This window comes from Roseateles agri (genome assembly GCF_034043675.1).
Taxonomy (GTDB): domain Bacteria; phylum Pseudomonadota; class Gammaproteobacteria; order Burkholderiales; family Burkholderiaceae_C; genus KK5.
The window spans coordinates 502,712-618,054 of record NZ_JAXCLA010000001.1; the positions used below are offsets into that span (position 1 = coordinate 502,712).

Sequence of the window (115,343 nt, forward strand, 5' to 3'; positions counted from 1 at the left end):
GGGCGGCAGCGTCGTGCCGGCGTTGCCATTCGGATCGAAGGGACCGGACGGCGCCGGCGCGGGGCCTGGAGCCGGCGACGGCCCCGGTGAAGGGCTCGGGCCGGGCGATGGGCTCGGACCCGGTGTCGGGCTCGGCGAGGGATTCGGTGCCGGCGGGCTGCCGGCCGGCAGCGGTGGCGGCGGCGGCAGGTTCTGGCTGGCGTTGTCGTTGCCGCCGGTGCCGGGGTTGGTCGCCGTGCCGTCGAGCGCGTGGCTGCGTCCATCGTCGCCCTGCGGGCTGGCGGCGGGCGGCGCGGTGAAGCTCAGCACCGGCGCGCCGCTGGTGTAAACGGCCGCCTGCTCGTCCAGCAGACGCACGTCCTGCGCCGCGGCCAGCGCGATCGAGCCGACCGTCGTGCGGACGACCACGGTGCTGGCGCCGTCGGCACTGCCGATCAGCAGGTTGCCGCCGGTGGGGGCGATGCTCTTGACGACGGCACGCGGGTCGGCCGCGCTGAGGTCCGCACCGGCGGCGAGGCGGATCGAGCCGGCCTTGCCGTCGATCGCGACCCACTCCGAGGTGTCCTGTGAGCTGCTGCGCGAATCGCTGCCATCGGTCGGCTGGAAGCCGAGGCTGATGTTGTGCTGGACCGTCAGGTCGCCGGCCGCGCGCAGGCTCAGCGACATGCCGCCGAGGTTCGGTGCCGCGGCACGATCGAGATGGTTCAGTGGCTGCTCGGCGATGTCGGTGCCCACCGTCAGCGCGCCCGTGGAACGCACCTCCACGCCGGCATGGATCGTCAGCTTGTCGATGAGGCCCGGCTGGCTGGCCACGAGGCGCTGTGCCATCGCCTGCGCGTTGCTGCCCTGCTCGCCGGTGAAGGCGTAGTTGTCGGCGAAGACGGTCTCGACACCCAGGGTCGAGGACTTGTCGACGGCGACCAGCGTCGCGCCGGACAGCAGCGAGGGTGCGGTGCTTGTCGCAGCCGCCGTCGACGACGAGGCGCGACCACCAGCCACGCCGAGGCCGCTGGCGCGCGGTGCCGGCACCGGTGGCGCGGGCGGCTTGGTCGTGCTCGCGTTGCCGTTCGGGTCGAAGGGCGGGGGTGGCGGCGGCGGAGGTGGCGGGGGCGGCGGCGGAGGCAGCGGTGGGGGTGGCAAGGGCGGCGGCGGCGGCTGCGTCGTGCTGGCGTTGCCGTTCGGATCGAACGGACCGGACGGCGCCGGCGCGGGCGTCGGGGCGGGGGCCGGCGTGGGTGCAGGCGCGGGGGTCGGAGCTGGCGCGGGCGTTGGTGCCGGACTCGGAGACGGCGCTGGCGCCGGCTCGGGTGCCGGCGACGGCGATGGAGCGGGGGCCGGTTCCGGCGCGGGCGCAGGCGATGGCGATGGCGCCGGGGATGGGGTCGGTGCTGGCGATGGGGCCGGCGAAGGTGAAGCCGACGGTGACGGAGAAGGTGACGGAGAAGGTGCGGGAGCCGGTCCCGGCGCAGGCGCCGGTGCCGACGAGAAGCCCGCCTCGATGTCCGAACTCTCGTAGACCTTGACGCCCTCCACGTCCAGCCGGCGCAGGCCCTTGATGGCGGCGTCGATGCGGTCGATATTGACGTCCTGCGAGCCGCCCGCGTACTGCACGCGCGGCGCGCGCAGCAGCAGGTCGCCGCCGTGCGTGGCGCTCGCGCCGGTGCTGTAGTCCAGCGGAGCCGCGCCGGCACTCAGGTCCAACACGGCACCGGACTGCAGGGCCAGCAGGCCGTGGTCGGTCATCAGTTCGATCGTGCCGCCATTGCCGCCGGCGCTCGTTGCGTTGGCGAGCAGTTGCGCGCCCGACTGGATCAGCAGGTTGCTGCCGGCGGACAGCGCGATGCTGCCGCCCTGGGCGCCGGAGGCGTCGAGCACGCCGGCGACGCTCAGTTGCCCGTCGTCGGCTTCGAGGCTGATGCTCGATGCACGGATGCGCGTGCCCGCATCGACGTCGAGGTCGCCGCTGCGCTGGCGCAGCGTGATCGCGCCGCTGAAGTTATTGGCACCGGCGTTGGCCAGTTGCTGGATCAGCGCGCCCACCGGGATCGCGCTGCCGCTGTCGATGCTCAGTTGCGCCTGCTGGCCGGTCGTGTTGCCCAGGCCCAGCAAGCGGCCGTCGACGAAGACGCCGCCCTGCGGCGCGGACAGCGAGATAGCGCCCGCATCGCCGCCGGCCGAAGCCGAGACGTCGATCGTCGCGCTGGACGCGACGAGCAGATCGCCCGCCTGCGCCACGGCCGTGAGGCTGCCAGCGGGCGTGTCGATGTTGTGCTGGTCGATGACCGTGCGCTGGCCTTGCAGCAGGGTCTGCGAGCCGGCGTCGAACACGAGGTCGCCGCCGGCGTCGAGCTTCAGCTGGCCGCTGGGCAGCACGATCGCGCCGGCCTGGCGGATGTTCTGCGCGCTGATCGTCAGCGAGGCGCCGGCGCCCGCTCCGGTCGTCGAGGTCGACAGCGTTCCGCCGCTGCCGGTGAGCGTGAAGGTGCCCTGCGCGCCGAGGGTGGCCTCGGCGCCCGCGGCGGCGATCAGCCGCTGTCCGCTGAGGCCCAGGTCGCCGGCGGCCCGCAGCTTGGCGCCGTCGGCCACGATCAGGTCCTGGCCGGCATTGAGCGTGCTGCTGACCGCGCCGAGCCACAGGGCCTCGGTGCCGCCGGCGACGGTGATGCTCTTGGTCGCATTCAGCGCCAGAGTGCCGACTGCCGCGCCCATGTCCGACGCGGCCTTGCCGCTGCTGTTACCCAGCAGCAGCGAGTCGGCATACACGGCGGACGCTGCATCGCCCAGCAGCAGGATTTCCGGTGCGTCGAGCTGCACCAGCTGCAGCGGCTTGTCGCCGCTGCCCAGCGTGGCGCCCGCAGCGAAGTCGATGCTCGAATAGGCACGCAGCTTCAGCGCCGCGCTGCCGCCGAGTTGCTGCAGCAGCGCCGTGGACAGCAGCAAGCTGCCCGTGTGCGCGGCCTCGGTGCCGCCGATCTGCACCTCGCCAGCGCCCAGGCCGATCGATGCCGCGCCGAACTTGGCGGACGGATCGACGGTGAGCTGGCGCGTGGCGTCGAGGCTGATGCTGCCGGCACCGGCCTGAAGCTCGGCGCCGGACTGGATCGCCAGGTCGCCGGCCGCGCGCTGCGCGCCGTCGCGGGTGAAGCCGGCGTTGGCGTCATTGCTGACGCGCAGTGCCGCGCCGTCGCCGCTGAGCTTGAACTGCACGCCGGGCGCGGCCCCGCTCGCGTCCGACGCGGCGGTGATCTTCGCGCCGCTGCCGACGCTCACGTCCTGCTGCGCAGCCAGCATCAGGTCGGCGACCTTCAGCTCGCCGGCACCGATGCGGATCGACTCGGCGCCGACCTTCAACGCGCCGTCGCCGCCGGCGGCGTCCGGCGTGGCGCCGATCACCAGCGTCTGCGCGCCGAGCTGGTTGAGCATGTCGGCGGAGAGCACCAGGGCGCCGTCGGCACCCGCACCGCCGATGACGATGTCGCGAGAGACGATGAAGGCCTCGCCGCCACGGCCCTGCAGTGCCGGCGTCGAGCTGCCGGCCGCCGCGTCGACGCGGCCCGGCGCGAAGGCGATCGAGGCATCGAACTGCATCGCCGCAGCGTTGAGCACCAGTTGGCCGGCATCGACCGGCAGCGAGGGTCGGGTCTTGCCCTGGTTGGCCGCTGCCGCGGCGAAGAAGGTGTTGGCGTCGGTCAGATCCAGCTCGGCGCGCTTGTGCGCCTGGGCGGAGCTCATCACGCGCCAGGTGCTGGACTGCGCCGCGCCGAAGCCGGTGCCGGCATCGACCAGACGCGCCCCGATCAGGCTGGTGCCGTCGACGTTCTTCAGCGAGGTGCCTGCCGCCAGCGTCGCGCCGCCCGAGGCTGCCTGCACGAGGAAAGCGCCGTCCAGCGCCGCGTAGCGTGCGGGCAGCAGCGTATAGGTGCCGGCCGGGATCGGGCCGCCGTCGCCGGTGATCTGCAGTTGCTTGCCAGCGCCCGGCAAGGTCGAGGCCAGCGTGGCGTCGAAGGGCGCCAGGCCCTTGACCGTCGGCACCAGCGCGAAGGCGCCGGTGCTGCCGCTGAAGATGTCGGTGGAGCCGCCCGGGCCGGGCACGAACTGCCAGGCGAGCAGCTGGCCGCCGCCGCTGAGGTCCAGCTGCGCCTTGCCGTCGGCGGCGATGCTGCCCTCGGGCGCGGACAGTGTGATGTTCTTCGTCGGCGGTAGCGCCGCGGTGCTGCCGTCCGGCGCCAGCCAGTTGCTGCCGGAGATCGTGCCCCACAGCAGTTGCTGGCCGGCGGCGCTGACCGAGGTGAGGCTGCCAGCGCCGAGCGTCAGGCTGTCGCTGGCGTTCAGCGCGATGCCGCCCATCGGCGCGCGCAGCACGCCGTTCTGGGCGATGTCGGCGGCGTTGATCGTCAAGCTGCCGCCGGCGCTCAGCGGCGCGGTGCTCTTCGGGTCGCCGCCACTGATCGTGACCTTGTGGTCGGGTGCCGAGATCGTGAAGGCCGTGCCGGTGGCCGGGTAGATCTGCTGCGCGGAGAGGTTCAGATCGGCCAGCGTCTGCAGGCTGCCGGTGATCGGCTTGCCGCTCTCGATCACATGTTTCTGCAGACGCAAGTCTCCAGCACTCACGATCGCGAGACGGCCGATGCCTTGCGTCACCAGGTCACCGTCGAGCACGGCGCTACCCGCAGACAGGCTCAGCGCGCCATCGCCGCCAATGGCCTGCGCTGCGGCACGCGGCGTTCCCGCGGGACTTTGCACCGGCTGAAGATCATTGCCGACGATGAGCTGCGCGGCAGACAGCGAGGCGCTGCCGGCCCCGTTCATCGCCAGCACTGGAGCATCCAGGCTCAGTTGGCGCGCCAGGTTCAGCCGCACGCCGGCGTCGATGCCGATGCGGTCGGCGGCCTGTACGCTCAGGTCCACGAAACCGTCCTGCAGCAGCGTGGCGGACAACTGCGCCGAATCTCCGCTGAGCCTGGCGGCCGAGGCGTTCGCCAGCGAAGCAGACGTGAGGCCATCCGTCGTGTGCAGCGCGTCGGCAACCAAGTCGAGGCTACGCAGCGGCGGCGGCGTGTTGTCGCTCAATTGCTTGCTGCCGGCATTCAACGTCACACTGAGACTGCCACCCGCCATCCCACTGCCACCGGCACGAGCCTGCGCCCGGCCTTCCAGCGTCATCGCAAAGTTGCCGGTAATGGCGAGGCTGCCGCCGGCACTCGCCACCGTCTGGCGCAGCGTCTGCTGACCTGCGGAACCCAGCGTTGTCACGTCCAGCGACGCGGATGCGCCGTTCAGCAGCAGTTGACTGCCCTCCTGCCAGACCAGGCTCGTCGCTGCGGCCGCCGTATTCGGCGTGTAGTTGCTGCCGCCAGCCGTCAGGCTGATGCTGCCGCCCGCCAGGACGCTGCCACGGACCCGACCGTCGGTCGACGGGGTGATCAGTGCTTCGCCAGAGACATCGATCACGCTTGTGCTGCCGAGCCAGAGATACAGCGCGTGGTCGAAATCGACAGTCTGCGATGCGGCGTCGAGACTGACCTTGCCGCCCGGTGCCACGATGCGGCCGTCCATCTCCAGCGTGCGCGCAGCGCTCATCGAAACGCTCGACTGTGCCGGTAGTGCCAGCGAGGCGTTCGCCGGCATCAGCAGATTGCCGGCTGGCAATGAGCTGATGCCCAGGCCGCTGGACTTGAAGCCGAGCTTCAGTGCCTGCGGCAGCGTGCCAGCGACGGCGCGGCCCGTCATCAGCGAAGCTACGTCGCTGCCGGTTGCAGCGAGCGCTGCGCCAACGCCCGGTATCCATATCTGCACGACAGGCGCGAGCGCGGTACCTGGCGTAAAGCTCAGCGACTGACGGCCATCGAGAGAAAACGAGGCGAAACCGCCGCGACTGAAGAAGTCCGTACCCAGGTCCAACGTGCCGGCGGCATCGCCGGCCTGCGCGGCACCGACCCGAACGAACTGCGTCGTCAGGCTGAGGCTGCCGCCGGCGGCCATTGACCAGCCCTCCAGCGTGGCGCCAAGACTTAGTGCACGCGTGGCCGCATCCGGCGTGGCCTGGGACTGACCCGCGCTCAGCGCGATGCTGCCGGCATTGCCGCCGGTGATGCTGCCGCTGCCGTTGACCAAGGCACCGCCGGACACGTTCAGCAGGCTGCCTGCAGCCAGGGTCACCGCATCGACGGATGCGATCGAGATCGAACCGCCAGCGCTGCCGAAAGCGTCCAGCGGCTGGCCCTGCGACAAACTGAGCTGGCTATTGAGCCATTGACCCGAGACGTCGATCTCCGCGCCGCCAGCCACCTCGACCTTGCCGGCTACGCTGCTCTGTATCTGTACGGTCCCCGCAGGCGCGGTGACGCTACCGGCCAAGCTCACGCCGCCGCCGTTGCTTTCCAACTTCAGCGTGCCACCGGTAGGCAGCTTCAGTTCGGTGCCCGCCGCTGTGCTGATGCGGCCGTCGGCCGCGATGGTGATCTGGCCGAAGCCGGATCCGCTCAGCTGCGCAGCATTGAGTCGCGAGTTCGCGGGCAGCAGGGCGACCACGCTGCCCTGCGCAGCCTGCGCGAACAGACTGGCATCCAAGGGCTGGACGTCCGCGGTGAGGCTGAAGCTGCCGAGGACGGCGCCGGCGAAGTTGGCGCTGCCGAAGTCGGCAAGGTTGTGGTCGGTGCCTAGCGTCAGCCGGCCAAGCGCGGCACGCGCGTCCAGCCCGGCCGTCTGCCGGTAGCCGGCCGTCGTTGTGCCCGAGAGACGGCCGTCGATGAACACACGCGGCGACAGCAGCTGCAGGCGACCCGCATCGCTGCCTTGCACATAGCCCTGCGCATACGTAGCGCCGGCGGTACTGCCGTAGCTGGTGATCTGGCCCCAGCGGTCGAAAACGACCTTGCTTTTGAACGCATTGCTGATGCCGGTGTAGACGAGGTCGGCCGGCGCGTTGTTGAGCGAGTAGACCTGGCCGTTCTGCGCCGTCAGCATCGTCGGCGCAACCTGCGCGCCGGTGTAGTTCACCGCGCCGCCGGACACGTCGATGCTGGCACCGCTCTGCATCAGCACGGCACCGCCAGCGAAGATACGCGCGCTGCCGCCTCCAGACATGCGCTCGCTAGCGGTGCGCAGGATCGCGTTGCGGTAGCTCGCCAGCGAGCCGAGGATTGGCGAACTGTCGCGAATGTCGACCGTGACCTTGTTCTGGTAGAGCAGGCCGTCCTTCTGCAGCGGTGCATCGGCAAGGTCGTTGCTACCGAGGAAGTCGGTGGTGACAAAGTTCCGCGCGACGCTGACCTCGGTGTCGGTTGTGCCAGACAGATCGATACGGGCGCCGGAGGCGATCACAACGTTGGCATCGGGCGCCATCTTGTCGGCGCTCGGAACGAGGGTGCGATCGTCCACCAACGGATAGTCGGGCACGGCGAGTGCACGCATGCTCAGGTCCGCGCCGGGTGCAACGACTTGAGCGCCAGCCTGCAGCGAGACCGTTCGACCGACCATGTCGATCCGCGAGGCGACGAAGGTGGCGTTATCGCTGGACAGCAGCGGCTTGCCGTCGGCACCGTTGTTGTCAGGGGCGATCGTCGTCTCGCTGTTCGGGCCCAGGATCAGCGTGCCGGTCGTGGTCGAGCGCCCCAGCGATGTCACCGTGGTGGTGCCGGGCAGCGTGGTGGTCTGCGTCGTCGCACCACCCTGCGCCAGCAGCAGGATCGAGCCGTTCTGCGAGACGCTGGTCGTCGCCGAGACCTTGCCCATCTGGTTGACGGCCATGCCGACCAGCGTGCTGTTGCCACGCGGCGTGGTGATCAGGCCGCCGACGTCGTTGAGCGCGCTGCCGTTCTTGTCCGCCGCACCGGCCGGGCCGGCGCCCACCTCGACGAGCAGGCCGCGCAGCGAGGGCACGGCTGGGTTCTCTTCGGAGGCGTAGATGATCTCGGTGGTCGGCAGCTTCAGGTAGGCCGAACCGCCGGCGCCCAGCACGACCTGGCCGCCCGGCGAGCTGAGCGTGCCGGCGTTCTCCACGCGCTTGGCGAACAGCATGATGCGGCCGCCTTCGGTGGTGGTGATCTCGGCGCCCTTGTCCACGCGGACGAAGTTCTTCGTGTCCACGAAATTGTCAGCGCTGCCCTGGTACTGGAAGGCCGCCGTGCCGGCGGCGATCGAGGCCGTCATGCCGCCCATGAATTCGCTGTCGCTGATGTTCAGCGCGCTGGCGAACAGGCCGCCGACGTTGACACGCGCGCCCTGGCCGAACAGGATGCCGTTCGCGTTGATCAGGAAGATCTCGCCGCCGTTGGTAGCGCTGAGCTTGCCGAAGATCTGGGTCGGATTCTGGTCGGCGATGCGGTTCAGCGCGGCGCCGCCGCCGGTGGGCATGCTGAAGGTGACCGCGGCCTGCGAGCCGATGTTGAAGCTCTGCCAGTTGTAGATCTCGCGCGGGACCGTCTGCTGGATGTTCAGCTGGCCCGGGGTCGTCGGCGCCGGGAACGCGGCACCGGCCGGGTTCGAGCGCCAGCCGCTGGTCGCCGGCACCGGCAGCGCGAGCGGCGCCACCGGCGGCAGCGCCGGCACCTTGCTCTGCGCCAGCAGCGGCAGCGGCCAGGCGGCAGCGACCGAGACGACCAACGGCGACAGCGCCCAGGGCGTGATCGCGCGCAGGCGCACGAGTTGCGACGGAGCGGGCGCGGGCGACGGAGACGGCGAGTACTTCATGGTCATCTTCAATCAGAGCTTCTGGCCCAGCCGGACGTGCAGATAGGAGCCGGGCACCGCCTGCCCGGGCAGGTCCTTGAAGGCGCGTGCGAGATCGAGCGAGAGGCTCAGGCCGGTGGCGCTCTGGAAGCGCAGGCCGAGGCCCACGCTGCCCAGCGTCTCGTGGCCCGGCGTGCCGGGCAGCGCGTGCTGCGTGTAGACGCGGCCGCCGTCGAAGAAGGCCAGCAGCGTCATCTCGCGCAGGTTGGCGCTGGCGGCTTCGCCGGCCGCGCGGCGCAGCATCGGTGCGAAGTCGCGCCGCCATTCGAGCGAGCCGAACAGGCCGCCGTCACCGAGCGCGGAGGAGTCGTAGTAGCCGCGCACCGTGTCGACGCCGCCGAGCACGAACTGCTCGGAGTTCTGCAGCGGCTCGTTGGCGAGCTGGCCGACGGCGTGCAGGCTCACTTGGCCCCAGTCGGCCGTCTGCAAGGTCTGCCGCAGGTCCAGCTTGGCGGTGGTGAAGCTGCCGTCGGAGCCGGCGCGCTTGCAGGCAAACTGGTCGACCGGCGCGATACCGCCGTTGGCGCTCGGGCAGTTCGGCACCTCGCGGCGCAGCAGTGGCGCGAAGCCGTAGTTCAGGGTCAGGTTCCACTGCGAGAGCCAGCGCTCGCTGCCATAGCCTCCGCTGTAGGCGGCCTGCACCGGCACGTAGCGCAGCGGCGTCGAGATGCTGCCGCCGCCGAACACCGTCTGCTCCTGCAGGTCCTTGTAGTCGGCGCCGACGGTCAGCGCATGCCAGCCGTTCCACGGTGCGGTGAGCGACTTCAGGTAGCGCAGGCCCAGCGTCGTGCCCTTGCCCAGCGCCTGTGTGCCACCCAGCGTGGCGACGTTGCTGTTCGACCAGATCAGCGAGGCGCTGAGGCTGTCGCCGTCATCGAACGGAACCGCGTAGCCGGCGACTGCGACCTTCGATTGCTCGGGCGCCGTCGGCGTGCCCATCAAAGTCAGCGAGGCACTGTGCTCACGCTGGAACAAGTTGTCATAGTGCAGGTTCGCGACGACGTGCGGCGCGACGACGCCGGCCGCATGGCTGTTGTTCATCTCGATCGAGGCACCGGCCGGCAGCTGGTCGCTGACCTTCAGCTCCACGTCCACCGTGCCGGGCAGCGCGCCGGGCTTGAGCACCGGCTGCACGCGCCGCGTCTCGCTGCGGCTCAGCGCCGCCACCTGCTGCTGCACGACGTTGAAGTTCGGCACCTGCCCCTCGGCGACCTCGGCCGCGCCGGCGCGGATGCGGCCCTGCGCGTAGTAGCGCGAGCCGGTGACGCTGAGCCGGTCGACCTTGCCCTCGGTCACCTGCAGCCGCACGACGCCGTCGTCCACGCGCTGGTCGGGGATGTCGACGAACACGGTCAGGTACCCGGCGCCCTGGTAGAGCTTCTCCAGTGCCATGCGCGCGGCCTCGACCTGGTCGAGGCTCAGCTGCGGACCCATGAAGGGCATCACCGCCTGCTCGATCTGCGAGTCGGGCAGCACGGTGTTGCCGACCACCTGGAACTCCATGATGTCGAAGCGCGGCGCCTCGGCCGGCTGCGCGCCGGCCGGGGTCGTCAGCAACAGGGTCGTCAGCGCAAGCAGCAGGATCCGAGAGAAAACAGCCATCACTCGCTCAGCCGCGGCGATGCCGGCGCGTCGCGGCCACGAGGCCGCCGAGACCCAAGGCCATCAGCAGCGCGCTGGTCGGCTCCGGCACCGCCGACACCGTACCGCCGCCCAGCAGCTCGCTCGACGGCACCCAACCGGCGAACTCGCCGCCGGGCGTGCTGATCGGCTTGGCGATGCCGTAGCCGGCGGTGTAGTCGGTCTGGTTGCGGCGCACGGCACCGGCGGCAGTCGTCGTGCTGGTGACAGAGGCTTGCATCGTGAAGCTCAGCACCAGTTCTTGCTGGCCGCCGGTGTTGGTGGTTCGGGCGAGGCCCCAGTAGGCGTCGTAGGCGCTGTTGGCGAAAGCGGAAACCGTGCTTATCGAGTTCGTCTTCAAGTCTGACGGTGTCATGTAGTAGAACCACGATGAGCTACCGCCAGCACCAAGCGCGTTACCGGTGTCGAATCCATCGGCTCCACCGAACATCGCTTCGCCACCTGAAAGACCGGTCTCGATGTCACCAAGGAGTTGCCCCAGGTTGCCGACATAGGCATTTGAACTCGCCGTATCGAAACTGGAGGCAAAGCCCGATGGCGCACTTGCGTAGCTTGATCCCGTACTGTTGCCTCCCTCGAGGGCTGTATAGAGATTTGTCTCGAAATTGCTCGCCTGCGAGCGCACCTGGAGATTCGTCTTCTTGGTCAGAAAATCCCACTGCGGGTTGAGAACACCGTTCGCGGTCGTGTTCTTCATTGTCGTGAACACCACCTGCTTGCCTGGACCGTTACCGGAACCTGCTTTGCCACCGCCGATGACCATCCACAGGTCGTTGTCCAACTTGTCAGTGGCATCAACGAATTTCTTGAAATTCGTATCGACAGCAGGGTCAAGAGTCCAGAACTGCTGGCTGCCGGCATCAGACAGCTGGTCGTACAGGGTCGAACCGAGCAAGCCCGTATCGCGACTGTAGGAAACCTTGTTCACCGGATCCCAGATCAACAGGATCAGAGAGGGGTCGTTGTCCTTGGACAGCGTGGTCTGTGCCTGTGCCGTCGCGGCTAAGAGGAGTGAGAGGCCGAGGGCCCATGCGGAAATGCGGATGCCGGTCATAGCAAGCTCCCTGCAGAGATCAGTCAAGCAATCGATATGGGCCGGCGAACGCGGCCATCAGAAAATTCAAAGGAGTCCGCGTAGACCGCGGACTCCTGCTTCTTAAGAGGCCTCCACGCACCGGTCTAAGCCGGTGCGGAGGCGTCGTCACTGGCTTCTTACTGGACCAAGACTTGCGGCTTGCAGCTGCTGCCCTGACGGCTGGCGCGGGCAACGTAGTTCGTCACGCCCGAGTAAGCGGGATCAGTGATGTCAGCGATCGACAGGATGCCCTTGCGCGTACCGGCGTCCGGCGTGGCGGCCAGCGCGAGCGGCGTGACTGCGTCCGTCTGCAACCACTTGGCGAACTGGCTGTACTTGGAGGCCAGACCCGACGACGGCCAGTACATGTAGTTCTCGTAGGTCATCGGATAAGCACCGCTCTGGCCGTTGGCCTGGCTCGGATAAGTACCGCTGACCTTGACGAAGCGCCAAGCGTTGTCGAGAGTGCCGCTAGCCGCGGGATCATTCTCAGAGCCCACGATGCCGATGGCCCACTTCTTGAATTGGCCACCCGTCGTCTTCGAGTTGTCGGCGGCCGCGCCACCCAGACAGGCGATCACGTTGCCGGTGCTGGTCTGGACGTTCAGCACGGCGTCGTTGTTGCCAATCTCAGTGACCGAAGCGTTCGGCGAAGCGGTACCGGCCGGAGTCAGGCCCTGGTTGGAGCAGGGGGTGCTCAACAGGAAAGCGTTGTGCATCGCCTTCGTGCCGGAACCATTGGCACGGGTGCAATAGGTCACGGCTTCAGCAGCGCTATCGCTAGCGCTGTTGCTGCCGTCGCTGGGAATCAGTGCATTGAAACCAGTGCCGACCAGCGGCGAGGCATTGCCGGTTTCGACGGCAGCCAGGAAAGCCACTGGAAGGCTCGGAGCATTGGCTTCGGCATCGTCGAGGGTCAGGCTCTGAGCGGCCTGCAGGGCGCGATACAGCGGCAGGTTGACGGCCACGCCGGCCATTGCGACCGAGTGGACGCCGCCCGTCAGGGTATTCGTGGCAACAGCGGTCGTGCCGGTGGCGAGGTTCAGCTTGTTCTGGATAGTCGCGGCTTCGACGTCGGAAACACCCATTTGCGGAACGACATTGCTGTTCTGCGGGCAGGAGTAGTCGACGATGGTCAGATCGAAGGTACCGCTGCGAGCGTTGCCCGTCGCCGTGCAGCCGGCGGCGCTGTAGGTCATGTACGGCAGCGCGGTGTTCTTGACGAGCGGCTGAATGCCGTTGATCGAGCCGCCAGCGTCGTACTTGTTGAACACCACATTCGTGCCGGCCAGGAAGGCAGTGGCGCCACCGCTCTTCGGCTTGATGTCCTTCGCCAGCGTACATGCGTAACCACGCACGTTGTTGCCCGAGGCAGCGCTACCGTTCGTGTTGCCGAAGACAGTGATGGTGCCGGCTTGGCACATCGAGACGAAGCCGGAAGCCAGCGAGAAGCGGAGTGCCGAGGAGCCCGAGACGTAGATGGCGTTGCCGGCGGCAGTAGCATCGGCCGCCTGAGTCGGAGTCAGCGGCGCAGCTTGAGTGGCAGAGCCCAGGCCAAGGATGGCCAAAGCGATCAGGGAATGTTGAGTCTTCATGATGATTCTGCTTTCGAGGTTTCGATCGACAAGGGTTACCCCTGCCGCCCCGACATATGTCAGAGCAGCGAGGAAGTCTTTGCTAACGGAAAGTCCGAGCGGCTTTGCTTAAGCGCGGCGGCGGCGAGCGGCGACGAAGCCGACGGCAGCCAGGCCGGCCAGCATCAGCGCGTAGGTTTCGGGCTCCGGCACGGCGGCAGCGACGGCGATCGTCAGTTGGCCGGTCTTCGGGTCGAGCGTAGCGACCTCGGCCATCTGCGTGTAGTTCACGTTCTTATTCGGCGTCAGGCTCGAGGCGGCTTCGAAGTAGATGCCGACCGTGCCCGTGCCATCCGCATTGTTGAAGCCTTGACCATTGAGATTGCCGCCATAGCCGTAGTTGAACTGCGGGTCGGACGCGAACGCATCGGAGCCCTTGGCGGCGATGTTGCCCGAGGCCAGCTGCGTGTTGACGCTGTCAGCAAAGAGAGCCAGCGCCGAAGCGTCGGTCTTCACATTGATATTCTTCAACTGCGAGTTCAGCGAGCCGTCGTTCAGCGCGTCCAGCGAGCCGGTCACCATCAACGTGTTGTTGGCGGTCGCAGTCGAAGGAGTGCCAGAAATCAGCGCCCAACGCACACCGGTGCCGTCGTAGAGGCCGTCGAACGGCGTGGTGGCGGCGAAGTTGAACTGCGACCAGTTCGGCAGAACGGCGGAGTAGTTGACATTGCCGCCGATGACGTCGGCCATCGACACGCCCGTGTCGAACAGGTAGGTGTGATTTTGATCGCCGACCATCAGGAGCAGCGTCGAAGTGGCCTGCGAACCAGTGATAGTGGCCATAGCCTGGCCCATAGAGACAACGGCCAGGGCCGCGAGAGCGATTTGCTTGAGTTTCATGTCTGAAATCTCCGGTTAGGTTTTGACAGCAGCATTGCGGGGGATGTGTCGCCAGCCCTATGGGCTCCCTGGTCGACAAACCGCGCCTGTACTGACAACCCCTGTTCAACCGTGTCGGATGAATGGCGGCACCGTCGGGCACGTCCCTGGTTCAAAGAACGAATCCATGTCCGAAGACATGTGAACAATGTCGCAGGCGGCGGTGACAGCGCGTTGTTCGTCGTGGCGCGGTACACAGACCGAAAGGACTAGGCGGATTCCCTAGTCGCTGGTGCCCGCATCCACCGGCGAGCGATCCAGCAGATTCATCGTCATCGCCCGCGCCACCGCCTGTGCGCGGTTGGCGGCGTTGAGCTTGCGCAGGATCTTCTGCACGTGGTTCTTGACCGTCAGCGCGCTGATGCCAAGCACTTCGCCGATCTGCTGGTTGCTCATGCCTTCGCGCAGCCAGCCGAGGATCTGGCGTTCGCGGCCGGTGACGATGGCGCCCGAGCCGGCGCGCTGTTGTGCCGAGGCGGCGGCGGACAGCGGCGAGCCCGTGTCCGGCAGGTTGCGCAGCTCGCGCTCCTGCACCTGCACGCGGTGCCAAGTCGAATGGATGTGAGGCATCAGCAGTTCGAGGTGGTGGCATTGCTGCTGGGCACCACTGCCCGCCACCGCCTGCTGGCCGAACACGAAGAAGCTCTCCATCTCGCTGGGCCGCTGCGGGCGCGAAAGCCCGTGCGCCACCAGGCTGCTGAAGCCGGCCGCTTCCAGCGCGGCGCGATGCTCGGCCACGGCCACGCCGTCGAGCTCGCTCACTGCCAGGCGCACCGGGCGGCAGCGAGCGTCGAGCCAGCGGCCCTGCAGTTGCTGCATCAATGCGCCGCGCGGATTGGTGAAGCCGAGCAGCAGCGCCTCGGGCACGCTGACGCTGTTGAATGCGTCGAACACCAGCTCTCGCGCCTGGCGCTGGTAGGCGCCGCAGATGGTCAGTTGGTGCGGCAGCAGCGCCTGCAGATTGCTTTGCGTCCAGACGAAGAACTGGTAGCGGCGGCGCACCTCCAGCGCCGACTCGGCGGCGCGCACGATGGCCTCCACCTGCGCTTGACTCCCCAGTGGCATATCGTTGGTGTTTTCCATGTTGAGTTGTGGCGCAAGCGTTGCCGAGGTGATCGTTCGAAGGCCTCTGTGTAAACGCTTGTGAAGAACCGTCGCCGCGGACTGTAGGCGCGCCAAATGACCGGCTGTTGAAGCACGCCACTTTCGATGAGCCGTTCGGATCACGGCGTGGACCAAACGTCCCATGCCGACCGATCTCATTGGCTGCTCGGCTGGCGACGACAGCGTGACCACACCGCCGACGCGCATGGGCTGAACGGCTCACCGAGCAAGGCAGTCACGTGACGACGAGGCGCGGCATAGGCTGCTGTCACGCGCGGTTCACGATGCCGCCCTAGCGTCCGCGCATGATCCAAAAGCCCCCCTGCCCTCCCGCACCGCGGCCGTTGCGCCGTTCTCTGGTCGTGCTGTCGCTGATGGCGGCGGGCCTTGCCACGCTGCCGGCCATGGCTGCCAATCTCGCGGCCGACGCCGCTGCGGGCTCGGTCCGCGGCGTGCTCGTCCGCTTCAAGACGACGCCGGCCGACCTGCCGGCCGCGACCGCCGCGCTGCTGGCCGACCGCCAGCTCGGCGCCCGGCTGCACTACACACGCCGCCTGAGCGCGAACTGGGCGCTGGTGGAGGCTGACCGGCCACTGCCGGCCGCGCAGGCCGAGGCGCTGGTGCGCACGCTGCGCGGCGATGCACGGCTCGCCCACGTGATGGCCGACGCGCACGAGCACCGTGCCGCCGTGCCCAACGACACGTTGTTCCGCGACGCGACGACGCCGCAATGGTGGCTCGACGACTACAGCGCCACGACGAGCCCGGCCGTCGCCAACTTCACGCACGCCTGGGACATCGGCACCGGGGCCGGCTCGCCGGTCGTGGCGGTGCTGGACACCGGCATCACGAGCCACCCGGACCTCGATGCCAACATGCTGCTGCCGGGCTACAACTTCATCAGCGACCCGGTCTTCGCCGGCAACGGCATCGGCCGCACGGCCACCGCGCTGGACCTGGGCGACGGCATCACCGCCGCGCAATGGCAGGCCAATCCGAGCAAGTACGACGGCTGCAACCCCGACGCCACCGCCACGACCGGCGCCGCCAGCAGCTGGCACGGCACCTTGATCGCCGGCCAGCTCGGCGCGGTGACCGGCAATGGTCAGGGCGTGGCCGGCATCAACTGGCATGCGAGGGTGCTGCCGGTGCGCGTCGCCGGCCAGTGCGGCGCGCTGGTCTCGGACATGGTGGACGGCATGAAGTGGGCGGCCGGCGTGCACGTGGACGGCGTGCCGGACAACGCCAATCCGGCCAAGGTGCTGGTGATCGGCTTCGCGGGCCTGGCCTCCTGCAGCACTAGCGACCCTGACGCGACGATCGCCGCCGCCGCCTCGCTCTACCGCGACACGATCAGCAGCCTGCGCCAGATGGGCGTGCTGATCGTCGCAGCGGCCGGCAACCGTCAGGCCGGCGTCGGCCGGCCGGCCAACTGCTCGGGCGTGTTCGCCGTCACCTCGGTGAACCGGCTGGGCTACAAGGCGCTGTACTCGAACTTCGGCCCCGAGGTGCAGCTGGCCGCGCCCGGCGGCGATCAGGCCAACCCGCTGCGACAACTGCGCTGCGACGCGATCGCCGGCGTGGCCGACGGCGGCGTCGTCTCGACCTTCAACAAGGGCACGCAGCAGCCGGACACCTCCTCCACCGGCTACGGCTACGCCGCCGTCAGCGGCACCAGCTTCGCCGCGCCGCAGGTGGCCGGCACGGCTGCGCTGATGTGGGCGGCCAATCCTTCGCTGACCTTGGCGCAGGTCGAAGCCGGCCTGAAGACCAGCGCCCGCCCCCACGTGCTGGCGCCGGACCTTGGCTTGTGTACCGACGCGAACAACAGCTACCGCTGCACCTGCACGACGACGACCTGCGGCGCCGGCCTGCTCGACGCCGCCGAGGCGATGAAGTACGCGCAGTCCCCGACCGGCTACACGGCGCCGACGGCAACGGCGGTGACCGTCACCTCCGACGCGCTGGCCTCCTGCGGCGCGGCCCAGGGCAGCACGCCGATCCCGCCGCCGGCACCGAGTCCGGCACCAGCGCCTTCGCCCGCTCCTGCGCCGAGCCCGGCCCCGGCTCCTTCACCAGCGCCCGCGCCGGCTGACGCGGGTGGAGGCGGTGGTGGTGGCGGCGCGACCTCAGGCCTGTGGCTGCTGGGCTTGGTCGCCGGTGCCGCGGCGCTCAGGCCGCGACGAAACGAAGCTCGGTGATCTCGGAGGGCGCGCCGATGCGCATCGGCGGGCCCCAGTAGCCGGTACCGCGGCTCACGTACACCCACAGCTGCTTCAGCCGATGCAGGCCGGCCGTGAACGGTTGCTGCAGCGGCACGAGGTGATTGAGCGGCCAGACTTGGCCGCCGTGGGTGTGGCCGCTCAGTTGCACATCGAATCCGGCCGCGGCCGCGCCCTCGGCGCTGCGCGGCTGGTGCGCCAGCAGCACGCGCAGGCCGGCGTCATCCGGCGCTCCGCCGATCGCGCGGTCCGGGTCGCTGCGGTGGCTCTCGTCGAACTGATGGGCGCCGTAGTCCGACACACCCGCCATCACGAGGCTGGAGCCGCCGTGGTCGAGCACGACGTGCTCGTTGTGCAGCACCTTCAGGCCCAGCTTGCGCAAGGCCTGCATCCACTCGACGGCGCCGCTGTAGTACTCGTGGTTGCCGGTGACGAAGAAGGTGCCGTGGCGCGAGCGCAGCTCGCCCAGCGGCTTGACGTCGTCGTGCAGGTCCTTGACGCGGCCGTCCACCAGGTCGCCGGTGATCGCCACCGCATCGGCCTGCAGCGCGTTGACCGAGTCGACGATCGCCTGCAGGTAGGGCTTCTTGACGGTGGGGCCGACGTGGATGTCGGAGATCTGCGCAATCGTGAAGCCCTCCAGCGCCGCCGGCAGGCCTTCGATCGGCACCTCCACCCGCTTCACCTGGGCCGTGCGGCGCGCGCTGAAGATGCCGTAGAACACGGCCACCAGCGCCAGCAGCGGCACGGCCGCCGCGGAGCCCATGGCGAACTCCGGCGCGACCAGCAACAGCAACTCGCGCAGCAGGGTCAGGGTCAAGGTGACGCCGAACGCACCAAAAGCCAGCATGCCGGCCCAGGACCAGCGATCGGCAGCAGCGCGGTCATGCTGGCGCCGCCGTCGCCCGGCCAGTGCCAACACCTGCACGGCCAGCGAGACCGCCAGCAGTGCGCCGAACAGGCCCGGGGCGAGCATCCCCGGCAGTGCCGGAAGGATGCGCCAGCCGATGTAGGCGTGAAGAAGTGTGAGGAGGGCGAGCGGGAGGATCATCGGCCCTAGATGGCGCCGAGCCTGCCCGCTTCAAGTGCGGCGCTTAGTTCCGGTACTCGTGCCAGGAACTCACCGGCGGCACCTGAGCGGCGCGCAGCAGCAGTTCTTCGATGCTGCGCACACCCACCTTGTCGCGGATCGACTGGATCTGCGAGCGGATCGTGGACATCGCCACGCCGTGGGCATCGGCGATGTCGCGGGCGCTCTGGCTGGCGATCAGCGCACGCAGCACGCGGCGCTCCGTCAGCGTGAGGCCGTGGCGCAGCGCCAGCATTTCCAGACCCAGCGGCGAGCACACGTTGCGTCGTCCGATCATCAGCAGCGCCGCCGGCACGCCCAGGCTGTCGACCTGGATCGGCATGGCCACCGCCGTCAGGCGCTCGGCACCGCCGCCGTTCAGCAGCAGCAGGCGGCTGCGCTGGCGCATCGCGGCGTCGTTCAGCGCGGCGTTCAGCTCGGACTGCATCTCGGCCTCGCAGCGCAGCGAGTCGCCGGCCAGCCAGAGCGAGTTGCCGAGGCCCAGCTCGCGGCGGGCGGCCCGGTTGGCATGGATCAGCGAGCCATCGGCGCGGCAGGTGATCAGGCCGCATTCGACCTGGTCCATCAGCGCGGAGGCCAGTTTGTCCAGCGTGGAACGCGCGATCGGGTCGTGATCGGGGGTTATTTGTTGGGGGCGCGGCACCACGTGCGGGGCGGGGCGCTGCTGCGGCTCTTGGGCATACATCAACATCAAGGTTCTCCTCTGAAAGCAGCCCTGATTGATGAGTGGCTGCGTTCTCCCTAGACGTGACTGTGCGTAAGTACCGGCCCAACATTGCTAAACGTTCCTAAACGGGCGATCAGCAGGTAAAAAACACAACCGCAATTGGACGGATGCGCCGCCGTCGACTAAGGGGTGTTGCCACGCGGCGACAGGCGGGCAAGGCCCGGCCCGGGGCGGCTTCGCTAGGGCGTCGCGTCCAGACGGATCGCCCCTTCGGCGAGGAGGCGGCGGTAGTCGGCGATCGGGATCGCGGCGGAACCGTGGGCATCGCCGTCGGTCCAGCCGATCGTCGCGTCGAGTTCGTCCTCGACGATCTCGCAGGGGCCGACCGGAATCGCGATGGTGGCGCCGTCGCCCTCGCGGTATTCGACGGAGCCGGTGATGTGGGCGCGGTGGGTGGGCATGGCAGGGCTCCGGTGGGTCAGACGCCAGAAGGGAACAGGTCCGGCATGCCGCCCTGCCTGGCCGGCTGGGGCGCCAGCGGTGTGAGGGCATGGGTCTGGTCGAACCAGACGAAACCGTCGAACTGCCGCGGCAGGACCGAGGTGCCGTAGTGGCTCCAGCGCTCGGTTTCAGGGCGGTAGATCACGCCGATGTAGCGCTCCAGCCGCGGCGCCAGCAACTCGCGGCGCAGGGCCGGATCCAGCGCGCCGGCGCGCAGGTCGAGCAGGAAGCGCGGAATGGCGGCGGCGTGGCAGATGCGCTCGTAGCTGTCGGTCAGCGCGGGCCGCAACGGCATCACCTCCATCTCGCCGTCCCAGTCGCGGGCGGCGGCGACCTCGCCACCGTGGGTGCCGAAGCCGATCAGCGCGACCTGCTGCTCGCCGAAGCGCTGACGTGCCAGTTGGCCCAGGTTGTGCTCGCCGCGCGCGGCGCCCATGTCGGTGTGGCGCGCATCGCCGATGTGCGAGTTGTGCGCCCAGACGACCGCCTTGGCCCCCGGCCCCTTGAACTCGAGCAGGCGCGCCAGGGTCTCGGCCATGTGCGAATCGCGCAGGTTCCAGCTCTGGGCACCGCCGTAGTACATCACCCGGTAGTAGCGTTCGGCCGCGGCAATGAGCCGGGCGTTCTGAGAGGCATCGAAGAACTGCTCGTCCTCGGTGCATGCAAGCCGGCGAGCCAGCAGTTCGCGGCACTGGGCGACCACCTCGGCCTCGCAGTTCTCGAAGGACGGGTGGCGCGCCGCCGCGCGGCCGTACAGCGCCGGGTTCTGCTGCCAGGGCGTCAGGCAGCCGTAGCGCTCGCGGGCCACCTGGGCGGCGTCGGGGTCCACGCGATCGAGGTAATCGAGCACGGCACCGATCGAGTCGTGCATGTTGTAGATGTCCAGGCCGTAGAAGCCCACGCGCCTGACCGGCGCCGCGACGGCGTCGTTGTGTGCACGCAGCCAGCTCGTGAACTGCCTGAACTCGGCATTGCGCCACACCCAGCTCGGGAAGCGCTGGAACGGCGCCGGCTGCGGGCGCGGCGGCGGTTCGACGCGCCGCACGTGACGGTCGATCGCGGCGGCATCGGGCCAGTCCGCCTCGACCGCGACGATCTCGAAGCCGTGCGCCTCGACCAGCCGCCGCGTGATCGCCGCGCGGGCGCGGTAGAACTCGGCGCTGCCGTGGCTGGCCTCGCCGAGCATCACGATGCGCCGGTCGGCATAGCGGTCGATCAGCGCGCCGAAGTCCGGAGCGTCCGGATCGGGCAGCGGCTCGGCGGCCTCCGCCACGCGGGCATGCAGCGGAGGCTGCGGCCTGTTGCTCGCCCTTGCGGCAAGTTCTGCGGTGGAGTCCAGCATCGGGCGGCCTCGGGAGGGAATGCGGGCGGCGGAGTCCGCGGGCGGCAATCGGCATGCCGTGGGCCGATCGGCTTATGCCTTGCCCTCCTGACGCCCTAGCGCCTGTCTCGCCCGTCCGCCAGCGCCCGCTCCAGTGCGTCAATGTCCACCGGCTTGACCAGGTGGTGCGCGAAGCCCAGCCGGCTCGAGCGATCGGTGTCGGTGGGCTGGCCGAAGCCGGTCAGGGCAATCAGCCGCAGCGCCTCGCCACGAGGCTGGCGGCGGATGCACTGGGCCAGCTCGTAGCCGTCCATCACCGGCAGGCCGATGTCGAGGATGGCCGCGTCGAAGGGCTCGCGCGCCAGCAGTTCCAGCGCCCGCGGGCCGTCGGGTGCGGTCTTCACACGGTGGCCCAGCATCTCCAGCAGCTCGGCCAGCGTGGTGGCGGCGTCGTCGTTGTCGTCGACCAGCAGCAGGCTCAGGCCGCCCGCCGCGGGCGCCGGCGCAGCAAGCACCGCGCCAGCGCCAGCTGCCGCCGGCTCCTGCAGGTCCAGCGGCAGGCGCAGCTCGAAGGTGCTGCCCCGGCCCCAGCCCTCGCTGCGCGCCGACAGGCTACCGCCGTGCAGCAGCGCGAGGCTGCGGGCGATCGTCAGGCCCAGGCCCAGCCCGCCGTCGGGGCGATGGATGGCCTGGCGCCCCTGCACGAAGGGCTCGAACACGGTGGCCAGCTCCTTGTCGCTCATGCCGACGCCGTGGTCGCGCACGCCCATCACCAGCTCGCCGGCCCCGGCCAGCGCGCGGATCTCGATCGCCTGGCCTGGCTCGCTGAACTTGGCGGCGTTGGTCAGCAGGTTGGCAAGCACCTGGGTGAGGCGCGTCGGGTCGCCGCGCACCGGCAGGCCGGACGCGGGCACCTCGACCAGCACCTGCTGGCGCTTGCGCTCCAGCAGCGGGCCGACCGTCTCGAGCGCGCGCGTGACGATTTCCGAGGCCTCGATCGCGACCTTCTTCAGCTCGACATTGCCGCGCGAGACGCGGGCGACGTCGAGCAGGTCGTCGACCAGGCGCACCATGTGCTGGACCTGGCGCTCGATGATGCCGCGCTCGCGTGCGGCCACCTCGCCGTGCTGCATGCGCATCAGCTGCAGGGCGGTGGTGATCGGCGCCAGCGGATTGCGCAGCTCGTGGCCCAGCATCGCGATGAAGTCCTCCTTCGCGCGGTTGGCCTGCTCGGCGGCCTGGCGTGCGCGGACCATGTCGGTCACCTCGAAGCAGATGACGACGATGCCGGGCGGCTCGTCCTCCGTTTCGGCACGCAAGGGCTGGTAGACGAAATCGAAGAAGTGCTCGCGCAGCTCGCCGTCTTCACCATCGCGCAGCAAGGTGGCGAAGGCGCGGCCGATGTAGGGCTCGCCACTGGCGTAGACGCCCGCCAGCACGCGCTCGATCTCCTGGCCGGCCAGCTCGGGCAAGGCCTCCAGCAAAGTCTTGCCGACGACATCGCGGCTCTGCACCATGCGGCGGTAGGCTGCATTCGCGAACTCGAAGCGGAACTGCGGCCCGCGCAGCAGCGCCAGACCCACCGGCGCGTAGCGGAACACGTCGGCCAAGCGGCGGTCCAGCGCATCGCGCTCCTCGCGCATCCGCACACGCACCAGCAGCACTTCGACGCGGGCGACCAGCTCGCGGGCCGAGAAAGGCTTGACGAGGTAGTCGTCGGCGCCGAGGTTCAGGCCCTCGATGCGCGCCTCGTCGCCGGCGCGGGCCGACAGCATCAGCACCGGCAGCATCCGCGTGGCTTCGTCGGCGCGAATGCGGCGCAGCAGCTGCTCGCCGTCCATGCGCGGCATCATCACGTCGGTGAGCAGCAGCTGCGGTCGCGGCTCGCGCTGCAGCATCTCCCAGGCCTCCTGGCCGTCGCGCGCGACGCGCACGGACCAGCGTGGCGACAGCAGGCCCTGCAGGTAGGAGCGCATGTCGGCGTTGTCGTCGGCGATCAGCACCTGCGGCCGCTTGTCCTGCGCCAGTGCGACGGCAGGCAGCACGGCTTCGCCGACACCGCCGCGCAACCCGTCGTCGACGAAGGACGCCCAGTTGGCACGCGAGGCGCTTGCATCGATCTGCGGCGCCGCATCGGCAACGGTCGCATCCGCCGGCAGGTGCGCGCGGCCGAGCGGCAGCGCGACGATGAAGCGGCTGCCCTGCCCCGGCGTGCTCTCCACGCGGATCGTTCCGCCGTGCATCTGCACCAGCTCGCGCACCAGCGCCAGGCCGATGCCCGTGCCCTCCTGCGAACGCGCGGGCGTGTTGGCGACGCGGTGGAAGCGGTCGAACAGCAGCGGCAGCTGCTCGGCCGCGATGCCGGGGCCGGTGTCGCTGACGACCAGCTCGGCCGCATCGCCGCGGCGCTGCAGCCGCACGCCGATGCCGCCGGCGAAGGTGAACTTGAACGCGTTGGACAGCAGGTTCAGGACGATCTTTTCCCACATCTCCGGGTCGACGAAGACCGGCTGGTCCAGCGGTGCGCATTCGACGTCCAGCACCAGGCCCGCCTGCTCGACCGCCGAGCGGAAGGCTGAGGCCAGTTCCGCCGTCAGCGCGCCCAGTTCCACCGGCTGGTAGCGCGCCTGCACGCGGCCCGCCTCCAGCCGCGCGAAGTCCAGCAGCGTGTTGACCAGCTTGCGCAGACGCAGGCCGTTGCGGTGGATCAGCGCCAGCGTGCGCCCGGCCTCGGGCGGCAACGGCCGGGCGGGGTCGTCCAGCAGTTCCTCCAGCGGGCCCAGCATCAGGGTCAGCGGCGTGCGGAACTCGTGGCTAACGTTGCTGAAGAACAGGTTCTTCGCGCGGTCCAGCTCGGCCAGCGTCTCCGCGCGGTGGCGCTCCTCGAGCTGCGCCTGCGCGTCGGCCAGCCGCGAGGCGACCTGGCCCGCCACCAGGCGCAGGAAGTCGCGGTAGCGCTCGTCCAGCTGCCGCCGCGTGCTGACGCCCAGCAGCAGCACGCCGAAGGCCTGCGCTTGCGCGGAGCCGCCCAGCGGCACGGCCAGCGCCTGCTGCACGGGCTCGGGCCAAGCGCCGGGCAAGGGGCCGTACTGCCGCTCCAGCTCGCTGACGAGGCACTCGTCCAGCGCCATCTCGGCAGGCATCCGCTCGCGCACCTCCACTGAGGTGCAGGCCGCGAGGCGCGCCCGCGTCGCACCAGGCTCGGCGAGGTACAGCGCGGCGAAGGCAACGTCGCGGCGATCCCGGTCCAGCACCTGCAGCAGTGCCTCGCCGGCACGCACCAGCGAGGGCGCATCGCGCGACTGCACGGCGGCGATCTCGCTGAGCAGACGCAGGCGCCGCTCGCCGATCAGCCGGTCGGTGTTCTCGACGACGACGCACAGCATGCCGGCGACGTGGCTCGCGTCATCGTGGACCGGGCTGTACGAGAAGGTGTGGAAGGTCTCTTCCGGATAGCCGCTGCGCTGCAGGAACAGCTGCAAGCCCTCATCCCACGTCGCCTCGCCGGTGCTCAGCACATGCGCGATGCGCGGCCCGATGTCATGCCAGATCTCCGCCCAGACCTTGTCCGCCCGCGCGCCGAGCACCCAGTCGCGCTTCAAGCCCACCGTCGGCAGGTAGGCGTCGTTGCAGAAGAACGTGCCCTCCGGTCCCCAGGCCATCCACATCGCAAAGCGCGAGTCCAGCATCATCCGGACGATCGTCTTGAGGCTCTGCGGCCATCCGGCAGGCGAGCCCAGCGGCGTGCGGGTCCAGTCGAACTCCCGCATCCGCCGACCCATCTCGCCGCCACGCTGGAGGAACTCGGGGCTGGATGCGTGTTCGTTGTTGTTGTTCTCGCTCATCGCATGCGCCCTCTTCCCCTCGTCGCTGGATTTTTCTAGCCGGGACGGGAGCAATCGAGATGCCCGCCGGACGGTGATGATCTCATCGCGAGCGGAAGGAGTCGAAGCGATGGCATGCAAAAACAAGAAAGCCCATCGCGATGGATGGGCTGCTGAGAGAAGTTGGGACGACTAGCGACGGGCTGCCGAGCGGCGACGGCCGATGAAGCCGATCACGCCGACACCTGCGGCCATCAGCGCGGTGGTGGCCGGTTCAGGGACGGCCGCGGCGACCTGGTCGACCTGGAAGGCCCATGCCTGCACCGCACCACCGCCCACGGTGAATTGCAAGGAGTAGGAATCCACCGCCCCCAGCCCGGTCAGGTCCCAGGTCCACGTGCGATAGGCTTCGCCGTCGGCGCCCACCACCACGCCGGTCACGCTGTTCGCCAACAACGATTGGGTGCCGCCATTGATGTCGAGGACGGCCGTGGCGTAGGAGGCCGGCTGGAGAAGGCCGACGTAGCTCTGGAGAACCAGCGTCGTGATGCCCGACGCCACCGTGCTGTCGGAGATCGAGAGAACCTGGGGGTTGTTGTTGCCTGCGTTGTAGAGAGCGCTGCCCGCCGGATAGAGCGTTCCAGAAGCCCGCGCCAGCACCGCGTCGCCCGAGCCGATGATATTGGCCTGAATGCCATCGACCAGGGCTTGGGTCGCTCCCGCGGTGTCGGTGGAGGCGAAGCCCAGGCCGGTGCGACTCAGTTCGTTCCAGCCGTCGTACGAAACGGAGCCGGCGATGCTGGTGAACAATGGATAAGCACTGCCGATCGTGGGATCGACATAGACGGCTTGGGCCGACGACGCGTAGGCCAAGGTCAGGGTGAACGAGGCAGCGGCCAGGGAGTGCCGAACAAGAGCGGACATCGGAGAACCTTCAGAGGTGAGCTTGGTGTCAATGGTCCCCTCTACTGAGGAGGACCCCTAAGACGTGCGCCACCCCACGCGGCCGGACGATCCGTATTCAAATGATAATCATTATTATTTAAGTTGACAAGTGTTGATGCGGGCGAGTCCTGCTGTCGACACGTCCTGAGGCGACTTGCGGCAGCAAGCCTCAGAAACGCAAAAGCCCATCGCGATGGATGGGCTTCTGAGATGTTTGGTGGCTGGGGCGGGATCCAATGATTTTTCCCGGGTGGCTCTGCCCCTTTTTTCGTCCAGTTCGTTCGTCGCAGCGGGTACACCACTGGGTACACCTGACTGACAACGCGACATCAGGGATCGAACCGCCGACATCGCGAGGCCATTATGCCAGCGCTGGCGCCCCTTCGATGGGTCATTGAAATCCGTTACCGAAGGTAGACGCTCCAGCCCTTGCAGGCCAAGCGGACCGCGGTCACAGAGCGCCAGGAGCCGCCGATGTCTGGCGCCATTGGTCGGCGATAGCGGGTGCCGTAGCTGCGCCCGAAGCCGTCGTACAGGGTCTCGCTGATGTAGTCCCAGTCCAGGCTGGTCGTCACGCTGCTCGGCCGCGACAGCGCGTCGTAGCCCAGATGCCGCGACCAAGGCGCTCCTGGTGTCGCTTATTGGGGTCCGCTAATTCCAGCGCAACTGGAGCGGCAAGATACCGAAGGCTGCGCCCAGCCAAATTGTCTACAAAGAAGTTCGGCGGAAAGGCGCTGATCGTCGCCTCGCCTTGCGGCGAAGTTATTGCCGATTTCCACCATTGGTTAACTCATGGCCGACGTAACCTTCTTGGAATAGAAATTCTTGCCGACTCTCTCCCATCGACAGCAATTTGTAAACATCAAATATATTTGTCACTTCAGGGATATCGACAGCGTACAACATCATTTTCCCCATACTTATCTCTATGGACGTCCTCTCGTACTCGCATCCCAACGCTGAAAACGGCGGCCAAGAAAATTCTTCGAACCGACGCGAAGATTCAATTGGCACCAAGATCATATAAGTTGATCTACCAGAATGTTCAAGCACATCTTGAAATATATATGAATCAAATTTATCGGACCAAACTGCACGAACCACATCGTGATTAGACAATCCTCTAAAAAAGAATGGAGAGTTCACAATTCGAAAGCAGTCGACCCCATCATTAACCACCTTCTCGGCCCACAATCTTTCAGTGGAATGTGCATGCCAATCTGAAGAATCTAGCTCGAGAAGAATTCGAAAATTGCCGACATCCATATCTTTCCTTCAAGATGCCTGCCGGCATCAGCCCACCCATTATCCATATACCACTGCCGAGGAGTTCTATTGCTCTTATCCAAATTGCAATCACGGCAAGATGGTATTTTATTTTCCGGAGAATTATTTCCCTTCGGAGCCCCCGCAGCACCTTCAGGTGGAACCGGCGAAGCACGTGGGCCGGCCCTCGGTACGACGTGATCGAGGTTCAACGTATTGTCTTGACCCGGAGTTTTTGTTGTTGGTGTCCCGCAGTATCCACAGGGCTCGCCTTCGGGGGTGTTTTTCCGTAGCGACTTCGGGAAATACTTCCCTTCACCCGGTCCCCCAGCCGAGCCTTCTGGCAATTCTTCGAGCGGCGTCATTCGCCCAGGTTTCAGCAGCTCTGGTGGTACAGGTGCGATCGGAGGCCTAGCAAAGAAGAGGGAGGGTGGCAACTGGGCAACGGTTTCGGAGGCACTTTCGCCCTGTGCGGCCTTATTGGCTTTGCCAACAATGCTCGAGTCCTCGCCCGACTTGCCATTGGGGTAGATCACCGCGCAGGTACCCGCCATCCCCTTGCACCGGGCCTCCTCTGCGACCGACTCCTTCTTCTCCTTCTTCTGCGCTTCATCCTTGTCTCTCTCGCGATCCTGATTCTCACTCACCTGGTTCGGCTGCAGCCCCAGCGGATTGGTCAGCGAAGCAAACACCAGCAGCTCCGGCGCCAGCCCCGTGGGGTCGGTGTAGATCAGCGCGTTGTTGAGCACATAGCTGTAGCGGTTGAAGGCCTGCTGGTCGGCCGGGTTGGGCACCGTCGGATCCGCACTCGTGTGCCGCCCCGTGATCGGGTCGTACATGCGTGCGTTCATGTCCACCAGCCCGAGCTGGTCGAGTTGCTCGTGGCCCGTAAAGCCGGAGTTGTCCTGGTTGTTGGCCAGCGTGCCCAGGCTGTCCCAGCCGTCGTCGCTGCCGTCCGGGTTGCGCCGCCGGCCCCAGGCGTCGTAGCTCATGCGTTGCAGCACCGTGCCGGCCTCGTCCATCACGCCGATGACCGAGTCGAGGTGGTCTTTCAGGAAGAGCCGGGCGTTGCGCGTGGCGGTGGCGTCTGCGGCCACGGCGGTCCCGCTGAGCCGCTCTTCCACATAGCCCAGGTCGCCCAGGCTGATGCGGATGATGGTGACGTTGGCCGTCGCGTCGATCTCTTTCTGGAAGGCCCCGGCATAGAAGATGGTGGAGGTGCTCGCCTGCGGGCTGCCGCCGCTCATCGTGCTGACCTGCTGCTTGACGCGCTGGTGATCGGGTCCGTACACGAACTCGGTGCGCTGCACGGCCACGCCGGCGCTGAGCTTGTCGATGCTTCGGGGCTGGTCGGCGGCTGTCCACGCATAGCTGCGGTTGAGTCCGCTCACGAGGTTGCCGTTGGCGTCGTAGCTGAAGCCGGGGTTCACAAGCCCGGCCACGGTGCCGGTGATGGCGCTGAGCGCATGCGGGCGCACGGCGCCCGCGCCGGACGCCGGATAAGCGTAGGTGCCGACGTGAGCCTTGCTCTTGAGGTTGCCCAGCGTGTCGTAGCTGAAGCTGTTGCTGACGCCCCCCAGTTGGCTGGTCTCGAGGCGGTTGAGTTCGTCGTACTCGAAGCTCTCCTGGATGAGTGTGGCGCTGTTGGTGAGCTGTGCCCGGTAGATCAGGTTGCCCAGCACGTCGTACTGGTAGGTGTCGTCTTGCTGGCTGGCGTTGACGTCGCCGCCGGCCGGTGCACCGCCGCGCACGGCTTCCAGGCGGCCCGTGTAGCGGTTGTACTGGCGCAGCAGCAGCGAGCTGGCGCCCAGCTGTTGGCGGGTGCTGTGGCCTTCTCCATCAATGGCCAGTTGCTGCCACACCAGGGTGCTGGTGCTGCCGTCTTGCCGGTAGGTCTTGTCGGCATAGCCCTGGGCGTTGAAGCTGGTGTAGACGAGGGTGCTCACGCCGCCGCTGCCGCCTCGGGTGCGTCGCGTGTAGCGGGTGCCGTAGCTGCGCCCGAAGCCGTCGTACAGGGTCTCGCTGATGTAGTCCCAGTCCAGGCTGGTCGTCACGCTGCTCGGCCGCGACAGCGCGTCGTAGCCGTAGACGCTGCGGTAGTCCTTGGTACCGGTGCCGATGACGGTGTAGGCCTCGGCCAGTTTGCCCACGCCATGAGCGGCACCGTCGTAGTCCCAGCGGGAGTCCTGGTCCGGCTCGAGCCGCTGGACCAGCCGGCCCAGCTCGTCGTAGCTGAACGTGGTGACTTGGGCCTTGGCGTCTTGCTGCTTCCAGGTCTGGCCCAGCGGGTCGACCCAGTACTGCACGCTGCCCAGGTCGGGATCGCTCAGCGAGACCTTGCGGCCCAGCTTGTCGTAGCCGATGTCAATCTGGTTGCCCTTGGCATCCAGGGTGCGCACCAAGTTGCCGAAGCCGTCGTAGATGTAGCGGGTCGTCCAGCCCAGTGCGTCGGTAACTGCCTTGAGTTTGCCCAGGCCGTTGCGCTCTTCCACGCGCACCTGGCTGCGCGCGTCGGTCATCGTCAGCAATCGGCCGTCGTACACATACTGGGTGGTGTCGGTTGCGCTGCCGTCCTGCGATGGCGCCCGGATCTGGGTGACGCGCCCGATGTCGTCGCGGTCGTAGTAGGTCCACACGGGCGTGTCCGCCTGGAACCGCGGGCGGGACACGGCCGCCGTGTAGCCGAGGCTCGAGTAGCTGGTCTCGGTCACCATGGGCTCGGCGTTCAGGCCCCAGCTGCGCACCAGCACCACGCGCCCCGAGGCGTCGCTGAACTCTTCCTTGGGCACGGTGGTCTGGCTCGTGCCGGACCATTGCTGCGTGATCGTCACCGCTACGGCCCATCCGCAGCTGTCCGTGCATTGGCGATAGGCCCAGCTCGTGGCCGTGCCGTCCGGGCGGGTTTCTCGCGTCTTGCGGCCCCAGCCGTCGTACTGCCATTGCATTTGCTGCAGGTTGGGGTCGGTCGCGTTGAGGACGGCGCCGGTGCCGTCGTCGTAGTTGCTGCTGACCGTCTGCTGCTTGGCGTTGGTCTGGCTGAGCGCGAAGCGGCCCCGTGCGTCGTAGCCGGTGGTCTGCACGTCGCGGGACAGGGTCGCGCCGCTTGCCGGGTCTTGCCAGGTCAGTGTCTTCTTGGAGATCAGTCCGTAGTCCGCGCCGGCCACCGGTTCCCGCGCATATTGCGTGACCACCTGCAGCGCGGCGTTGCCGGGCTCCGTCGTCTCCTTCTGCAGCTGGCCGTAGGCGTCGTACTCGTACGCGATCGTGCGCGTCACTGTCGTCGTGGTTTGCGCCAGCGCGCCGCCGCACGCCAGCAGGCTCAACGTCAGGCCCAATCTCAGGCCCAACATCAGGCTCGGCGCCAAGCCCCGTGGGGGCCGCTTTGTGTTCTTCTCCATCGCGGATGCTCCGGCGCTCAGTTGCATGACGTCGAGCGCTGCGAGTTCGCCGCCAGCGTCGCCGACACCTGCGTCGCTCCGCTCCCCGACACGTTCAGCAATCCGTTGCGCGACCCGTGCGTCGTGCACTGGCTGGTGAAGGTCACCGCGATCGTGCAGTTGCCACCGATATCCAGGGTCTGGCCCGACACGCATGTCGTCTGCGCTCCCGCCGTCGAGTAGCCTCCCATGCCGATGCTGCCACTCGTGTAGGTCACGCCCCAAGACAGGGTCGTCGGCGCCAGGCCCGTGTTCTGTACCGTCACCGATTTTTGTGAGCCGCCACCGGTCACCGTCCCCCAGTCCAGGATGCCTGGCGACACAGAAATCGTGGTGCCGTTGGACCATACCCTCAGCGAGTAACCCGCGCTTGCACCATTGCCGCCGGCCGTGCCTAGCGCGCTCAAGGTTCCCGTGTAAGGCCCCGGGGTACTAGATGTGGTGACCGTCACGGTGCCACAGTTGCCTGTATTTCCGGCGCAGCTACCCGGCCCACTGATTGAGACTCCGGCTCCAACACCGTAGTTCACCGCGGTGCTGGCCTGGCCACCGTTGCTCAGGACGCAGCTCATTGTTGCCACGGCAGTAGACGGCGATGAACTCGAACAGCTGCTGAACCCCAATGCCGGTGGCGTTAGGACCACCAATGTGTAGCCCGCCGATGCGACCGAACCGCTCGGTACGGGCGTGGCCGTCAGCGTGCCCGAGTAGCTGCCGGCTGTCGTACCGGAAGTCACTTTCACCGTACCGCAGCTGGGATTGCCTGCGGTACAGTTGGCGGGGCCGGTGATAGTTGCTCCGCCCCCTGCTCCATAGCTGACGCCGCTTGCTGATGTCTGACCACCATTCCCCAGCGTGCAGGTCATCGTAGCTGCCGCCGTGCCGGGCGATGAGGTAGCACAGTTCGTCAGCGTCAGCGCCGGCGGCGTGTTCACGACGATGGCATAGCCGGCCGAGGCTGCGCTCCCGGCCGGCGTCGGCGTCGCCGTCAAGGTGCCGCTGTAGCTTCCGGCGGCAGCGCTGGACGTCACGGTCACCGTCCCGCAGTTGGCGTTGCCCGCGGCGCACCCGCTCGGCCCAGCCACCGAGGTACCGCCCCCCGACCCAAAGCCAATGCTGCTCGCCGATGTCTGGCCGCTGTTGCCGAGCGTGCAACTCATCGCGCCCGAGGCCGTGCTCGGCGCGGATGTGCTGCAATTTGTCAAGGTCAAGGCAGGCGGCGTGTTCACCACGATCGTGTAGGCCTTGGTCGCAACCGTGCCAGCGGGCGTAGGCGTCACGCTCAATATTCCGGAATAGGTTGCGGCGGTAGCGGTGGAGCTGACGATGACAGTGCCGCAGTTCGTGCTGCCTGCTGCGCAACTTGAAGGCCCGGCGACGGTGGTCCCGGTACCGGCCCCATAGCCGATGCCACTGGCCGCAGTCTGGCCGCTATTGCCCACCGTACAGCTCATCGAGCCAGCTCCTGTGCTCGGGGAAGACGTGTTGCAATTGCTTAGGGTCAGCACCGGCGGGGTATTGACGACGATCGTGTAGCCCGCAGACACAGCACCAACCGCAGGTGTGGGCGTGGCAGTCAAAGTACCGGTGTACGTACCGGCAGCCGCATTGGACGTGACCGTGACGTTGCCGCAATTCGCATTGCCAGCTGCACAACTCGCTGGCCCTGTCGCGCTGGTTCCGCTGCCCGACCCGTAGCTGATGCCGCTGGCAGCGGTCTGCCCACTATTGCCTAGTCGGCAGCTCATGGTGCCTGCGGCGGTACTCGCAGAAGACGTCGAGCAGTTCGTCAGCGTCAGTGCCGTGGGCGTATTGACAACAATGGCGTAGCTCGCAGACGCACTCGAGCCCGTGGGCGTAGGCGTGACTGCCAAGCTACCGGAGTAATTTCCCGCAACAGCACTGGACGTTACGGTTGCAGTGCCGCAATTGGCGTTCCCAGCCGCGCAACTGGCAGGACCAGTAGCAGTGGTGCCGCTTCCCGAGCTGTACCCAATACTGCTTGCCGTCGTTTGCCCGCTGTTCCCCAACGTGCAGCTCAAGACGCCAGCAGTCGTGCTCGGTGAGGACGTGCTGCAACTCGTCAGCGTCAGCGCCGGAGGTGTATTCACGACGATGGCGTAGGACTGCGTCGCGTTGATACCGGACGGTGTGGGCGTTGCTGTCAAGGTGCCACCGTAATTCCCTGCAGCGGCATTGGAAGTCACGACCACGGTACCGCAGTTGGCATTGCCCGCCGCGCAGCTGCTGGGTCCGGATGCTGAGACGCCGCTGCCATAGCCATAGGCAATGCCAGTTGCTGCGGTCTGCCCGCCATTCCCGATAGTGCATGTCATCTTGCCGGCTGTCGTGCTAGGCGGCGAAGTGCTGCAGCTCGTCAGTGTCAGCATCGGGGGCGACTTGACGACGATGGCGTATACCCTCGAAACGGCGCCGCCGGCCGGAGAAGGCGTCGCAGTGAGTGTGCCGGTGTAGCTTCCAGCTGTGCCGCCGGACGTCACCTTCACAATACCGCAGTCGTCACTTCCCGATTCACAACTCACCGGTCCCGTGGTCGTCGTACCAGAGCCGGATGTGTAGCCGATGCTGCTTGCGGCCGTTTGCCCCAAGTTGCCCAAGGTGCATGACATGGATCCCGCAGCGGTGCTGGGGACCGTAGTGCTGCACAGTTTCAAGACAAGGCTTGCTGGCGTCGGGTTGGCGTAAGGTTGGAATGCCGTCTTGCTGACCGTGCTCGTGCTCGGCAGGCCGATCAACCAGGTGTCCGTCCGGTTGACGTAGTCGCTGACGGTCGTAGTCGAGAACGATGCTCCATCAGATGTGCTGATCGTGTCCGTCGCGTTTGTGATGTTGCAGTACGCGTCGATGCCGCCCGTGTTTACCGAAGCGGTTACCGTGGAAATGGGCGTGCCGTTCAGGTCCTTCAACTGCTTGCTGCTGTTCTTGGCATATGGACAGAGCGCACCAGCCACTGTGGCAACGCTGTCATACGTCGAGCTCTCCAGGCTGAGGACGATGCCGTTGGCCTGGGTCGCCCGTATTTCAGTTGGCATTCCGATCGTTGGATAGTCCTGGCTGACAGTCGTCTGAGTGGTGATGTTCTTTGCGCGGTCAATGGCTCGTCTTTTCTGAAAGCCAAGCACACCGCGACCCGACAGATCGGTTCTATTTGCCTCGTACTGAAAGTCGGTGGTCAACCAGCCACCAACACCGTTCCCGGTCTGCATCGAAGCGACGACCGGCCCGCTCCCACGCAGCGGCGCTTTCGGGTAGGGCAGATCAGCGCCGATGGTATAGATCGACGGATCATTAAGGCGCTTATAGACGAACCGGGTCTGCTGTCCTACGCCGTTAGTCACGGTATCCAACAGGTTCTGAAAGCCTCCATGACCGCTTAGGCCGATCGTCCAATAGCCGGTGCTGCTCGACGTCTCGACGTATGTGGCCAAGTCCATCCGACCGTCGCCATTGAAATCGCCCCATACACTCTGACGCCCGTTTGCAGGATAAGTCGGGAATGTCCAGGGTGCGCAGTTGAAGCTGTACTGATCCACATTCGAATCGCCGTATGCGGAAACTGCGAGCTGACAAAGACGACCATCGCTCATCAAGACATCGGGGCGGCCATCGCCATCGAAGTCGGCGACTTGCGATACCAGCGGACTGATCCAACCCGAGGCCGGTAGATTGGCGCAAGTCATGAGCGTCGTGCCATTGCTCCGGCAGAGTTCCACCCGGTCAATGCCGCCCTGTCCATCCGATATGTAGCCGTTGACGACATCGCTCAACGGCGCGAACGAATCCGCCGTGACGTCAGTGAATTTTGAGGTTCCTGGGCTGGGCACACCGTCCTCCAGCAACTGGCCCGTTGAGCGAACGCCAAACGGCTGGAAGCCGGTGTCGGTTGCCCGGAGGCCCGCCCAGGACCCTGCTGGGTAGACTGTCGGCTGTCGCCGAAATCCCTGCAGGTGAATGATGTCGGTACGGCCATCGCCATCGATATCGCCCGCCATCTGGCTGGTCGCGAAAGCCTGGATGAAGTCATCCGACGCGAGCTTCGCGTAGTAGATGAACGCATAGGAACCCGGGTAGCTCCCACAGCCGCCCTCAAATCCGGATCCGGTCGACTTGCAGATCAACTCCGATCCGGAGTTGACACCCGCCAGGGCGATGTCATCGCGGCCATCGCCGTTGAAGTCGCCAACAAGGGCGCCGGTAACTTCGCCGTTGCTATAGCGGTAGGTGGCGCCGTATCCAGCCCAGGTGCTGCAACTGAAGCCGCTGCCCGTCGAGAGACACATGGTCCAGTTCCCGGGGCCGTCGACCTTCGGGTACACGGCCAGATCGGTCTTGCCATCGCCGTTGAAATCTCCAGTGAGCGCGTCCCGCGTCAAGACTGCCGGCCCCGACCAGTTCTGGCAGCTGAAGCCGCTTCCCTGAGACAGGCAGACTTGCCAGTTCCCGCTTCCGTCCCCCCGCATGAGATCGGTACGCCCGTCGCCGTTGAAGTCCCCGGCGATAACCTGATTGCGGACCTGTTGACTCTTTTCGCCATCGACCTGGTTGGTCGTAAACGTTACCTGAGGGCCGCCCCAGTTGCCGCTACCTGCTGCGTTGAGAGTATTTGCGCTGGTGTCTCGGACAGACCAAGCGAAACTGGTCGGCGATAGGCAGTTGCCAAGCCCGTCGCAGTCGCTGATGGAAGTGACCAGGCTTCGCCCATTGGCGGGATCGATGGTGTAAGCGATCCTGTAGTCGCTCACCAGGTTGCCGCCGGCGCCATCAGCGTCTGTCAGGGTGCGGGTACGGACCGCAGTGAGTCTTTTGGAGCCGGTGATGCGACTCCCAGCGACGAAGCCGAGTTGCAAGTCCGGCCGGTCCTCATAGACGAACTGGACGGCGTTATACGGCGACCGATTGCCCGCGGCATTGCCCGACTGATCGATGTGACCCGTATAGAGAATCCGATCGAGATAGAACTCACCCTGCCGGTTGGTGTTGATCTTCGTGTAGCGTACGTCGTAGTAGTTGCCGCGCCGGTCCATGACACGCGACAGCGCCCAGGTCAACACGGGGCGGCCAACACCTTGAGCCTCGATCGTCGCGTCGGCCGTTTTGCCGTACGTGAAAATCAAGCCCGCTTTGGTCCGGATTTCCCAGTAGTCAGGACCTTTGGCCGGATCGCTGCCGAACGCCCGCACCTTGCTCTGCGCATCAATCTGCAGTCGATACTCCGCAGTTGCTCCGTGAATGCCGCTGGACGGAAGCATCAGCAGCCGCTGATTGTCCAGACAGAACTGATCCTCCGCAGTCAATGCAATGCCTCGTCGCACGCCATCCTGGGCGATGGTCTTCGGGCACCGTGATATCTGCGACATGCCGTCGATTCGCCATCCCTGCCCCATCGAACTCATGCCGAACTGGCTCGAATAATCGAGGGAGATCGTGGGAACGACACCCGCCGTGCCGGGCGGCACTGTGATCGGCACGCTGTAGGTCGACGCGCCACTCGCTGATACTCCGGCTTTGCCGGCCAAGGAACCGGAGACGGGGCCAGCCAGATTGGGCGCCTGCAGGGTCACTGCCGTTTGACCATGAACTGCGTTGCAAAAGATGACTGGCACGAGCAGTGCGATCAATCTGCAACTGGCGTTCAGCAGACTTTGCTTTACTTCCTTGACTGGACTCATCATCCGATCCATCTGCGTCCTCTTCCCAGAGTTCGCACCATGCAGATTCCCGCGGAGATGAGGAACGCATGCGCACACACAGCAGTCTTCTGCCGTGCTACACCCACCATTCCTCCCTGGCCGCACCTACTACTGGTGGGAACTTTTCTTTTGAATTCGTGGGCAATTTATGCTGTTGCCCGAGGCCAGGATGCTATCGGTAGAGGTGAGAGTCACGCCTGGAAAAAACCCTGAGAACACCACAGACATGCATCTCAGTCGCCACAAAGCTTGCCCCTATTTGCCTAGGCCCGATTCCTGGATTCGATAGGGGGAAAAATGTCGCTCCATTTGTCTGTTAAATCTCTGGCAGCGATGCAAAGTATTCATCGAGACTCGGGTGCGAACGCTTGGACTTTGGAAGCGATGAAGGACCGTCCACTGCCTTAACTGACCGCATACGAGTCTTGTCTGCGGCCGCATTCTATAGATCGCATTGAAGAGAAGAAAGGCAATACTGGTCACTTCGAGCAGATGTCGCGAGAATTGAACGTCATGTATTCGACCGAACAGTTTCAGTACGAGCAAGATCCCATACATCCGGGTTCTATTGCTCTAACTGCTCTTCAAACCACCGCCCCTTTCACAAACAAGCAAGGCCTCTGCTTCTGTAAGACGTACCAAATGCCCCAGAAACCATATCAGTCGTTTGGAGAAAAGTTGCTGAGTGAAGGGAACTAGTCTGGGTAGACTTGATAGAGGCCGTTTGTTGATTCACCGCGCTGGCCAAGCGTCTCGACCTGGTAATCCAAGATTTACTCGGGAAGGGTTGAGGTTGAGGTGTGGAGTTCCGAGGCAAACGCATTCACGTCAACAAGAATTTCTCGACAGCTGATCCAGCTCGGGACCCCACATGGATTCCTTGGCGCCGTTGGTCCCTAGTCGAGCTTCGACCTTTTGCAAAAATTTCGATATCAAATAACGTGGAATACGGCCATTTGAGTATGCATCCGCACCACAGAGCGCAATGCTTTTCTCGATCATTTCCGCGAACTCAAGAAGCAATGTTAGAAAATCAAGAACACTCAAAGCAACAAGAAGCTCTCCAGTCACATCGTTTACAAATACCCTGCCAGTATGCGTGTCATACCTAATTTCGCGGTCATTCGAGTCTTCCCCTAAATTTAAGTATCGATCTAGCAGCTTCTTTGGAGGGTGGAGCCAAATATTCGGGGCCGCCCAGGATGGCAAACCTAGCCGCCCCAGAGTTTGCGCATCTAAGTCATTGAAGCCTAATTGGACTGAATCAGCATACAGTACAAAAAATAAAGACTTTTCTTCCCAAACTGCAAGCATCCTGGATCGATATTCAGCCAAAAATTCAGGACTCATTCTGATCTCCTAGTCCAACCATGACTCTCCAGCCATTGCTGAATTTTATTCGTGATATTTGGAACTCCATTATGGGCATCATGGGGAGTGCCGTCATAATTAATTGACGTGCCGTCCTTGAAATGGACATGATCTTTTGCCCCTGGCTGTGGATGTGCCTTATCCACTCGATCCACTGCCTTAGGTGCCTGGCCTCGCTCGACTGCCTTTTGCATTTGGCTCGCGGACGTTCGTTCTACGGCTAGCGCTTCTTGCGCTGCGGTTCTCTCCATTCCCGAAGCGAGCCGTGCAGCTTCCATCTCTGCCTCTGTCGCTTTTCCAAACTTGACGAGCGGTCCCACCGCCGCACTTTCGGGCAAGGCAGGTAGCACCTTATCGATGAGGGTGTCTTTCAGTGAATCTGTCGACGATATCGACTGATCCCAGCCCCTTTTCACTACGGACCAGAAGTCCACAGCCCCGTCGACCACCGTCTCGACTGCGCCCTTCGCGGCTGGACCCCCGATAGTCGCACAAGACGTCCCGCAGATAGCCGCCTGACTGCTGGCCTGAGCGCTCCTCTTGGGCCAGGCACTGGGCCGCTTGGTAACAAGAATGACAGCGGACTCAATATCCGACAGCGAACGCAAGATATCTGGCGAAATATTCATGTAGATCAGCGCGGTGAGGCCGCTGATGTCGTAGGTCCGCGTGCCCGTCACCGTGACCTCATCCAAATGATCTACACCTGCATAACCACTGGGATCCGTGCAATTGAGCGGATTGTTCAGACAGTAGGCGTAGCGGTTGTAGTTCTGCAGGTTGCCCGGACTCTGGACCATCGGGTCGACCTGCAGGAACAGGCCGAGGGCGGGATCGAAGATGCGCCCGTTCATGTGCACTAGGCCAACATCGTCTAGCTGCTCGTGCCCGGTGAAGCCCCGGCCCGCGCCCCAGTTGGCCGTGTAGCTCCAGTCCGCCTGGACCTGGCCGTCGGCGTCGTAGTTGCCGTTGACGTAGCGCCGCTTGCCAAACGGATCGTAGGCATAGCGCTCAGTGACTGCGCCTGCGTGATCGGTCGTACTGATCAGCGAGCCCAGGTTGTCGGTGTGCCAGTACTCCAGCTTGACCAGGACGATGCTATCCAGCGGCTCCGGTGCCGCTTGGGCGACATCGAGCACGGGCAGCGCACCCGTCGAGACCAGCACGCCGATCGTCTGGCCGGACACGCTGAGGAAGTGCCGGTTGCTCGTCGTGGCGTTGACCTCCACTTCGCTCTCAAACCCCAGCGCCCCCTGGTTGTCGGGGTGCTGGTAGTAGATGATGCGCGTGCCACCGGCATTGGCCCGGATCTCGCGGATGCGTTGGTGGTTCTCGTCGTATTGCCAGGTGTAGCTGGGCAGGCTACCGGCCCGCCCCGTGATCCCGGTCTGCGCGTCGGGGAGGTTGAAGCTTGTGTAGGCCAGCCCTGCGTACTTGCCGCCGCTGGCGGTGACCATGTTGCCGTTGGCGTCATACGTGTAGGTGCTCGTAACCGCGCCCGCCACGCCGGCGAGCGCGTGCGGATGGGCCCCACCCTGTGCGCTGTAGCTGTAGTTGCCGACGTCACTCTTGTAGAGTAGCAAGCCCAAGGCGTTGTACTGCAGCAGAACCGATCGGCTCAGCCCCGCGATCTGGCTGGCCGCGACCTGGTAGCCGGAGAGGCGGTTCAATGCGTCGTAGCTGAAGGCTTCGGTGACCGCCCCGCTGGAGACACCGCCCGAGGACGTGTCTCCGTTGCCATCGCTGCGTGAGCTGAGATTGCCCAGGCTGTCCCAGACGTAGCTCTGGTTGGCCACGGCCGCATTGGCACCGTTCAGGCCTGCGGTGAGGGTGATCTGCCGATTCTGCGTGGCCTCGAAGGTCTTGTTCGTGATGACGTTGTTGCCGTATAGCTGTTGCTCGATCCCGCCCCAGGCGTTCGCAGACTGGGCCTGCCAAAGCAGGCTGCCTGCGGCCAGTGCGATGCCTTGCGCCTGCCCGGTGCTCGCTCCCGAATTGCTCCCCGTGGCGGGAAGAGGATTCACGGTGGCGGCCGTGAGCAGGTCCATCTCCTGCACGAACCCCAGCCCGGTGTAGCTGTAGCCTACTTGCAGGCCGCTCGGATAGGTGCGGGTGGCTAATCTCCCCGTTTGCCGGTCGTAGCCGACTGCATTTGCGAAGCTGGGCCCATTGCCGAGATCGGTTCGGCTGGACTGGGATCGTCCCAGGCTGTCATAGGAGAACTTCTTGCCGACACCCGTGCTGGTCGTGCTCTGGCAGAGCCTGCCGGCGCCTCGCATCGGCGCGGTGCCGGACATGCAGTAGCTGCCGTCCTTGTTCTTGTCGTAGTACCAGTTGCTTGCATACTCCGCCTCGATGCGATGGACCAGGCGTCCGACGGGGTCGTAGGCCATCGTGGTCCAGTTCGCCACCGCATTGGCGAGCGTCGAGCCGTTGTTCGGATTGGTTGGGCAGGCCGGGGAGCTGGCCCCTCTCATCTTGGCGTTTTGCTGCGCCACGAGCTGGCCCAGGGCGTCGTAGCAGTAGGCCGACGTGCCGGCATCGGGGTCAGCCAACGCGACTTTGTGGCCGCGAATGTCGTAGCTCACCGCGATCACGTTGTTCAGCGCATCGCGCGTGAACAGCAGGTTGCCGAAGGCATCATGCTGGTAGGCGATCTGGGCACCGAGCGGGTCGGTGGCGCGGATCAACTCACCGATCGCATTGTGCTCTTCGACCCTGATCTGTTCGTGATCGTTGGTCGTTGTCGTCGTCGTGCCGGCATAGGCGATGGTGACGACCGCCGCTTGCCTGCCGGTGCCGCCGTACGGTCCAAAGTCAACGGCGTTCTGCGAGCCGGCCTGCACGCTTCCGTGGCTGTCCGTCCGGTAGATCGCCGTCTGGCGCCCGAGCGCGTCGTAGGTCGTCGCCGTGACGCCCACGTCGCCATTGCCGCTCGTCGTGCTGGATCGGGTGGCGATGAAGTAGGGCTGGGTTTGAAGGCTCACCGCGCCGTAGCGGTTGTAGACCGTGTCGGTGGCGATCAGGGCGCCTCGATAGCTACTGGGCTGAGCACTCCCATCGAAGGATTCCGTGACGCTGCGGATCTCGCGGCCCAGCCGGTCCCTGTAAACACGCACGAATGCGCCCATCTTGCGGCCAAGGACATCGCGGGGTTCGCTGTGCACGAATGAGGCGGCGTCGGCGGGCACGTCCGCGGTTCCCGGGCTGGCGACCGAGGGGCAGCTCAAAGGGTCGCCGTTCTGGATGCTGCTGTTCGAGCTGAGGTCCAGGCCAGCACCTATGACACAGTAGGCCGTCAGGGTGCTCGTGTGATCGACGCGCAGTTCCTTGGTCCGCCGGCCGAAAGCGTCAAGTGTCCACGTGACCGTCAATCCATCGGGCGTGGTGGACGAGGTCTTCGCGCCAAAGCGTGCGTCAAAACTGGCGGTTTCTGTTTGGGACAGTGGATTGGTGGCGCTGGTCGGGAACTGTCCCTGACTGTCGTACGCGACCGTGCTGCCGCGCGACGCGAAATTGGCCGCGGGCGACACGCCGGCGCAACTGGTCGTGGTGGCGGAGGTCCGGTTGCCGAAACTGTCGTAGCCGTAGGTCGTCGTCGAGCACAGGTCCGCCTTGCCCGCTCCCGGCTCCGTCGTCTCGCTGGCCAGCAGTCCTGCCTTTGCGCTTCCTGCGGGCAGGTAGCTGAGCGCCGTCGTTCGGCTGTAGCTGTACACATTGGCCGGAGCTTGCGCCTGTGCGGGCTGCAGTGTGAGCACCGTGGGTATCAACACCACGGCTGCAGCGACTTGCCTTGCAAATCGCATCAGCGGCAAAGCAAAGCCTCCCCGAGCGTTCATCGGTGCTCCTGCCATGGATATACCCTCGCCGCTCTCAGCGGTGTGCTGTACCCGGATCAATTGCACACTCCACTGCTGTTATACACAGCCAGGTTCGCGATCGCTGGCGTTCCACCGGCCGCGCCTGCCACACTGAGTTGAGCTGTCTTCGTCGCCGCTGGCCCGCATCCCGCATCAAACTCGACCTTAACGGTGCACCAGGCTCCAGCGTCAAGGGACCCACCCGCGACGCAAGTTCCTCCGGTTGCAATCAGGAACTTGCCTTTCCCAGTTCCGCCATAGTTGATGATCCCAATAGCCAAGGACGTGGCCGAAACCGAGCTCTGGTTGGAAATTGTGAACGTCCCTATGGTTGAGCCGTTGGAACCCAAAGTGACATTCTGGTTAGTTGGTTGCGCGGCTAGATTCGCACTTGCCGGGACGACGGTAAGCGGTACGGTTTGCGATATCGACGTTCCCGCCGCGTTGAAAATGGTGGCCGTACAAGACGCGCTCGAGCTTGCCGAGATTCCAATCACCTTGACATTGCCGTTGTTGACGGTGGAGTTGTCTGCGCTGACGCTCGCCCCATTGCTGCAGGTCGCAGCCCAAGACGTAGCGTTCCAGTCCCCCCAGTTGAAGTTGACGGTTCCACCCACGGTAACGGAGTTGGTCGGACTGAAGCGTGGATTGCCATCCCAATATGGCGCTAGTACGACGTTCGTCGACGCTGAAGCCTGCACAGTGCTACCGGCAGCATTCGTTGCGATCACCGTGCATGTTCCCGTGCCCGCGTTTTGGCCAGCAGCGATGCTGATGCTGCCGCTGTTAGCGGAACCTGAGCCACCTCCTGTTACAGCACCGGAGCAAGTCGCGACAGTACTTACTGCATTGGCGGCCGACCAGTTGAAGACGATGCTGTTGCCTGCTGTCACGTAGACGCCACTCATCGAAGCGGATGTAATCGACGGCGCCGCCACTACATTAAATGACACTGACGATGTCGCAGTACTGTTGGCGGCATTAGTCGCTGTGACTGTGCAGGTTCCCACGCCAGTCCCTGTCGTGCCGACGGTCATCGGGCTGCTTGACCCCGAGCCGGTCGCGGCGCCGGAGCAGACCACAGAGCCGCTGGTGGCTCCGCCACCGACCGACCACGTCAATGTGTTGGTGTTGCCCGTCGTGACATTGGCCGCGGCAAACGACGCGGCTGCCACCGTCGGCGCCGCGACGACCGAGAAGGTGCGCGTCGTGCTCGCCTGTGCGCCGTCCGCATTGGTTGCCGTGATCGTGCATGTCCCCGTTCCCGTCCCCGTCGTGCCGATGGTCAGTGGGCTGCTTGATCCCGAGCCGGTCGCGGCGCCGGAGCAAACCACCGAGCCGCTGGTGGCTCCGCCACCGACCGACCACGTCATTGTGTTGGTGTTGCCCGTCGTGACATTGGCCGCAGCGAACGACGCGGCTGCCACCGTCGGCGCCGCGACAACCGAGAAGGTGCGGCTCGTGCTCGCCTGTGCACCATCCGCATTGGTCGCCGTGACCGTGCACGTTCCCGTTCCCGTTCCCGTTGTGCCGACGGTCATCGGGCTGCTCGTTCCCGAGCCGGTCGCAGCACCGGAGCAGACCACCGAGCCACTGGTCGCTCCACCGCCGACCGACCACATCAACGTGTTGGTGTTCCCCGTCGTGACATTGGCCGCGGCAAACGACGCGGCTGCCACCGTCGGCGCTCCGACGACCGAGAAGGTGCGACTCGTGCTCACCTGGGTACCGGCTGCATTGGTCGCTGTAACTGTGCACGCTCCCGACCCCATTCCCATCGTGCCAACGGTCATCGGGCTGCTCGTTCCCGAACCCGTTGCGGCACCGGAGCAAACCACGGAACCGCTGGTGGCACCGCCACCGACCGACCAAGTCAATGTGTTCGTGCCACCGGTCGTCACAATGGCTGCTGCGAATGAGGCTGTAGCGATCGTCGGGGCCGCGACTACGGTCGCGGTCACTGGCGAAGAGGTGATGGATTGACTTATCGAGTTGGTAACGGTCACCGTGCAGGCTCCCGTCCCGAGAGCGGAAGCGCTGACCGTGACCGGACTCGTAGAACCCGACCCTGCTAACGCACCCGTGCAAGTAGCAGCGGCGGTACCGCCACTCGCGTTCCATGTCAGGGCGGCGCCCTGACCCAGCGTGATCGTGGCCGGGTTCAGCGCAAGAACACCAATCGTTGGCGTTTGGACATTGCCGGAAGTGGCTGTGGCATTGGGTGCGGAACCTGGGCTCGTGCCGATACTGGCCAAGCTGTTGGGTACCGTGCTGGTGGCGGTAGTCTGGGTAACCCGTCCCAAGATCCAATTGCAAGTCCGATAATCGCTGCAAGAGGTGTCATCGACTTGGTAGACGTTGTTCGTGCTCTTTTGGAACGTCTGGTTGATGCCCGCCGCAGTTCCGGTCGTGGACACTGTTACGGACTTCACATTCCCCGCAACGTCATAGACATTCTGAGTCTGCACGGCTGGCATTGGATTGCCGAGCAGGTCCTTGCTGGACACGCTCGTGCTCACAAGGAAGGGCCGGAAGACCTTGGCGCCTACGGGGCACGGCGAGGCACTGGTCGCCGCGGCGGCCGCTGCGCTGGTGGAACTGTCTGCACCCGTCAGCTTGGTCAGGTCGCAGTACACATTGCTGACTTGACTGATCGGGGTCTTGGTACCGATTGTGTTGAGCGCGCCAACATAGGTCGCGGCGGATGCTTGCATCCCCGTATACGGATAGACCTGCAGCAACAGCGAGTCTGTCGTCAGCGCGCTACCGTCGGCGGCAAGCCCTTGGCGAAGAACTTCCCGGAAGCCCAGCAGGCCACGCCCTAACGCATCAGTCTTGAGACCTTTGTATGCGTATTCAGTGGCGACCTTCTGAGATCCGACTCCGCTGTCAACGACGACGGTCGCCACGACGTAGGCGGCTGTGGCCATATCAACGAGGGGGTAGACGGCCTTGAAATTAGCGTCCGATCGATCGCTGGTGTAACGAGGACCCAGAGCTTGGCTAGCCCCCGCCGCCGGCACGCTATTGGTCAGCGGGACGTAGTAGATAGCCGTACTGGCGCCCGAGCCTGAGACGACACCGGTCAAGAGATCAGGTGGACTTGCGTCTACCTTGGTGTAGAGGCGATTGCTGATCGCCCCGTTTCCACTAACACCGTCTGTCCGCATACGCAGCACCTCTGCTGCGCCGTGCCCCGTAAAGTCACCGACGGCGAACGCGGTCGTGTGATCGGCACTCTGCAACTGAACCGGGTTGGCGCCATCCAGCTTGAAGCTGTTGGACTGCGTGAACGTGCCGTCACCGTTGCTCAGCCACAGCGCATTGTTTGCGGCCGTGTCGGACCACACCAGAATGTCGTCTCGACCGTCACCGTTTGCGTCCAGGATTCGAACGCCACGGTTCTGCTTTCCATATGCATCTCGACCAACCAATGCTTGGCTTGCGAGCGTGAAATTACCAGTGGGTCCGCCGCCCCCTCCAGTTAAAAGGTATGACGAGGCGGTACCGAGAGACAAACAGTCTGTCCGTCCATCACCATTAAAATCAACAGGGGTTCCACATCCACCACCACCCCCACTTGAGACGAAGGTGAAGTTTCCGTCTCCGTTCGAGAGCCAGACCCCGCTACTCAGCGCGTAGAGGTCCGTAAGACCATCGCCGTTCCAATCGCCAGTGTTCGCAGGATCAGAAAATCCATTTAATGCTGATGCGGGCGGACTGTAGAGAGTCTGATGTGCCAGGTTCGTGCCGACGAACTCCTGAAATGTCCCATCACCTTGCCCCAAGAACACTCGAGTACAAATCCGTGATGCACATGGATCAGGCGGCAAGGGCCGGTGGTTTATCGGAGAGCTTGGCAAGATCGTCGTGACGATGTCCAGTAAGCCGTCACCGTTGACATCCAAAAGATAGAAATTCCGCCCCTCGGACCGGTAGTAACCATCCGGTGATAGAGGATCATTCGTCTGTGTGCTTACAGCTTGCGTCAAGTCTATGTTTGCCTGGATAACGATCGATTTAAACGACCCGTCGCCATTGCTCAGATACAGGGTTGTATTTCCGCCGACGCAGCTATCAGAAGACGGAGCAACGTTCAGGATGTCCGTCAGCCCATCACCGTTGAAGTCCTCCGTGATTGACGCGAAGCAGCCATTCGACTTACTCAGATTGACTGCACTGAGGTTGAACTGATTTCCAGCAGAGCCCGCCGGCCACTTGACAAAGGTATCGACACCCGCGTTTGTGCGGCTCAGCCAGAGCTGATTTGCGTCGCTTGCAGGGTTGTCGGACCACCGCAAGATATCCGCGCGACCATCGCCGTCGAAGTCACCGATAAGTACGCCATAAGTGCCGACAGCGTTTGTCAAAGGGACTGTGGCAAGCCCACTTGCTGCGAATCCAGCACTGGGCTGATAGACATCGCCGCCCCCCGCCGAATAGGTAAACGTGGTCGCCGGCAAGCATCTCGTGCTTTGGGAACTCCCGGCGCACTCCTGAAGACGGGAGAGAAGGCTGCGACCCGACACCGAGCCCACGGTGTAACTCAGATTGATTGTGCTGACCGGTGTGGCACCGGCATAGGTCGTCACGGACCGGAGCAACTGCGTGCTCACATTCTTGAAGCCGAGTTGATAGGCTTCGCTGCCATCCAGAGGTCCCGCGCCATTCACGCGCGCGCCGTAGCTGAACGCAACTTTATTGGAACCGTAGCTCACTTCCGACAGAAGCCATTCATGTCCTGGTGCGGCTGCAGCCGGACTGGCAGGACCACTGCCCCACGCCACCTCACTCTGTTGATACTTGAAATCGATGCTGTTGCCCAGGGTGTCACTGATTCTTGCAATCGCCCAGGCGACAGCCGGCGCATTCGCGCTGCCTTGAGACGTCTGAAGAATCAAAGCCGAAGTACCGCTCGCACTCGGATCGGCACCATAGGAATTGATTTGCCCAGACTTGGTCCAAACGCGAAAGTAGGCCGGCCCAGTACTTGCGCTACCGTTCGCAACGCCATACGAACGGATCCGCGCATAGGCGTCCTTCTCCGTTCGATACTCGATAAAGCTGCCGCTACTCTGCCCTCCGGCATCGCCTCGCTGGAAGGGAGTCGTCGAACCCGACGCTGGAAAGCTGCCATTGATGACGTCGCCCGAGGTAGGACTGACCTGAATCAACCGTTGCCCGTCAAGACAAAGCTTGTCGTCCGCACCGAACGTGACCGCTCCAACAATGCGGTCCGTTGCCAAATTGGCTGGGCAGCGGGTAATGATGGAAACACCCTGCATGCTCCAGCCGTAGCCCACCGGGCCATTCACGTTACCACCGGAATACGCAAGGCCCAGCTTGGGAGCCATTCCATTGACACCCGGCGGCACCCCAATTTCCTTGAGAAAGGAAGGCTTTCCGTTCGCGTCGACAGTGACCTGCGCCCCTGCAGTGGTCACCGTGGACAAAGCAAAAGTCGCGACTACCAGAACAACGAGAGGAGTAGCAAATCGCCGTATGCGCATCCCGTCTTGCGGTCGAACCGCCACAGGGTCCATGGATCGAGAGGCACCCCGCACGCCATCAATGATCGCCACGTGGCGCCCTCTCATTCCATCGCTTGTACCTACGCGATGAATCGGCGATTGATCACCATGTGACTTGCCGTACGGAATTGTTGGCAGCCGATTGTCGGATGTGCAGTGCATCTGAGTCCCTAGAGTGCCCGAAGGGACTGGCCCGTACTCACCTCTCCGCTAGCATCTCAGACTGGATACAGCGGACGATCTCGCTCACGACAGGAGAAAGCGTCGGTGAATATAGAGTCCTCCCTGCGAGCACTCATTCATTGTTTTGACTTGCCACCATGTGGTTGGTCTGTGGCAGCAATTCTTAGAATCCATGCTAACGACCGACGAACTCTTGTTGCAATGTTGTTAACCCTGAGCGATGGCAAGGTCTGTCACCAACTTGACGAAATTTGCATCAACTGCATGGTTTGTCGCTCATACCCAGTCTTGGAATCCAAGGGCGATACGCGAAACCTCTGTGGACCTACCAAGCAGCGACTATCGTCGCTTGCCCCGCCCCTGATGCTGCCGTCGCCTGCCTTAGCTTCCAGCGAGCATTCGGCTCGCCGTCATTGAGCGACTCAAGATAGTCGAGTAAGGTCTTGTAGTCGGAAAACTCCAAGGCCAGTTCCACTGAGCCCTGATCCGCATGAATGTCGATGCTGTTCAACCGGATGCCATCGACTCGCGTGACTTCGAGCGCATGCAAGGCCTGCTGAACAGGAAAACTCGCCGTCTTGGCAATGACCCGTGCGTCCGGCAGATACGGTGCAACGGGTGCGACAACCTGCCCGCGCTTGTCAGCCTCCGCAGTCAGTTCGTTGATCCGCTGTGCCAGCACCAGGTTCTGATGGTCAATGTCGTTCGCCGTTCTCCAGTCTTGCCAAGCCCGGTGAGCAACGAACGCACTACCGCCTATGCAAACACACACCCAAAGCGCGAGCGGCACTGTGAGCGTACGCTCTGGCATGAAGTCGACTCGCGACGCTCTCATGCGGCCTCCTGGGCAAACACCGCTTGCTCCTCACGATCTCGGCTAACCGGCAGTGCCCGATCCGGAGATGCACCGACCGCTCGTAGGCGTACCAGAGGAATGTCGTCACCTTCTGGCCAGTCGAGTCCCATTCGAAGTCGATTGATAACGGCAAGTGCGTCCTGATCTCCGATCACCGTGCTTTGCGCATGCATCCAGTTCTGCGGGGCTTTGTGGTCGCATCGCAGAATCGTCACGGCATCGCAATCAAGCACAACAAGAGTCGTCAGATTGCGGTCCTTCTTCATCGCTGTCCGCTGAACCTCATTCCACCAGGGCCCTAACGCCCGCAATCGGCCTCCAAAGGATTTGAGGATCTGCTGCTTCACTGATTGCTCAAGAGCGACTGCCAACCTTTGACCACCTGCAACCTTTTCAAGCCATACATCGCAAGGCTCGCTCAGCCCCGTCGCCTCCGCAGCCAGTGTCTGCGCGACGAGCTCCCACTCCTGCGACGACTCGACTCCGTCCACACAAGCGACCAGAAATGGTCGGCACAGACCGCCGCTAAGCCAAAGTCGGATCCGCTCCCGGGGATAGCTCTCCAATGCGTCGAGAAGTTGCTCCAAACCCGTCTCCCAGTTCGGCACGCCTTCACAGAGCACGATTTCGCCCCGCCGCCGCAGGCACACCTGCCGGGTCCCCAGGTACGCGTCCGAGATGCGCACAACGCTACTGCCAGCCGACCACACGCTTGATCTCCTCGGTGCTGGTGATCTTCGAGCGAATCAGGTCCGCCCCCTGCTGTCCAAGCGTCCGTACGTTTCTGCTGTAGACATGCTCACGCAGTGCCGAGACCGGGCTCTGCGATGTGACCAGGTCGCGAAACGCGTCATCGACGGAGTGAACTTCGGCAATCACCCGGCGCCCCTTGTAGCCCGTGCCGTCGCAGGCCGCGCAGCCTCTGACTTGCGGCACCTCGGCAGTATTGGCAAAACCCATGTTCGCGAGCCAATGGGCCTCCCGCTCCGCAACGGGACGCCAGTCGGAACAAATCGGGCAGAGGCAGCGCACGAGCCTCTGCACGATCACGCCATTGAGTGCGGCCATGAAGCCGAACATGTCCAAGCCGAAATGTTTGAAGCGTCCCGTGACGTCAAAGATGCTGTTCGCATGGACGGTCGTGAACACCTGATGGCCAGTCAGCGCAGACTGCACTGCGATCTCCGCGGTCTCTGCATCGCGAATCTCGCCAACAAGAATCCGGTCGGGATCATGCCGCAGGATGGAACGCAATCCCTTTGCGAAGGTCAAGCCCTTGCGTTCGTTGACCGGCACCTGAAGCACACCCGGCAGTTCGTATTCGACTGGGTCTTCAATCGTGATGATCTTCTCGATGCCGTTGTTGACTTCGGACAGGGAGGCGTAGACCGTCGTGGTCTTCCCACTGCCGGTCGGACCGGTCACGAGCAGCATACCGTGCGGCAACTCGGCCAGGTCGCGGATTCGCTGGGCGCTGTCCGCATCGAAGCCCAGCAGGTCCAGCGACACCTGGTCGCGGGGGTCACGCAGCTGCGCCTTGTCCAGAAGCCGCAGCACAGCATCTTCACCGAAGACACTCGGAATGATGGACACGCGAAGGTCGACGTCATTGCCTTCAAGTGCGACGCGGAAGCGCCCGTCCTGGGGCAGGCGCTTCTCGGTAATGTCGAGCTGCGCGAGGACCTTAATGCGAGAGATGACCTCTTCGGCACGCCGCGCATCGTCCAACCGAGCAAAGCTCTGCATCACACCGTCCTTGCGCAGGCGCACAACGACACCGCTACGACTGCATTCAAAATGGATATCGCTGGCACCGCGGGCGTAACCGCTTCTCAAGGCCGCGTCGACAAACTGGACAACGGGTCCCTCCACGCCATCTGACGTCTCCATCAACTGGACAGCAGGTGACTCATCCTCGATGGCGACCACTTTGTCGAGTACACGACCCAACACCTGCCGAGAGGCGGCTGCAACGGGAGGCGTGGCGCCGAGGACGCGAGCCACGCGCCGCAGCGCAGCCTCATCCCAGGGGTCAGCCATTGCCAGCAACTGGGAAGCGCCTGTGCTGCTTGCGAGCACGACCGCCTTGAGTTCCCGCGCTTGCCCCATGCTGAGCCGCCCAAAATCCTCTCGCCAACCCTCGCTATCAAAAATGGCTCCAACGCCGGCTTCGGCGCGCAAGCGCTGGGCCAACTGATCAGGAGCGCACCCTAGCGCGCGCAGCAGGAGATCCAGCACAACGCCCCGCCCGGCCTTGGACTCACGCCGGGCGGCAGCAATCGCACTCTTCAAGTCTTGGATATCAGACATCTCTATCGAATCGAACTGGCTACGTCAAAAATCGGCAGGTACATCAGCACAACGATGCTGCCGACCAGCAATGCGACCAGCAGCAGCATCAACGGCTCGACGATGCGTGTCGCTCTCTCCATGAAGGTCCCGAAGTTGCCTGCATGGCGCTCAGCGATCGTCTGCAGGATGCGATCGAAGTTTCCGGAACGCTCCCCCACAGCCAGCAGGCGCTGCGTGACGACGTCGGTCAGCTCGGCTTCCGACAACGCGCGCGACACGCGCTCACCCCGCGCGATGGCAAGCCTTGCCTGCCGCAGCGATGCATCCATGTTCTGTCCCAGCTGCAGACCCTCGCAGCGTTGCAGCGACTCATCGAGCGTGTAGCCTCCACGGAACATCACGGTCAGCGAGTGATACAGCTTGGCGCGATGAAACTCCTCGACTGCACGTCGAATGGGACCAATACGCTCGCCCAGTCCAGCACCGAGGGCATGTACCCAACCGTAGCGCCAACTGGCCACGCCCGCGACCAGCGCAATACCAAGAATGCCGACCACTTCGACCTGGTGCGCATGAACGAAGCGGCTCGCGCCGACAAGCAGTTGCGTGGACCAGCTCAGTTGCCCCCGCAAGTCCTTGTACATCGTGGCGAAGCGGGGCAACACGACCACAAGGAGGAATGCGCTAACCAGCAGGCCAAGGGACAGCACCAACGTCGGATAGATCGCGGCGCTCACGGCCTTCTTACGCAGTACATCCACCATCTCGTGATACCGCAAATAGTCCGTCAGCGCTTCAGGCAAGGAACTCGTGCGCTCGCTGGCCCGCACACTGGCCACCAGCACCATCGGAAAGACCTCCAGATCCTGCATGGCGTCGGACAGGGGCCGCCCGCGACGCAGTTCTCGCAACAAGGCTTCCTGAAGTTGCGCCCGCCCCGGATCGCTCACCTGAGCCTGGAGTGTGTCGATCGCCTCAACGACGGTCATGCCGGCCTGCAGCAGTGTGCGCAACTCGTGGCACCACCAGGCAACGTCCAACTGCCGCGCCGGATTCCTGCCCGCGGTGCGGGCTACCTGCTCGGCATGGAGTACCCTGCGGCCATCCGGTAGCTCGGCGCCGCGCGAGGGCAGCGTCGCCAGCTCCAGCAGCTCGGTGCCGACGACGCTCGAGTGAGGATCAAAGGTACGGATTCGGACTTGCATGGTCGACGCCACATTGCATGGTCACTGGCCTTCCGCCTTACTGGCCCAGATAGATGTCAGCATCGTCACCAGTGCCACCGGTGACGCGGTCGCGACCGAAGCTGAACAGGTCATAGTCGCGCCCAGGCTGCGTTGACGGCAGCCGGTACTGATACGACATGCCCCAGGGGTCTGCCGGCAAGCTTCCCTTCAGGTAAGGTCCGTGCCATCGGCTGTCTTGAGCACCCGCCGCAGGAGCTTGGGCCAAAGCACCGAGCCCCTCGCTCGTGCTCGGAAACCGGCCCATGTCGATGCGATAGGCCTGTAGCGCCTTGTCGAGTGCGTCGAGCTGCGCCTTCGCCGTCGTCACCTCGGAGCGGGAGATCTGTCCAAGGAAACGCGGGCCGACGATCCCGGTCAGCAGCCCGATGATCAGAATCACGACGAGCAGTTCCAGCAAGGTGAAGCCGCCGCTCCCGGCCTTGCTTGTACCCCTGCCTGTTCCAGCGTGCTCAATAGACAAGGCGTGAGCGCGAGGGCGTTGATGGAGGTTGTTGTGCATCGGGCGGATCCGCAAGAAATTGCCAATCGGAATAGTGAGTTGCCGAAGAAAGCACCTGCCTTCCCACAGGGATGCTTCTTGTCGTCAATGGGGTTTCGTCGCTTGCGCTGCGGACGCCCTTGATGCGTCCGTCGTCGTCGCGAATCGCGACCCAGGGTGCGTCATGGTTGACCGGGTCTGCATAGAGTTCACGCAGGTGCCTCACCATGCCGACGAAGCGCTTGTCCAGCAGCAACTCGCCAAGGTCGTTGGGAAGCTGCTTGACGCTGCCCGGAGACATGTCGCGATAGCGTGTGATCGCATGAGCGTAGGCTTGACCGATCCGCAGCAACTGTTGCTCTTTAGCCCTGCGCGAATCGAGAGTCCAGGCTTCACTGGCTTGTGACAGCCCGAGAGCAGCCAATGCCAACAGCACCAAGACGGCAACGAGGCCATAGCCTCGCTGGCGAGCAGGCTCACCAACTCCCATAGCTGCTCCCGTCGCTGGCCTTGTCGGTGGCCCCACTATGGACGTCGAAGACCCCCTTATCCTGCTGGCTGGCCTTGCTCGGCGGCACTGCGACCCAGCTGTCCGCACGGTCCGTCACCGGATCCGTCGGGATGCCGCGCAGGTAACTGCGCTCGACAAGCTCGTTGAGGGTTTCGGGATAGCGTCCCTGGTCGTTGTAGAACTTGTCGATGGCGTCGCGCATCTGTCGCAAATCCTGCTTCAGCGTCACCTCGCGGGCCTTGTCCAGATGCTGGATGTAGCGCGGCGCAGCGATACTGAGCAGCAAGGCCAAAGCGGCCAGAACGACCAGCAGTTCGATGACGGTGAAACCACCGCCGCTGTAGCGAGAGGCTGCGCGTCTCATGTCACCACCGGTTCAGCGGTATGCCATTGAGGCCCGTTGCGCGCGACTTCGAATGCACGTCGTACACGTCTGCCCCCGCCTGCGGCTTGTCGGCCTCGGACTGGAAACTACGCAGCGCCCAGCTTTGGTCCGCCGGCACGTCAGGATCCGCGAACGGATCACGCGGAATCGATCGCAGGAAGCGAAGGGTCTGTCCTTGCCGATCGGCGCGGGCGTCGGGAATGGCGCGCGTCAGGTCGACCAGATTTTTCGGATAGCTGCTCTGGTCCGGACTCACGATGATCGCGCGGTCCTCGCAGGCCCTGTGATACGCATCCAGCGCGTCGCGGATCTCCCAGAGGTTGCGCTTGAGCTCGCGCTCCTTCTCTCGCTGAACCGTCATCTCGGACATCGGCAGAGCAACGGAAGCAAGCAGCCCGAGGATGGCCAGGCACACCAGCAGTTCGACCAGCGTGAAGCCGCTGTTCCTACGCCCATGCCGGAGTCCGCGGCTCATTGAACCTCAATCGTCAGCGGTTGCGGCGCGGCCACCGGCGGCTGTGTTTCGAGTGCAACCGGCCGCAACGCTCCTGCAGAAACGGTTGCCCGGCCCGCGGCAAGAGCCTTAAAACGCAGCTTGAACACTGTGCCGCTGCCTTCGGCGCTGGAAGCCTGGTTTCGCAGCACACCAAGACTCAGCACATCCTTGTTCAGCTGTTTGCTGACGCCCGTGGCCGCCTCTCCTTGCTTGAAGTAGCCACCCTCCTCCGCGTCCACGAAGCTCAGGGTGTCCGGGCTGAATCGCAGGTCGGTCATCAAGCCGCGCAGCTTGGCATCACGCAAGTTCATCGTCACTTCGAAGGTCTCGCCGACCTTGACTTGCCTCGGCGCGTCGATGACGAGGCTCGGCGGCTTGCGCTCCGATACGGCGTCCGCTCCGCCTGTGGAAGACGGCGCGGAAGTCGCAGGGGAGGCGGCCGACGTCGGTGTCGGAGCTGGGGTGGCGGCTGCGCTCGAAGGCACCTCTGTGCTCTGCAGGCCTCCCACGGGTCGCAGTTTCGGATTGGCGTCGGTGCCAACCCACAGCTCGGATTCGCTCGCGCTCAAACGGCGAACATTGCGCAAGATGTGAGGGGTGATCGCCAGCAACAGCTCATTGCGTTGGCCGCTATCCGTCGTGTTGGCAAACAGGCGGCCGACAACGGGCAAATCTCCGAGGCCGGGAATGCGGTTGGCGCTGGTGCTCTCGTCACGACTGATCAGACCCGCGAGCAATTGCGTCTCGCCATCGTGCAGGCGCAGTACGGTGTTCGCATTGCGCGTGCTGATCTGATAGGCAACGGTTCCGGAGGCCGTCTTTGTTATGGTGCCGAGCGAACTGACCTCCAGACCGATCTTGATGCCAACCTCATCGTTGGCATAGATCGTGGGGTCGGCTTCGAGTTTCAGGCCGACATCAACATAGCTGACCGTTTCCGAGACAAAGCCACCGGTGCCTGCGGTCGCTGCCACGATGGGAATCTTGTCGCCGATCATCACCTTCGCATGCTCACGGTTGCGCACACGCAGCTTCGGGTTCGCCAGGGTCGATACGTCGCCCACTTCCCGACGCAGGTTCAGCGATGCGCTACCAATGCCAACCCCGACACGATCACGGGTCACGCGCGAGAGATTGGCAAGGTTCAGGCTGGTGCCCCCGCTGGGGTCTAGCAAGGTCAACGATGCGGTGTTCGGCAACTGAACGCCCAACTGCGTCAGGCGTGTGCTGGAAACCTGCAGCACCTCGAGTTCCAGTAGCACCTCCGGCTCCGGGCTGTCATAGACCGCCATCAGGCGCTCGGCGAGTTGGATGTTTTCTGGCGAATCGCGCAGCGACAGCATGTTGCTGCGCTCGTCCACGAAAGGCTCGCGAATCTTGAGCATTGACTTCAGGAACGCCGCCGCCCCCTTGGCCTCGCCGTTGTTGAGCGTGAACACGCGGACGATCTGCTCCTGGTACTCACGCTGCTTCTCCGGCGTGTTGGGGTAGATGACGATGGTCCGGGAATCCATCACCTTCTTGGCCAGTTGGTTGCTGCCCGTGATCAGGTCGAGCGCGTCCTCGACCTTGGCGTTGCGCAGGTAGACCGTCACACGGACGTCGGATCGGACGTCCTTGTCCAGCACGAAATTGATACCACTATGGCGCGTGACCACGTCGAGGACAGTGCGCAAACTGGCTTCGCGAAAGTCCAGCGAGATCGGCCGGGTTTCCGACAGACCGCTGGTCAAGGCCTGGACTTGGGATGCTCTCTGCCGTGCCTGCAGGTCGCGCTGCAGATCCTGCAGACCGGAATGGCGCGGATTGTCCTTGAGTGCCTGATCCAGCAATTGCAAAGCACGGCTGACTTGCTGGGCCTCTGCCAGGCGCTTAGCCTGAGCCAGGTCTGCCGCCGAACGCTGGTCACGCGTGAGATCCTCCAGCAAGGCAACGACGCGGTCGTTCTGCGGATCGAGCGCGAGAGCCTTCTCCAGGGCCTTACGCGCTTCATCCTGGTTGCCGGTCTGTCTCGCGGTCTGAGCAGTGGCGACGAGTTCGGCCAGCGCTTGAGCACGCGCCTGGATCAACGCGCTGCGCAGTTGAACGCTTTCCGGATGGCGACGGACGCCCTCCTCCAGTTCGCGAATAGCGGTGTCGTACTGGCCTGCCGACATGGCGCTGTCGGACAGATTGCGGATAGCTGTTTCGGCGCAACCGGCGAGTGCAATGACAGCGGCACACAGCATTGCCAAGCGGCTGCGGCGATCGCCGACTCGCGATAGAAAAAGGGAAACCATGGGCACCACTACTGGACGGTCTTGGCAAGTGGGATTTGAATGCTCGCCTTCTGCTGCAAAGGCGGGTAGACAAGCCGGATCTCATCGGTAGTGATAGCGACGACTCGGTAGCCCTCGTCGAGTTCAGTTCCCACCTCGATCAGGACATCCTTGTTTGCATTCGCGATATAGACCTTGGGTTTGCCTTGTGGATCGGTGAACTGGCCCAAGTAGCGATAGCTCAACGGCGGCGCGGTCGGCGCCGGCGCGAGAGGAGGAGGGGCGGCCGCAGCCGGTGGCGGTGGCGGCGCCGGAAGCGGCAGTGCGAACGGGTCCGCCTCCGCCTGCTCCAACGCGGCAATCGCAAGCTCTGATGGCATTGACGGAGCCTCACGCCTGTCGGCCTCAGTCGCGGAGTTCGGGACGATGGTTAGTCGCTGGGAGCCAGATTCCTCCGACGCCCGACCCGTCACGAGGCTGACTACGCTGGCAACCACACTGGCGATCAGCGCCCATCGAAGTGCGGGGTTCACCGGTTGGCCGGCTTTGGCAATTTGGGCGCGAGGGGCCATTTGATTTACTGCTGCAACAAGGGTCGGGTAAGCCAGACAAGCTGAACGTGAGAGTCCAGGTCCTTCGCTCCGCCGCGGCGTCGATAAGACATTGCCTGGACCAGCAAGTGTCCGGGCTCACGCGACAGTAATTCGGCGATGGCCTCTTTAAGAGCCGCATAGGTCCCGCGAAGGTCAAGGTCCACCAGCAGTCGACCCTGTGTCGCCAAGCTCGGTGCTTGGTTCGACAAGCTGATCGACAGGACGACAACGGCGCGATCGTCGACGGCAGTGCGGATTCGCCCGAGCACCTCAGGTGTTGAAATGGCGACGGGCAGCGCCTCAGGCCAGGGAGGGCCAGGCCGCGGGTCCGAAGGCGCTGTTCCCGATCTCTCGATCTCACGCAATTGCGATTGCAGTCGAACCGAGCTCATGCGCTGTTGACCAACTGCAGCGTCCTGTTGCCACCAGAATCCGAGGCTGCCCAGCAGCAACAATAGGGGAGCAAACGCCACCGCCCGCCGTCTCGTCGAGTGTTGCAAAAGGAATGGGAACTTCATGAATCGCGACCGTGGGTTCAGCTGAGGCGTTCTTCAGGGTGGAAAACGCAACCACGGTATCGACGAAAGTCAGCAGGCGCAGCCCGATTGGCTTCGCACCCGCAAACTCCCTGCACGATCCTTCATCGAGGCTCGCGTCGTTATGTGTATCGCATTCTTTTTGAGGAAGCGGGCCGATTGTAGGAAGGCGAATGCACTGACGAGGAGGGGAGTTTTCCCGCTCCCGCGTCAGCCACCACACGTATTGGCGGATGTAAGAAGAAGGCTCGCGTAGGCGCTCTACGGCTCCTTCGACGTCGGCGCCGCGCAAATGTGAGTGACGCGACCGGCGCAATGGAGGAGGCCTGCAGATCGTTTTCAAGGCACGAAGTGAATCCACTTTCCACGGGACGGTGGCCTCGCCGTGGGTCGGCGCGGCATCTCGATCGTCGAAAACACCGAACGGCAGATCAATATTCATGCCCTAGGTATCTCGCAAAGGCCGATCAGAGCAAACCTGAGCGTGGCCGTCACACCATCCGAGAATGCCCCTTTGACACTGCTCTAAATGAAGCGAAAACTGGCGTCACTCATCACCACATGCTCTTATCTATAATGGATAGTCGGAATTCCAAGCTTCGGTAAAATTTCCCGTATCAACCTCAAGCTCAGATAACATTTGAGTCAATTCCTCAAATGAGTAGGCAACCAAGAAAATATCGATAGATTCGTTTCCTCCGACATCCCATCCGTTTCGAAGATACTCCTCGTCTACGGAGACTCGCTTCAGAGTGAAGATAAACTTTTTTTCACTTGACAGCTTACTAACGTCCAGCCCAGGAATATGAAGCGTGCCGGGAGGCCGGGAGGAATCGAGCAACATCGTCACGGGCACAGCATGAACAGCAATCCACGTGCGCCAACCCGCACGAACAGATGCAACTTCGGCGACGATCACGCCTCCGTTCATGATCAATTGATTAACTAGCGTCGCGCGCATTTGATCACCATGGGAAAAATATTCTGACTGTGCTTCCGCCGCCGATCGGCGCAATCTGCAGGTGGGGCAACAAGCTGTCGGGATTACCAGGGGCGTGACCTGCAACCAAGCCATCGGCGCCCATAACGTCATCCCAATGATAAGTCCCCTGCTTAGACCCAAAGTATTGTTTTGTACCCACTCCATCGAAACCCGAGGAATTTCTGTAACCGGCCCCTTGGTATCGACCAAGAAAGAGTTCCTCGGCTTCAGCTCTGGACGCAACCGTTACCGAAGAAGCGCCTTGGGACAAGGCCTTGTCGGCCACTCTAACACTTGAACTGGTCCACCCGATTTCCCTCGCGGCCGCCCCCCCCCCAGCCATAGCCGCGCCACCTCTCAGCGCTTGGAATACCTTCCCGATTGGCAGTATAACGCCAAGGAGATCCATATCGAAGTTCCCCAGCGCCTGTCGTTTTTCGAGGTACTTATAATAATAATCATAGAGAGTTTTATTCCGCTCCGAGCATGAGACAGTTGGTGACTTACACCCACTCCCTTGCCATACATCACGCGCCTGTCGAAAAACTTGCTGCTCCGGACTCTCCCGTACGGTCTTCCGCCCCGCTTGTATATAAGTGGAGCATGTCGCGCCGCAGGTCGAAGCAAAACTCACAACTGTAATTACCGGCGTTGGGGCAATATTTGTACGTGCACGCCCATAGATGACAACCTTGTCCGCCAAATATCCTGAGCCAGATGCAACATTCGGGACCTCGACAAGAGACCATCCCTGTTCGTCAATGAGCGGCGCAGTCTCGGGCCCTTTAATCAAAACTGGCGGAAGCCACTCGCTTTCATACCCCGTTGGATCAATACAAGTCAACGGGCTATTGCCACAGTACGAATATCGATGAAATGCTTGTAGATTAGTAATATTCTGAATTAATGGATCGGCTTGCAAGAAAACGCCAAGAGTCGGATCAAAGATGCGTCCGTTCATATGAACGAGACTGATGTCATCCATTTGCTCGTGCCCAGCAAAGCCACGCCCAGAGCCCCAATTCCGCGTAGCATTCCAGTCTGCTTGGACCTGCCCGTCCGCATCATAGTTACCGTCGACATGGCGACGTTTACCGAACGGGTCGTATGCGTAGCGTTCGGTCACAGCCCCTGTATGGTCGGTCGTGGCAACCAGCGAGCCCAAATAATCTCTGTGCCAGTACTCGATCTTGGAAGCGGTTGCACTTGCAACGACCGTCGGCGATGTCTGTCCCGTCGGTAGCGGAATCAGGGGCCCCGTCGTAACAAGCACGCCGATACTACGTCCTCCAACGTTCAGGAAGTGACGATTGCTGATCGCCCCATCGGTCTCGACCTCGCTCTCAAAGCCAAGGCCTCCGCGATTGTCTGGATGCATGTACCAAATGGTGCGGGTGCCGCTTACGTCAACACGGACCTCTTTGACGCGCTGGTGATCTTCATCGTACTGCCATACATAATTGGGAATACCAGCGAACGATGCATTCACCCCCGCGCGGCTGCTCGGCAAGTTGAAACTGCTATATTCAATACCTCGATACTTTCCATCGGAAGCTGCTAGAAGATTCCCATTTGCATCATAGTTATAGGTAATGGGGGCGGCTCCGTTGACGACCTGCACAGCATGGGGATGTGCCTGCCCAGCCGAGTTGTAGCTATAATTTCCAACATCGCTCTTATAAAGGAGCATGCCTAATGCGTTATATTGAAGCGCAACGGTTCGGCTCATGCCAGAAATTCCCGGCGCATCAACCTCATAGCTACTCAGGCGATTCAGAGCATCATAGTGAAACGAGTCAGTGACCGCGCCGGAGGAAAGTCCGTTACTTGAGGTGTCGCCATTACCATCGCTGCGAGACATTAAGTTGCCCACACTGTCCCAAGCAAAAGTCAGGTCCATTGCTGGGGCGCTTGAAGTGTTCGCTCCAACAGTTGCATGAATCATGCGCCCATAGTAAGGGTCGTATTTGGAGCTTCCCCTGACCGCATTGCCAAACAGCTCAAATTCCACATTACCCCAGGCATTTACGGCCTGAGCTTGCCAAAGTGAGCTGTTTGCCGGGCTGGAAACTCCTTGTACTTGACCAGTTCCGGAACCTGAATTACTACCAACACTCGGCAGCGGATTTAACGTTATTGCAGTAACAAGCTTTAGTTTTTCAAGGTAGCCTAAAGCTGTGTAGTCATACGCTACTTGTAAGCCCGTTGGGTAGGTCTGATTCACCGCCCGCCCCGTCGCACCGTCATAGGTAAGGGCGGTCGCAAAGGACGGCCCCACGCCCGTATCAAAGCGGCTGCCTAGTGGACGTCCAAAGTTGTCGTAGACATACTTACGATCCAACCCAGAGTCGGTCGTGGTTTCGCAAAGCCTCCCGGCCCCGCGGGCCGCGCCGGACCCCGCCATACAGTAACCTCCATCCTTGTTTTTCTCGAAATACCAAGTACTGGTCATTTCGGGCTCAACCCGGCTCCTCATACGTCCTGCGGCGTCGTATGCCATAGTCGTCCAGGTCGCCACCGGCTGGGCAACAATGCCTGATGTCGGCGCCGAAGGGCATGTCGACGCGCCACTCACTCTCATATTTGCGTTTTGCTGAGCTACCAGTTGACCAAAAGCGTCGTAGCAAAAGTTGGATATTCCAGCGTCAGGATCATTCGACGAGAGCTTGTGACCCACTAGGTCGTAACTCATTTCGATGACGTTTTGCAGCGCGTCTTTGGTGACAAGGAGATTGCCGAAAGCATCGCGTTGATAGGCTATTTGCGCACCTAGTGCGTCTGTAACCCGAACGAGCTCCCCAATTGCGTTCCTTTCCTCAGTCTTGACACGGCCATGATCATCGGTAACCGCCGTCTTGAGGTCCGAATACGAAAATGCAAGCACCGCGGCGCGTCGTTTTCCGCCGTATTGGCCGAAGTCCGCGGCTCCAGGTGAGCTGGCCAAAAGGCTTCCTTGGTCGTCGACCGTATAGACCGCCGTTGTCCGACCCAACGCATCAAACTTGAATGCCGTCACCCCGACATCACTACTGCCAGATGTCGTGCTGGACGCCGTACTTAGAAAGTATGGTTGAGTCTGAAGTATTCGGGCTCCATACACGCTGTAAGTTGTGTCGGAGACCACCATGGTGCCACGATAGGGGCCAGGTTGCAGGCTGCCATCGAAACTCTCCGAAATCCGACGCACTTCTCGACCCAGACGATCGATGTAGATACGAACGAAGGGGCCCATCTTGTTTCCGTTGGTATCATGAGGTTCCGAGTGCACAAAAGAGACCGCATCGGTAGGGACCTCAGGGCTTCCAGGCTGCCCAACGGTTGGGCAGTTGAGCGGATCTCCATTGCCAGTGCTGCTGTTCGAAGAGGAGTCCAGACCCAGACCGACGATGCAATAAGCGACCAGAATACTGGTCCCGTCGGGATGTCGCTCCGCGGTCTTTCGGCCAAAGGCATCAATCGACCAGCTCGTTGTTAGTGCATTTGGATCCGTCCACTGCGTCAGCAAGCCGAACCGGGGATCAAACGCGGTCGTCTCGGCTTGAGAAAGCGCATTCGTGCTTGTCTGGGGGAACAGCCCCTGAGCGTCGTAGCTGACCCCCTCACTTCGGGTTGTAAAGACACTCGCGTTCGAAGCGCCCGCGCATGAGGAGGTTGTGATTGAGGTTCTGTTACCAAAAGCTGGGTCGTAGCCATAACTCGTTGAAACGCACAAGTTCGGATTGACGGGCTGCGAGAGTTCCCCAGACTGCAGACCAGCCAGTGTAGTGCCGGGGGGAAAATAACTGATCGAACGGGTGCGGCTGTAGTGGAACGGGTCAGTGGGGGTCTGCGCCTTGACTCCTCCACAAAATATTGTCAATGCAAGAAATATTAACGCATCAACGAGGATAGGCTGACGACTGGTCGTTGCCCGCAATGCCTTGGTAAACACGATATTCATTGGTTTCCCTGGTCGCAACACTATTTACTGTGGACCAAAGGTCACAGTTGTCATGTTTGTACCGCTCACCGTCAATTTTGCGGCGTTATAGCCACCGGAGTACGCGGCCCAACATTGGGCGGCAAAGGTCGCGCCAGGTGCCAGCGAGGACAGGGTAGTGGTTCCGGTATTGCGGAAACTCGCCCCTGAGCACGACCACGATAGATTACTAATCGTGCCCGTGCCGGTATTTTTCAAATAGAACGTCGCAAAGTCATTGCTATTTCCATTTGAAGTATGAATAACGCCCTGATATTCCGTCAGCACACCCATCCCAGGATTCACAGTGAGGCTTGCACCGCCCGTCGCCGTAGCACCTGCAGCGTTCTGGGCAGTGACAGTGCAGGTGCCGGTACCAGCACCGGAAGTTGAAGCAGTGATAGTTCCACTGGTGCCAGAACCACTACCGGAAGCAGCCCCCGCGCAACTAACCGAGGCGCTGCTCGCGTTGCTGGTATTCCAGCTAAATGAACTGCTACCGCCGGTCGTTACGGCAATGGGGCTGAATCCAGCCGACGTCACCGTCGGCGGAAGAACTACCGCAATGCTACTTTGGTAGCTTGTAGTGCCGCCAGGCCCACTGAATGTCGCCGTGCAAGTGCCGGTGCCGGCACTTGAGCCCGCCGTGACCAATACGCTGCCTCCACCGGCCGCCCCAGTCGCAGACCCGCTTACCGCACCGGTGCAACTCGCGGATGTCGAGGTCGCGTTGGTTGCGCTCCAACTGAAAGTAGCACTGCCATTGGTCGTCACAGTGGAAGGAGAGAAACTAGCGGTCATCCCGCTCGGAGGCGGCGCATTCACAGTCAATGCACCGCTGCCCGTCGCCGTGCGCCCTGCCGCATTGGCCGCAGTCACCGTGCAATGCGCCGTACTTGCCGCAGATGGCGTAACTGTGACACTTCCGCTCGTGCCTGACGCGACGCCGGATACTGGTGCATCGCAGGCCACAGAGGCCGACGTCGCATTGCTTGTAGTCCACGAAAATACGCTCGAACTACCGGCGATGACGGTATTGGGGGCAAAGGTCGCCCCCGTAACGCTTGGGGCTGCGACTACATCCACGGCTCCTTGACGCGTCGCACTTCCATTGTTACCAGACACCGAGACCGTACAAGTCCCCCCTCCAACGCTGCTGCCGGCCATAACAGGAATACTTCCACCAGTAGCTGACCCCGTGCCAGAACCAGTTATTGCACCGGAGCAACTTGCCGAAGTGCTCAATGCCGCACTAGCGGTCCAACTAAATGTGGCTGTATCGTTTGTGGTAATGGTTGCAGGACTGAAACCAACCGATGTAACGGAAGGTGCCACATCACTAACCGTGTAAGTGCTGTTGGACGCATTCGTACCCGACATCGTCAAGGTCACGGGGCCGGTGCTACCAGCAGCGTTGGCTTGACAGTAGTACTGCGCGGTGGCTCCTGCTGCTATGGTTGAAGGCCCTACCCCATACGGATGGAAACTCTGCCCAACACATGAAGCCACCGCAACGTTCAGAAGATTGCCACCGCCCGCGTTCCGAATGGTGAATGTGACAACGTCACCGCCGTTCCCGAAGTTATTGTGCGAGCTGTTTGCATAAGCAAACGTCCCTTGTGCGCTAGTGAAGCTCGCGGATACTGTCGACCCCTGAGCACCAGCCGCGTTGTACGGCGTCACACTACAGGTCGCCGAACCTGGCGCCGCGCTTGTATTTATAGCAATACTCGAACCCGTCAGCCCGGCACCTGCACCTGACAAATAACCCGGACCAGTGCAGGCTACGGTTACGGCGACAACACCGCTACCGGGCGTCCATCTCAGAGTCACAGGTGAGCTAGTATCTGGCGTGCCCGTGGCAAATGACACGTTGCTGACAACCGGCACCGGAACAACCGTCGCATTTACCTGACTAGTAACGACGGTACCGGCCGCATTGCTCGCCGAAACCGTGCAGCTGCCGGAGCCAGCCACCGTAGCAGTCACCGTCATGGGACTTGCAACCCCTGATCCACCAATTGCGTTGGCGCAGCTTGCGCTACTGGAAGTCGCACCGCCTCCGGCGACCCAAGTCAGCTGCGCAGTGCCCCCGACAGTAATTGTCGAAGGTATCAGCGCGACGCTGTTCAACGTAGGCATCGCCACCCCGACCCCATCTACGGTGATCGTTTTAGCACCCGTGCCGTCATGCGTGATAGTCACAGCGCCCGTACGCGCGCCAGTCATAGACGGTGTAAATATAATATCGACTGAACATGTCCCATTGACAGGAACATCGATGCAATTGTGACTAAGAGAAAAGTCACCAGAGCCGCTTGAAATGTTGACCCCTGAAACCGAGAGCGCTTGCGTTCCTGTGTTAGTCAAGACTACGGACTTAACTGAGCTGGGATGTCCTTCCGTCTGATTGCCAAAGCTAAGTTGCGCTGCCGAAAGGCCCACATTACCTTGCGTTCCCGTACCCGAGATCGCAATTGCATTAAGCGCTTGCCCCGAAGATGAGACGCTGAGCGTCGCAGAATAAGCCTGAGCCGCAGTTGGTAGCCAGTCGACCGCCACAGTGCAGGAACTTCCTACAGCTAAGCTAGTTGGACACGTGTTCGTCGCTAACCGAAAAGGCAACGAAAGCGAGGACAGGAGCAGGTTGCTCGCGCCGGTGTCGCCGACATTGGTCAAGGTAACTGCTGCGGATGTGTAGGTCTTGTTGACCGACTGATTTCCCCACGCCAGAGTTTCGGTGCTAAAGCGCAGCTTAGCCTGCAAGCCCACGCCATTCAAACTGCTCGTCAAGACACCGGCACCGGTATTAACGGACAGCCCTCCTGATCGAGGCCCAGAGGTAGTCGGCTTAAACCATACGGTGATCGCGCAACTAGCCCCTACCGCAAGTCGGCTTCCACACGTAGTACTTGAGAAGCCAAAGTCGGCTCCGGTCACATTGCTTCCCGTCGGGACAGCGATAGTGACCGGGAACCCTCCCATATTTGACAGCACTATCGCCCGAACGGACGTCTCACCAACGACCGTGCCATCAAAGCCGAATGTCGATGGCAACATCGCGACCTGCGTCGGCCCCGCTCCCGCCGTTGCGTTCGCCAGAGTCGCAGAGCCTGCCGTTGTGGAGATGGACGGCAAACTGTTCGGAACGGATTTATTAACCGTCTCCTGTATCAGCCGCCCCAAAATCCAGTTACAAGTCAGATAATCAACGCAGGTCGTATCGTCCTGTTGGTAAACGGTGTTCCTCAGCGTCTGAAAGGTTTGAGTTACGCCGGCCACGCTTCCCGCAATTGTCACGGTCACACTTTTTGGATTTCCCGAGCTGTCATTGACATTCTTCGTAACCACAGACGGCAATGACAATCCCGAACCAAGTACGTCATTCCCGCTTTCCGTCTTGCTAACCAAAAACGGTCGCTGCACCTTTGCTGCCACCGGACAGGGTGCTGCACTCGTAGCGTTTTCAGCCGCTGCATCCGTTGAGCTATCAGCGCCAGTAATTGTCGACAAATCGCAATAGATGCTAGACGTTGTCCGGACTGGGGTTCTGGAATCAATCGAATTCAATGCACCTAGATAAACGGCGCTGGCAGCGGTTAGTCCTGTATAAGGATGCGCCTGAAGTGTTTGAGTATCCCCTGTTATGAGACTGCCGTCAGCGGCTACGCTCTGTCGCAGAACCTCCCGAAAGCCAAGGGAGCCCCGGCCCCATGCGTCAGATTTCAAGCCTCTGTAAGCAAATTCGTTGTTGACAGTTGTCGAACCGATACCAGTGTCGGTCACCATGGTGGAGACGACGTACAAGGGCGCAGTCACATCTACGGTTGGATAAATCGCTCTTTGATGAACATCGTTGCGATCTCCTACATAGCGAGCACCAAGGGCTTGGCTTGGAACCCCAGCGGCCGGAATACTATTAGCGAGTGGCACATAATATAACCTTGTTTTACTACCTGCGGCCGAAGTCACGCTCACCAGCTGATCAATTGGCGTCGCGTCAAGCTTCGTAAACAATTGATTGTTGGGCACTCCATTATTTGTATTTAACTGCAAGCGCAAAAGTTCAACGGCCCCATGCCCAGTGAAATCGCCGGCTATAAACACCGTATTGCGCGCAGCATTTTGCAACTGCACTGCCGTCGCACCACCCAAGTTAAACGTGGTCGATTGGGAGAATGTACCGTCGCCGTTGCTGATCCACAGGGCATTACCTGCAGGAGCGTCTGACCAGTACAGAATATCCTGTCGACCATCCCCATTCACGTCAATTGCGATGACGCCAGACGTTTGCTGATTGGCAGCATTGGCGCTAACGAGAATGCTCCCGTTGAGATTAAAGTTGCCCGCAGATTCGTGGCTACCACCTACGGCCAACGAGGACCCAGCGGTAGTTGTATTCAAGCAGTCCGTATGGCCATCACCATTGAAGTCAATTGGATTCGTGCAGCCGCCTACAATTGAAGTAGCTGAAAGCGTAAAATTTCCGTCACCATTGGAAAGCCATGTGCCACTATCCACCAAGAGATCAACCAATCCATCACCATTCCAGTCACCAGTATTAGCGACGCGCAATAAATAGTTTGTCGTAACAGTAGGCGCACTATATACAGACTGATGGGCCAGATTGGTTCCTACAGCCTCCACAAAAGAGCCGTCCGCCTGCCCTAGATACACATGCGTGCAAACTTGTGTAGCGCATAACGCGGCTACAGTCGGCTTAGGATTTGAAATTGGGTATGCAGGCAGAATGGTTGTGACAATATCAAGAATTCCGTCGCCATTTACATCAATGAGATAGAAATTATTCCCTTGGGACTGCGAAACCCCTAAATTCCCGGAAGCGACGACTTGAACACTTAAATTTTGGGCAAAATTTATAGTTGATGGAACGGTGACAACCCCAAATGAGCCGTCACCATTGCTCAAGAATATTTTATTTGTCCCGCCAACAGGACAAATCGATGCGTCGATGGATACGCCCGTGGCGATATTGAGAATATCGGTACGTCCATCTCCATTGAAGTCAGCCGCGATGGATGTATAGCAGCCATTGCTTCTAAACAGACTGATATTCGAAAGATTGAATAAATTAGCCCCGGTTCCATTTGCTGATTTTACGAACGTATCCACGCCACCAACGGTGCGACTGAACCACAATTCATTCTCGGTCGCGTATCCAGACCATCGAAGAATATCTGTACGGCCGTCCCCGTCAAAATCCCCGGTAAGTACGCCATAGTAGGTTCCGGTAGTCGCCTCCGTTACCAAGCCGCTGCTTGCAAATCCAGCGTGTGCTTGATAAGCATCGCTGGCCTGATTCGCATACTCGAATGTTGTTGGGGGTAAGCACCGGTTGCTGCTGACGTCGCCGGCGCAGTCCTGCAAACTCGCAATCCGGCTTCGTCCCGATGCGGGGCCTACGCTATAGGATATCTTGATAGTGGTTGCTGGGGAGCTCCCAACATAAGTTGAGATAGACTGAAGCAGTTGCGTACTAACAGTTTTAAAGTTTGCATGAATGGTCTCACTAGCGTCTAGCGGTCGGCCAGGCGTCGCTGGCGCACGGGGGCCATACGCAAATGACACCTTGTTCACACCATAGTCCACCTCGGTAAGGTTCCATTCCAGCCCTGACGTCGGAGCGGAGGGACTAGTTGCACCGCTTCCCCACGGAACGAGGTTCTGTGCGTATTTGAAATCTATATGATTTCCAAAATTGTCACTGATGCGTGACACGGCCCATACGCGCACAGATAGTCCTGTCCTAGACGCGCCAATCAAACCATTGTTTGCCTGATCGGTGCCAGGGCTGTTCCCATAGTCATAGATCTGCCCCGCCTTTGTCCATACACGAAAAAAGGCAGGGCCAGAAGCTGCGCCTAGCCTAGCACCGAACCCTGAGCCATATGCTCTTATACGGGCGAAGTTATCCTTCTCGGTTCGATATTCGATGTATGCACCGTCTATCAAACCACTCGCATCGCCGACCTGCGGAAACGGCAACGGCGTCCCAGTACTGTCCGTCTGGATAAGCCGCTGTCCGTCTAGGCATAACTTATCATTGACCCCAAAGGTAACCCCCCCCGCTATCCCATCGACGGCAATAGTTGATGGGCATCGAGCAATAACGGATACCCCCTGGAGGGTCCAGCCGAAGCCTAACGGCCCGTTGGTACTACCGGCGGTATACGCGAGCGAAAGGGCCGGCGCCATGCCCGCAACGCCCGGAGGAACCGCAATCGCCTTTGTATAAGAGGGCGTGCCATTTGGCTCTATGGCAATCTGCGCGTGCAATGGCCCCGGCGTCATTAATGCAGGTGGCAACAAGAATATGACGCTAGCAGCCAATCGCCGCACCGCATTTTCAGCCCATTGCCGAATCGAAGGGAGCTCGAATTGGCATCGCAAACCAAAGGCATAATCACTGAGCATCTTTAGCTTTCTATGAGAAAGCGACGCTGAAGCGATCCATTCCATCCGAGCATACACACGCCTGCGTGAATCGCACGGATGCAACTGCAAAAGCAGTAGACAGAAAACTCCCTAGTCGCTTATTCGGGTCGCTCTGCGGTATTAAGCTGCACCCTCTTTTGCAGGGAATTCTAGGAGGGGGCACTGGAAAGCGACCTGCGGATTTACACCAGTGCGAGCTCGACTCGAAGCGGTGCGGCAGAAGCTGCGAATGACACCCCGGAGGGAGCGGCTCGACTGCTCTCCACGGTACAGAGCAAGTGAGATTCCCCCTCTGCAGGCCGCCAATGCAGGGCGCAGGCGAGAGGCCGGACGTCAATCTTCGGAGCGGATTCAATCGGTCGACGCGGCGCGTTCGCCCAATCGCTCAGCAGGCGACAGAAAGCGAGCGTTCCGCGGGGCGACTCACTCCACCTTTTGGGAAATCAAGTGGAGAGTGGTCAATTCCATCTTCTAGCCATCTCGCCAACTCTCACACATCAATCACTGCTACATGACCGAGCAGCACGCCCAAGTTCAGTAAGGCTCCGGCCAAGTCACCTTGAAGTCCGGTAGCCGGACTTGGATGCTTGTGTCCACGAAATGGATGCGTGGAGAAATGGGCACTTCAGACTTGAGCGCAGAGGAACTGACGACACCCGCAGGGCGAAGCTGGCGACGGCATTCGGAAGAGTTCAAGACGCGTGTCATCGAGTTGGCACGCCAGCCGGGTGTCTCAGCGGCGGCAGTGGCCATGGCCAATGGCATCAACGCCAACATGCTGCGCCGCTGGGTCAAGGAGGCTGGCGAGTTGAGCAGTGAGCACAAGGCCACTGCAGCGGTTGTGCCGGCGTTTGTGCAGCTGCCCATGCCGCAAGAGACGCCGCCCACCTTGCCGCCAGCGTCGACGCAGGTGCCGAGCACCGTTGCGGTTGCGATCCGCCGTGGCGGTACCACGGTGCGGGCCGAGCTGCTGTTGGACTCGCGCAGCGCTGCCTGGCTGCGCGAGGTCCTGGGTTGATCCGCGTCTGCGCCGTCTGGCTGGCGGTTCAGCCCTTGGACATGCGGCTGGGCACCGAGGCAGCTCTGACTCGCGTTGTCGGCATCTTTGGCGCTGCGCACCCGCACCATGCCTACCTGTTTGCCAACCGTCGCGCCAACCGCACGAAGGTCCTCGTGCACGACGGCATCGGCGTGTGGCTCGCAGCCCGGCGACTCAATGCCGGCAAGTTCGTGTGGCCGCTGGACGGCGCGAAGCACGCAGAGCCTCACGCGCGTGCAGCTCGACGCGCTGGTGCTGGGCTTGCCGTGGCAGCGCCTGGGCGAGGCCGGCATCATCCGCACGATCTGAGCTGCGTGTTGCCCCGTGAGGGCAATTGCCGGATATGCCGATTCGCTGAGCGTGTCGATACAGCACGATGGCCGCCCAAGATCAGTGCGCAGCAACTGGATGCCTTGGATCCGCAGACGCGGCAGGCGGTGCTGTCGCTGCTCAACCAAGTCCAGCAGCGTGAGCACGAGATCGCCTTCAAGCAGGCGCTCATCGACAAGCTCACGCACGAGATGGCGGTCCTCAAGCGCATGAAGTTCGCCGCCACCAGCGAGCGCTTCGCCAGCACCCTCTCGCCCGAGCAGCGCAGCCTGCTGGAGGAGACGGTGGACACCGACATCCACGAACTAGACGGCGAGCTGCAGCGGCACCGCAAGAAGAGCGACAAGAAGGACGAAGACGAGAAGCAGCAACCCAAGTGCGCCCAGCTGCCAGCACACCTGCCGCGTCGCGACGTGCCGCACGAGCCGGCGGACACGACCTGCGGCTGCGGTGAGGCCCTGCAGCGCATCGGCGAGGACGTGGCCGAGAAGCTGGACTACCAGCCGGGCGTGTTCAGCGTCGAGCGCCACGTGCGTGGCAAGTGGGTCTGCAAGTGCTGCGAGCGCATCGTGCAGGCACCGGTCCCCGCGCACGTCATCGACAAGGATCCCCACGGTGGGGCTGCTGGCGCAGGTATTGGTGGCCAAGTTCATGGACCACTCGCCGTTGTACCGGCAGAAAGCCGTCTTTGCGCGTGCAGGCCACGTGATCGCACGCTCGACGCTGGCGGAGTGGGTGGGCGCCTGTGGCGCCCAACTGCAGCCGCTGGTGCAGGCCCTGGCCGACGAACTCCGGCGCCACATGGTGCTGCACGCCGACGAGACGCCAGTGGCCATGCCCAAACCGGGCAACGGCAAGACCCACAAGGCCTACATCTGGTCGTACTGCACGCCGAGCAGCAATCCGGTCAAGGCCGTGGTGTTCGAGTTCAGCGAGAACCGCAGCGGCGAGAACGTGCGCGAGTTCCTGCGGCTGGACAGCCCAACGCCTGGCAAGGCACGCTCGTCACCGACGGCTTCAGCGACTACGCCGCCTGCGTCGACAAGGGCGTGACCTCCGCGCAGTGCTTGGCGCATAGCCGACGCAAGTTCCACGAACTGTGGGCCAACCACGGCAGCCAGGTCGGCGAGCAAGCGCTGCGCTTCTACCAAGGCCTGTTCCGCATCGAGCGGCAGATCGAACAGCTTCCCAGCGACGAACGGCAGCGGATACGGCAGCGCAAATCACGACGGGTGCTGGCGGTGTTCCATCGCTGGCTGCTGGCGAAGAGGCTGTTAGTGCCGGCCGGCTCCGCGACGATCAAGGCGATCGACTACAGCTTGAAGCGCTGGAAGGAACTCACGCACTTCGTGAATGACGGTGACGTGCCGATCTCGAACAATTGGATCGAAAATAAAATCCGCCCAATTGCAGTCGGAAGATCCAACTGGCTGTTCGCCGGCAAGCGCGCCGCGGCCATCATGAGCTTGCTTCACTCGGCGCGCATCAACGGGCACGACCCGTATGGCTACTTCAAGGACGTCTTGGCTCGCTTGCCGACACATCCGGCCAGCAAGATTGACGAGCTTCTGCCGCATCGGTGGTCGCCAACCGCTTGAGCTCAGCTGGGCGCCCGGTCACGCCGAATTCCCATCCCCGGAAGTCGAATTTCCAGCCCCTGAGGATCTTTTCCCATCCCCCGTTCCAATTCCCATCCCCTTTATAAAAGGGGCTGGGCAAAACAGATGAGGGGCAGGGAAACGCCGTCAAGGTGTGTTCGCTGGACGCCTACCAAGCTCAATCCGTCATTTGCAACATTCCTTCCGCCTAGCCAGTAGGTGATGTGATTCGTCAATCGGTTGAAGCCGCCACGAACACCGTCTGTCCGACGACTCAGCCTATCGCCGTCACCAGCAATGACCTGCAAGGCGGAAGTGAAAGATCGCCGTGAACCATGGCGATCATTGACGTCACCAACGCAGCAGCAGTGGCGGGTACACGGTTGGGTACATCCGAACGCCGATGATCTCGAAGGAAGGGGGTGCAGCGATCCCCACTTGTTCGTGGGAATCGGTCAACGGATTGGCCGAGCATTCGACTTCGATGTCGTGCCCCCAACCAACGAAACTCAGCTCCGATTGCGCGAAGCAGGGCAACGCGACGAGCTGAGCCATAACACTCGCGAATCTGTCCGCGCCCTCCCCCTAGGTGACATTGGGAGCCTTTTCTTGGCCGCGCGTAGTTTGTACGACCATCCCGTCTGGGTTAAGAGGCGCAGTCCGCAGATCGGCCCGCGCCTACCAACCCCGCGGATGGCGGCGCTGCCATTCGACAACCTGCTCCAGCGCGCCAGCAAGACCCAGCAGGCATTCGTCCTGCCCCGGCATCGCCATCAACTGAACGCCGACCGGAATCCCCGCCAGGGTCTGGTGGACCGGCAGGCTCATGGCCGGCGCGCCGCAGAAGTTCGCCCAGGGCGTGAACGCGCTCCAGCGCAGCATCGCCTGGGTCGATTCCCAGCCGTCGTCCAGCCGCAGTGCGCCGGCGGGAACGGCAGGGGCGTTGCTGGTCGGGGTCAGCAGCACGTCGACGCCGGCCATCCATTTCAGCCAGGCCGATGCGGCTGCCGCCAGCCGCTGCTGGGCCTGCGCATAACGCATCGCATCGATGTCGGAGGAGCGCTCCAGATACCACTGCGTATAAGGCATCAGCTCGGCGCGCTTGGCCTCCGGCACCATCAACTGCGCCGTCAGGCTGAGGTTCACGCCGATCACGTCGCACAAGGGTTCCAGCAGTGCCCAGATGCGCAGCGGCTCGGGCAGTTGCAGCGGCACGATCTCGTGGCCCAGCGACTCCAAGGCACGGGCCGTTTCATCGCAGGCCCGGAGGCAGTCCGGGTGTGCGGCGGTCTCGTCGGTGCCCGGATCTGTCAGCAGGCCGATGCGCAACGGCGCGGGCGCGATACGGACGGCGGCGCGATGCGCGTCGGAAGCCCAGCCCGGCTGGCGCCAGAGGTCGCCGGGGCCGACCGTGCCGACGGCATCGAGGAACAGCGCCGCATCGCCGACGCTGCGCGCCACCGGCCCTTCGCTGCCCAACTGATACCAGGCAGGCAGCACCGCCGGGATGCGGCCGCGGCTGGGCTTGATGCCAACCAGGCCGCAGTTGGAAGCCGGCGTGCGCGTGGAGCCAAGACCGTCGCTGGCATGGGCCATCGGCGCCAGACCGGCCGCGACCGCAGCGGCCGACCCGCCGCTGGAGCCGCTGGCCGAGAGGCCTTCGCCATACGGGCTCAGCGCCGGCGTGGCCAGGCGGCTCTCGGTGTAGCAGCAGGGGCCGAACTCGGGCGCGTGAGTCTTGCCGAGCAGCACCATGCCGGCTTGGCGCAAGCGCGCAACGACGTTGCCGTCCTGCTCGGGGAGCCAGCCGGCGATGGCCGCGCTGCCCAGCGATGTCGGCCGGCCGGCGACCGGGTGCAAATCCTTCAGCGGCATCGGCAGGCCGTGCAGCAGGCCTTCGGGTGTCCGTGCGTCGGCTTGGCGCGCCGCGTCCATCGCCTGCTCGGCGAACACGTTGACGAAGGCACCCAGCGCCTCGCCCTGCTGCTCGATGCGGGCGAGGTAGTGGGCGGTCAACTCGGTCGACGAAATCTCGCGGCTACGCAGCGCCGCGCATTGCGCCTCGGCGCTCAGGTCATGCAGTTGGCTCATTCTTCGGGTTCCAGCCGCCGACCTTGGGCCAGCGTGCAACGATTTCATGGTTCCCTGCGCGTACCACGTCGAAGTGCGCGTAGGGAGCGGCGGTCATGCAGATGTGATGCGGCAGGATGCGCACGCGACGGCCGATCGGCAGTTGCTCGAACAGGTCATCACCACCGGCGATGAAGCCATGCTCCTGGTGGACCTCCGCCACGCGCAGGCCCGGCAACGGTGCGCCGCCATCGATCGCGCAGACGAGGCCATAGCCCAGATCGGGAAAGCCAGGCAGGCCGGTGCCGAAGGAATTCGCGCTGAGGTCCTTGGACAGCGCCAGCGCGCCCGCATCGATCAGCACACGCCGCGAGCGCGGGTTGTGCCCGATCACGCAGGCCAGCACCGAGGCGGCGATGTCGTCGATCGTGCAGGCGCCAATTGCCACCTGGTCGAGGTCGAACAGCGTGTAGACGCCCGGGCGCATCTCGGTGACGCCGGCCAGGCCCTGTGCGAACACGGCGGTCGGCGTCGAGCCAACGCTGACGACCGACAGCTCGAAGCCGGCCGCGCGCAGCCGGGTTGCGGCCTGCACGGCGGCGCTGCGCTCGGCCTCGGCGACGGTGGCGATCGCCTCGCGGCCCTGCACCGCATAGCTCTGCCCGGCATGGGTCAGCACACCGGCGAGGCGCAGGTGCGAACTGGCTGCCATCTGCCGCGCCAGCGCTAGCAGTTCCTCGCCGTCCGGCGCCACGCCGCCGCGGCCGCCGCCGCAGTCGATCTCGATCAACAGCGCGAAGCGCGTGTCCAGTGCCGCCGCACGTTGCGCAAGGTCGGCCAGCGTGTCGCGGTGATCCACCAGCAGCGTGAGCAACAGGCCGTGCTCCCGCTGCAGCGCCGCTAACGCGTCGAGTTTGTGCGCGGCGATGCCCACCGCATAGGTGATGTCGCGAAAGCCTTGGCGGCCGAAGTGGTCTATCTCCGCCAGCGTCGAGACGGTGATGCCGCCCGGCTGCCCCCGCGTGGCGAGACGTGCGACCTCGACCGATTTGGCCGTCTTCAGATGAGGGCGTAGCGCGACGCCGAGTTCATGCGCGCGGCGATTCATCGCGGCGCAGTTGCGTTCCGCGCGATCGAGGTCGAGCACGAGGCTCGGAGTGGGCAGATCAGTCAGCTTCATGGGCTCAATGATCCACCGGCCCCAGCTGCGCGACCAGCGTGTCGACCTCGTCGGCGATCAGCGCGACGAAGGGCGGTAGCATCGCCAGCGTCATGTGCTCCGCGCCGGGCACCATGCGCTCGCGGCCGCGCTTGGACAGCGCCGCATGCTGGCGCTGGTAGTCAGGCCACAGCGCGTGCACCGCCTCGATGCCGGGGCTGCCGCCGACGCCAGCCTTTTGCGCTGCCCACAGCGCCAGCATCGGCCGGTCGCCAAGATCGGGAGAAGCGCCGGCCTGGTCGGCGACGCAGTGGGTGCCCTGCATCTCCAGCGCCATCGTGTCGAGCGCGTCGGGCGTATAGGTGGCGGCCATCTGCTCGAGCACCTCGGGCATGTCTGCGAAGATCGCCTCGATCGCCGCGAACTCCGCAGGCCGCGTGCCCTCGGTGCGGTACTTCAGGCGCTTCGCCCGCTCGACCTCGACCACCGCGGCCAGTTGCGCATCCATCGAGTCGCCGATCACCCCGAACTGCTGCGGGTGGCTGGCGTCCAGCATCATCACTGCGGCGACCTGATCAGGATAGAGCCCGACATAGATGCGGTTCAGCAGGCCGCCGATCGAATGGCCGATCAGCAACAGCGGGCCATGCACATCGGCCGCAGCCAGCAAGGCATGCAGTCGGCGCGCATTGCGCTCGCCGTCCAGCGGCTCGGTATCCGGCTCGCTCCACCCCAGGCCTGGCCGGTCGTACACGCAGACGCGGTACTTGCGCGCCAGCTCGCGTTGCAGTCGAGCATAGACGGGCGAGACCGTGCCGGCGCCCGCTTCGATCACGATCGTGACCGACGAGGCCGGGCCGACGCAGTTGATGTGCAATTGCAGCCCGTCGATCGAATGCAGCTCGCCAGGTGCAGGCATCGTCGGGCCGAGCCGGTGCGGGTTGGCGACGCGTGGCCAATAGTCGAGATTGCGCACGCGGTAAGGCAGGCGGGCGAAGTCGGAGTCCAGCGTGCCAGGCGAGGCGAGATAGAGCACGGCCTTAGCCAGCGGCGCGAAGCGGGCGTAGAAATGCTGGGCCGACTTGACGACGATCAGCTTCTTGTCGGCCAAGGTGATGCCCAGGCCGGTGAACAGCTCGGGCGCCAACACCTGGCTGCGCCGGCTGATCAGCACGATGTCGACGTGCTTGTTTTCGACGCGGATCCAGACGCTGGCGCCCAGCGGCGTGAGGTGTCCCTCGTCGCCAAGGCCCGGCTGGTGGAAGTCCTCCACCACCGCCATGACCGTAACGTCCAGATCGAGCGGCACGCCCGACGCCGGCCCGCACTTGCCGCCCAGGCGCAGCGCGATACGCGCGCCGACGCCAGCATCGCGGCAGATCTGCACGGCGCCGAGGTCCCAGAAGGCGCCGATCGCCACATCGTCGATGCCGCGCTCCAGCAGTGCGCGCAGCACGAAGGTGCTGTCGCTCATCGCGCCGCCACCGGCGTTGTCGCCGGTGTCCGCCAGCACCGCCGGGCCGCCCTCTACGGCCAGCGCCTGCGTCAGCGCCTCCTCGATGCCCAGGCCTGGCGTGCGGGTCGCGTCGCGCAGCGCCCAGAACTCGCGGCCCAGCTGGCCGACGAGCCGCGCGGCCAGCGCCGCGTCGTTGTCGGTGACGACCCAGAGCCTGGCGCCGACATCGGGCACATCGGCCCAGGGGAAGCCGTGGCCCAGCGAAACCGAGAGCACGCCAGGCTGCCGCTCGATCTCCTGCATCCGGCGCACGAAGCCGGCCATCGGCTCGCGCGTGGTGTGCCACAGGCCCACCATCTTGCAGTCGAACACGGCGGTGGTCGGCTTGATACGACCATGCGCCGCGTCGAGCACGATCAGCAGCAACTCCTGCATCCGCGCCACCGCATCGGTGTGCGGATATTCCTTGTAGGCGACGATCACGTCCGCTGAGGTGCGCATCTGCTCGGTGAAGTGGCAGTGCAGGTCCAGCTCGACGCCGATCGGCACATCGGGACCGACGATCTCGCGCGCCCGGGCCAGCAGGTCGCCTTCGCAATCGTCATAGCCTTCGGCGACCATCGCGCCGTGGAGGATCAGTACCAGGCCGTCGACGGGACCGGCGGCGCGCAGGTCGGCGAGGATCTCATCGCGCAACGATTCGTAGACCGCGCGCACGGTCAGGCCGCCGGGCATCGCGAACGCGGTCACGCTCTCGACCAGCTCGTGGCCGGCTTCGACCAGCCACTGGCGCAACTGCCGCGGGAACTGGCCGTATCCATGCGCGTCGCGCGTGCTGGCGTCGCCGTGGAAGATGCCGTATTCCTCGAAGCTCCCCTGGCCGGTAGGGGCGGCGGCGAAGGTGTTCGTCTCGGTGGCCAGGAAGGCGGTGAAGATCTTCATTGGACGTTGCTCTGTTTGCGGACGAAGCGCAGGCCGCGGGTACGCGCGCTGTCGTAGCGCAGACCGGTGACCGCGCCGCTGGCGTTGCGTTCTATGTTGACGATGTTGCTGGCGCCCAGCGCAGCGATCAGCAGGTCAGTGGGGGTGATGCCCATCACCGTGTCGGAGAACGGATTCAGGCGCGCAATCAGTCGGCCGTAGCGGCCCTGCAGCGTCATCAGCAGTTGGCCGTCGACGCCGTACTCGATCTGCGCGTCAGCATCGAGTTCGTCGCTGCGGTAGTGGCCGCACAGCTGCGGCGCCAGCACGGCCGTGTCGGGAGGCGTCTCGGGCAGGCGCTGCAGCAACTGCAGCTCTCCGCCTTCGCGCAGCGTCAGCGTCGGCGGTGGCGTCGTCGTCACTCCCACACCTTCGAAGTCGATCGCGATGCTGTTCTGCGCCACGTCGAGGAAGTCCAGGAACAGGCCGCCCGATCGCTCGCGCAGCGGCAACGGCGGCCCGCCCATCCAGGACAATCCCAGCCGGTCCCCAGCCTGCCCGAAGGCGACGAGCTTGCCGGTGCCGGGCGCGTGATAGCGCTGGCCGACCAGGCCGCCATAGGCGCTCGCCGCGGCGCGCGGCACCGGCGACTCCTGCAAGGCATCGTCCAGCAGCGCGTCTATGCACTTGAAGGCCAGTTGGGCTGGGGCCACCGGCGCACCGTTGGCCAGGATCATGATGTCCAGCCCATGCGCTGGCACAGTGATCATCTGCGAGCTGCCGCCGAGCACTGCGCCGTTGTGGTGGATCACTTCGATGCCGCGGTACGCGTGCCGCACCAGGCCGAAGCCATAGGGCAGCACTTCGCCGGAAGCCAGCGTCGTCGGCGCCAGAATCTGTTCCCAGGTGGCCGCACTGCCGACCGTCTTCCGTTCGCTGCGCATGTGGGCGAGCCAGACCAGCATGTCGTCCAGCGTCGAGACCAGCGAGCCGCTGCCCTCGAATTCGCAGGGATACACGCCGCGCCGCCAGCCGCCAGTCGGGCCCGCCGGGCTCAACTCGGGGACGTAGAGCGTCGCCATGCCCGGCCGCACGTCGAGGTCGCTGGCCACCGATTCGGTGTCCAGCATGCCCAGCGGCGCAAAGATGCGCATGCGCAGGAACTCGGCAAAGCTCAGGCCGCTGAGGCGCTCGATCGTCATCGCCAGCATGCGGTAACCACCGTTGCTGTAGAGCATCCGCGTGCCGGGCTCGGCGTTGAATGTGCGCTGGCGAGCCATCACGCCCAGGCTCATGCCGGTCGGCTGTTGCGCCATGCCGTGCGCCAGCGTCCACAGCTCGTCATGGCCGCGCCAGCCGCCGGTGTGGTTCATCAGCTGGCGCAGCGTCGGCCCCTTGGGGCTCAGGGCTGGCAGTTCCGGCAAGTGACGCTGGATCGGATCGTCGATGCCGAGCTTGCCGTCCTCGGCCAGCAACATGATCGCCAGCGCGGTGAAGTGCTTGCTGGTCGAGGCAATGCGCATCCGCGTGCGCGGCGTGTTCGCTACGCCCAGCTCGAGGCTGGCGAGGCCCACGGCGCGGCGGACCAGCGAGCGGCCATGCTGGCGGATGCCCAGCATCAGGCCCGGTGCATCGCTGCGGTTGAAGGGTTGGAGCAAGGCGTCGATGGCCTGGATCGGATCGGACATGGAAGTAAATCCTCAGCTACTTGGGTTGACGGCCTTCAGCAGGCGCACGAAGGCGGGTTCAGTGGCGCGCAGCAAGGCGGCGCCGGCCAGGCAGCCGGTCATCGTCGCCGCGACGATGGCGATGGCCAGGCCGTTGGGCACGGACTTCACCGCGTCCGATATCACGCCGATGGCCAGCGGGCCGAGCACCGCGAAGGGCAGGCCGCCCATCGACAGCGCGCCGATCACACGGGCGCGCAGGTGCGGCGGCGCCACCTCCTGCAGCACATTGGGCAGCACCACCGCGCCGGCGATCAGCGGGATCAGCAGCAGCGCCAGCAGCACGAAGACATCGGTGCCAGAGCGCACGAACAGCAGACCCACCGAGATCAGCCCGGCGCTGCCATAGCCCAGTGTCAGCACTCGCACCGGCGCCGCCGCGCCGACGCGCTTGCGCGCGATGCGCATTGCCGTGACGCCGATCACACCGCCGATCAGCGTGCCGGCCATTGCGGCGATGCCGATGCCCTGGCCCAGCTGCTGCGGCTGCAGGCCGAACTGCCGCGCCGCGACGATCGGCATCCAGCTACCGACCGAGCTGAGCCCGACCGCCGCCAGGCCGGAGCCGGCCACCAGCCGGGCCAGCGTGGCCCAGTGGTTGCGCAGGTAGTCGCCGAAGCTGATGCCCTCGGCCGCGTCGACCTGGACCTTCCTCGCTGCAGGCGTCCGCCGCGTGCCGCGGATCGTCAGCACCAGCAGGATCACCGGCAAGCCGACGACGGACATCGCGAAGAAGGTCAGTCGCCAGGTTTCGAGGCCCTGCATCGCCACCGGCAACAGGTGCCGCGACTTCTCGATGCCAGCGACGATGCTGCCGCCCAGGATCGCGCCGAGCGCGCCGCCGAAGATCGACGAGATCGCGAAGATCGCATTGGCCAGCACCCGCTGTGCCCGCGGGAACAGGTCTGGGATCAGGCTGTTGGTAATCGGCCCGAGCCCGGCCTCGCCGACGCCCAGGCCGATCGATGCGACGAACAGCATGCCGTAGTCCATTGCCGTGCCGCGCAGCCCGGTGGCCGCGCTCCACACCAGCACGCAGCCAGCCAGCACGAATCGGCGGTCGAAGCGGTCACCGAGCCAGCCCAGCGGCAGCGTCGCCAGGCCGGTGAACAGCACAAGGCCGCCGCCCTTGAGCATGCCGATCTGCGTGTCGGACAACGACAGCGTGTGGCGCATCGGCTCGGTCAGCAACGTGACCAGCATCGAGTCGATCGAGCCCAGCACCGTGGCCACCAACAGCACGCCCAGCGCGTACCAGGCGGCCAGGCCTGCCTTCGTCTTCTCTTCGACCGGCACAGGCGTAGCCGTTTCCGCCGCGATCGCCGCGGCGGGGGGAATGACGGCGACCATGGTCAGAACGCAGCGCTGAGCGCGACGCCGATCGTGCGGGGCTCGATCACGACAGCCTTCGCCGCGGTCGGCTGGCTGAATGAGAGGGCGGCGATGCCCTGCGTGTTGCTCAGGTTGCGCACATAGGCGGAGACCTGGTAGCGATCAAAGTCGATGCCAGCCTGCAGGCCGTAGACGGTGTAGGCCGGCGTGGGAGCGTCGGGCAGGATCGGGCTACCCGGGAAGCCGGCATGGCGGTCGCTGAGATGGCGCACGTTCAGCCCCGCATAGGCCGCGCGGCCGGCCAGCTCGAAGCTGCGCGAGGCCGCCAGCGTGGCAGTGGTGCGCGGCGTGTTGGGAATGCTGTCGCCGGCGTGGGCGCCCAGGCCGGCCGCATCGGTGCGCATCTTCGCGTCGATCAGCGACAGCGCGCCGTCGATGCGCCAGTGTGCGCCGGGCAGCCAGCTGAGGTTCAGCTCGCCGCCGCGAATGCGCGCCTTGCCGCCGTTGGTGAGGAAACTGAAGATGCCGTCGTTGATCGGCTGCTGAATGTCGCTCCACTCGATGTCATACAGCGCCGCCTCAACCGACAGCGTGCGGTCCAGCAGCGTCGCCTTGTAGCCGGCCTCGTAGCTCCAAAGCGAGTCGGAGGTGAACATCGGCTTGATCGTCGAAGAGGTGGTGGCCAGCAGGCCGTTCGGGCCACCGGGACGGTAGCCGCTGGCGACGCGCACATAGAGCTGGCTTTCGCTGTCCAGCGCATAGCCGGCGGTGGCCAGCCAAGTGGTGGCCGTCTCCTTGGAGCTGCCGCCGTTGGCCGAGGCGCCGCCAGCCAGCAGGCCCGACGAGGTGTTCGTGTAGGTCTGCTCCATGCGCCCGACGCGCACGCCGCCGGTTAGCGCCAGCTTCGGCGTCGCGTGCCATGTCACGTCACCATAGAGGGCGAGGTCATGGTAGGTCGCGGGCTTGGTCGTTTCGAGCAGCTTGAGCGTACCGACGCCGGCTGCGGTGGCGTACTGGATACCGCCGACGATGCTGGAGCGTTCGCGATTGATGTAGAGGCCGGCCAGCCATTCGACATCGCGCGAGGCGCGCGATGTCAGGCGAAATTCCTGGCTGATGCGGTGCTGGGTGCCGAGGCTGTTGGCCCAGCTGGAGGTGGCCGGCACGCCGGCGCCGTTCAGCACCGGCACGACGATCGAGCTGGCGTCCTGCTGCGCGTTCAGGTTGACGTCCTGCGCGGAGGTGATCGCGTTCAGCCGGGCCCAGCCGAGGTTGTATTCGATGTCCAGCCCGACCAGGTTCGTGCGCACGCGGTAGGGCTCGCGCGAGCCGATGCGGCGCGCGCCCTGGCCCGAGGGGAACTGTCCGGTTACCAGGTTGATATCTTCGTAGTCATAGCCGTCGCGCTGCGCTTCCTGTGTGGTGGCGGTCAGGCGCACGGACAGGTCCTTGGTCGGCGTCAGCAGGCCCGAGACGCGGGCACCGGTGGTGGTGCCGCGGTTGACGTCCTTCTCGGCCGCCGGGCCGATCGCGTCGACATGGCCACCAAAATGCGTGGTGTACGCTGCGACCCGCACGGCCGCCACGTCCTGCTTGATCGGCACGTTCACCACGCCGCTGGTCGTGTAGCCGGTGCCGCCGCCTTGGGTGGACGATACCCCGGCCCGCACGCTGCCGGAGAACTCACCGGTGTCGGGGTCGTTGGTCACGTACTTGACCACGCCACCCATCGCGCCCGCGCCGTACAGCGTGCCCTGCGGGCCGCGCAACACCTCGATGTGGTTCAGGTCCAGCAGGCCCATATCCAGCGGCGTCACCGACCCCAAGCCGTAAGGCGCGCTGGAGCCGGTGGCAACGTCGTCCACGTACACGCCGACGGAGGCAGCGCCGACCGAGGCGGTGGCCAGGCCGCGGATGCTCAGCGCGCCGGCATAGGCGCCGCCGTGGATGAGGGCAACGCCGGGCAGATCGGCCACGTAGTCGGCCAACTCGCGGGCGCCCTTGCGCTCCAGCGCATCGGTCTGCAGCACGTCGACCTTCAGCGGCACCTCCTTGACCGGCTCCCGGCGCCGCGCTGCGGAGACGACAACGGAATCGAGCGTCGACACGTCGGCGCGCGGCTTCGGCTCGTCCGGCGGCGAGACGTAGATGACGATCGCGCCGCTCGGGTCGCGCCGCACCTTCAGCGGCGTGCCTTCGAGCAGGCGCGCCAGCGCGTCCTCGGCGGACAACTGGCCCTTCAGGCCCTTGGTGGACAGGCCCTTGATGTCGTCGACCTTGTAGAGCAGTTGCACGCCGGCCTGGGCGATGTAGGCATCGAGCGCGCTCTTCAGGTCGCCGGCCGCGACGTTGAAATCACGAGCCTGGCCATAGGCCGAAGCCGCGACCGCCAAGGTGCAGACCAGGGCCAGATGTCGAAGCGTCTGGCCACGCATGTTTTTCTTCATGGGGGAATCCTTGGTTGGAAACGATGACTGCTAGTTGTTGAGACGAACGCCCCCGCGGATTCCGGTAGCCATCGCACCTAGACACAAACCCTGATCTGTCGTGGAGCCCCCGCATCAAGACGTGCCGGAAACCGCCTCGTCGTTCGTCTGAACAGGGGTCGCCCCACTCGCCGGACTCCCCTCCGATCACGCCATGACTCCTTCCGATACTCCGACCCCAACTGGCCTGGCAGCCATCGATGCGCTGCTGCAGCCGTTCAACCGCAGCAATGCGCCGGGCCTCATTGTGGGCATCGTGCGCGAGGGCCACGCCATCTATCGCCGCGGCATCGGCCTGGCCTGCATCGAGCAGGGCGTGGCGATGTCTCCGCGCACGCGGGTGCGCATCGCCTCGACCAGCAAGCACTTCACCTCGCTGGCCCTGCTGCTGCTGGCCGAAGAGGGCCGCCTGGGCGTCGACGACCTGATCTATCAATACCTGCCGGAGCTGCCGCGCCTGCATCCGGCGGGCCCGACGCTGCGCCAGCTGATGCAGCACACCGGCGGCTGGCGCACCGATATGGCGGCCCTGCTGCAGGGCCTGGCGCTGGAGCCGGTTGCGGACTGGACCCTGCCGATCAGCGCCGCTGGCGGCGAGCTGAACTTCGAGCCCGGCAGCCGGATGATCTACTCGAACACCGGCTACCAGCTGCTCGCGCGGGTGATCGAGCGGATCAGCGGCCAGGTCTTCGGGGACTTCCTGCGCGAACGCATCTTCGAGCCGCTGGGCATGCGCGACACAGAGTCGCTGACGAGCGACTTCGAGGTGCGGCCGGGCATGGCGCTGCAGTACCAGGTCTTGCCACCGTCGGTCGGCGGAGGTGGCTTGAGGCGCGGCATGTACCCGGGTGAGCTGCGCGGCAGCGGCTCGCTGGTCTCGACGGTCGACGACATGCTGCGCTGGCTGGCGCACATGCGCAGCCCGTCAAAGATCGTCGGCAGTCCCGACAGCTGGGCGCAGATGCTTGAGCTGCCGACGCTGTCGACCGGCACCACCCTGCCCTACGCGCTGGGCCTGTTCCGCCATGACTACCGCGGCGTCGAGGTGATCCATCACTCGGGTGCGGTGCTCGGCGCCACCTCGCAGATGATCACCGTGCCGAGCCACGGGCTGGACATCATGATCATGGTCAACGGCGCCGCTGTCTCGCCGGTGGCGCTGGGCTTCCAGATCATCGATGCGCTGCTCGGCGATGCGCTGCTTGGCCCGCCGATTGAACCCGTGCCGACTGCGGCCCATGCCGCCCTGCCCGGCCAGCGCTATCACTCGGCGGAAACCGGCGCCCTGCTGAGTTTCGAGGACCTGGCCGGCAAGCTGGGCCTGGCATGGATCGGCGGCCGCGCCGCGCCGCTGCGGCGGGCCGGCGACCAGGCTCTGCTGGCCTGCGAGGACACGGCTCTCAACCCGGTGCTCATCGATCTCGAGCAACTGCGCGGCGACACCGCCCCGGACACGATCACGATCAGCGATGGCGGCCACCTGCTGCGCTGCGAGCGCCTGCCCACGGTCGCCGTCGGAATTCCGGCCGACGAGCTGACCGGGCTCTACCGCGTGCCCGACCTGGGCACCGATGTGCGCGTCCAAGTGGAGGGCGACTCCATCACGATGCGGCTGCAAGGCGCCTACGGCCGCAATGCCTATCGGTTGCGCCCTCTGTCTGCCGACGTCATGCTGGCTGACCCGCTCGACCCGCTGTTCGCCGCGCTCGGCGGCTACGGCGTCGTCAACATCGATCGCGCGGCCGGCCGCGTGAGCGGCCTGCGCCTGGACGCGCCACGCGTGCGACACCTGCGCTTCATCAAGGAGCAGGCGGCCGCATGAGAATCTTCTCCACCTTTCTCGCCACCGAGACCAATACCTACGCGGCCGCGCCAACCGGCTGGGGCAGCTTCCGGGAATACGGCGTCCATCGCGGCGACGCCAGCACCCGTGACCCGCAGGGCATCGGCGGCCCGATGCTCGACCTGAGTCGCCTGCTGGCTGCCGACGGGCACGAGCTGGTCGAGAGCGTCAGCGCCTTCGCCCAGCCGCTGGGGCGCACCGTGCGCACCGTCTACGAGAGCCTGCGCGACGACATCCTTGAGGACCTCCGGGCGGCGCTACCCGTGGACGGCGTGATCCTGATCCTGCACGGCGCCATGGCCGCGGATGGCTATGACGACTGCGAAGGCGACCTGACCGCGCGCGTGCGTGAGATCGTCGGCCCAGGCGTGCCGATCGGCGTCGAGCTCGACCTGCACTGCCACACCACGGCGCTAATGCAGAGCTCGGCCGACGCGATCATCGCGTACAAGGAATATCCGCACGTCGATGCGCTGCCGCGCCTGCAGGAGCTGCTGCGCATCGTGCTCGATACGGCGCAGGGCCGGGTCAGGCCGACGACCGCGATGTTCGATTGCAAGATGGTGGGCCTGTGGCACACGACGCGCGAGCCGATGGCCGGCTTCGTACGCCGGATGCAGGAGGTCGAGCAGTTGCCCGGCGTGCTCTCGGTATCGCTCGGCCACGGCTTCCCCTGGGGTGACGTGTCGGAATCGGGCGCGAAGATCTGGGTGGTGACCGACAACGACGAGGCCCAGGCCACGCGTCTGGCCGCGCAGCTGGGTCGCGAGTTCTGGGCGCTGCGCGAGCAGACGGCCACGCCGATGCTGACGATTGCCGATGCACTGCAGCAGAGCGCCGAAGTGGAGGACGGCCCCGTCGTCATCGCCGATATCGCGGACAACGCCGGCGGCGGCGCGATGAGCGACAGCACCTTCATCCTGCAAGCGCTGCTGGAGCGCGGCACGGCCGGTGTGGCGATCGGCGCCTTCTGGGATCTCGGCGCGATCCAGATCTGCCGCGATGCCGGTGTCGGCGCGCGCATCGCCCTGCGCCTGGGCGGCAAGTGCGGCCCGGCCTCCGGCGATCCGGTCGACCTGAAGGTGGTCGTGATGGCGGTGGCCGACGAGCACTTCCAGACCGGGCTGAACTCGAACGACGAGCGCGCACCGCTGGGCCCCAGCGTCTGGCTGCAGGCGGGCAATGGCGTGGATATCGTGCTGGTCAGCGTGCGCAGCCAGGTGTTCTCGCCGGCGGTGTTCACCGGCCTGGGAATCGACCTGCTGCGAAAGAAGCTGATCGTCGTGAAGTCCACCCAGCACTTCCACGCACAGTTCGCACCGCTGGCGCGGCAGGTGCTCTACGTGACGACGCCTGGCGCGATCAATATGGACTTCGCGACGTTGCCCTACCGGGTGCGCGATCTCGACTACTGGCCTCGCGTGGCCGATCCTCACGGCTTCCAGGAGGCGGCATGAGCGACGTCACATCAGCCGACTGCATCGTCATCGGTTGCGGCATCGCCGGCGCCTCGGTCGCGCGCTGGCTTGCGCCGCAGGCCCGCACGATCGTGCTCGAGCGCGAGAGCCAGCCGGGCTATCACTCGACCGGCCGCTCGGCCGCGCTGTACATGGAGAGCTACGGCAATCCGCAGGTGCGCGCGCTGACACGGGCGAGCCGTCGCTTCTTCGAGCAGCCGCCCGAGGGCTTCGCCGAGCACCCGCTGCTGACACCGCGCGGCGCGCTCTTCGTCGCCACCGAAAGCCAGCGCGAGGAATACGAGCGGCACTGGGAGGTGATGCGCTCGATCACCTCGAACACACGGCGGCTGAGCCCGGCGGAGGCTTGCGCACGAGTGCCGGTGCTGCGCCAGCATGTGCTGCTGGGCGCCATCGACGAGCCCGAGGCGGTCGACATGGACGTGCATGCACTCCACCATGGCTTCCTGCGCGAGATGCGCCGCGCCGGCGGCGAGCTGGTCTGCAATGCCGAGGTGCTGGCCATCGAGCGCGATGGCGCCGACTGGACCGTGCATGCCGGGCAAGCCCGCTACCGCGCACCGGTCGTGATCAACGCCGCCGGCGCCTGGGCCGACGTGATCGCTCAGTTGGCCGGCGTGCGGCCGATCGGCCTGGAGCCGCGGCGCCGCTCGGCCTTCATGTTCGCTCCGCCGGCCGGCCTGGACACCCACGCCTGGCCGCTGGTCATCGGCGCCAACGAGGACTGGTACATCAAGCCCGATGCAGGCCTGCTGCTGGGATCGCCGGCCAATGCCGACGCGGTCGTGCCGCACGACGTGCAGGCCGAGGAGCTGGACGTGGCGCTGGCGATCGACCGGATCGAGCAGATGACGACGCTGACGATCCGCCGGCCCAGCCACACCTGGGCCGGCCTGCGCTCCTTCGTGGCGGATGGTGGCCTGGTCGGCGGCTTCGACGAGCAGGCGCGGGGCTTCTTCTGGCTCGCCGCCCAGGGCGGCTATGGCATCCAGACCAGTGCCGCGATGGGTGAGGCCTGCGCGGCCCTGGCAATGGGCCGGCCGCTGCCGGCCCGCATCGCCGATTTCGGCTTGAGCGCCGAGATGCTGTCCCCGGCGCGCTTGGAGCGTTAGTGGAGCGTCAGCCCCAGAGCCCCGGCTCGGCCGGGTGCAGCAGGGCCCCGTCATAGCGCATCGCCGGAGCCCTGTCCGTGCGGGTCAGCATCGGCCCGTCCAGGTCGACATAGCGGCATTGCTGCGCGATCAGATGGGAGGGCGCCATCGACAGCGAGCTGCCGCCCATATTGCCCACCATCAGGCCGAAGCCGAGTGCCTTGGCGCTGCGCGACAGGGCCAGCGCCTCGGTCAGGCCGCCGGACTTGTCCAGCTTGATGTTGACGTACTGGTAGCGTCCCTGCAGCTCGGGCAGCGACGCACAATCCACGCAGGATTCATCGGCCGCCAGCGGGATCGGGGACTGCAGGCCGTCCAGCTGCGCATCGGTGCCGCGCATCACCGGCTGTTCGATCAGCTCGACGCGCAGGGCCCGCAGCTCCGGCAGGATGCGCTCCAGCAGTTCGCGGCTCCAGGCCTGGTTGGCGTCGATGACCAGGCGGGCCTCGGGATGCTCTTCGCGGGCGAAGCGCACCATGTCGACATGGCGGTGTGCGTCGGCCTTCAGCTTCAGCATCGGCAGATGGCGGGCCGCGCGGATCTTGCGCCGGACGTCGGCCTCGCTGCCGAGACCGATCGTGTAGGCGGTCTGCACCGGCTCGACGCTGGGCAGACCGGCCAGTTGCCAAGCGCGCCGGCCGGACTTCTTCGCGCGCAGGTCCCATAGCGCACAGTCCACCGCGTTGCGGGCGCCGCCGGGCGGCATCAGGCGGAGCAGGTCCTCACCGCTCAGGTCGGCAGTGAGCCGCGGCGCGACCTCCTCGATCTGCGCTGCCATCGACGAGGTGCTCTCGCCCTTGTAGGCGACGCCGACGGCCTCGCCATAGCCAGCGTGGCCACGGCCATCACTTAGGCGAACGGTGAGGCTCTTGATCTCGGTGAGCACCCCGCGCGAGATCTCGAACGGTTCCTGCAGTTCCCAGCTTTCAAAGCTGATCGTGCATTCAAGCGACATGGGAAGACTCCTTGTTGTAGTGGTGGATGACCTGGGCCAGCGACTCGACGCCGCCCCGCATCGGATCGACGACCGGAAGATTCAGCTCGGCCTGCAGCTGCTCGCGGTAGTCCCGCCAGGCCGCCTCGCCAAGCGATGACGAATTGACGCTGACGCCGATGCAGCGGATCGCGGCATTGGTGAGCCGGCCGGCGCTCAGGCAGGCCTCGATGGCGGTGGGCAGCGACGGCGTGGCGAAGCCGGGCAGGCTGGCGATGTGGCGGCGGCCCGCGTCATGGCACATGACCAGCGCGTCCGGCTGCGAGCCGTGCAGCAGGCCCAGGCTGACGCCGGCATAGGCCGGATGGAACAGCGAGCCCTGGCCTTCGATCACATCCCAGTGATCGGCGGCGTTGTCGGGCGACAGCTGCTCGGCCACGCCGGCGATGAAGTCCGACACCACCGCGTCGATGGCCACGCCGCTGCCGGAGATCATCACGCCGGTCTGGCCGGTGGCGCGGAAGGTTGCCGGCACGCCGCGGGCCTGCAATGCGCGGGTCAGCGCAAGCGCGGTGTACTTCTTGCCCAGCGCGCAATCGGTGCCGACCGTCAGCACACGCTGCCCGCTGCGCTTGCGGCCGGTGCCGGTGACGCGCGGCCAGGCGCCGTGGCGGACGTCCTGCAGCTGCACGCCGGCCGCGGCGGCTGCGTCCACCAGCTCGGGGATATCGGTCAGCCGCGTGTGCAGCCCGCTGACGATGTCCAGTCCCGCATGCACGGCGTCCAGCAGGCTGGGCAGCCAGTGAGCAGGCAGGGCGCCACCGGCCGGCGCGATGCCGATCAGCAGCGAGCCGGCACCGGCGGCGGCCGCCTCGGCGACGCTCATCGCCGGCTTGCCGGTGCTCAGCGCGGCCCGCGGGAAGGCGAGCTCGCCGAGCACGTCGTCCGGGCACCAGTCGACCAAGCCGAGGGCGGTCTTGGCGTCGACCGCGCTGCGAACGTCACCAATGAAGAGCAGATAGGGTTTGCGAAGTACAAGCATGTCGTGGCGGTTCAGGAAGCAAGGTCGTTGGGAAGATGAGCGTCGTCGAGGCGTTCGAAGCACAGATGGCGGGTGCGCGGCGTGTCGATGCGAAAGCCCGCCACGCGTCCGGCCCGGCGTTGCACGCGCAGTGCGGCGGCGCGCGGCTGGACCTGGTGCGGGTCGATCTCCTGGCAGCCGAACACGTCGGCCGAGAAGGCCTGTAGCTCGAGGCGGTTGCCACCGTAGGCGCCGAAGATCTGCAGGAACAGCCGCCCGCCCTCCAGTTGAATGAGCGCGTCGGCGGCAAGATCGGGAGACCGGTAGCGGCCGGCCAGCGCGGCGCCACCCCCGGCCAAGGCGGGCGGCGTTGGCGCCAGCAGCTCGAAGTGTTCGCTGTGGCCAGCCTCGCGCAGCTGCAGCACCGGCGGCGCGTCGCCCTCGGTCGCCAGCTCATCGGTGGCCAGCTCGAAGGGGCCGATCGCCATGTCCTCGAAGGGCTGGCGCAGCTGCTCGCCCTCGTCGCGCAGCGGCAGCGCCGGGCCGTTCGCCAGGCAGAGGCCCAGCGTGCCGCCGGCTGCTTCGGCAAAGCCGATGAGCAGGCCCGAATCGCGGCCCACGTAGCGGCGGCCCAGCATCGGTCCGAAGCGCGTGCTGGCGGCGTGCACGGCCGCGGGCCCGAGCCGCTCGTCGCCCAGCAAGGTGTCGACGATCCGGTGGGCCAGCTCGCGCGGGCTCGCCTGCGCGCCGTTGCTGATGACGATGATGTCCAGCCCCTCGCTGGGTACCGTCAGCATTTGGCTGGCGCCGCCGATCACGCCACCGGGGTGGTGGATCACCTCGACGCCGCGGTAGTCGTGGCGCATCAGGCCCAGGCCATAGGGATTCACGAGGCCGGTGCTCAGCCGCGTCGGCGCCAGCATCTGCTGCCAGCTGGCCGCGCTGCCCAGCGTCGGCGCCCGCAGGTGGGCGAGCCATCGCAGCATGTCGTCGATCGTGGAGATCATTGCCCCCTCCCCGCGTAGCTCCTCGCTCGGGAAGATGCCGCGACGCCAGCCACCGCCCTGCGCCGCCGGCCGCGGTACGTGCAAGGTGGCGACGCCGGGATGCAGCTCAAGATCGCTGGGTACCGAACAGGTGTTCCGCATGCCCAGTGGCGTGAAGATGCGCTGCTGAAGGAAGGCCTCGAAGCGCATGCCGCTGCGCCGCTCGATGGCCAGCGACAGCAGGTGGTAGCCGCTGTTGCAATAGACCATGTTCGAGCCCGGGGCGAAGTTGGCCTCGCGCTGGCGCAGCTGGGTCGCCCAGGCCGCGCCGGGCGGCTTGATGGCCATGCCGTCGCTGATGAAGCCGAGGTCCAGGTAGCAGCGGTAGCCGCTGGTGTGGGTCATCAGCTGGCGCAACGTGGGCTCGGCTTCGAGCGGCGGCAGCTCGGGCAGGACCTCGCGCACGCTGGCGTCCAGATCGAGCCGGCCCTCCTCGGCCAGCAGCAGCGCGGCCAGGCAGGTGAACTGCTTGCTGGTCGAGCCGATGCGCATCCGTGTCCACGGCGTGTTGGCCACGCCGTGCTCGATGCTGGCCAGGCCGAAACCGCAGCGGTAGACCGTGCGGCCCTGCTGCGCCACGCCGACGACCAGGCCGGGCGCGTCGCCGGGGCACAGGCTCAGGAACAGGGAATCCAGGGCAGCTTGCTGGGAATCGGTCATGAAAGGCAAGACGAGGCAGCCCCCAAAATCCGCGCGGCGCAAATATTTTTGTGGCGCCGTACCGGATTTTTCGCGGCCGTTCGTCCTTACAGGCAGGCGGACTCCGTCCACAGACCGTGGCAAGCTCCGCCGGCGAGAGGAGCCGTGTTGGACGCTGATGAGTTGAACGCCTGGTTCGTGGATGAGGTGCTGCCGCTGGAAGGCCTGCTGGAGCGCTTCCTGCGCCGCAACTGGCGTGACGTCGATGAGATTTCCGACCTGCGGCAGGAGGTCTACGCCCGCGTGTTCGACGGCTGCGCGCGCAAGCGGCCCGAATCGGCCCAGGCCTTCGTGCTGACGACGGCTCGCCACCTGCTGATCGACCGCGCACGGCGCGCGCAGATCGTGTCGATCGAGACCTATGCCGACATGGACGCGCTGGCGCCGACCCTGGACGAACTGAGCCCCGAGCGCCATCTGTCGGCGCGCAGCGAGCTGAAGCTGCTGCAGCTGGCCCTGAACCTGCTGCCGGCGCGCTGCCGCGAGGTGATCGAGCTGCGCAAGATCGAGGGCCTGTCGCAGCGCGAGGTCGCCTCGCGCATGGGCATCACCGAAGACACCGTGGAGCGCCAGGTCTCCAAGGGCGTGCGCGCGCTGGCACTGGCGCTGCAGGCCACCGGATTGGGCAGTGGCGGCGCGTCGACCGGCATCGCGGGACCACTGCGCAAGGGACGGAAAACACAATGAAAAACGAAGAACTGAAAGCCATCGAGGCCCGCGCGGCCGACTGGATCGCCGAGCGCGACCGCAGCGACGGGCACCTGCCCGCCGAGCGCCAGGCCGAGCTGCAGCGCTGGCTGGCTGAATCGACGGCTCACCGCGTGGCCTTCCTGCGTTTGGACCAGACCTGGCAGCGGGCCGATCGCCTGCGCGCGCTGAAGCCGGCGAAGGCGCCGGAGGCAGCATCCCGGCCCACGCGAATCGGCGGCTGGCACTGGATGGTCCAGCCGACGCTGAAGCGCGCGGCCGCCGGGCTGAGCCTGGCCGTCCTGACGCTCATCATCGCCAGCGCCTTCAGGCCGCAGCAGCGGCAGGACACCGTCAACTACGCCACCGCCCGCGGCCAGCGCCAGTCCATCAAGCTGGCCGATGGCTCCCAGCTGACCTTGAACACGGCCACGCAACTGCGCACGGCGGTGACGCCGCGGGCGCGGCAGGTGTGGCTGGAGAGCGGCGAGGCCTTCTTCGACATCGCCCATGATGCACAACGGCCCTTCGTGATCCACGCGGGCAAGCAGACGGTGACCGTGCTGGGCACGAAGTTCTCGCTCTTTCGCGAAGGCGATCGCTTGAACGTGACGGTGCTGGAGGGCCGCGTGCAGGTGCAGGGCGAGGACCAGGGCCAGGCCACGGTGCTGACGCGCGACCACGCCGCACTGGCCGATGCGGGCAATGTTCTGGTCACATTGCAGTCGCCCCAGCAGGTCAACGCCAGCCTGGGCTGGCTGCAGGGCAAGCTGGTGTTCAACGAAGTCAGCCTCGCCGAGGCCGCGCGGCAGTTCAACCGCTATGGCATCAAGCAGCTGGTGATCAAGGACGAGGCCGCCGCGCGCATCGGCATCGGCGGCGTGTTCGATGCCGGCAACGTGGAGGCCTTCGCACGCCTGCTGCACGCAGGCTTCGGCCTGGAGGTGCGGGTCAGCGGCGACGAGATCCAGGTGTCGACACCGACGACCTAATAATGGTCCTCAAAATACACGACGCCGCATGACGCTGGCCGATTGCTCGGCCAGAGCAAGCACGTCCTTCAGGCCTGCTGTCCGGTGGGAGAACTTAGGCCGGGTGTCCACGGCGAACTCCCGGCATTTGCGTTCCGCCCCAGCGTTAGACGTGAGATCTCTTGACGATTCTGTATCGGATCCAGCCCGATGCAGAACAGGGTGAATGGCCGCTGGGCCGCCTGAACGCTGGGTTTGCCGGCTCGCATATCGACTGCTTGGACTTAAGGTTGGACTCCAAACAGTCCCGCTGAGTCAACGAGCGATATCGAATCGGTGTCTACGTGCCCGACCAGCGGAGCAGTTCATTTACAGTGCCGGCGCGGGAGGCCCTCACCGTGTAGTGCCTGCCGATGCCATGGAGTGCCATGGCGACCTGTGCCAATTCCCCCAAATGCCGATCAAGAAATCCGACCTCTATTCCAAGCTATGGGCTTCCTGCGATGAACTACGCGGCGGCATGGACGCCAGCCAGTACAAGGACTACGTGCTGGTGCTGCTGTTCATCAAGTACATCAGCGACAAGTACGCCGGCCAGCCCTTCGCAGCCATCCAAATTCCTGAGGGAGCCAGCTTTGCCGACATGGTGGCCCTCAAGGGTAAGAGCGACATCGGCGACCAGATCAACAAGAAGATCGTCCGCCCGCTGGAGGAAGCCAACCGCCTGCGCATCAAAGCTGACTTCAACGACGACGCACTGCTCGGCCAGGGCAAGGAGAAGGTCGACAAGCTGACCAACTTGATCGGCATCTTCGAATCCAAAGACCTCGACTTCTCGAAGCACCGCGCCGATGGCGACGACATCCTGGGCGACGCTTACGAGTACCTGATGCGCCACTTCGCCACCGAGAGTGGCAAGAGCAAGGGCCAGTTCTACACGCCGGCCGAAGTAAGTCGCGTGATGGCTCAGGTGCTGGGTATTGCAAATGCAAAGACCAGCCCTGATACCACGGTTTACGACCCGACCTGCGGCTCGGGTTCGCTGCTGCTGAAGGTGGCCGAGGCCGCCACAACCGAGGTCACCGTCTACGGCCAGGAAAAGGAAGAAGCGACCAGTGGCCTGGCGCGCATGAACATGATCTTGCACCACAACCCTGGTGCGGTGATCGAGCAGGGCAACACGCTGGCCGACCCCAAGTTCCTAGATGGCGAGCACCTGAAGACCTTCGACTACGTGGTGGCCAACCCGCCGTTCTCCGACAAGCGCTGGAGCAACGGCCTAAAGGGCGACGAGTACAAGCGCTTTGAGGGCTTTGGCACGCCGCCCGATAAGCAAGGCGACTATGCCTACCTGCTGCACATCATCCGCTCGCTTAAGAGCGCAGGGCGTGCCGCTTGCATCTTGCCGCACGGCGTGCTGTTCCGCGGAAATGCCGAGGCCGAGATCCGCAAGAGCCTAGTTCGGCGCGGGCTCATCCAGTCCATCATCGGCTTGCCGGCCAACCTGTTCTACGGCACCGGCATCCCGGCCTGCATCCTGGTCATCGACAAGGCCGGCGCGGCGGCCCGCAAGGGCATCTTCATGATCGACGCCGCCCAGGGCTACATGAAGGACGGCCCCAAGAACCGACTGCGCGAGCGCGACATCCACCGTATCGTCGACACCTTCACCACGCTGGACGGCAGCGACCCGCGCTACGCCCGCATGGTGGGGCTGGACGAGATTGAAAAGAACGACTTCAACCTCAACCTGCCGCGCTACATCGATAGCAGCACGCCAGAAGACCAGCAGGACATCGATGCTCATCTGAACGGCGGCATACCCGAGGCCGATGTGCAGGCACTCGGCCGCTATTGGGCGGTGTGCCCGCAGCTGCGTGCCGCCTTGTTCAAGCCCCGGCGGCCGGGCTACCTGGACCTGGCCGTGGCGCCCACCGCCATCAAACCCACCATCCACCAGCACCCCGAGTTCCAGGCCTTCACGGCGGCGATGAACGCGCACTTCGACCAATGGCGCGCGTCAGCGGTGGAGCGCCTGAAGTCGCTGGACAAGGGCAACTTCCACCCGAAGAACCTGATCCGAGGCGCCGAAGGCCTGCTGGATCACTACGAGGACCAGCCCACCGCCGAGAAGCTGATCGACCCCTACGCCGTCTACCAACACCTGATGGACTACTGGGCCGCGACCATGCAGGACGACGCCTACCTGATCGCCGAAGACGGCTGGAAGGCCACACCCTACCGTGTGCTGGAGACCAAGAAGAACAAGGACGGCTCACCGGGCAAAACCGTGGACAAAGGCTGGGCCTGCGACCTGGTGCCCAAGGCGTTGCTGGTGCAGCACCACTTTGCCGCCGAGCAGGCCGAGCTGGACCGGCTGGGCGCCGAGCTGGAAAGCACGCTGGCCACGCAGACCGAACTGGAAGAAGAGCACAGCGGTGACGATGCCGTGTTCGGTGGCTTCGACAAGATCAACGACAAGGAAGTGAAGTCGCGCATCAGGGAGATCGGGCGCGATGCGGATGCGGCCGATGAGCTGGCCGTGTTGAAGCAGTGGCTGGCCCTGTCGGAGCAGGCCAGCGGCCTGAAGAGGCGCCTCAAAACGCTGGACGCCGAGCTGGACGCCAAGGCCCTGGCCCACTACCCCACGCTGACGCCCGACGAGGTGAAGGCGCTGGTGGCGGACCATAAGTGGATGGCGGCACTGGGTGCGGCAGTTCACGGTGAGCTGGACCGCGTGAGCCAGGCGCTGACCGGGCGGGTGAAGGAACTGGCCGAGCGTTATGGGCGGACGATGCCGGAGCTGGCGCAGCAGGTGGACGACCTGGAGGCACGGGTGGCTGGGCATTTGGCGAGGATGGGGTTCTCATGGAAGTGAAGGAGCCAAGTCCTCGCTATGCGTCCAAGGCCAGTAGGGCCCTGAAAAATAACCTCCCGGTCGACTGGCAGCTGACCCGTGTAGAGGACGCCGGAGCGGTGCTTGGCGGTCGGCAGCGTTCGCCTTCAGCCCAAGGAGACCCAACGCCCTATCTGCGCGTGGCCAATGTCTTTGCCGGTTGGATCGACACGAGCGATGTGCTTCAGATGCCGTTCACGGCTGACGAGCGAGCGAGATTTTCGCTGCGCGCCGGTGACATCCTTCTGAACGAAGGGCAGAGTTTGGAGCTCGTGGGACGCAGTGCCATCTACCGCGATGAGCCGCGAAATTGCTGCTTCCAAAACACCCTTGTTCGTTTCCGGGCTGGGCCGCGCACAGATCCGAATTACGCCCAGTACGTCTTCGAGAGCTACTTGCGTCGCGGCGAGTTTTCGAAGATCGCGCTTCAGACAACCTCTATCGCGCACCTCGGCGCTGGACGATTTGCACAGATGCCATTCGTGGCACCGCCTCTCGGGGAGCAGAAAGCGATTGGCAAGGCACTAGCCGACGCCGACGCCCTGATCGACTCGCTGGAGCAACTGCTGACCAAGAAGCGCCAGGTCAAGCAAGGTGCCATGCAGGAACTGCTCACCGGCAAGCGGCGGTTGCTTGAGAACGGTGAGGCTTGGCGCCAAGTGCCGCTAGGCAGTCTAGGCAGATGGTCAGGAGGGATGACGCCATCAATGGCAAGGGTCGACTATTGGTCTCCCGCAGAAGTGCCATGGCTTTCCTCCGGCGACCTGAAGACAGCTCAACTTTCCGAGTCCGCGAAGTACGTATCGAAGGCCGCGGTTCGGGACGGAACAACAACGGTCGTGCCTGCAAATTCGGTTGTCGTAGTGATGCGGAGCGGAATTCTTCGCAAATGTTTGCCGGTCGGCATCACGCTAAAGCCGATGGCGATTAACCAAGATCTGAAGGCGATTCAGCCGAACACGGAAGTTGCCGCCGAGTTCCTGCTGCACGCGTTGACGTGCTGGGGTGAACGAATTCTGGCGACCTGCTTGAAGGCGGGCACGACGGTGGAGAGCCTTGAACTCCGCTGGCTCAAGGCGTTCACCATCGATCTGCCCCCGGTGTCCGAACAAGTGCTGATCGCCGGTGTGCTATCTGACATGGACTCGGAAATCACGGCGCTCGAATCCCGCCTCACCAAAGCCCTCTCCCTCAAGCAAGCCATGGCCCAAGCCCTGCTGACCGGACGCATCCGCCTCGTGGAGCCCACTGCATGACCCAACCCGCCAAGAGCTATTACCGCGTGATGCTGGGCCGCCAGAGTGTGCATGCGGCCGACTGCCTAGCGGGCGGCTTCATCGGCGCGGACTTCGGCATCGAGCAGGATCTCAGCGGCCAGTTGCCCGAGGAGTGGCGGCAGTTCAACGCCGCCTTCATCTCGGTGTTCCTGGCCGGCCACCCCAACAAGAGCAAGATCGCGGCGGGTCTGGCCTGTGGCGCACTGTGGACAGTGGCCAAGGGCATCCGCAACGGGGATGTTGTGCTTTGCCCGGACGGCACCGGCCAGTACCACGTGGGCGAGGTGCAAGGCGGCTACACCTATGCCCCCGGCCAGGTGTTGCCGCACCGCCGCGCGGTGAAGTGGCTGCCCCTGACTATCGCCCGCGCGGCTATGAGCGAGGCGCTGCGCAACTCCGCCGGCTCCATCGGCACGGTGAGCACCATCACCGAGCACCACCAGGAGATCGAGCAATTTCTGGCCGCGCTACCCGGCCAGGCCGCGCCCAACATCGTGGCCACCGACCCGGTTGTGGAAGACCCCGTGGCCTTCGCGATGGAAAAGCACCTGGAGGCCTTCCTGGTGAAGAACTGGGCGCAGACCGAGCTGGCCCAAGCCTTCAAGATCTACGAGGAAGAAGGCGAGCTGGTGGGTCAGCAGTACGGTACCGATGCTGGGCCCATCGACATCTTGGCCGTCAGCAAGGACGGCCAGCGCCTGCTGGTGGTGGAGCTCAAGCGCGGCCGCGCGTCAGACGTGGTGGTGGGTCAGATCCTGCGCTACATGGGCTACGTCAAAGAGCAGATCGCCGAGCCGCACCAGACCGTGGAAGGCGCGATCATTGCGCTCGACGATGACCAGAAGCTGCGCTGGGCTCTGCAGATGGTGCCCAGCGTCAGCTTTTACCGCTACCAAGTGAGCTTCAAACTGATCAAGCACTGACGCCAGCCGCCAAGAGCTGCCCAGGGAGGACACCGGATGAACAACGTCAACAAGCCCGAACGTGCCACCCAAGACCGGGTGATCGAGCTTTTCACCGAGAAGCTGGGCTACCGCTACTTGGGCGACTGGTCGGAGCGTAAGGGCAACCACTGCATCGACGAAGGGCTGCTGACGGCCCACTTGGCTGGCCAGGGCTACGGCCCGGCGCATATCACCGCGGCCTTGCACAGGCTGCGTGCCGAGGCCCTGCTGCACGGGCGCACGCTCTATGCCGCCAACCAAGCGGTGTACCAGCTGCTGCGCTACGGCGTGTCGGTGAAGGTGGCGGCTGGCGAGTTGAGCGAGACGGTTCATCTGGTGAATTGGGATCAGCCTGCCAGCAACGACTTCGCCATCGCAGAGGAAGTGACGCTCAAGGGCGGATACGAACGGCGGCCCGACATCGTGCTGTACCTCAACGGCATCGCCGTGGGCGTGCTGGAGCTGAAGAACAGTCGCGTGGGCCTGGGTGAAGGAATTCGCCAGTGCCTGTCGAACCAGCAGCCGGAGTTCAACGACTGGTTCTTTAGCACTGTGCAGCTGGTGCTGGCCGGCAACGACTCCGAAGGCCTGCGCTACGGAGCCATTGAGACGCAGGAAAAGTACTTCCTCACCTGGAAGGAAGACGAGGCCAACAACGCGGGCTACAAGCTTGACAAGTACCTAGCCAAGCTATGCGGCAAGCAGCGCCTGCTGGAGCTGATGCACGACTTTGTGCTGTTCGACGGCGGCGTAAAGAAGCTGCCGCGAGTACACCAGTACTTCGGCATCAAGGCGGCGCAGACACATGTGCAGCAGCGGCGCGGCGGCGTCATCTGGCACACCCAGGGCGCCGGCAAGAGTATCCTGATGGTGCTGCTGGCCCGGTGGATCCTGGAAAACAAGCCCGCGGCACGCGTGGCCATCGTCACCGACCGGGACGAGCTGGATCGGCAGATCGAGCGCGTGTTCAAGGATGCAGGTGAGATCATCCACCGCAGCCAGAGCGGTCGCGACTTGATGGCCCAACTGGCGCAGCCCAATCCGCGACTGCTGTGCTCGCTGGTGCACAAGTTCGGCCGTCGGGATGTGGACGACTTCGAGGCCTTCCTGCGTGACCTAGCCGCGCAGCCCAGCCAGACGCAGGGCGAGATCTACGTCTTCGTGGACGAATGCCACCGCACTCAGGGCGGCAAGCTGCACCGGCTGATGAAGGCCATGATGCCCAACGCAGCGTTCATCGGGTTCACCGGCACACCGCTGCTCAAGAGTGATGCGCAGACCAGCCTGGAGGTGTTCGGTGGCTACATCCACACCTACAAGTTCGCCGAGGCCGTAGAAGACAAGGTGGTGCTGGACCTAGTCTACGAGGCCCGAGACATCGACCAGAAGCTAGGCAACACAGACCAGATCGACCAGTGGTTCGAAGCCAAGACCAAGGGCTTGAACGACTGGCAGAAGGACGAGCTGAAGAAGCAGTGGGGCACGATGCAGAACGTGCTCAGCTCACGCGCCCGCATGGACCGGGTGGTGGCCGACATCGTGTTCGACTTTGCCGTGAAGCCGCGGCTGTCGAACGAGCGCGGAAACGCCATCCTGGTGGCGTCCAGCATCTACGAGGCTTGCAAGTACTTCGTGCTGTTCGGCAAGACGGTGTTCAAGGGTCGCTGTGCGGTAGTCACTTCGTACAACCCGCAGGCCTCCGACATTAGCAAGGAGGAGACCGGCGCCAATACCGACACCGACAAGCAGTTCATCTTCGGCACCTACACCGAGCTGCTGAAGGACGTGGCGGCCGGGCCCGGCAAGACCAAGACTGAAACCTACGAGCAGCAGGTGAAGGACCGTTTCATCAAGGCGCCCGCCCAGATGAAACTGCTGATCGTGGTCGACAAGCTGTTGACGGGCTTTGACGCCCCGCCTTGCACTTACCTGTACATCGACAAGTCGATGCAGGACCACGGTCTGTTTCAGGCCATCTGCCGAACCAACCGGCTGGACGGCGACGACAAGGACTTCGGCCACATCGTCGACTACAAGGACCTGTTCAAGAAGGTGGAGAAGGTGATTGCCGTCTATACCGCCGAGCTGGACCAAAGCGCTGGCGGCGGTGATCCGGAGATTCTGCTCAAGGACCGGCTGGTGGTTGGTCGCGAGCGTCTGGACGATGCCGTGGAGGCCTTGGCCCTGCTGTGCGAGCCGGTGGAACCGCCCAAGAGCGACCTGGAGCACATCCACTATTTCTGCGGCAACACCGAGATTGCCGATGATTTGAAGGCACGCGAGCCACACCGCGTGGCGCTCTACAAGGCTGTGGTGGCGTTGGTGCGCGCCTATGCCAACCTGGCTGACGAGCTGGAGGCGACGGGCTACACACCCGCACAGATCGACAATCTCAAGTCACTGCAGAAGCACTACCTGAACCTACGCGAGATCATCCGCAAGGCGGCCGACGAGACGCTGGACCTGAAGCCCTACGAGGCGGACATGCGCCACCTCATCGATACCTACATCGAGGCCCAGGCCCCGCGGAAGATTTCGCCGTTCGACGGCATTGGCTTGCTTGACTTGATCGTCAAGACGGGCATCGCGGACGCGATTGCCGAGCGCCTGGCCGACATGAAAGGCAACAAGGAGTCCATCGCCGAGACGATCGAAAACAACGTCCGCAGCAAGATCCTGAAGGAGCAGCTGACCGACCCGGCCTACTTCGCCAAGATGTCGTCGCTGCTGGACGAAATCATTCGCCTGCGCAAAGAGAAAGCCATCGAGTACGAGGACTACCTGGCGCGCATCGCCGACGTTGCGAAGAAGGTGAGCGCCGGGAAGGCCGACGACACGCCAGTTCAGCTGAAGACGGCTAGCCAACTGGCCCTCTACAACAACCTGAAGGACCACGTGTCAGCCGACACGGCGCAGGAGCCCGAGGCACCCTATGCTGGCAAGACACTGGCGCTGGACAAGGCGCTGAAGCTGGACGCTGCCATCAAGGCTAAGAGGCCGGACGGTTGGCGTGGAGTGGTGGCGAAGGAGCAGATGGTCAAGCAGGCGATGTTCGATGTGCTGCAGGACATCAAGGAAGTGAATCGCCTGTTCCCTATCGTCTTCGCACAGAAGGAGTATTGACCCGTGCGGGACATGCTCGATTTGGGCGAGTTGCACGCGGAGGTCACCCGCAAGGCGATTAAGCACGTGCACCTGAGTGTGCTACCGCCGGCGGGCAACGTGCGCGTGGCAGCACCCGAGACTATGCCGCTGGAAACGATTCGCTTGTTCGTTGTGTCGAAGCTGGGTTGGATCAGGTCACAGCAGCGCAAGCTGCAGGCGCAGGAGCGCGAAACGCCTCGTGAGTTCCTGAGCAAGGAAAGCCACTACCTGTGGGGCAAGCGCTACCTGCTGGAGATCACGCATGCGGACGCCGCACCCGCGGTCAGCGTTAGTCCCAGAAAGCTTTACCTCCAGGTGCGCCTTGCTTCCAATCAGGGCCGTTGCGAAGAGGTGCTGGATGCCTGGTATCGACAGCAAATTCGTGATGCGGTGCCGGCGCTGCTCGACAAGTGGCAGCCCCTGCTGGGGGTAAAAGCGCGGCGCGTCTTTGTGCAGCGCATGAAGACAAAGTGGGGCAGTTGTACGCCCGAGTCAGGTTACATCCGGCTCAACACTGATCTGGCCAAGAAGCCGCCGGAGTGCCTAGAGTACATCGTAGTGCATGAGCTGGCGCACCTCCTTGAGCCGACCCACAACGCGCGGTTCTCGGCGCTGATGGACTTGTACTTGCCACATTGGCAGCACTTGAGGAAGCAACTAAACAGCTTGCCGATTAGGCATGAAGAGTGGGGCTTCTAGTCGTACTTGCATGGCTCGACCGGACATCGCATTCGCGCCCGTCACCACATAACCTGCGAAGATTGGCTAAAACGAGGAGTTCAAAGTGATTGAGGTTATCTGGGGTTCTGCACGAGAGAAGCCAGTCGCGTCCAGGATGTTGGCAGAGGCGTTGAGCGCGCACGATGACGCACATGGCTACCTCTACATCGGCTACCCAATTATCGGTTCGCCCACCGGTCCAATGAAAATGGATGCCATTTTGGTGTCGCCGCAATATGGTCTGGTCGCCTTCGATTTAGTTGAAGGGACGGAGCTCGGCGACTTTGAAGCGCGTCAGGATGACATCGCCTCCATGCTCGAAGTTCGATTAAAGCCCCACGCTGGACTAAAGAGTGGTCGAGCCTTGAAGTTCGACATAAACGTTGTCACGTATGCCCCAGCGAAACAAATTCTACCTAATACGCAGCCGCCATATTTTCTTGCCAACGGCGATAATCCGCTATCGGTAATCAGGAATTTTCGATGGGAAGCTTCCGGAGACGTGTACAAGAATTTAGTTGCGGCAATTCAGGTCGTCACCTCCATTCGAGCCGGTAGACAGAAGCGGGAACCTACAAAGGCTGATTCACGCGGCGCCAAGCTCAAGCGAATCGAGGAATCGATCGCGAATCTTGACCAACATCAATCTCAAGCCGTTATTGAAACCGTCGATGGCGTTCAACGAATTCGTGGACTTGCCGGCTCTGGAAAAACTATTGTCTTGGCGCTCAAGGTCGCCTACCTCCACGCCCAAAACCCCGATTGGCGCATCGCGGTTACGTTCAACACTCGATCATTGAAGGAACAGTTCCGTCGACTAATAAACAACTTCACAATCGAACAGACAGGCACAGAGCCCGATTGGGAGCAGATCGATATTATTAATGCGTGGGGCGGCCCCGGCGACAAGGAGCGCGACGGCGTCTATCACAAATTTTGCCGAGCAAATGGTATCGATTTTCTTGATTTCTCGACAGCCAAAAGAAAATTCGGAGAACAGAAGGAATTTTCAGGTGCTTGTGCAGAGGCAATAGCTTCCGTTAGCAATCCTGTTCCGCTCTACGACCTTATGCTAATTGACGAAGCTCAGGATCTCCCTATCGAATTCCTGAGACTATGTTACAAGTCGCTTTCTGACCCCGGAAGGCTTGTATACGCCTACGATGAACTCCAGTCATTGACGGGCGCATCTGTCTTGCCCCCAGAAGAGCTATTTGGCAACGCTGCGGACGGAACACCAATTGTCAGGCTAAATCAGGATGATGGCGGCCCCAGGCAGGACATCATTCTTGAGAAGTGCTATCGAAACTCGCGCCCGTTGCTTGCCACGGCCCATGCCTTAGGATTCGGAATCTATAGAGAACGCGGACTGGTACAGATATTCGACCAAGACGCGCTCTGGACGGACGTGGGTTATGTCGTAGAAGACGGCGTCTTGGCCGAAGGGATGCAAGTCACGCTGGCCCGCACGCCGGATACATCCCCCGAATTCTTGGAAAACCATTCGCCCATCGACGATCTAATTCAGTTCAAGAAGTTCGATGGAAACACTGAGCAGACGGATTGGCTTGTGCAGGCGATTCAAGCTGATATACGAGAGCAGGATCTTCGGCCAGAAGACATCGTGGTGATCAATCCAAACCCGCTCACTACGCAGCGAGAGGTAGGGCCAGCCAGACAAAAACTCTTTGCAGCTGGCATTAACAGCGAATTAGCAGGCGTCAGTACGTCTGCTGATATTTTCACCAAGGCTGGTTGCGTAACATTTACCGGAATATTTCGCGCAAAAGGTAACGAGGCGGGCATGATTTACATCATGAATGCGCAAGATTGCGCATCGGGGTGGGATAAAACTGCAACAGCCCTTGGAAGGAATCGTCTATTTACCGCTATCACCCGCTCTAAGGCATGGGTGCGTATACTTGGCATAGGGCCCAACATGGATGTCTTGATCCAAGAATGGAACAAGCTTCGCGCCAACGACTACAAATTGCACTTCAAATACCCGACAGCCGCCGAAAAGGCTCAACTTAGGATAATTAACAAAGAATTGCAGGGTCGTGGCCGGCGTCGCAGGAAGGCAACCAGGCTTCAGCGTGATCAATTACTGCAGGCAGTCGAGCGCGGCGAGGTCGACCCAGATCAGTTGATCTTGGAACTCGAAAATCTTAAAAGATCGGGAAGGCTCTGATGAGCCCGGAAGCGGTTCGAAAGCAAATCGTGGACTTGATCGACCGGCTATTGTCGTCAAGCATTTCTGTCAAGCAATTCCAGCCCTCCGTTCGGATCCAACAAAAAGGTGAAACATGGATTGGTCGTCGAGCAAGTACAGCCATAGCGTTGCGAGACATACCTTATGACGTTGCGTACAACGAGCTTGAAGCGAATGACGCGTACGACGTAAAGCTAATCGACGGTGGCCTACTCCTTCTTCAATATCGATTTAATGAAGCGGGAAAGCTCCTTCAGCATCGACTCGGTTATTTCCCTAGTCCGGCCTTACCAACAATTGATGAAGCACCGGGCCTATATGAGCAAGACGAGCTGTATGGCGACATCGTCGCCAAGCGACTTGTCAGATTTCCGATTCGATTCGACTACGCACCGGCGGACCACAAAGACGTGTTCCATCCAGCGTCCCACTTGACACTAGGGCAGTATGAAAACTGTCGAATTCCGGTTACAGGACCAGTTGGACCAAATAGTTTCGGAACGTTTATCGTAAGAAACTTCTATAGTCGCGCATATACGAAGCATAAAAATACATTCGACAAAAGTGCGCCGGCGCTCGAACGAGTTGAGTGCATTACATCGGCTGAACGGCGTATATCCCATTTCGTCCATGCCCGCTAAATAGTACCTGAGAAGTTTCAGATACAGGTCGGCCCATATTTATCCGGCATCGCGAGGGCCACCTCTTAGTGACTTTGACCCTAGTCATTTGCACAGTCCTACGCCTGTGTCGAGGACAAGAGATGGACAGAGTCCGGGGAATCAAGGGCCAGATCAGTAGCGTTGCGCCTAATCGGTGCCTTGAAGGAAGAAGTCATTGAAGGACAGAGACAAAGGGAAAAAGGCGGCCACTCGCTGGGATTGACGTTTGACGCTGCGTAGCTGCCGCACCAAGCCATCAGTCGACAGAAAACCAATACATTTGCTCGGCGGCACTATGTCCTGATCTGCTGGCAGAGAAGAGGGCAGAAGTTTTAGTCGCCAAACAACATCCATTTGCTGGCGTTCAGCCTATCCTGCACTCAACATGTCTTCGCTATTGATCTCGCTTGAGCCCCCGGCTCGCGACGATTTTTAGTCAAAAGTCATCGCGCCACGCCGCCCGTTTTGGGTTGACGATCGGCTCAATGAAAGCCCATCTAAAGCCCGCCGGAAGAATCTGAAAAATCGCCGTAAAACCCGCGCGAACAGACTGCGATCCGCCCGCGAAAGACTCGACAAGCTCCTGTCAAAAGGCACTGCGATGCCCGACCCCCTCCGCTTCCCACGACGCTCTGCTGCGCTTGACGCCGGAGCCGGTTGCAGTCCATCGACCTTCGCCGAGCGGTGACAACGATGCGCCTCCTCCCCTTGCAACCGCCCGGCCGCATGTCCCGCAAGGCTCGGGCCTACACGCAAGAGATCGCGCAGCTGCGCGCCGAGGGCTACACGCTGGAAGCTATCCGCGAGGCGCTGGCCGCCGCTGGCGTGCATGTGAGCCTCAGCACAGTCTGGCGCGAAGAGCTTCGCGCTTCGGATAGCACCCGACCGGTGACGGTGAATCCGGCCTGCAGCAGCACTCCGCCCGTCGCGCCCCTACCCGCTCCAGTTTCGGATCTGACGTCCTCGCCGGAGACACCGGCGCCGCCGTCCACTTCCCCGGGCACTTCCGCCGCTGCGCCCCCTGCCGCACGAACCGGCAAGGACGTCGCGGAAGCCTTCAGGCGCAGCCAGAGCACCAACCCCTTCATCCGTGCAAAGGAGAAATCATGAAGATCGCCGTGATCAACTTCTCGGGCAATGTCGGCAAGACCACCATCGCCCGCCACTTGCTGCTGCCGCGCATCCCTGGCGCCGAGTCGATTTCCGTCGAGAGCGTCAACGCCAGCGAGGGCGAATCGACGGCCATGCGGGGCAGGCAGTTCGGTGCGCTGCAGGACTACCTGCACACGATCGAGAGCGCCGTGGTCGACATCGGCGCCAGCAATGTCGACGACTTGATCCACCTGATGCGGGTGTACCGGGGAAGCCACGCCGACTACGACTACTTCGTCGTTCCGACGACCCCGGCCATCAAGCAGCAGCAGGACACCATCGCGACCCTGGTCGACCTTTCGCAGCTCGGCGTCCCGCCCGCGCGGATCAAGCTGGTCTTCAACATGGCCGAGTTCGGGACGTCCGTGGATGAGAGCTTCTTCCTCATCACCGCTTTCCTCAAGGACCAGGCGATCTGCACCGCAGATCCGTCCTGCTGCCTGGGTGCCAACGACATCTACGGCCGGCTGCGCCGGATGGACCCTTCGCCCTCCATCGCCGAGCTGGCCGCGGACGAGACCGACTACAAGGCCTTGATCGCGGCGGCCACGAACACGCAGGACAAGCTGGCCCTGGGGCAGCGGCTCGCGACGCTGCGCCTGGCCCAGCACGTCGGCGAGGAATTGGATGCCTGCTTCGAGGCGCTTCGCCTTGGCGCACCACCGGCAGCGCTTGCCGCTGCACCCACACACCGCGCAGCCGCACGGAAGGCGGCGGCATGAGCGCGCCCGGTGGAGCACGCGAGATGCTCATCCTGGAGGCCTTGGGCGACGTCGGAAAGCTGCTCGACCGGGTCGACGAGGTGAAGGCCAGCCTTGCAGCGAGCTGCGAAGCACTGTCGCAGGCCAGTGCCGCACTGCAGGCGCAGTCGGCCGCCATCGACGCACGCATCACGAGGCTGACCGACGCCGCGACGGCTCATGTCGTGAAGCACATCGCGCAACAGGCAGACAAGGCAACCCGCCAGTCGATCGACCTGCACCTCCGGGCCATGGATGAGGCAGCGCAGGCGCTCTTCACACGCAACGTCGGCCCTGCAATCCACCGCCTGACACAGCCGCTGCAGCGTCTGTATGAGGTCGTCAAGGAGACGTCGAATCCCTGGAACAGTTGGCTGACCCATGCGGCTTCGGCGATCCTCGCGGGGACGCTGACCTGGTTCCTGTTGAGCGGCCTGTGGCGCCCGTAGCCTGGCGGGCGTTCGAGTCGCTGCGATGACCCGGGGCTTGGACATCCGCGGGCCGGCTCCGGCGGGTGACCGAGGGGGCGATCTGCCCGGCAACGCGCGAAGCGAAGTTCTGCAGCCGGGCAGTTCGACCAGCGGGCCGTTCACGCGTCGCGTGAAGGTGAGAAGCCCGCGGTCCGCGGGCACGGGAAGGGCCGCGTACTGTCACCACGTGTGGGGATCGACCGTCGAATCGCGTGGCAACACTCTGTACGTCGGCGCAAGCTCGTGCGGATGGGCGGTGTAGGCGACGCCACCTTGAAGTGCTCCATGGATTACTGAGCCTGGCTTCGGCCCTCGCCTTCTTCTCCCCTTGGCGGGAGTTTTTCGTGATGACGACGAAGAGCCTTGTAGTCCCGCCCTCAAGACGGAGTTCCTCGTTTGCAGGACTAGGCGCTGCCAAAACTGATCGTCGCCATCGAGCGGTCCAGGCTGGAAGCGGCCGGACGACGTTGGCTGATGACCGGCAGGTGGCGACCCGTTACGGTCCTTGGACTCGCGCGGCCGGCCGGCCGCTTTGCAGCGTAAGGGGTCGGTCACGCTGGCGAGCCCAACGTCAGCTGCCCGCCCTGTACCGGCAGTTCGAAGGCTAGGCCATGTCCGATGGCTTCACCTTTATCACCGGCGACTTCCAGCAGCGCCGAGTTTAGCCAGAACTCGCGGTCTCCGGCCCTGCTTGGAGGGTTAGCCGCAGCCTTTAGCACGACCCCAGCGCCCAGAGGACGGCGAGCACCGCCCAGGGCCGCTGGCACCCGTTGAGCTAGCTCATTCAGGAGCGGCCAGGTTGTCAGCCGCCCCCGGCTGTTGCCTAAGCGTGGCGATGATCTGAGCGCCCAGCTTCAAGGCTTCGGCTGCTTGCGCAGGTGGGATGATCTGCGCATGAACTGCGGCATTGCAGACAGAGAGAACTGACCTCATCGGTTCCTGCAGGAACGCGAGGCTCGGTTGCTGCTGTACAAGTTGCTCGAACATGTTATTAATCGACAGGAACCGCGGCTTTGCCGATGTGGCGACCGTGAAGCTGCGGCCAAGGATCGTTCGCAGCAACCGTTCAATGTCGATGCGAACCTTTGCCAAGGCGAAGTTCACGTCGTCGTCGGCCTGCAGTTCCTTGGTGACCTCTTCCGCCTTCTCACGGCCCTGCTGATTTAGTTCAGCATCGACCCTCTCGCCTTGCTGCCGCATCAAATCGGTCATGTACACGTTGAACTGCGGGCTGACGATGTTCGAGCTGATCACCGACACCGTGTTGCGCACCTCGGCCTTGAACTCGCGCAGTTCTTCCTTTGCAGCAAACGCCTCTTCCTTGGCCTCCTTGACCTTTTGTTCCAACTCTAGCCAGGAGCCGACCTTGACCTTGTTGAAGAACGGCATGAACAGGAAGAACAGCGTCAGCCCGACGAAGAGCGCATCGCCGCCGAGGAGTTCCGCCTTCGGCGGGTATCCCGCCTTGCTGATGAAGCCGACGCCGAAGTAGGCCGCAACGACCCAGGAAAGGATGGCGAGCAACCAATTCATCACTTGTAGCCTGAGCGTTCGAGGCGACGGAGAAGCAGCGAGGCGAACGTGAGGTGATCCAGACACACGTCCGGGTCGTCGCTTAACTCGACCTCGTGGCCGCCCGGGTTGCGGATGGCCACGACGGCACCAGCGAAGACAAACCTGTACCCGCGTTGCTCGTCCTTCTCGCTGAGGCTCGCTAGCCCGTTCAGCTTTAGTACGGGGCCGTCCGGATTGAAAACGGTCATCATCAGCTTCTCGCCGATCTCCGCCACGTTCGCGTGCTTTTGCACTACCTTCTCGACGTATTTGAAGGCGAGGAACGTTGCCTCGGCACCATGCCCGTTATCGAACAACTTGCGCACCTTGGGCGGGAAGCCGGAGTGGACGTTGCGAAGCTCAAACGGGTGAGCCGAGGCCCCACCGCCGATGACTTCATCAGCTATCTCCGGCGCGGGCGTGCGCCTGACGACCTGCTCGAACAGCTCAAGCGCTATTGCCATTGAGTAGGTTCTCGCGGATGCTCTTGAAGATCGCGTCGTACGTCGCCTGATCACCTCCAGCTGGAAGATTGATCTCGATGCGCACGGTGAGCCCCATGCCGCCAGCCGACGAGCCCTGGCCATGCGCGGCAGGAGTCAGTGCAGGCGCGGGCGGATTGGCCGCGGCCAGCGCAGGAGCCGGAACGGGCGCGACCGTCGGTGAAGACGCGCGCTTCGTCGGAACCGTAGCGGCCTTCTTTGCTGCACGGGCTATGCCGTTCGATGCCGCGCGCGGTATGGGAGTGGCACCTTCTGCCAGCTTTCCACCGATGCGGGCGAGGGTCTGGAACGTCGTCGCTTGACGCTTACCGACCACATCGCTTGTACCGTCATGGTTGCGGAAGAACGAGATCAGCTTGTCGAGGGACAGCGCCCACGCGCTGTCACCGTGCAAATCGAACAACTCCTTGTACGCGCCCTGCACGAGCTTCGCGAAGCCGTCCTGGAACTCGGCGTTGTCGTGCTTGTTGAACACCGGCACAGCGGCGGGAGCCTTCTTGTTTTCAGCATCAAGGACACCGACAAACTTGAGGATGTTAAGGATGTACGTCTCGTTGTTCGGCGCGATGCCGAGCTTTCTCAATGTATCAGCGGTGACCGCCGCTGGGAAAGATCGCCGCAGCTGGGTGATCAGTTGCGTCACGCCGCCTGAACCGGACATATACGGATGCTTGTCTGCCACGCTCGCTCCTCCTTTGTGATCTGATTGTCGCTAAGCGGCCTGATTTTGTAACCGACTTGGGGCCAGTGCCCAAGGTATGTGTCGTCTCGACACGGACGACTGAGGAGTAGCGAACGTCAGGTTTCGGAGCCCGGTGCACTTGCGCCGCGAAAGCCGACCGACCGCAATCTGCCTAGACCGGTCGTCGCGCCCGGCGCGTTATGCGGCAGCTCCTGGCCGACACCTCCCTCCGGCAAGCCCAATGCGTCCCCGGCTCTCATCGCTAGGCGCTCTGCATTGGGGCTACCATCACACGCCGCCGTGTGGCGGGCTAACCTTTGAAAAACATGGCAGACGTTGATGTCGGGAAACTGTCCTACGCAGAACTGGTCGCACTGAAGACTAAGCTCGAGCAGGAGATCGTGGGGAAGCGGGAAGAGGAACTTAAGGTCCTCGCCGACGGCTATGCGAAGAAGCTGATCGCCGCGGGATTCGGCATTGAAGAAGGCATCAAGGCCTTGCTGCCGTACACCGAAGCCAAGCGGCGCGGAACTGCCACGCCGTCGACGTCAACTGCGCGTGTTCTCTATCGCGATCCCGCCAACCCAGAGAACACCTGGAGCGGCCGCGGCCAGCCCGCCAGGTGGCTGAGCCAGTATGTGTCTCAGGGCCGGCAGCGCGAAGAATTTCGCGTCGAATCCTAAGTCAAACGGACCGCGAGGAAGCGACCTGCCGAGCTAATAAAGCTCCAACGTGGCGTTCCTCCGATCAAGAAGACCTGGGGCGTGCCTGGCTCCAATGATTCAGTTCCGACTCCCGCCACGCGACGGCTCGCTCGCCTATTCGGACGGGCTTCGGAAACTTGTCTTCGGCGATCATCTTGTAGATCGTCGATCGGCCAAGCCCCGTCAGCCGGCGGACCGTCGGCATACGCAACAGGGCCTCAATGGCGGAGTCGGTCAACGTCTCACCCTGGGCTTGTGCTTGCATAACGGCTCCCTGCAGCGAGTGGATGCCTACAACTCTAGTCGCCCTGCGAATCGCCAGCGCGATGAATACTGAGGAAAATCTTGCATGCCCACCGAGGGAGGCTCCCCGGCGCAGTTCTCGGCAGTTTGTATGAGTTAAAAGACAGTAAGCATAGGCAGCCGCCGACGTCGAGCGAGGTCAAGCAAATGGTCTGCGCTCACCTGTCAATGTCCGGACCGGCCCTGCCGGCCTTTCGCTCATGGGGCAACTGCCGCTGCTGCGGTTCCCGGTCAAGCGGGTGCGCGCGGTGCCCCTGCCCCAGGATCTTCCGCGCGACCGGCAAGTCCTTGGCGAATTGCGCCACGTCCTTGGCGAGCTTGCGGTCCCCCGCCGATTCCGATGTGGCCAAGGCGTTGAGGATGTGTGCCCAACTCTCAGCCGCCATCGAACGGCTGCTGGCCTGCTTCGATCCGGTCTTGCTCGCCGGCGGTGAATACCACAGGCGCCCTTCCTCCCTCGCGCGCTGGCGCCACAGCGCCTCATAGTTGCGCGTTACACCTCGCGTCGGCTGCCGCGTTGCCTCGGCATCGATGCCCCATCCCCGTAGCTTCTCTGCAAACGTCTCGCGCCATCGATGCAAATCGGCCTTGCGAGGGTTCAATCGCTTCCCGGTCGAGGACTCGGCGCGGACGCTGAGGTGGACGTGGGGATTGGCCTGGTGCCCATGCAGGACCATGACATAACGGTGTCCGTCCAGCTCGGCCTTGGCGAACTCGCGCACGGCCTTCTTCAGAAGATCCGGGTTCGTCCCTGCCGGCATCGACAGCATGATGTTGAAAGCCTCCCGCCGGTCGCTGACTTCGTCGATGAACGATCCGCCATAGCGCCACTGGTCGACCAGGTCATGCAGGGCTTCCTTGCCGGTGCGCACCACGCCGCGGTCGTCCTCGATCTCCAGACGGCCGTTCTTGCTGATGTAGCGGAAGTGCGCCGCAATGGCCCCCATGCCCCTACCGCCACCCGTCACCTTGACCATCACCTGCGGTGCCCGTCGAACCGTTGCTTCGATGCGCTGCCGGATGACGGAGGCCTTGCGTCGCAGCATCGTGCCAAGCCGCGGCGTTGGCGGCGATCTGACGACGCGGTTGCCCGGATAGAACAGCCGCTCACCCCAGGTGACCAGGACTCCATCGATGGCGGGCCCGGTCATCGCCGGCCCCGTCTTGCGGCTCGGACCTCCGCGATCAGCGCCGAGGCCAGGGCAAGATGCTTCCGCACGTCCTCTGCGACGGACACCACGCTTGCGCGATAGGGCTGAAGCTCGGCATTCGGAAGATGTCCGAACAAGCGCACAAAGGCGTTCAGGTCTGCGCCCAGCACCGCGAGGTGATCCGTCGATCCCCTCAGCGCCTGGACGGCGGCATCGTGGCTCTCGGGCAAGGGCACCGGGCAATCACCGTCCAGCAGCGCGCTGACGTAGGCGCCCTGCGACATCTCAGCAACTCGGGCGCGCCGTGCCAGGCGCACCGCGTGGTCCGCAGAAACGCGCAGCGTGACCTTGATCGTTCCAGCGGAGACTGGCGCAACACTCACATCCAGTCGGTCGCCGGCCGACTCGGCGTCCAGCGCTTGTACAAGCGCCAAGCGGACTGCCGCGGCAGGCGTTCTCCCGCGGGCAGCTGCATACACCTTCAGCCGTGGCCCGAGCCCTCGCAGATCGATCGAGACGCGCTCGCGTGCGCCACCCTGCCCTGCCCCTTCGCCCGTTGGGGCGGGCGCGCCTGGACCCGCTGGAATGCCCTGGAGGGGCATTTGCAGGGTCGGAGAGCTGTTGGCGGCCAGGCGCATGGCGCGATGGTGCTCCGTCGACTCCGCAGGCGAAAGCCAGCGCTAAAGCCGACTCCATGGCGCTGTCTCGTCCCGGGTCGTCGCAAGACGTCCAACCACGTCCTATGCCGTCTCGATCGCCTCAGGAAGATTCACATTTCTTTGCGCGGCCTGAGCAACGGCGCCACGACTCGCTTCCGCACAGCTCTCGGCCGCCGGGCGCAGACTTACCAGTCTTCCATCCAGCCCGCGAGTTGCACCATAGCTCGAGAAACGTGCTTCTCGATCGTGGAAACGCTCAGGCCGTGGCGCGTGGCGATCTCCTGGTAGGTCAGGTCTCCCATCCGGTAGGACAGGAAGATGTCGCGGGTCTTCGGGCTCAGGCGGCGCAGGCAGACGCTGAGACGTGCCATTCGCTCCTTTGCGAGCACCACATCATCGATCGGCGGCGCGACGTCGATCAGCACGACATCTTCGACCGCGACCTCCTCGCCGTGACTGACGCTCATTCGGTATGCATCGGCCGACAGGTTCAGTGCGATGCGCATGAGTAAAGCTTCCGGTCTCTCGACTGCATGCTCGCGCTCGTAGCTTGCCATCTTGATCCACGCCTCCTGCATCAGGTCCTCGGCCTCGTGATGGGTACGCCCCCGCCGCATCAGTGCTGAACGCACGCGCGAATAGATCGCGTGCCAGTTCTTGACGATGGTCGTCGACATGGCAATCGAAGCGAATGAGGCAGCCGCGAACTAGGCAGCAACCACGAGCGCGGGCCTGGCAGGGCGCCGCACTTCGTACAGGCGCCGATCAGCCCTTTGGAGCCAGCCGGCGATGAACTCGGACGCGGCCACCGGGCTCGCGAACGGCGCTCTTGAGCGAACGCCGCGAACAAGGCTGTCGTGGATCTTCCCTGCCTTGCCCAGCGTCGATCGGATCGCCGCGGAAGGGACGCCTTCGACGGCCGCTCCCAATACGGTCTGCGGCCCGATGACTTCAAGCACTCGCGGCTCTGCGCCTCGCAGCGCGGACGCCCACGACTCGACGGAACGCGGAGCGGCGTAGTCCAACGCCTTGGCGATCGAAACCACGCGGATGCTCAGGATGCCCCGACTCCACAGGTCCTCAATGATTGGCTGAACTCTAGCGATGCCCACGGGCCATGCGCCCAGGATGTCGAACTCGTCAGCGGCGAACAAGGCGAATGCCCAACTCCATCTTTGGTGGCTGGCCATGCCGTTCTCCATGCCTAAGACATTGAACTCGGCGAAGTGAACAAGGGCATACCTCCTGCACAAAGCCTTTCCTAGCCAGCTGCAGGTTCGTTGGTTTTCAGCGCTGTGCATTCGCATCTCCTTGGACATGGCGAACTCTTCCGAAGAACCGATCGGTACTTGGACGCAACCGTCTGCCGCTTCTCCGCATTGGTCGCGTGACGACGCAGCTTCACAACGTCGGCGAGCCAAATCAACGTAATTTGTTGACAAGCAAGTCAACGAATTAGATTCTGGCGCTAAGCCGCATCGAAGGCAACCATATTTGTTGACTACGAATACAACAACCATGGTTGACAAAAGCCGGCCGCCTCGCTCGGCAGATCCCGAAAGCTCGAGCGATTTGCCCGCCCGGTTGGGACGAAACCTTTCGGCACGTCGAAAAGCTCTTGGCCTTACTCAAGCTGGTGTAGCTGAGCGCCTCGGCGTTGACACCGAAACCCTGTCGAGATTTGAACGAGGAAAACACGTCCCGTCCTTGCAGACGCTTGAGCGATTGGCGGAAACGCTCGGATCAACCTGCGCGGAGCTACTGGGGCAAACGCCGCCGGCCCCATCATCCGATGCGTTGATGGTGGAGACTTGGCTCTCTGGGCTCAAGAAAAAAGACGCTGCGTTTGCATTGCAGATGCTCAAGGCTTGCTGCGACCACCTCGCAGGCCGATGACACCAATGAACCCTCAGTCGCGCGGTCAGAACGATTTCCGTTTTCTCCCTAGCACCCGAGAATTTTGAAGCGCAGTCGCGCCTGATAAACAGCCTCGGCCGCAGCATCGCCCTCTTTGCCCTTGGTCTCGCGTTGGGTAAGTTCGAGCTTGGGAAGATCGCGATCCAAGACCTTGCAGTCCTGCTGCGCTGTCGCAGTCAAGCGTCTTCGCCGTTCGAATACCTCGAAGCCCTTCTGATCAAGCCCAGTAAGCGGTCGCACGGCCTCAACGAGTTGATCGCGGGATTTCTCGCGCATCGCCGCGGGGCTTTTCAGATTTGCGCCGGAATACGTCTCCGCGCCTTTGGTCGGCGTGACGTCGATCTCCTTTGCATTGAGGCATGGCGCATCCGTGTACTCGACCCGGCCGGCGCGCTCGCATCGGTAGACCTTGCTGGTCTGTTCTAAGGCCATTGCGTTGACCATCAAAAACATGGTCAACAGGACTGCGACATTTCGACCGTGGCTCACAGCCATCTCCCGAAGATTCGCTCTCTCATGGCCTCGAAAAAGACACTCCAGTCGGTGCTGCATTTGAGAGCAAGCAAAGGCTAACACCGACGGATCAAGGGCCTACATCGGGAATCTTCAGGTCGTCCCCAAAGTTGTCCACAGCTACAGTGGACAAGCCCACTGCCGGTCACGATGACTTCAGCGGGGCATCGATCGAGCCGCCGGCCGCGGCCGGCGAAGATCAGCCGCCGGTGCGGGCAAGACCTCTTTGCCATCCATCAGATCGTCCAGCAGATCGGCCCATGCCTGAGACATGCGGCGACGTTGATCGAGATGGACGGCCCGGTCGTAGCTCCCACCTAGCTCCTCATCAGAAACATGGGCCAGATGCCGCTCGATGACCTCCCGATCCCATCCCAGCAATTCGCGGATCAACGTGCGCGCGGTAGCGCGGAACCCGTGCCCCGTCATTTGCTCCTGCGTGTCGTAGCCCAACGCTCGCAGAGCGGCATTGATGGTGTTGTCGCTCATGTACCGTGTCGCCTCGGATCGCTTGGCCATGCTCTTGAATATCGGGCCTGTCGGCCCCGTCAACGGCAGCAAGTCTTCGAGGATGTCCATCGCCTGCACCGGCAAAGGCACCAGATGCGCCTTGGTCCGCGAATCGCGTTTCTGCCACTCTCGCATCTTCATCTTCTCCGGCGGGCAACGCCAAAGCATTCGATCGAAGTCGATGTCCTCCCAATGGGCCAAGCGAAGTTGCCCTGGCCGCTGAAAGAGCATCGGCGACAAGCGCAGCGCGGCACGGGTCACGACGTTGCCGCGATAGGCAGCGATGTCCCGCAGCAGCCGACCCAGTTCTTCCGGGTCCGTGATCGCCGCGTAGTGGCGCGAACGCGGGGCAGGCAAGCCGCCAGTACGGCTATTGACGAAGTTCTTTGAGGGCTCCAAGGCGCCAACGTCCACCGCGTACTGATAGACATGCAGGACGGCCTCACGAACGCGCTGTGCGGTCTCCAGATGCCCTCGCTCCTTGATGCGGTGGAGGCAACGCACCAGCTCAGTGGGCGCGATGGTTTCAACGCTGTAGCTGCCAAGCCACGGAAAGATGTGGATCTCGAGGTGCCGGATGACTTTTCCCGCGTATCCGTCGGACCATTCGCGGTCCTTCCGAGCCTGCGCATGCCACGCACG

General features: G+C 63.8%; 73 protein-coding genes and 5 pseudogenes (2 of these 78 running past the window's edge). 24 read left to right on the forward strand and 54 right to left on the reverse strand.

What is annotated here, in order from left to right:
* From SNE35_RS02355 to SNE35_RS02380, 6 genes are all read right to left on the reverse strand, one after another.
* On the reverse strand, positions 1 to 8,691 hold the 5' portion of the coding sequence (locus tag SNE35_RS02355; protein WP_320421195.1) for a filamentous hemagglutinin family protein. The gene continues 3,039 nt to the left of window position 1, outside the view; the window shows 8,691 of its 11,730 coding nt (coding positions 1-8,691); the start codon lies at positions 8,689 to 8,691; its stop codon lies beyond the left edge, outside the window.
* Between the two features lie 12 nt (positions 8,692 to 8,703).
* Complete coding sequence (locus SNE35_RS02360) at positions 8,704 to 10,332, reverse strand: ShlB/FhaC/HecB family hemolysin secretion/activation protein (RefSeq protein WP_320421197.1); 1,629 nt, start codon at positions 10,330 to 10,332, stop codon at positions 8,704 to 8,706.
* Positions 10,333 to 10,339: 7 nt separating this feature from the next.
* On the reverse strand, positions 10,340 to 11,425 hold the full coding sequence (locus SNE35_RS02365) for a PEP-CTERM sorting domain-containing protein (protein ID WP_320421198.1): 1,086 nt from the start codon (positions 11,423 to 11,425) through the stop codon (positions 10,340 to 10,342).
* Between the two features lie 158 nt (positions 11,426 to 11,583).
* On the reverse strand, positions 11,584 to 13,041 hold the full coding sequence (locus tag SNE35_RS02370; RefSeq protein WP_320421199.1) for a hypothetical protein: 1,458 nt from the start codon (positions 13,039 to 13,041) through the stop codon (positions 11,584 to 11,586).
* A 108-nt stretch (positions 13,042 to 13,149) separates the two neighbouring features.
* Complete coding sequence (locus tag SNE35_RS02375; protein WP_320421200.1) at positions 13,150 to 13,920, reverse strand: PEP-CTERM sorting domain-containing protein; 771 nt, start codon at positions 13,918 to 13,920, stop codon at positions 13,150 to 13,152.
* Positions 13,921 to 14,181: 261 nt separating this feature from the next.
* Positions 14,182 to 15,042: a helix-turn-helix transcriptional regulator gene (locus SNE35_RS02380; protein WP_320421201.1), complete on the reverse strand. Its 861-nt coding sequence runs from the start codon at positions 15,040 to 15,042 to the stop codon at positions 14,182 to 14,184.
* A 365-nt stretch (positions 15,043 to 15,407) separates the two neighbouring features.
* Here SNE35_RS02380 and SNE35_RS02385 point away from each other — a divergent pair, with 365 nt between their 5' ends.
* Positions 15,408 to 17,264, forward strand: a complete 1,857-nt coding sequence (locus SNE35_RS02385; RefSeq protein WP_320421202.1) for a S8 family serine peptidase — start codon at positions 15,408 to 15,410, stop codon at positions 17,262 to 17,264.
* Here SNE35_RS02385 and SNE35_RS02390 read toward each other — a convergent pair.
* The 27 genes from SNE35_RS02390 to SNE35_RS02515 all read right to left on the reverse strand — a co-directional run bounded on the left by SNE35_RS02390 (position 17,236) and on the right by SNE35_RS02515 (position 68,019).
* Positions 17,236 to 18,336 carry a metallophosphoesterase gene (locus SNE35_RS02390; RefSeq protein WP_320421203.1) on the reverse strand — a complete coding sequence of 367 codons (1,101 nt, stop codon included), beginning with the start codon at positions 18,334 to 18,336 and terminating at the stop codon, positions 17,236 to 17,238. The genes SNE35_RS02385 and SNE35_RS02390 overlap by 29 nt on opposite strands.
* Positions 18,337 to 18,379: 43 nt before the next feature.
* Entirely contained in the window at positions 18,380 to 19,066 is a 687-nt protein-coding gene (locus SNE35_RS02395; RefSeq protein WP_320421204.1) for a helix-turn-helix transcriptional regulator, read from the reverse strand.
* Positions 19,067 to 19,281: 215 nt separating this feature from the next.
* The gene (locus tag SNE35_RS02400) at positions 19,282 to 19,503 is read right to left on the reverse strand and encodes a hypothetical protein (protein ID WP_320421205.1); all 222 of its coding nucleotides are present in this window, start codon (positions 19,501 to 19,503) and stop codon (positions 19,282 to 19,284) included.
* 17 nt (positions 19,504 to 19,520) lie between these two features.
* On the reverse strand, positions 19,521 to 20,885 hold the full coding sequence (locus SNE35_RS02405; protein WP_320421206.1) for an erythromycin esterase family protein: 1,365 nt from the start codon (positions 20,883 to 20,885) through the stop codon (positions 19,521 to 19,523).
* A 95-nt stretch (positions 20,886 to 20,980) separates the two neighbouring features.
* Positions 20,981 to 24,709, reverse strand: coding sequence for an ATP-binding protein (locus tag SNE35_RS02410; RefSeq protein ID WP_320421207.1), 3,729 nt, complete (start codon positions 24,707 to 24,709; stop codon positions 20,981 to 20,983).
* A gap of 171 nt (positions 24,710 to 24,880) precedes the next feature.
* A complete protein-coding gene (locus SNE35_RS02415) occupies positions 24,881 to 25,612 on the reverse strand; it encodes a PEP-CTERM sorting domain-containing protein (RefSeq protein WP_320421209.1) in 732 nt (243 codons plus the stop codon).
* Between the two features lie 425 nt (positions 25,613 to 26,037).
* Entirely contained in the window at positions 26,038 to 26,208 is a 171-nt protein-coding gene (locus SNE35_RS02420) for a hypothetical protein (protein WP_320421210.1), read from the reverse strand.
* Positions 26,209 to 26,395: 187 nt separating this feature from the next.
* Positions 26,396 to 26,899 carry a DUF4265 domain-containing protein gene (locus tag SNE35_RS32060; RefSeq protein WP_431312699.1) on the reverse strand — a complete coding sequence of 168 codons (504 nt, stop codon included), beginning with the start codon at positions 26,897 to 26,899 and terminating at the stop codon, positions 26,396 to 26,398.
* Positions 26,863 to 30,297 (reverse strand): RHS repeat-associated core domain-containing protein, encoded by a 3,435-nt coding sequence (locus tag SNE35_RS02425; RefSeq protein ID WP_320421212.1) that lies wholly within the window; start codon positions 30,295 to 30,297, stop codon positions 26,863 to 26,865. Before SNE35_RS02425 ends, SNE35_RS32060 begins: the two co-directional genes overlap by 37 nt.
* Before the next feature lie 17 nt (positions 30,298 to 30,314).
* A complete protein-coding gene (locus tag SNE35_RS02430; protein WP_320421213.1) occupies positions 30,315 to 36,026 on the reverse strand; it encodes an FG-GAP-like repeat-containing protein in 5,712 nt (1,903 codons plus the stop codon).
* Between the two features lie 849 nt (positions 36,027 to 36,875).
* A complete protein-coding gene (locus SNE35_RS02435; RefSeq protein WP_320421214.1) occupies positions 36,876 to 37,397 on the reverse strand; it encodes a hypothetical protein in 522 nt (173 codons plus the stop codon).
* Positions 37,394 to 41,257, reverse strand: a complete 3,864-nt coding sequence (locus SNE35_RS02440; RefSeq protein ID WP_320421215.1) for an RHS repeat domain-containing protein — start codon at positions 41,255 to 41,257, stop codon at positions 37,394 to 37,396. Before SNE35_RS02440 ends, SNE35_RS02435 begins: the two co-directional genes overlap by 4 nt.
* A gap of 56 nt (positions 41,258 to 41,313) precedes the next feature.
* The gene (locus SNE35_RS02445; RefSeq protein ID WP_320421216.1) at positions 41,314 to 46,860 is read right to left on the reverse strand and encodes an FG-GAP-like repeat-containing protein; all 5,547 of its coding nucleotides are present in this window, start codon (positions 46,858 to 46,860) and stop codon (positions 41,314 to 41,316) included.
* Positions 46,861 to 47,317: 457 nt separating this feature from the next.
* On the reverse strand, positions 47,318 to 47,803 hold the full coding sequence (locus SNE35_RS02450; RefSeq protein WP_320421217.1) for a hypothetical protein: 486 nt from the start codon (positions 47,801 to 47,803) through the stop codon (positions 47,318 to 47,320).
* A gap of 20 nt (positions 47,804 to 47,823) precedes the next feature.
* On the reverse strand, positions 47,824 to 48,534 hold the full coding sequence (locus SNE35_RS02455) for a hypothetical protein (protein ID WP_320421218.1): 711 nt from the start codon (positions 48,532 to 48,534) through the stop codon (positions 47,824 to 47,826).
* 4 nt (positions 48,535 to 48,538) lie between these two features.
* Entirely contained in the window at positions 48,539 to 50,158 is a 1,620-nt protein-coding gene (locus tag SNE35_RS02460; RefSeq protein ID WP_320421219.1) for a GspE/PulE family protein, read from the reverse strand.
* A 2-nt stretch (positions 50,159 to 50,160) separates the two neighbouring features.
* A complete protein-coding gene (locus tag SNE35_RS02465) occupies positions 50,161 to 51,345 on the reverse strand; it encodes a type II secretion system F family protein (RefSeq protein WP_320421221.1) in 1,185 nt (394 codons plus the stop codon).
* A gap of 37 nt (positions 51,346 to 51,382) precedes the next feature.
* Positions 51,383 to 51,841: a type II secretion system major pseudopilin GspG gene (gene gspG / locus SNE35_RS02470; RefSeq protein ID WP_348539324.1), complete on the reverse strand. Its 459-nt coding sequence runs from the start codon at positions 51,839 to 51,841 to the stop codon at positions 51,383 to 51,385.
* Positions 51,837 to 52,304, reverse strand: coding sequence for a hypothetical protein (locus SNE35_RS02475; protein ID WP_320421223.1), 468 nt, complete (start codon positions 52,302 to 52,304; stop codon positions 51,837 to 51,839). Before SNE35_RS02475 ends, gspG begins: the two co-directional genes overlap by 5 nt.
* Before the next feature lie 37 nt (positions 52,305 to 52,341).
* Positions 52,342 to 52,740, reverse strand: a complete 399-nt coding sequence (locus SNE35_RS02480) for a type II secretion system protein (protein ID WP_320421224.1) — start codon at positions 52,738 to 52,740, stop codon at positions 52,342 to 52,344.
* A gap of 1 nt (position 52,741) precedes the next feature.
* Positions 52,742 to 53,236: a type II secretion system protein gene (locus tag SNE35_RS02485; RefSeq protein ID WP_320421225.1), complete on the reverse strand. Its 495-nt coding sequence runs from the start codon at positions 53,234 to 53,236 to the stop codon at positions 52,742 to 52,744.
* Positions 53,233 to 55,536, reverse strand: a complete 2,304-nt coding sequence (locus SNE35_RS02490) for a tetratricopeptide repeat protein (RefSeq protein ID WP_320421226.1) — start codon at positions 55,534 to 55,536, stop codon at positions 53,233 to 53,235. The genes SNE35_RS02485 and SNE35_RS02490 overlap by 4 nt, the downstream gene beginning before the upstream one ends.
* Before the next feature lie 8 nt (positions 55,537 to 55,544).
* The gene (locus SNE35_RS02495) at positions 55,545 to 55,895 is read right to left on the reverse strand and encodes a hypothetical protein (RefSeq protein WP_320421227.1); all 351 of its coding nucleotides are present in this window, start codon (positions 55,893 to 55,895) and stop codon (positions 55,545 to 55,547) included.
* 570 nt (positions 55,896 to 56,465) lie between these two features.
* Positions 56,466 to 57,086 carry a hypothetical protein gene (locus tag SNE35_RS02500; protein WP_320421228.1) on the reverse strand — a complete coding sequence of 207 codons (621 nt, stop codon included), beginning with the start codon at positions 57,084 to 57,086 and terminating at the stop codon, positions 56,466 to 56,468.
* Positions 57,087 to 57,215: 129 nt separating this feature from the next.
* Complete coding sequence (locus SNE35_RS02505) at positions 57,216 to 57,605, reverse strand: hypothetical protein (protein ID WP_320421229.1); 390 nt, start codon at positions 57,603 to 57,605, stop codon at positions 57,216 to 57,218.
* A gap of 4 nt (positions 57,606 to 57,609) precedes the next feature.
* The gene (locus tag SNE35_RS02510) at positions 57,610 to 61,566 is read right to left on the reverse strand and encodes an RHS repeat domain-containing protein (protein ID WP_320421230.1); all 3,957 of its coding nucleotides are present in this window, start codon (positions 61,564 to 61,566) and stop codon (positions 57,610 to 57,612) included.
* Between the two features lie 24 nt (positions 61,567 to 61,590).
* Positions 61,591 to 68,019: a choice-of-anchor D domain-containing protein gene (locus tag SNE35_RS02515; protein WP_320421231.1), complete on the reverse strand. Its 6,429-nt coding sequence runs from the start codon at positions 68,017 to 68,019 to the stop codon at positions 61,591 to 61,593.
* 637 nt (positions 68,020 to 68,656) lie between these two features.
* On the opposite strand from SNE35_RS02515, the gene tnpA reads away from it, so the two are divergent.
* From tnpA to tnpC, 6 genes and pseudogenes are all read left to right on the forward strand, one after another.
* Positions 68,657 to 69,058 (forward strand): IS66-like element accessory protein TnpA, encoded by a 402-nt coding sequence (gene tnpA, locus SNE35_RS02520; RefSeq protein ID WP_320421232.1) that lies wholly within the window; start codon positions 68,657 to 68,659, stop codon positions 69,056 to 69,058.
* A gap of 41 nt (positions 69,059 to 69,099) precedes the next feature.
* A pseudogene (locus SNE35_RS32065) lies at positions 69,100 to 69,231 on the forward strand (transposase family protein); the annotation flags it as partial.
* A 25-nt stretch (positions 69,232 to 69,256) separates the two neighbouring features.
* Positions 69,257 to 69,388, forward strand: coding sequence for a hypothetical protein (locus SNE35_RS02525; protein ID WP_320421233.1), 132 nt, complete (start codon positions 69,257 to 69,259; stop codon positions 69,386 to 69,388).
* A 260-nt stretch (positions 69,389 to 69,648) separates the two neighbouring features.
* Positions 69,649 to 69,912, forward strand: a pseudogene (locus tag SNE35_RS32070) (IS66 family transposase); the annotation flags it as partial.
* Between the two features lie 148 nt (positions 69,913 to 70,060).
* Positions 70,061 to 70,252: pseudogene (locus SNE35_RS02535) on the forward strand (IS66 family transposase); the annotation flags it as partial.
* A gap of 77 nt (positions 70,253 to 70,329) precedes the next feature.
* A pseudogene (gene tnpC / locus SNE35_RS02540) lies at positions 70,330 to 71,007 on the forward strand (IS66 family transposase); the annotation flags it as partial.
* A 351-nt stretch (positions 71,008 to 71,358) separates the two neighbouring features.
* Here tnpC and SNE35_RS02545 read toward each other — a convergent pair.
* The 8 genes and pseudogenes from SNE35_RS02545 to SNE35_RS02580 form a co-directional block, all read right to left on the reverse strand.
* Positions 71,359 to 71,562, reverse strand: a complete 204-nt coding sequence (locus SNE35_RS02545; RefSeq protein ID WP_320421235.1) for a hypothetical protein — start codon at positions 71,560 to 71,562, stop codon at positions 71,359 to 71,361.
* Between the two features lie 123 nt (positions 71,563 to 71,685).
* Entirely contained in the window at positions 71,686 to 73,098 is a 1,413-nt protein-coding gene (locus SNE35_RS02550) for an amidase (protein WP_320421237.1), read from the reverse strand.
* Positions 73,082 to 74,257, reverse strand: a complete 1,176-nt coding sequence (locus SNE35_RS02555; RefSeq protein WP_320421238.1) for an alanine racemase — start codon at positions 74,255 to 74,257, stop codon at positions 73,082 to 73,084. The genes SNE35_RS02550 and SNE35_RS02555 overlap by 17 nt, the downstream gene beginning before the upstream one ends.
* A 4-nt stretch (positions 74,258 to 74,261) precedes the next feature.
* Positions 74,262 to 75,155, reverse strand: a complete 894-nt coding sequence (locus tag SNE35_RS02560; RefSeq protein ID WP_320421603.1) for an alpha/beta fold hydrolase — start codon at positions 75,153 to 75,155, stop codon at positions 74,262 to 74,264.
* A gap of 33 nt (positions 75,156 to 75,188) precedes the next feature.
* Positions 75,189 to 76,634: pseudogene (locus tag SNE35_RS02565) on the reverse strand (M81 family metallopeptidase); the annotation flags it as partial.
* Positions 76,631 to 78,301, reverse strand: a complete 1,671-nt coding sequence (locus SNE35_RS02570; RefSeq protein WP_320421240.1) for a serine hydrolase domain-containing protein — start codon at positions 78,299 to 78,301, stop codon at positions 76,631 to 76,633. The gene SNE35_RS02570 and the pseudogene SNE35_RS02565, both read right to left, overlap by 4 nt.
* Before the next feature lie 12 nt (positions 78,302 to 78,313).
* Positions 78,314 to 79,690, reverse strand: a complete 1,377-nt coding sequence (locus SNE35_RS02575; protein ID WP_320421241.1) for an MFS transporter — start codon at positions 79,688 to 79,690, stop codon at positions 78,314 to 78,316.
* A 2-nt stretch (positions 79,691 to 79,692) separates the two neighbouring features.
* Positions 79,693 to 82,119, reverse strand: a complete 2,427-nt coding sequence (locus SNE35_RS02580; RefSeq protein WP_320421243.1) for a TonB-dependent receptor — start codon at positions 82,117 to 82,119, stop codon at positions 79,693 to 79,695.
* 193 nt (positions 82,120 to 82,312) lie between these two features.
* Here SNE35_RS02580 and SNE35_RS02585 point away from each other — a divergent pair, with 193 nt between their 5' ends.
* From SNE35_RS02585 to SNE35_RS02595, 3 genes are read left to right on the forward strand one after another with little or no spacing between them, the layout of a single operon-like run.
* Complete coding sequence (locus tag SNE35_RS02585; RefSeq protein WP_320421244.1) at positions 82,313 to 83,980, forward strand: serine hydrolase domain-containing protein; 1,668 nt, start codon at positions 82,313 to 82,315, stop codon at positions 83,978 to 83,980.
* Positions 83,977 to 85,458: a M81 family metallopeptidase gene (locus SNE35_RS02590; RefSeq protein ID WP_320421246.1), complete on the forward strand. Its 1,482-nt coding sequence runs from the start codon at positions 83,977 to 83,979 to the stop codon at positions 85,456 to 85,458. Before SNE35_RS02585 ends, SNE35_RS02590 begins: the two co-directional genes overlap by 4 nt.
* Positions 85,455 to 86,591: an NAD(P)/FAD-dependent oxidoreductase gene (locus SNE35_RS02595; RefSeq protein WP_320421247.1), complete on the forward strand. Its 1,137-nt coding sequence runs from the start codon at positions 85,455 to 85,457 to the stop codon at positions 86,589 to 86,591. The genes SNE35_RS02590 and SNE35_RS02595 overlap by 4 nt, the downstream gene beginning before the upstream one ends.
* Positions 86,592 to 86,598: 7 nt before the next feature.
* Here the strand turns inward: SNE35_RS02595 and dgcA are convergent, their stop codons facing one another.
* From dgcA to SNE35_RS02610, 3 genes are read right to left on the reverse strand one after another with little or no spacing between them, the layout of a single operon-like run.
* A complete protein-coding gene (gene dgcA, locus SNE35_RS02600) occupies positions 86,599 to 87,585 on the reverse strand; it encodes an N-acetyl-D-Glu racemase DgcA (RefSeq protein WP_320421248.1) in 987 nt (328 codons plus the stop codon).
* Positions 87,575 to 88,606, reverse strand: coding sequence for an N-acetyltransferase DgcN family protein (locus SNE35_RS02605; RefSeq protein ID WP_320421250.1), 1,032 nt, complete (start codon positions 88,604 to 88,606; stop codon positions 87,575 to 87,577). Before SNE35_RS02605 ends, dgcA begins: the two co-directional genes overlap by 11 nt.
* Before the next feature lie 11 nt (positions 88,607 to 88,617).
* Positions 88,618 to 90,291: a serine hydrolase domain-containing protein gene (locus SNE35_RS02610; RefSeq protein ID WP_320421251.1), complete on the reverse strand. Its 1,674-nt coding sequence runs from the start codon at positions 90,289 to 90,291 to the stop codon at positions 88,618 to 88,620.
* 144 nt (positions 90,292 to 90,435) lie between these two features.
* Between SNE35_RS02610 and SNE35_RS02615 the strand changes: the two genes are divergently transcribed.
* The 12 genes from SNE35_RS02615 (at position 90,436) to SNE35_RS02670 (ending at position 106,184) form a co-directional block, all read left to right on the forward strand.
* Positions 90,436 to 91,017 carry an RNA polymerase sigma factor gene (locus SNE35_RS02615; protein ID WP_320421252.1) on the forward strand — a complete coding sequence of 194 codons (582 nt, stop codon included), beginning with the start codon at positions 90,436 to 90,438 and terminating at the stop codon, positions 91,015 to 91,017.
* Positions 91,014 to 92,009, forward strand: a complete 996-nt coding sequence (locus SNE35_RS02620; RefSeq protein ID WP_320421254.1) for a FecR family protein — start codon at positions 91,014 to 91,016, stop codon at positions 92,007 to 92,009. The genes SNE35_RS02615 and SNE35_RS02620 overlap by 4 nt, the downstream gene beginning before the upstream one ends.
* A gap of 433 nt (positions 92,010 to 92,442) precedes the next feature.
* Complete coding sequence (locus SNE35_RS02625) at positions 92,443 to 94,866, forward strand: type I restriction-modification system subunit M (RefSeq protein ID WP_320421256.1); 2,424 nt, start codon at positions 92,443 to 92,445, stop codon at positions 94,864 to 94,866.
* Positions 94,857 to 96,140 carry a restriction endonuclease subunit S gene (locus tag SNE35_RS02630; protein ID WP_320421257.1) on the forward strand — a complete coding sequence of 428 codons (1,284 nt, stop codon included), beginning with the start codon at positions 94,857 to 94,859 and terminating at the stop codon, positions 96,138 to 96,140. Before SNE35_RS02625 ends, SNE35_RS02630 begins: the two co-directional genes overlap by 10 nt.
* Positions 96,137 to 97,084: an endonuclease NucS domain-containing protein gene (locus tag SNE35_RS02635; RefSeq protein WP_320421259.1), complete on the forward strand. Its 948-nt coding sequence runs from the start codon at positions 96,137 to 96,139 to the stop codon at positions 97,082 to 97,084. The genes SNE35_RS02630 and SNE35_RS02635 overlap by 4 nt, the downstream gene beginning before the upstream one ends.
* Positions 97,085 to 97,120: 36 nt before the next feature.
* Positions 97,121 to 100,228, forward strand: a complete 3,108-nt coding sequence (locus SNE35_RS02640) for a type I restriction endonuclease subunit R (RefSeq protein WP_320421261.1) — start codon at positions 97,121 to 97,123, stop codon at positions 100,226 to 100,228.
* 12 nt (positions 100,229 to 100,240) lie between these two features.
* A complete protein-coding gene (locus SNE35_RS02645) occupies positions 100,241 to 100,948 on the forward strand; it encodes a M48 family metallopeptidase (RefSeq protein ID WP_320421604.1) in 708 nt (235 codons plus the stop codon).
* A gap of 85 nt (positions 100,949 to 101,033) precedes the next feature.
* Complete coding sequence (locus tag SNE35_RS02650; RefSeq protein WP_320421263.1) at positions 101,034 to 103,160, forward strand: DEAD/DEAH box helicase; 2,127 nt, start codon at positions 101,034 to 101,036, stop codon at positions 103,158 to 103,160.
* Positions 103,160 to 103,822, forward strand: a complete 663-nt coding sequence (locus tag SNE35_RS02655; RefSeq protein WP_320421264.1) for a DUF2290 domain-containing protein — start codon at positions 103,160 to 103,162, stop codon at positions 103,820 to 103,822. The genes SNE35_RS02650 and SNE35_RS02655 overlap by 1 nt, the downstream gene beginning before the upstream one ends.
* A 747-nt stretch (positions 103,823 to 104,569) precedes the next feature.
* A complete protein-coding gene (locus SNE35_RS02660; protein WP_320421265.1) occupies positions 104,570 to 104,953 on the forward strand; it encodes a hypothetical protein in 384 nt (127 codons plus the stop codon).
* Positions 104,950 to 105,717, forward strand: a complete 768-nt coding sequence (gene stbB / locus SNE35_RS02665) for a StbB family protein (protein WP_320421267.1) — start codon at positions 104,950 to 104,952, stop codon at positions 105,715 to 105,717. The genes SNE35_RS02660 and stbB overlap by 4 nt, the downstream gene beginning before the upstream one ends.
* A gap of 23 nt (positions 105,718 to 105,740) precedes the next feature.
* A complete protein-coding gene (locus SNE35_RS02670) occupies positions 105,741 to 106,184 on the forward strand; it encodes a hypothetical protein (RefSeq protein ID WP_320421268.1) in 444 nt (147 codons plus the stop codon).
* Positions 106,185 to 106,985: 801 nt separating this feature from the next.
* On the opposite strand, the gene SNE35_RS02675 is transcribed toward SNE35_RS02670, so the two are convergent.
* Genes SNE35_RS02675 through SNE35_RS02685 form a run of 3 tightly spaced genes read right to left on the reverse strand, consistent with a single transcriptional unit; the run spans position 106,986 to position 108,944 of the window.
* Positions 106,986 to 107,738 carry an ATP synthase subunit B family protein gene (locus SNE35_RS02675; RefSeq protein ID WP_320421269.1) on the reverse strand — a complete coding sequence of 251 codons (753 nt, stop codon included), beginning with the start codon at positions 107,736 to 107,738 and terminating at the stop codon, positions 106,986 to 106,988.
* Positions 107,738 to 108,223 (reverse strand): TIGR02391 family protein, encoded by a 486-nt coding sequence (locus SNE35_RS02680; protein ID WP_320421270.1) that lies wholly within the window; start codon positions 108,221 to 108,223, stop codon positions 107,738 to 107,740. Before SNE35_RS02680 ends, SNE35_RS02675 begins: the two co-directional genes overlap by 1 nt.
* On the reverse strand, positions 108,207 to 108,944 hold the full coding sequence (locus SNE35_RS02685; RefSeq protein ID WP_320421271.1) for a DUF5343 domain-containing protein: 738 nt from the start codon (positions 108,942 to 108,944) through the stop codon (positions 108,207 to 108,209). Before SNE35_RS02685 ends, SNE35_RS02680 begins: the two co-directional genes overlap by 17 nt.
* Before the next feature lie 326 nt (positions 108,945 to 109,270).
* Here SNE35_RS02685 and SNE35_RS02690 point away from each other — a divergent pair, with 326 nt between their 5' ends.
* A complete protein-coding gene (locus SNE35_RS02690) occupies positions 109,271 to 109,627 on the forward strand; it encodes an H-NS histone family protein (RefSeq protein WP_320421272.1) in 357 nt (118 codons plus the stop codon).
* Positions 109,628 to 109,691: 64 nt separating this feature from the next.
* Here SNE35_RS02690 and SNE35_RS02695 read toward each other — a convergent pair whose 3' ends face one another.
* From SNE35_RS02695 to SNE35_RS02715, 5 genes are all read right to left on the reverse strand, one after another.
* The gene (locus tag SNE35_RS02695; protein WP_320421273.1) at positions 109,692 to 109,913 is read right to left on the reverse strand and encodes a helix-turn-helix transcriptional regulator; all 222 of its coding nucleotides are present in this window, start codon (positions 109,911 to 109,913) and stop codon (positions 109,692 to 109,694) included.
* A 196-nt stretch (positions 109,914 to 110,109) separates the two neighbouring features.
* Positions 110,110 to 111,102, reverse strand: coding sequence for a relaxase/mobilization nuclease domain-containing protein (locus SNE35_RS02700; protein WP_320421274.1), 993 nt, complete (start codon positions 111,100 to 111,102; stop codon positions 110,110 to 110,112).
* Positions 111,099 to 111,536, reverse strand: a complete 438-nt coding sequence (locus tag SNE35_RS02705) for a hypothetical protein (protein WP_320421275.1) — start codon at positions 111,534 to 111,536, stop codon at positions 111,099 to 111,101. The genes SNE35_RS02700 and SNE35_RS02705 overlap by 4 nt, the downstream gene beginning before the upstream one ends.
* Positions 111,537 to 111,946: 410 nt before the next feature.
* Entirely contained in the window at positions 111,947 to 112,438 is a 492-nt protein-coding gene (locus SNE35_RS02710) for an RNA polymerase sigma factor (RefSeq protein ID WP_320421276.1), read from the reverse strand.
* A 30-nt stretch (positions 112,439 to 112,468) separates the two neighbouring features.
* Entirely contained in the window at positions 112,469 to 113,080 is a 612-nt protein-coding gene (locus SNE35_RS02715; protein WP_320421277.1) for a hypothetical protein, read from the reverse strand.
* 199 nt (positions 113,081 to 113,279) lie between these two features.
* On the opposite strand from SNE35_RS02715, the gene SNE35_RS02720 reads away from it, so the two are divergent.
* Positions 113,280 to 113,657, forward strand: coding sequence for a helix-turn-helix domain-containing protein (locus SNE35_RS02720; protein WP_320421278.1), 378 nt, complete (start codon positions 113,280 to 113,282; stop codon positions 113,655 to 113,657).
* A gap of 48 nt (positions 113,658 to 113,705) precedes the next feature.
* On the opposite strand, the gene SNE35_RS02725 is transcribed toward SNE35_RS02720, so the two are convergent.
* Positions 113,706 to 114,131, reverse strand: coding sequence for a hypothetical protein (locus SNE35_RS02725; RefSeq protein WP_320421280.1), 426 nt, complete (start codon positions 114,129 to 114,131; stop codon positions 113,706 to 113,708).
* Positions 114,132 to 114,347: 216 nt separating this feature from the next.
* Positions 114,348 to 115,343: the 3' portion of a tyrosine-type recombinase/integrase gene (locus SNE35_RS02730; protein ID WP_320421282.1), read on the reverse strand. 312 nt of this gene lie beyond the right edge of the window; only the last 996 of its 1,308 coding nucleotides appear in the window; its start codon lies off the right edge, out of view; the stop codon is at positions 114,348 to 114,350.

What these genes read in the sequence shown, in the direction of transcription:
- SNE35_RS02360 (WP_320421197.1), bottom strand. Translation starts at nt 10,332, where the DNA reads ATGGCTGTTTTCTCTCGGATCCTGCTGCTTGCGCTGACGACCCTGTTG.
- SNE35_RS02365 (WP_320421198.1), bottom strand. Translation starts at nt 11,425, where the DNA reads ATGACCGGCATCCGCATTTCCGCATGGGCCCTCGGCCTCTCACTCCTC.
- SNE35_RS02370 (WP_320421199.1), bottom strand. Translation starts at nt 13,041, where the DNA reads ATGAAGACTCAACATTCCCTGATCGCTTTGGCCATCCTTGGCCTGGGC.
- SNE35_RS02375 (WP_320421200.1), bottom strand. Translation starts at nt 13,920, where the DNA reads ATGAAACTCAAGCAAATCGCTCTCGCGGCCCTGGCCGTTGTCTCTATG.
- SNE35_RS02380 (WP_320421201.1), bottom strand. Translation starts at nt 15,042, where the DNA reads ATGGAAAACACCAACGATATGCCACTGGGGAGTCAAGCGCAGGTGGAG.
- SNE35_RS02390 (WP_320421203.1), bottom strand. Translation starts at nt 18,336, where the DNA reads ATGATCCTCCCGCTCGCCCTCCTCACACTTCTTCACGCCTACATCGGC.
- SNE35_RS02395 (WP_320421204.1), bottom strand. Translation starts at nt 19,066, where the DNA reads ATGTTGATGTATGCCCAAGAGCCGCAGCAGCGCCCCGCCCCGCACGTG.
- SNE35_RS02400 (WP_320421205.1), bottom strand. Translation starts at nt 19,503, where the DNA reads ATGCCCACCCACCGCGCCCACATCACCGGCTCCGTCGAATACCGCGAG.
- SNE35_RS02405 (WP_320421206.1), bottom strand. Translation starts at nt 20,885, where the DNA reads ATGCTGGACTCCACCGCAGAACTTGCCGCAAGGGCGAGCAACAGGCCG.
- SNE35_RS02410 (WP_320421207.1), bottom strand. Translation starts at nt 24,709, where the DNA reads ATGAGCGAGAACAACAACAACGAACACGCATCCAGCCCCGAGTTCCTC.
- SNE35_RS02415 (WP_320421209.1), bottom strand. Translation starts at nt 25,612, where the DNA reads ATGTCCGCTCTTGTTCGGCACTCCCTGGCCGCTGCCTCGTTCACCCTG.
- SNE35_RS32060 (WP_431312699.1), bottom strand. Translation starts at nt 26,899, where the DNA reads ATGGATGTCGGCAATTTTCGAATTCTTCTCGAGCTAGATTCTTCAGAT.
- SNE35_RS02425 (WP_320421212.1), bottom strand. Translation starts at nt 30,297, where the DNA reads ATGGAGAAGAACACAAAGCGGCCCCCACGGGGCTTGGCGCCGAGCCTG.
- SNE35_RS02430 (WP_320421213.1), bottom strand. Translation starts at nt 36,026, where the DNA reads ATGAGTCCAGTCAAGGAAGTAAAGCAAAGTCTGCTGAACGCCAGTTGC.
- SNE35_RS02435 (WP_320421214.1), bottom strand. Translation starts at nt 37,397, where the DNA reads ATGAGTCCTGAATTTTTGGCTGAATATCGATCCAGGATGCTTGCAGTT.
- SNE35_RS02440 (WP_320421215.1), bottom strand. Translation starts at nt 41,257, where the DNA reads ATGAACGCTCGGGGAGGCTTTGCTTTGCCGCTGATGCGATTTGCAAGG.
- SNE35_RS02450 (WP_320421217.1), bottom strand. Translation starts at nt 47,803, where the DNA reads ATGCCAGAGCGTACGCTCACAGTGCCGCTCGCGCTTTGGGTGTGTGTT.
- SNE35_RS02460 (WP_320421219.1), bottom strand. Translation starts at nt 50,158, where the DNA reads ATGTCTGATATCCAAGACTTGAAGAGTGCGATTGCTGCCGCCCGGCGT.
- SNE35_RS02465 (WP_320421221.1), bottom strand. Translation starts at nt 51,345, where the DNA reads ATGCAAGTCCGAATCCGTACCTTTGATCCTCACTCGAGCGTCGTCGGC.
- SNE35_RS02480 (WP_320421224.1), bottom strand. Translation starts at nt 52,740, where the DNA reads ATGAGACGCGCAGCCTCTCGCTACAGCGGCGGTGGTTTCACCGTCATC.
- SNE35_RS02485 (WP_320421225.1), bottom strand. Translation starts at nt 53,236, where the DNA reads ATGAGCCGCGGACTCCGGCATGGGCGTAGGAACAGCGGCTTCACGCTG.
- SNE35_RS02490 (WP_320421226.1), bottom strand. Translation starts at nt 55,536, where the DNA reads ATGGTTTCCCTTTTTCTATCGCGAGTCGGCGATCGCCGCAGCCGCTTG.
- SNE35_RS02495 (WP_320421227.1), bottom strand. Translation starts at nt 55,895, where the DNA reads ATGCCATCAGAGCTTGCGATTGCCGCGTTGGAGCAGGCGGAGGCGGAC.
- SNE35_RS02500 (WP_320421228.1), bottom strand. Translation starts at nt 57,086, where the DNA reads ATGAATATTGATCTGCCGTTCGGTGTTTTCGACGATCGAGATGCCGCG.
- SNE35_RS02505 (WP_320421229.1), bottom strand. Translation starts at nt 57,605, where the DNA reads ATGCGCGCGACGCTAGTTAATCAATTGATCATGAACGGAGGCGTGATC.
- SNE35_RS02510 (WP_320421230.1), bottom strand. Translation starts at nt 61,566, where the DNA reads ATGAATATCGTGTTTACCAAGGCATTGCGGGCAACGACCAGTCGTCAG.
- SNE35_RS02515 (WP_320421231.1), bottom strand. Translation starts at nt 68,019, where the DNA reads ATGCTCAGTGATTATGCCTTTGGTTTGCGATGCCAATTCGAGCTCCCT.
- tnpA (WP_320421232.1), top strand. Translation starts at nt 68,657, where the DNA reads ATGGGCACTTCAGACTTGAGCGCAGAGGAACTGACGACACCCGCAGGG.
- SNE35_RS02525 (WP_320421233.1), top strand. Translation starts at nt 69,257, where the DNA reads ATGCCGGCAAGTTCGTGTGGCCGCTGGACGGCGCGAAGCACGCAGAGC.
- SNE35_RS02545 (WP_320421235.1), bottom strand. Translation starts at nt 71,562, where the DNA reads ATGGCTCAGCTCGTCGCGTTGCCCTGCTTCGCGCAATCGGAGCTGAGT.
- SNE35_RS02550 (WP_320421237.1), bottom strand. Translation starts at nt 73,098, where the DNA reads ATGAGCCAACTGCATGACCTGAGCGCCGAGGCGCAATGCGCGGCGCTG.
- SNE35_RS02555 (WP_320421238.1), bottom strand. Translation starts at nt 74,257, where the DNA reads ATGAAGCTGACTGATCTGCCCACTCCGAGCCTCGTGCTCGACCTCGAT.
- SNE35_RS02560 (WP_320421603.1), bottom strand. Translation starts at nt 75,155, where the DNA reads ATGCCTGCACCTGGCGAGCTGCATTCGATCGACGGGCTGCAATTGCAC.
- SNE35_RS02570 (WP_320421240.1), bottom strand. Translation starts at nt 78,301, where the DNA reads ATGTCCGATCCGATCCAGGCCATCGACGCCTTGCTCCAACCCTTCAAC.
- SNE35_RS02575 (WP_320421241.1), bottom strand. Translation starts at nt 79,690, where the DNA reads ATGGTCGCCGTCATTCCCCCCGCCGCGGCGATCGCGGCGGAAACGGCT.
- SNE35_RS02580 (WP_320421243.1), bottom strand. Translation starts at nt 82,119, where the DNA reads ATGAAGAAAAACATGCGTGGCCAGACGCTTCGACATCTGGCCCTGGTC.
- SNE35_RS02585 (WP_320421244.1), top strand. Translation starts at nt 82,313, where the DNA reads ATGACTCCTTCCGATACTCCGACCCCAACTGGCCTGGCAGCCATCGAT.
- SNE35_RS02590 (WP_320421246.1), top strand. Translation starts at nt 83,977, where the DNA reads ATGAGAATCTTCTCCACCTTTCTCGCCACCGAGACCAATACCTACGCG.
- SNE35_RS02595 (WP_320421247.1), top strand. Translation starts at nt 85,455, where the DNA reads ATGAGCGACGTCACATCAGCCGACTGCATCGTCATCGGTTGCGGCATC.
- dgcA (WP_320421248.1), bottom strand. Translation starts at nt 87,585, where the DNA reads ATGTCGCTTGAATGCACGATCAGCTTTGAAAGCTGGGAACTGCAGGAA.
- SNE35_RS02605 (WP_320421250.1), bottom strand. Translation starts at nt 88,606, where the DNA reads ATGCTTGTACTTCGCAAACCCTATCTGCTCTTCATTGGTGACGTTCGC.
- SNE35_RS02610 (WP_320421251.1), bottom strand. Translation starts at nt 90,291, where the DNA reads ATGACCGATTCCCAGCAAGCTGCCCTGGATTCCCTGTTCCTGAGCCTG.
- SNE35_RS02620 (WP_320421254.1), top strand. Translation starts at nt 91,014, where the DNA reads ATGAAAAACGAAGAACTGAAAGCCATCGAGGCCCGCGCGGCCGACTGG.
- SNE35_RS02625 (WP_320421256.1), top strand. Translation starts at nt 92,443, where the DNA reads ATGCCGATCAAGAAATCCGACCTCTATTCCAAGCTATGGGCTTCCTGC.
- SNE35_RS02630 (WP_320421257.1), top strand. Translation starts at nt 94,857, where the DNA reads ATGGAAGTGAAGGAGCCAAGTCCTCGCTATGCGTCCAAGGCCAGTAGG.
- SNE35_RS02635 (WP_320421259.1), top strand. Translation starts at nt 96,137, where the DNA reads ATGACCCAACCCGCCAAGAGCTATTACCGCGTGATGCTGGGCCGCCAG.
- SNE35_RS02640 (WP_320421261.1), top strand. Translation starts at nt 97,121, where the DNA reads ATGAACAACGTCAACAAGCCCGAACGTGCCACCCAAGACCGGGTGATC.
- SNE35_RS02645 (WP_320421604.1), top strand. Translation starts at nt 100,241, where the DNA reads ATGCTCGATTTGGGCGAGTTGCACGCGGAGGTCACCCGCAAGGCGATT.
- SNE35_RS02655 (WP_320421264.1), top strand. Translation starts at nt 103,160, where the DNA reads ATGAGCCCGGAAGCGGTTCGAAAGCAAATCGTGGACTTGATCGACCGG.
- SNE35_RS02660 (WP_320421265.1), top strand. Translation starts at nt 104,570, where the DNA reads ATGTCCCGCAAGGCTCGGGCCTACACGCAAGAGATCGCGCAGCTGCGC.
- stbB (WP_320421267.1), top strand. Translation starts at nt 104,950, where the DNA reads ATGAAGATCGCCGTGATCAACTTCTCGGGCAATGTCGGCAAGACCACC.
- SNE35_RS02670 (WP_320421268.1), top strand. Translation starts at nt 105,741, where the DNA reads ATGCTCATCCTGGAGGCCTTGGGCGACGTCGGAAAGCTGCTCGACCGG.
- SNE35_RS02675 (WP_320421269.1), bottom strand. Translation starts at nt 107,738, where the DNA reads ATGAATTGGTTGCTCGCCATCCTTTCCTGGGTCGTTGCGGCCTACTTC.
- SNE35_RS02680 (WP_320421270.1), bottom strand. Translation starts at nt 108,223, where the DNA reads ATGGCAATAGCGCTTGAGCTGTTCGAGCAGGTCGTCAGGCGCACGCCC.
- SNE35_RS02690 (WP_320421272.1), top strand. Translation starts at nt 109,271, where the DNA reads ATGGCAGACGTTGATGTCGGGAAACTGTCCTACGCAGAACTGGTCGCA.
- SNE35_RS02695 (WP_320421273.1), bottom strand. Translation starts at nt 109,913, where the DNA reads ATGCAAGCACAAGCCCAGGGTGAGACGTTGACCGACTCCGCCATTGAG.
- SNE35_RS02700 (WP_320421274.1), bottom strand. Translation starts at nt 111,102, where the DNA reads ATGACCGGGCCCGCCATCGATGGAGTCCTGGTCACCTGGGGTGAGCGG.
- SNE35_RS02710 (WP_320421276.1), bottom strand. Translation starts at nt 112,438, where the DNA reads ATGTCGACGACCATCGTCAAGAACTGGCACGCGATCTATTCGCGCGTG.
- SNE35_RS02715 (WP_320421277.1), bottom strand. Translation starts at nt 113,080, where the DNA reads ATGTCCAAGGAGATGCGAATGCACAGCGCTGAAAACCAACGAACCTGC.
- SNE35_RS02720 (WP_320421278.1), top strand. Translation starts at nt 113,280, where the DNA reads ATGGTTGACAAAAGCCGGCCGCCTCGCTCGGCAGATCCCGAAAGCTCG.
- SNE35_RS02725 (WP_320421280.1), bottom strand. Translation starts at nt 114,131, where the DNA reads ATGTTTTTGATGGTCAACGCAATGGCCTTAGAACAGACCAGCAAGGTC.